Origin of the sequence: Kocuria marina, assembly GCA_014652975.1 — a bacterium.
GTDB lineage: Bacteria > Actinomycetota > Actinomycetes > Actinomycetales > Micrococcaceae > Kocuria > Kocuria marina.
Window position 1 is genome coordinate 1 of sequence record BMZV01000004.1, and the last position, 115,343, is coordinate 115,343.

The window sequence follows — 115,343 nt, forward strand, 5'->3', positions numbered from 1 at the left end:
GCCGGCACCAGCGGTAACACCGGAGGCGACGCCTAACCCACCAACCCACCACCACGACGCCCCCACACCACCCACCCACACACGGACGGGACAGTGCGGGGGCGCCGTCGTACCATGCAAACGCGTTAAACCTCGAAGACCGAACCCGCGGCGGGCTCGCCCTGACCCGTATTCGCGGACGCGCGCACCCCGCCTGCAACTCGACGCGGGGCACCCGCCCCGGCGTGCGGCGTCGTCGTCCGGGGACATCCCCCCGGACGGGCGAACGGCATGGACTACCCTCGACTCATGCCCTCCGACACCTCCGGCTCCGCCGCCCGCAAAGCACGCTCCACGCGCCGGGTGACCTGGCCGCTCCGCAGTCGGCAACAGGGCACACCGCACCCCAAGACGCTGGACAACCTCACGGCCAATCTAGGGCAGGTCTCGACCGTGGCAGTGCAGCGGTTAAGCACGTCCCTGCCGTGGTTCTCCCAGCTGCGCGCGGACGAACGCTCGGAACTCGGGCTGCTCGCCCAGCGCGGTATCGCGTCCTTCGTGCGGTGGTACGAGAACCCGCAGGAACCCGTGTGGGTGCTGACGGAGATCTTCAAGCAGGCCCCCACGGAACTGACCCGCTCCATCACGCTGCAGAACGCACTGCAGGTGCTGCGCATCGTCGTGGACGTGGTCGAGGAGAAGGTCCCCGAGCTCGCCCAGCACAACGACGAGGTGGCGCTGCGCGAGGCCGTGCTGCGCTTCTCGCGCGAGGTCGCCTTCGCCGCCGCGGACGTCTATGCCAAGGCCGCCGAGAACCGAGGCTCGTGGGATGCGAGGCTGGAATCGCTCGTGGTGGACGGGATCCTGCGCGGCGACCACTCCGACTCCATGCGCTCCAGGGTCTCCGCGCTCGGCTGGACCGACCAGGGGGACGTCACGGTCATGGTGGGCCCCGCGCCCGCCACCACCGGACCCGCCGGTGTGGAACGCATCCGGCGCGCGGCCGGCCGCCATGCCACGGAATGCCTCGTGGCCATCCAGACCGACCGGCTCGTACTCGTGCTCGGCGGGCTCCGAGACCGCATGCGTTCCCTGACCAAGCTCGCGGCGGTGTTCGGTGAGGGGCCTGTGGTCCACGGGCCCGCGGTGTCCTCCGTGTTCGAGGTCAAGGAATCGGCGGATCGCGCCCAGGCAGGATTGCGCGCCGCCGCGGCCTGGCCCCAGGCACCGCATCCCGTCTACTCCGAGGACCTGTGGCCCGAACGCGCCATCAGCGGGGACCCGCTCGCGCTGCGCTCCATGGTGGAGGCCGTGTGGGAACCGCTCTCGGCGTCCTCCACCGGACTCGTGGACACCCTCACCACCTACCTGTGCGTGGGGCACTCGCTCGAGGCCACCGCGCGCGAGCTGTTCGTCCACGCCAACACCGTGCGCTACCGGTTGCGCCGCGTCAGCGACATCACCGGGTGGGACCCCCTGCTGCCGCGGGACGCGTTCGTGCTGCACTGCGCCGTGCTCGCGGGCCGGCTGAACAGTCAGCCATGACATGGTCTTGTAGACCTCCCACAAAGCTCGTCCCCCAGGTTGGTGACACCGACCAGTCCATGGCGCGGTCCACTCTTGGTGGAATGAACGGGTGATTGCAGTTGTCTGCCCCGGTCAGGGGTCCCAGAAGCCAGGTTTCCTTTCTGAGTGGTTGTCCGTTCCCGGAGTGTCCGACCACCTGAGCGAGCTGTCCGACGCCGCCGGGCTGGATCTCACGCACTACGGCACCCAGGCGGACGAGGAGACAATCAAGGACACCGCGGTGGCCCAGCCCCTCATCGTGGCCGCGGGTCTCGTGGCCGGGCGACTGCTCGCGCCGAGCTTGGAGGACCGCTCCGACGTCGTCTTCGCGGGGCACTCCGTCGGTGAGATCACCGCCGCCGCGCTGTCCGGCGTGCTGAGCGAGGCGGACGCCATGCGGTTCGTGCGCGTGCGCGCCACGGAAATGGCCCGCGCAGCCGCCGTCTCCCCCACGGGGATGGCCGCGGTGCTGGGCGGTAAGCCAGACGACGTCGCTCAGGCCATCGCCGCCGTCGGCGCCACCGCCGCGAACGCGAACGGCGGTGGCCAGGTGGTCGCCGCCGGGACGATCGAGCAGCTCGACGCCCTCGCGGAGAACCCTCCGGCGCGGGCAAAGGTCATCAAGCTCAAGGTCGCCGGCGCGTTCCACACCGAGCACATGGCGCCCGCGCTGGAGCCGCTGCGTGAGCTCGTGCCGCAGCTGTCCCCGAACGATCCGGAGCACCCCCTGCTGAGCAACTTCGACGGTGCCCGGGTCGACGGCGGTGCAGCGGCCGTGGACTCGCTCGTGGAGCAGGTCTGCCGCCCGGTGCGGTGGGACGCGTGCATGGAGACCCTGGCCGAACTGCAGGTCGAGCACATCGTGGAACTGCCGCCGGCCGGGACCCTCGTGGGTCTGGCCAAGCGCGGGCTCAAGGGCGTGCCCGCAACCGCGGTCAACACACCGGAGGACCTGGAGACGGTGCGGAGTATTCTGAGCTGACAAGTGTGCGCACGCACCCGGACAACTCGTGAACTGCACCAGGTAAGGAGTCGGCCTCCCGTGGCGACCATCAAACAGAACACCCCCAACGCCCACACACGCATCCTGGGTATCGGCGCCTACCGCCCGTCCGAGATCGTGACCAATGACGACGTCTGTCAGTGGATCGAATCCTCCGACGAGTGGATCGTCAAGCGCACGGGCATCCACACCCGCCACCGTGCCCCGGCGGACGTCACCGTCCTGGAGATGGCCGAGCACTCGGCCCGCGAGGCACTCGAGAGCGCCGGTCTCACGGGTGAGCAGCTGGACACCATCATCGTGTCCACCGTGTCCTTCCCGTACCTCACACCGTCCCTCGCCGCCCAGCTCGCGGACCGCCTGGGGGCCACACCTGCGGCGGCCTACGACATCTCCGCGGCGTGCGCGGGCTACTGCTACGGCATCGCCCAGGCGGACGCGCTCGTGCGCTCCGGGGATTCCACCAACGTGCTGGTGATCGGCGTGGAAAAACTCTCCGACGTCATCGACAACACCGAGCGTTCCATCTCCTTCCTGCTCGGCGACGGCGCCGGCGCCGTGGTCATCGGCCCGTCCGACGTGCCGGGAATCGGCCCGTCCGTGTGGGGTTCGGACGGATCCAAGTGGGATGCGATCCGTATGACCCACCCGCTCACCGACATCCGCACGGTCGAGAAGGGTGGCGAGCGGACCTTCGCCAAGGACCTCGCGGACCCAGAGACCGGTGAGATGCGCCCGGACGCCACCATGTGGCCCACCCTGCGCCAGGACGGACCCACGGTCTTCCGGTGGGCCTCGTGGGAGGGAGCCCGCGTGGCCAAGGAAGCCCTCGAGGCCTCCGGGCTCGAGCCCGAGGACCTCGCGGCATTCGTGCCCCATCAGGCGAACATGCGCATCATCGATCAGATGGCCAAGGTGCTCAAGCTGCCCGACTCCGTGATCATCGCCCGGGACATCGCGGAGGCTGGTAACACCTCCGCGGCGTCCATCCCGCTGGCCACCCACCGCTTGCTCGCGGAGCACCCGGAACTGTCCGGGAAGCCCTCCCTGCAGATCGGTTTCGGGGCGGGTCTCGTGTACGGCGCCCAAGTGGTGCTGTTGCCCTGATCCCACCCGTGGCGTGCCGTAGGGTTAGACCGCACACCTCTTGTCCACGGACCGTTCGAGCACTCGGGCGGTCCGCACGGTAGTTCTCCCGAACCCCGTGCTCACCCAGTAAGGTCGCGCACCGCGACTATAAGGAAAGGAAGCCGATATGGCGAGCAAAGACGAAATCCTGGCCGGCCTGGCAGAAATCGTGAACGAAGAGACCGGCCTCGAGACCGACGCCGTGCAGCTCGACAAGTCCTTCACCGAGGATCTGGACATCGACTCCATCTCCATGATGACCATCGTGGTCAACGCCGAGGAGAAGTTCGACGTCACCATCCCGGACGAAGAGGTCAAGAACCTGAAGACCGTCGAGGACGCCGTCAACTTCATCGACAACGCCCAGGACTGATCCCCGGGTGTCAGGTGGCGTGCCCTCCAGCGTGAGCGGGGCACGTCACCTCACGTCACACCAGGCGGCCGACCGAGCAAGCCCTGGAACATCTGCGACCCCGGACCCGAGGAAGTGCACAACATGTCCCGCAAAGTAGTCGTCACCGGCCTGGGTGCCATCACTCCCATCGGTGAGAACGTCCAGGAGACCTGGCAGAACGCCCTCAAGGGTGTCTCCGGTGTCCACGCTCTGGAACAGGAGTGGGTGGAGAAGTACGACCTCCCTGTGCGCATCGGCGCCACCTCCCCCAAGCCGTCTGAGGATGCCGTGTCCCGGGTGCAGGCCAAGCGTCTGGACCCCTCCGGTCAGCTGTCCGTGGCAGCGGCTCGTGAGGCGTGGACGGACGCCGGTTTCTCCGGCGCCGACGCCGACTCGAGCGACGAGTTGGACCCCACCCGCGTGGGCGTGGCGTTCGGTACCGGTATCGGCGGTGTGTGGACCCTCCTGGATGCGTGGGACACCCTGCTCGCCAAGGGGCCCCGCCGAGTCAAGCCCATGACCGTGCCCATGCTCATGCCCAACGGCAATGCGTCCTCGGTGAGCATGGAGTTCAAGGCCCGCGCGTGCGCGATCACCCCGGTCTCCGCGTGTGCATCCGGCACCGAGGCGTTCTTCCAGGGTCTGAATCTGATCCGCTCGGGCAAGGCGGACGTGGTGATCGTGGGCGGCGCCGAGAGTGCGATCCACCCCATGACCATTGCCGCGTTCAACTCCATGCAGGCCCTGTCCCGGCGCAACGACGATCCGCAGCGCGCCTCCCGCCCGTTCGACGTGGACCGCGACGGGTTCGTCATGGGTGAGGGTGCCGGTGCCGTGGTGCTCGAGTCCGAGGAGCACGCGAAGGCCCGCGGCGCGCGGATCTACGCCGAACTGGCGGGTGCGGGTCTCAGTGCCGACGCCCACCACATCACCGCTCCCGCCACCGGGGATGAGGGCGGACCCGCCCGCGCGCTGCGTGAGGCCATGGAGTCCGGGGACATCGCCCCCTCGGACATCAAGCACGTCAACGCGCACGCGACCTCTACCCCCGTGGGCGACATCCCCGAGGCCGGCGCACTGCGCTGCGCATTCGGGTCCGCCGTGGACGACATGGCCGTGTCCGCGACCAAGTCCATGATGGGTCACCTGCTCGGCGGTTCCGGAGCCGTGGAGGGTGTGCTCACCGTCCTGGCCCTATCCGAGCGCAAGGCCCCGTGCACCATCAACCTGGAGAACCAGGACCCCCGGATCGATCTGGACGTGGTGACCACCGCCCGGAATCTCCCCGGTGGGGACATGGTCGCGATCTCCAACTCGTTCGGTTTCGGCGGGCACAACTCGGTGGCGGCGTTCCGCTCCCTGTAGCGGGCGCCCACCCCAGCGACGAACCCCGGTGGCCCACCCTGTGGAGGTGGGACACCAGGGTTCGTTCGTGCTCCGCAACGGATTCGGAGCGAGAGTTCTGAGGTCGGAAACTTGTAGGTACGGGTGGCACCCATCGGGGGTCCCCGGGTAGGTCACCCACCACGTCACGCCGCATCGGTAACGCCTTTCCGGGGCGAGCCGCGTCATCCGGCGGGTCTACCGACGGGCGGCTATCTGGCGGGGGTCATCCGACGCGATGCAGCCACCGCACGGGTGCGCCCTCGGCGGCGTGACGGAACGGTTCCAGCTCCTCGTCCCAGGCCTCCCCCAGTGCCAGCGAGAGCTCCGCGACCACGGCGGAGGGGTCCCCACCGGAGGCCTCGAACGCGAACCGGATCCGGTCCTCGCTCACGCAGATGTTCCCGGCGACGTCCGTGGTCGCGTGGAAGATCCCCAGATCCGGCGTGAAGGACCACCGGGAGCCGTCGTTACCGCGGCTCGCGTTCTCGGTCACCTCGAACCTCACCCGCCCCAGGGTCCGGAGCGCGGAGGCGAGCAGCGCCCCCGTGCCTGCGCGGCCGGACCACTCGAGTTCGGTGCGCACGCAACCGGGCTCGGCGTTCTGCGGTGTCCACTGTAGATCCGTGCGCTGTCGCGAGACGGATTCCAGAGCCCACTGGATGTGGGGGCACAGCGCCTGCGGCGCGGAGTGCACGTACAGCACACCCCGCGTGGTGGGTGAAGACATAGCCTGTTCCTCCGTTGTGTAGGTACGTCTTCCCCAACGTCCTGCTCGGAGGCCCCGGTCTATGTGTTTCGGCGCCCGTATGAAGTTGTCCGGTCGGTGTTCGGCGACCTGATGTACACACCCTCGCGGATTCGAGGCCGCGGGGGTGGCTCATTCCGTTTCATTGTCCAGCAGGGCTACTCACCGGTCAACCCGAATCACTGCTCGCGCTGAAATGTCAAGCTCGCGGATGCGCTTGGGAGTAGGCACGTTTGAGCCGCTCCACGGACACATGGGTGTAGATCTGGGTGGTGGCCACGCTCGCGTGCCCCAGCACTTCCTGCACGGTGCGCAGGTCCGCTCCCCCGTCCAGCAAGTGGGTCGCAGCGCTGTGCCGCAGGCTGTGCGGCCCACGGGCGGTGGTGTCCGGAATGGTCTCCAACGCACGGGCCACGACCCTGCGGGCCACCCGGGCGTCGATCCGGGCACCGCGGGCCCCGACGAAGACGGCGTCACCCGCTTCGGGTGCCGCGAGCTCCGCGCGCCGATGTCTCCACAGGGCCAGCGCCTCCCCCGCGCTCTCCCCGTACGGGACCCGGCGTTGTTTGTTGCCCTTGCCCGTGACCGTGAGGACGTGGTTCACGGCGTCCACGTGGGACCCGTCGAGGGACACGAGCTCGCTGATCCGAGCGCCCGTGGCGTAGAGCAGTTCGAGCAGTGCCCAGTCGCGCGCCGCGAGCGCTGCCGCGTGAGCGTCGTCGTGCCCACCGAGGGCGACGTCCCCGAGGTCGTCGAGCATGTCGTTGAGTGCCGTGGCGCCCACGACGTCCGGGAGGTGCTTGGCGGGGCGCGGCCCGCGCAACCCCGCGGCCGGGTCGTGACGCAGCCCCTGGGTGTCCACGGCCCAGCGGAAGAACGTGTGCACGGCCGCGATCCCCCGGGACAGGGAGCTGCGGGCGAGTCCTCGGTGGTGGCGCTGGGCGAGCCAGCCGCGCAGGGTGTCCCGGTCCAGCAGGTCCATGGCGTCGATCCCGTGGTCCCGCATCCAGTGCGAGAGGTCCGAGACGTCGTTGACGTAGGAGCGCACGGTGTGGTCGCTGCGGGACCGCTCGAGGCTCAGGTACGCCCGGAACTGCGGGAGGTAGGCCTCGAGCGGCCCGGGCGGGGCATCCTTCGCCCCTGCTGCCGGTGCCCCCTGCGCGCCCGACGACGCCGCGTGCTCAGGTTCCCGTTCGACCGTCCGGTCTTTTACTGCGCCCATGCGGCGAGCCTACCCGCCGCCATCCGAGCAGCGAGTCCGCGGCCAGTCCGGCGTCACGGAGCCTTACGAGACCCGTGAGCACCTCCCCCGGGCTCAACCCGGACACCGCGCACAGGTGGGACGGGTCCGCGTCGGTGCGCAGGGGCAGCGCGTCGAACAAGCGCAACAACGTGGGATCCAGGCCGTCCTCGGGGCGCTCGTCACGGGTACTCGCCGCCCGGTGTGCATCCTGGGCCACCGCATTGCCCAGGGGCTCCACGAGTTCCAGGAGCTCGGCAGCATTGCTCACGAGCACCGCGTGATCGTCGCGGATGAGGCGATGGCAGCCCGCCGAGCCTCCCACGAGCACGTCCCCCGGGACCGCGGCGACCTCCCGCGAGAGCCCCGCTGCGTGGCGTGCGGTGTTGAGCGATCCGGAACGCCACGCCGCCTCCGTGACCACCGTGGCTCGCGTGAGGGCCGCGATGATGCGGTTGCGCTGCAGGAACCGGTAGCGCGCGGGAGCGCAGCCCAGGGGAACCTCACTCAGCACCACTGAACGCTGCGTGATGTGATGCAGCAGGTCCGCGTTGCCCGCCGGGTAGAACCGATCCACACCGCACGCCAGAACGGCGATCGTGGCCCCGTCCCCGGTGCCTGCCTCAAGGGCGGCCGTGTGCGCCACGGCGTCGATCCCGTACGCGCCGCCCGAGACCACACACCAATGGGCAGCGGCCAGTTCATGGGCCATCTGACGGGTCACCGCGGCCCCGTAACCGCTCGCGTTGCGCGCGCCCACCACGGCCACACTGCGATCCAGCCGGGACAGCACCTCGCGATGACCCCGGCCCCACAGGACCAGCGGGCGCTGCAGGCCCAGGTCGTCGAGATGCGCGGGCCACTCCGGATCCTCCGGGATGAGTGTCCACGCACCGATCTGTTCGGCGTGCCGGGCATCCACGCGGGGCTCCGGGACGGGCAGCCGCGAGCGCCAGGCCGTGAACCGTTTGAGGAGATTCGGGACCGACGAGTCCGGGGCCAGCTCCTCGGTGGCCTTGCGATAAACGGAACACAGAGCGGGACTGGGGGCCTGCAATTCCACGATGCTGCGCCACAACAGTTCAGGGCCTAGGGCTGCCAGCAAGATCAAGCCCGCGGTGTCGCCGGGTTCGATGATGCGCGATAAGCGCACGCGGCACGCCCGGACGGCGTGGTATGGATCGCCAGGGGTGCCGACCGCGGCAGTGTCCCCCGCGGTTGCCCCTAGATCCGTCATATTGCCGCGGCGGTCCGGCCCGGCGGGGTGGTGCTCTGTCGAGCTGCCGTAGCTTTCAGACCCGGCGGGGTGGTGTTCCGTCATGTCGTCACCGTCGTCTTGAAGTAGAGGGCCAGCTGCACGTGCTCGGGGCTGGGAACCGTGGCCCCGGCCAGATCCGCCAGGGTCCAGGCAACACGCAACACCTTCACGAATCCACGGGCCGTCAGGGTCTTGTTGTCCATGGCGGCCTTGAGCGGTAGCACGGACCGAGTGCCCGGTGACAGAGTGCGATGCAACAGTGAACCCGGAACCGCGCTGTTCAGTCGGCACCCCCAGCGGCGCAGCCGCTCCTCCTGGGCGGCCCGGGCGGTCGCAACCCGCTCCGCGACGGCTGCACTGTCCTCGGGGGTCCGGCCGTGGCCCCCGCTGAGCTCGTGGTAGGTCACGGCGGGGACCCGCAATTGCAGATCCACACGGTCGAGCAGGGGCCCGGACAGTTTGCCGAAATACCTGCGGCGCTGCACTGCCGTGCATGTGCATGCCTGGTCCGTGCCGCCCGCGTTGCCGCACGCACACGGATTCGCCGCCAGGACCAATTGGAAATGCGCGGGATAGTGGGCCACGGATTGTGCCCGGGCGATCGTGACCGTTCCCGATTCGAGCGGTTGCCGCAGGGCGTCCAGCACCCGGCGGTCGAACTCAGGGGCCTCGTCCAGGAACAATACGCCCCGGTGCGCCAGGGAAATGGCCCCGGGCCGTGGCATCCCGCTGCCCCCGCCACACAGCGCGGGCATGGTGATGCTGTGGTGTGGGGCCTGGAACGGGGGCCGCCGTATGAGGGACGAACACACGTCGTCGCCTCGCAGCGAATGCACGGACGTGACCTCCAGGGAGTCATCGTCCGCGAGGTCCGGCAGGATCCCCGGCAACCGTTCCGCGAGCATCGTCTTGCCCGCTCCCGGTGGGCCCACCATCAGGAGATGATGTCCACCGGCGGCGGCGATCTCGAGCGCTTGACGCCCTTCGACCTGCCCCACCACGTCCCGCAGGTCTGGCACGGCCGTTCCGTCCGGCTCCTGCGGGTTCCCGCCGTCCGGCGCGCTCTCGGCCCGTGACGACGTCGCACGGGCCAGCAACGTAGAATCCGCTCCGTGGGCGACGAGCAGCTGCGACAGGTGGGCGGCGGAACTCACGTCCGCGCCGGCCACCAGCTCGGCCTCCGCCCGATTGGCTTCGGCGACGACCACTCGGGGATACCCCGCCCGCACCGCTGCCAACACGGCGGGCAGGACACCGCGCACCGGACGCAGGGAACCGTCCAGACCGAGCTCGGCGTAGAACACCGTGTCCGGCGGCACCCGCACCACCCCCTGGGCGCTGAGCACCGCCATCACAACCGCGACGTCGAAGTGCGACCCCCGCTTGGGGAGCGTGGCCGGGGAGAGGTTCACCGTGATCTTGCGCGGTGCGAGGGCGGCCCCGGCATGGCGCGCGGCCGAACGGATCCGTTCCTTGGACTCGTTCACCGCTTGATCGGGCAGGCCGATGATCGTGAACGCCGGCAGTGACTGGCCGATGTCCGCCTCAACCTCCACCACGTGCCCCGCCAACCCGACCAGCGCCACACTGCGGCTGCGCGCGAACCCGTTCACGAGCCACGTCCGGACCATGGGTTGGCGCTGCACGTCACCGAATCTCGAATCATGGGTCCAGAGTTCCCGCCCGGGCCGCCGGGCCCTAGCACAGCCCAGCAGTGTGCAGCCCAGATGCCGCGGCCCGAATGCGGAAATGAACTGGCCAGACGGGCGAGGCACGACCCGAGAGACCCGGTGGAACACGATCACCCGCGGAGGCCCCTAACAGCGCCGGCACGGCGGACCCGTGACCCGGCCGGGCGCAGCAGACTACTTCGCGAGGCGCCCCTGAACAGAACCGTGTACCGGGGCGAATCCCAACGAACGGCCCACTAGAGAGCAGCGGGCGCGGGGTCCTCCAGGGGCACGGGGACGGCAATTGCCGGGTCCGTGTCCTCGACGGGCAGCACGTCGGTGGGAACCGACACCGGCACCACGGAGACGGCGCTGTCGGGAAGCTCCGTGACCGGGGCTCCGGCCCGCAGTTCCAGGTTCATGGGACCGAGCTATAGGTCCTGCGACTCCGCCGGGGCTGCGGGCTCCAGGGATCCCGGGCCCGGAATCCCCGGATCCGGGTCCACGGGGTCCGGGATCACCGGTGCTGGCACCGTGGGCACCGTGGGCACCGAGACGATGGGATCGGTCACCGCCGGGTGGGGCGAGACGGAGGTGTCGGGCGCGGGTACCGGCGGGATCGGGATCGTGGGCGCCGGGCTCGGAGGCACGGGACCGCCCGGATCGGGATTCACCGGCGGGATCCCTCCCGGATCCGGGAGAACGGGCGCTCCGGGGTCCGGAACCGCGGGTGCACCCGGATCCTCGGGCACCTGAGGGGTGTCCGCGGTGGGCGATGCCGAGGGTTCGGGGACGTCCGGAGCGGGGACACCGGGAGCAGCCGATTCCGCGGGGGCATCGGGGCTCGCACTCTCCCTGGCGCCGTCCGATCCATTCCCGCTGCCCGATTGTCCGCCGCCCGCGGGCCCGTTGCCGCTCGGGGTGTCATCGGTGTCCTCGGGCTGGGCACGCACGGGGGTGACTTCCCGGTTACCGATGGAGGGGATCAGCTCGAGACTCTCGAAGCTCTCTGGAACACGGGAGATGTCCCCCACGAGGATGTTCGTACCGCGTTCGCCCGCGGCGATGTCCCCCGCGGCGGTCCGGTCCGCCTCCTCGATGCGATTCTTGAGGTGCCGGGCCTCGTGCTCGGTCAGTGGCGACCCGTCATGGGCGCGGTACTGGTCCCCGGACGTCCGGGGCCGCCACCGGTCCAGGGCTCGTGAGACGTTCTCCAGTTGGTAGGACCCGCCGTCGGAGGCCTTGAGGATCATGCGACTCACCGACACGGGGGAATCTCCCCGTTCGTTGTCGATCTCCACGGTGGCGTACGTCGCGCGTTTGACGCGGGCATCCTTGCGCAGTTCGTCGAGTTCAGGATCGGGGATCTCCCGCGCGGGGAGCGTGATGCGCACGGACGCCCCGTTGGGGAGGTTCGCCCGGAAGATCCCGGCATGCAGACCCCGGTCACCCGCGGCTGAGGTGGCACACGCGGAGGCGTCGGATCCGGCGGGCGGCTCCTCGTCCGCGCACGAGACGAGCATCAGCGAGGCGGCCGCGGCCAATGCCGTGGCCGACAACACGTGAGGAAGCCACGCCGGACTCTTCATGCGTCCCCCGATCGCCGAGCCTTTGTACTCATCCCACAAAATACCGTGGCACGGGGAGGGGGAAATTCATAATGCTCTCGGTGACGACCCGGAGTGTGACTCCCCGGTGGAGGTCGGCGGCGAACGGGCCCCGTGGCACGGATCGCGCGGATGCCTCACAACCAGCCGAGGGAGCCTATGTGTTCCACGCGCGGGGTACCGCCGCGGGGCCAGTGGACCGCCACGACGTCCACGCCGGCGATCTCGACAGCCCTGTGTTCCCTGGCCCAGGCGCGCGCGAGGACGTGCAGTCGCCGCAGCTTCTCCCACCCCACGGCCTCCGCGGGATGTCCGAAGTCCCCGCCCGAGCGCGTCTTGACCTCGAACACGGTCACGGTTCCCTGTCGCTCGGCCACGACGTCCAGCTCACCGCGGGGCGCCCCGGGCCCAACGGCGGGGCGCCAGTTCCGGTCCAGGATCCGCCAGCCCGAACGCTGCAACAGGTCCGCGATCAGTTCCTCCCCCGCCCTCCCCAGGCTCACATGGGCCGCGACCGGGGCGTCGGGCGGGGCAGTGTCGGGCGGGGCGGTGTCGGGCGGAGCGGTGCCCGGACGACCGGAATTGCGTGGCACATGGGCAGATGTGGAAGTCGTCATGGACCCACTGTGATGCGCGACGACACTCCCGGCCATGGCCGGGGCGCGCCTGTGCAGGGCGGATCCGCCCAGGACGCGCTATGGGCCTTCGAGTACCAGGCCCCACCTCACCTGCGAAGGAATGCGGGTGACCAGCGGACTACCGCGCGCCCAGGTTCCAGCTGAGCCGGTGCTGCGGCGTGGTGCCGTGTTCGAGCAGCGCCGCGCGATGCACAGCACTGCCGTAGCCCTTGTTGGACTCCCACGCGTACGCGGGGAACTCGCGGCCGAGCGAGACCATGAGTTCGTCGCGCTCCACTTTCGCCAGGATTGACGCGGCCGCCACGCTGACACAGTGCGCATCGGCCCGGACGAATGTGCGCACGACCGGCGGCAACGCGGCGTCGTCGGCGTCCTGCCCCAGCACCGGGGGTGCGTCCAGCCAGTTGTGGGAACCGTCCAGGATCAAGGCATCGACGCGCGTGCCGTGTGCGGCCACGGTGGCCAGTGCCCGGAGCCCGGCCAAGCGCAGCGCGGCGGTGACACCGAACTGGTCGATCTCCCGCGGTTGCGCGTGCCCCACCGCGGTGCCCACGGCCCACGCCGCGATCGTGCGCGCGAGGGCCGCACGCCGCGCTGGACTCAGGGCCTTGGAGTCACGCACGCCGTGCCACGGCGGCGGGTCCGACGGCGCTCCCCCGGTCATCCGTTCGAGGTCCAGGACCGCGAGGCCCACGCTCGCGGGGCCCGCGAGGGCTCCCCGGCCCACCTCGTCCATTCCGGCCACGAAGCGGTGCCCGGCGCGCGCGAGTTCCGTTTCCAGTTCGAGCGTGGGCACGGTGCGCGGCGTCGCGGGGCTCACTGCCCGCCGGCCGCGGGGACGTCCTGGAACACCTCGGCGGGGTTGTGCAGGAACTGGAAGCGATCGAGCGGCCACGCGATCACGAACGCGGTGCCCACGACGTCGTCCTCGCTCACGAACCCGGTGCCGGTGGCGATGTGGTAGCGGGAATCGGCGGAGGCGTTGCGGTGGTCACCCAGCACGAACAGCTTGCCGTCGGGCACGGTGACGTCGAACGAGATGTCGGACGGCGCTGCCCCGGGGTACAAGTAGGGCTCATCGAGCGCCTCGCCGTTGACCGTGACCCGCCCGGACGCGTCGCAGCACGTCACGTGATCCCCGCCCACGCCGATCACGCGCTTGACCAGGGCCTGCTGGCTGCTGTCGGGGATCAGGCCCACGAACTCGAGCGCGCCGCGCACGGGGTTGGCCGCGGTCCGGGGCGCCTCGGGCAGCCAACCCTGGGTGTCCTCGAAGACCACGATGTCGCCGCGGTCGATGTTGCCCGTGCGGCCGTCCAGCACGTTGACGAAGATCCGGTCGTTGAGTTCCAGGGTCTGTTCCATGGACCCGGAGGGGATGAAGAAGCCGCGGATCAGGAAGGTCTTGACCAGGAACGCGATGAGGAGCGCGAGGGCCACCACGATCAGGATCTCCTTGACCGCGCCCCACCCGGTCGTGGGCTCCTTGGCGCCCCGGCGGCCGCGGCGCCGTGCGCCGGATTCGCTCGCCCGCGCGTCCCGGGGTGCCGCCGCGCCGCCGGGGTCGCGCTGCGGTGCGGGCTCACCCGGTCCGCGAACGCCCTCGACACCTGATCCATGCTGCTCAGCCACTACGCATTCCTCTTCTCGGGTCCCACGGACACGGTTGCGTGTTCGCGCGCGGAAGCTTGCTCGGCGACGTCGCTCGCGCCCGGGGTGCCGCCCGCGCGGGGGGGTGGGCGGGGCGGGGCGGAGCACCGAGACCGTCACTCCCGCAGTGTACGGGCACGCTCCGGGGGCCACACGACACGCTCGGCGGTGCCCACGATGCGTTCGGTGCGGATCAGGCCGCCGCCCGGCGAGCCCAGCAGCGATCGGGAGTCCACGGACACGCTGCGGTGGTCACCCATGAGCCACACTCGTCCTTCGGGCACGTGCACCGTGAACGGGATCCGGGACGGCTCGTCCCCGGGGAAGACGTAGTCCTCGTGTTGTGGCCGGCCGTTGACGGTGACCAGTCCGCCCGCGGTGCAGCAGGACACTGTGTCCCCTGCGACCCCGATGACCCGCTTGACGTACGCGGTGTCTGAACCGGTGACGCCCAGCCAGCGGCCCAGGGTGTGGGCGACCTGCTGGTGCCACGGGTCCGTCGAGTGCAGCGGGTCCAGGGAACCGCGGCCGTCGAAGACCACCAGCTCGCCCCGAGCGACGTCGTTCCCCGAGACGAGTTTGTCCACCAGCACCCGGTCCCCGCCCTGGAGCGTGGGCTCCATGGAATCGGAACCGACCCAGTAGACGTCCGCCACGAAACCGCGCACGACCGAGGCCAGGACGAAGGCCGTGAGCAGGGCGATGGCCACGACCCACAACCACCACCGGCGCGTGGAAACGGGCCGTTTCACGGCGGAGGACCCGGCAGATGCCGGGCCCTCCGCGTGTTCCGTGTGCTGTGGCACCCGGTGAGTCTTACTTGCTCGATGCGCTCGAGTCGCGCTTCTCGCGGATGCGAGCAGCCTTACCGTGACGATCGCGCATGTAGTACAACTTGGCACGGCGTACGTCGCCGCGGCTCACGAGCTCGATCTTCTCGATGATCGGGGAGTGCACCGGGAAGGTACGCTCCACGCCCACACCGAAGCTGACCTTGCGCACGGTGAAGGTCTCGCGCACGCCAGAGCCCTGACGGCCCACGACGAAGCCCTTGAACACCTGAACACGGGAGCGGTTGCCTTCCACGATGTTCACGTGCACGTTGAGGGTGTCACCGGCACGGAAGTCCGGGACGTCGTTGCGCAGCGACTTGGCATCAAGCTGGTCAAGAATGTTCATGACATAACTCCTCGTGATCGCCGCAGGTCTCCCACGTGTGGTCCGCGTGTCACCCCGCGCGGGGTGGCATCGCTCCAGGATCCGGGACGGAACTTGGGATGGCCGTGCCGGGTGGTGCGTCGTTGGTCGCTCTCCCCCCTGCGGCAGGGGCGTGCCCGACGCACACACAGCGCTCTATTATGCCATATCCGGCGTGCCTTCCGCGGCCGCGTGCCCGCCGTCACGGCGCCACGATCCACCCGTCACGTGGAAGCCGGTCTTGGCGAGCACCGCGAGGTCCGCCCTGTCCAGCTGTGCGGGGTCCAGGGCCAGGATCATGTCCGGGCGGCGCTGCGCGGTGCGCGAGAGTTGCTGGTCCCGCCGCCACCGTTCGATCCGCCCGTGGTGACCGGACAGCAGGATCTCGGGTACGGCCCGCTCCCGCCACACCGCGGGTTTCGTGTACACGGGGTACTCGAGCAGCCCGCCCGTGTGGGACTCCTCGGCCAGTGATTCCGGATTGCCGATCACGCCGGGGATCAACCGCGTCACGGCCTCGACCATGGCGAGCACGGCGACCTCTCCCCCGTTGAGCACGTAGTCGCCCAGACTCAGGGGGCGCACCCGCACCTCGGTCCGAGCGTTGTCGATGAAGCGCTCGTCGATCCCCTCGTAGCGCCCGCACGCGAAGATCAGGTGTTCCTCCGCTGCCAGTTCGTACGCGATCCGCTGCGTGAACACCTCCCCCGCCGGGGACGGGACCACGAGCACGGGTGCCGCGGAGTGTTTCCCGACGGTCAAGGACGACGTTGCGGCACCCGGCTCTGTGGTCTGCGCAGGGTCCGTCACGACAGCCGGCACCGCGGTCTTCGGGGCCTCCGGTGCGGTCCGAGCGGACGACGACGCCGCGGCGTCGCCCCCTGCGCGCACCACCGACTCGAGGGCGAGCGTCCATGGCTCGGGCTTCATGACCATGCCCGCACCCCCGCCGTAGGGGGTGTCGTCCACGGTGCGGTGCCGGTCGGTGGTGAAGTCGCGGGGATCAGTGACCGCGAGGTGGAGGACCCCGTCCGTGACGGCCTTACCGATCAGTGACAGGTTGAGGGGCTGCAGGTACTCAGGAAAGATGCTCAGCACGTCGATGCGCACGGTTCACTCCGCTTCCGCGAGCTCGAGCAGGCCCGGGGGTGGGCTCACCAGCACGACGCCCGCGTCCAGGTCCACCTCGGGGACGATTTCTTCCACGAACGGGATGAGCACGGGCCGCCCGCCGCCGTCCGGGGTGATCTCCAACAGGTCCTGGGCGGCACCCTGGATCAGCGCCTTGACCGTCCCGATCCGGGCGTCCTCCCGTGTGATGTCCACCGCCGTGAGACCCAGCAGGTCGTCCTGGTGCCACTCGTCGTCGTCGAGCTCGAGGTCCGCGGCCTCCGCGAACAGTTCGAGACCCCGCGCGGCCTCCGCCGCGGTGCGGTCCTCGATCTCCTCGAAACGCGCCACCAGCACGTTCTTGTTCCACCGGGAACCGCTCACGGTCACGTGCTCGAGCTGCGGGGAGCCGGCCCCGGCCGGTGCATTGCCCTCGCCCCTGCCCCGCTCACGGGCGGGCTGCACCTCGAGCACGGAGCCCGGGGCGAACCGCGCCCGCGGGTCGTCCGTGAACAACTCCACCGTGACTTCTCCCCGCACCCCGTGCGGTTTACCGATCCGGGCTACCCGAACGCTCATGGCATCTCCTCGTGGCGACTCGTGCTGTGTGGGGCCCGCACGCTACCGCGCGGGCAACGACCACGGCCCCCGCTCCTCGGTGCGAGGAACGGGGGCCGTGATACGTGTGTCTCGTGTGTTCGCGTCAGCGACGCCGGTCGGTGTCGACCACGTCCACGCGAACGTTCTCGCCGGAAGCCAGTGCCGAGACCACGGTGCGCAGGGCCTTGGCCGTGCGTCCCGATCGCCCGATCACGCGACCCAGATCGTCCGGGTGCACTCGCACCTCGAGCGTCTGACCGCGCCGGCCGTCGCGGGAGCGCACCGACACGTCGCCGGGGCTGTCCACGATGCCACGGACCAGGTGCTCGAGCGCTTCGGCGAGCATGCTCACTCTGCCTTCTCGGCGTCGTCCTCCGTGGCCGCGGTCTCCTCGGCGGGAGCTTCCTCGGCCTTGTCGGCCTTGGCGGTGATGGCCTCGGGGATGATCACGGAACCGTTGTCCGGGGCCACGAACTCGGCCTTGGCCTCGGGCTGCTTGAGGGTGCCCTCGGCGCCCGGCTCACCCTTGAACTTCTGCCAGTCACCGGTGATCTTCATGAGGGACAGCACGGCCTCGGAGGGCTGCGCACCCACACCGAGCCAGTACTGCACGCGATCCGACACCAGGTTGATGTACGAGGGGTGCTCGGTGGGCTGGTACACACCGACCTCTTCGATCACGCGACCGTCGCGCTTCTTGCGGGAATCCACGACGACCACGCGGTAACGAGGGTCACGCATCTTACCCATACGCTTGAGACGAATCTTGACTGCCACTTGTGTGGTTACTCCTGTTTCGAATGGAATCGGACATCGCACACACCTGCCCGTGGGGCGGGCCGTGAGTGGATTTCCTGTGGACGCGACAGCACGCGCGGTGAGAGGGTCCGCACGGGTCGAGTACCCGACCATTGTGCCATACGTGTCAAACCGAGGGCGGTCGGGGCGAACGCGTCAGCGGTTCTTGCGTGCGCGCACCGAGGCCCACAGGGCGGCTTGGAGGGCGGCGTCCGTGAACAGCGCCGCCGACGCCGAACCGAGCACGGCGGCACGGGGTCCCCCGCGGGCTGCGAGACCCGCGAGCCCTGCGCCGAGGGCGATCTCCGCTCCCCCGATCGCGAGCAGCAGTCCCGGCCTGCGCACGTAGGCCCGCTGGATCCGGGACAGCACGTCCCCGCCGCTGGGCTCCACGCTCGCGGCGGCCAGCATGGACAGACCCAGGGGCCGGGGCTCGAAGTCCGAGACACCGTCGACCTCGTGCAGCTCGCGCTGGGACTCCACGAGCTTCGCGGCCACGGTGGGTAGGCCGAGCAGCTGCAGGACGGATTCCAGTAGCAGCCCCGAGCTGGGCGTGCGCGCGTAGTTCTCGAGCCGGGCCGTGGCGGCGGCGTCCAGCTCGGTCAGGGACGCGATGAACTCCACCGTGGTCAGCATGCGGGCCTCGGCGGTGCCCGCGGCGGGCGACGACGCGGCGTCGTCCGCGCCCGCGGCGCTGGCGGTATCGGGGGCGCCGCTGAAATCCAAAGCGCCGTTCGTGTCCTGCGCGTCACGCGCGGGCTGGGCCGTGGGCACCGGGCTCGCCTGCCCCCGGAGCGCTTCGAGGGCGAGGTCGGTCGCGGACTCCGCGGGTTCCCAGCGCAGCGTGGAATCGTCCGCGATCCGCGCGAACTGGGCACTCCACGACTCACGAGCGTTCAACGAGTTCACGGGTGGGTAGATCCGCAAGCTGCGGCTCTCCCCGTCCGAGGAGATCAGGACGGCTACCGCGTCAGGGTCCGCGGCCGCAGCGAGGGCCCCGGGGTCCAACTCGTCCGGGACCAGCACGACTGACCAGCCGTTGCGCGCGAGCGCCGTGAACCTGGTCCCCAGAGCGGTGGCGATGAACGGCAACTGCGGGGCGTCCGCGTGCACGATCAGCGCGGTGCGCGGCGCGGCACTCATGCGCGCCGGCCGCCGTCCATGACGCGTTCGACCACGGTCCCGGAGCGCAAGGCCTCCAGAGCCGCGCGGATGTGCTGCGCCAGGCCGGAGCTCAGCACGGTCTCAAGCTCCTCGGGGGCCACCCACCGGTACGAGAGCAGTTCCTCCTCCTGCACCGTGATGGGGGTGTCGGAGGGGATTTGCCCGCCGTCGTAGAGGAAGGACACGGAGTCCCCCCACATGCCCATGCCCACGCCGTGGCTCACCGCGAGCAGCCGCCCGCCCTCGAGGTGCAGGCCGACCTCCTCCACCACTTCGCGGAAGCACCCGGTGCGGGGATCCTCCCCCGCCTCCACGGTCCCGCCGGGCAGGGTCCAGTCGTCCTTGTAATTGGGTTCGACCGTGAGCACGCGACCGCTCTCGTCCCGGATGATCGCGGCGGACGCGAGCCGCCGGGTGGGCAGCGACGCGATGAAGCTGCGCAGTTCGTCGTCGGGGAGGTATGAACCCATGTCCGCCTACTTTCCGAGGAATTTCTCGAAGCCCTTGGGCAGGTTCAGCGACTCGGCGTCCAGGTCCTTGCCCTGGGCACCGAACGCGCTGCCCGGCGCCGCCGGCTTCTGACCGGAGGCGAGTGCCGCGTTCTCCTGCGCGCGCTTGGCGGGGTTGCCGGAGCGCGAGCTCTTCTTCTTGGACTTGCCCTTCTTGGCAGCACCCCCGCCGGCGCCGCCCATCCCGGGGATGCCGCCGGGCATCCCGGGAACGCCCTTGCCTTGGGCCAGGCGCTTCATCATCTTCTGCGCCTGGGCGAAGCGCTCCATCAGCTGGTTGACCTCGGAGACCGAGACGCCGGACCCCTTCGCGATGCGCGCGCGGCGCGAGCCGTTGATGATCTTGGGGGCCACGCGCTCGTGCGGGGTCATGGAGCGCACGATGGCCTCCACGCGGTCGATCTCCCGCTCGTCGAAGTTCTCGAGCTGCTCGCGCATCCCGGCGGCGCCGGGCATCATGGCGAGCATCTTCTTCATGGACCCCATCTTGCGCAGCTGCTGCATCTGCGCGAGGAAGTCCTCGAAGGTGAAGTCCTCCTGATCGGTGAACTTCTTGGCCATCCGCTCGGCCTCGGTCTTGTCCCACTGTCGCTCGGCCTGCTCGATGAGCGTGAGGACGTCACCCATGTCCAGGATGCGCGAGGCCATCCGGTCCGGGTGGAACTGCTCGAAGTCCCGCACGCCCTCGCCCGTGGACGCGAACATGATGGGCTTGCCGGTCACCGCGCGGACGGACAGGGCCGCGCCGCCGCGGGCGTCGCCGTCAAGCTTGGAGAGCACCACGCCGGTGAAATCCACGCCCTCATCGAACGCCTTGGCGGTGTTCACGGCGTCCTGACCGATCATTGCGTCGATGACGAACAGGACCTCGTCCGGGTCCACGGCGTCGCGGATGTCGCGCGCCTGGTTCATCAGCGCCTGGTCGATGCCCAGGCGTCCGGCGGTGTCGACGATCACGACGTCGTAGAGCTTGGAGCGGGCGAAGTCGACGCCGTCGCGGGCCACCTTCACGGGATCCCCCGTGGGGTCGTCGAACTCCGAGGTGGCGCCGGGCTCCGGGGCGAAGACCGGTACCCCGGCGCGCTGACCCACGACCTGCAGCTGGGTGACGGCATTGGGGCGCTGGAGGTCGGAGGCCACGAGCACGGGCTTGTGGCCCTGGTCCGTGAGCCACTTGCCAAGCTTGCCGGCCAGGGTGGTTTTGCCCGCACCCTGCAGGCCCGCGAGCATGATCACCGTGGGCCCGGTCTTGGCGAGGTTGATCCGCCGGGTCTCGCCGCCGAGGACGTTCTGCAGCTCCTCGTTGACGATCTTCACGACCTGCTGGCCGGGGTTCAGCGCCTCGGAGACCTCCGCGCCGAGCGCGCGCTCCTTCACGATCGCCGTGAACTCCCGGACCACGGGCACGGCCACGTCCGCCTCCAGCAGGGCCCGGCGGATCTCCCGGACGGTGGCATCGACATCGGCCTCCGAGAGCCGGCCCTTGCCGCGCAGGTTCTTGAAGGTCGCTGTGAGCCGGTCGGACAGTGAATTGAACACGGGGTGGTCGCTGCTTTCGTCTGACAACGGATGAATTCAGTGTCCCAGGTTAGCAAGCGAAGCCCCGCCCGGTCGCCCGGACGGGGCCTGTGCCGACGACGTCGCGCGCGACCTCAGAGCGCGACGTCACCCAGTTCGCCGGTGCTCACGCGCACGGTGTTCTCCACGGCAGTGACCCACACCTTGCCGTCCCCGGGTTCGCCCGTGCGTGCGGAGGTGACGATGACGTCCACGAGGTCCTGGACCTCGCCGTCCTCCACGACCGTCTCGATGCGCACCTTCTCGAGGAGGTCCACCGTGTACTCGGCACCGCGGTAGACCTCGCGGTGCCCGCGCTGGCGGCCGTAGCCGTGGACGGTCAGCACGGTCATGCCCTGCACGCCGTATCTCTCCAGGGCGTCTTTGACGTCACTGAACTTCTCGGGTCGCACCACTGCGGTGATCAGCTTCACTGGTTGTCTCCTTTGCTGGCGGCGGGCACGGGGGCTTCGGCGGTCCCGGGCAGGGGCCGCGCGGGGGCTTGCCCGGCGAAGTAGCCGGTGGCCTCGTCCTTCAGCGAGTACGCGGACTCCGCGTGCTGGGTGAGGTCCACGCCGATGACCTCGTCCCGGCGGGTGATCCGCAGCCCCATGGTGGCCTTCAGGACGAGCCCGATGACCAGCGTGAGGACGCTGGTGTAGAGCGTCACGAAGAGGGTCGCGGCGAGCTGGGTGCCCAGCAGGCCCCAGCCACCACCGTAGAACAGCCCGGCCCGGCCCTCGGAGGGGATCGCCAGGAAGCCCAGTGCCACGGTGCCGACGATGCCGGAGACCAGGTGCACGCCGCACACGTCCAGCGAGTCGTCCAGGTGGATCCGGTACTTCAGGCCCACGGCGATCGCGGAGCACGCACCGGCCACGGCGGAGAGCAGGATCGCGCCGAGCGGGGTCACGTCGGCGCACGCCGGGGTGATGGCCACGAGCCCGGCGACGACGCCCGACGCCGCACCCAGCGACGTCGCGTGCCCGTCCCGGATGCGCTCGGTGAGCAGCCAGGCCAGCATGGCCGCAGCCGGGGCCACGAGCGTGTTGGTCCAGATCAGGGCGGCCTGCTCCACGGTGGTTGCGGCGCCGGCGTTGAAGCCGAACCAGCCGAACCACAGGATGGCCGAGCCGAGCATCACGAGCGGCAGGTTGTGCGGGCGCTGGCCCGAGTCGCGGCCGAAGCCGCGGCGGGCACCGATGAGCAGAATGAGCACCAGCGCCGCGATGCCCGCGTTGATGTGCACGGCGAGCCCGCCGGCGAAGTCGATCGGCTCGCCGAAGATCCGGCCCAGGGCGCCGTCCTCGGAGAACAGCCCGTCACCCCACACCATGTACGCGAGGGGGAAGTAGACCAGGGTGACCCACACGAGCGTGAAGACCACCCACGTGCCGAACCGGGTGCGGTCCGCGATCGCGCCGGAGATCAGGGCCACGGTGATGATCGCGAACGTCACGGAGAAGTCCGAGGACAGCAGGTCCTCGGTGCCCATCAGGCCGTGCAGACCGAAGTGCGCGAACGGATCCGCGGTGAGGCCGCCCAGCACCGGGTCCCCGGCGAGCATGGAACCGCCCCACAGCACCCACACGACGCCCACCACGCCGAGCGCCGCGAAGCTCATCATCATCATGTTCAGCACACCCTTGGCGCGGGTCATGCCTCCGTAGAACAGTGCAAGTCCGGGGGTCATGAAGAACACCAACCCCGCGGCCACCACGGTCCACACGTGTCCGGCGGTCAACTCCACCCGGATCACCTCGTCCCTGTCTCGTGTCGGCACAGCCTTTGCGCCTCTTGCACACAGTCAACGGGGCGGGTGTTACCGCGACAGCGCGGGTTCGTGACGCCGGTGTTTCACGTCACGTCCGCGTGTGACGATCGTGTTAACTCCTCAGGTACCGGTGTCGATGCCGGTTCCAGTGCAGTGCCAGGGGCCAGTGCACGTGCCGGTGCCCCGACGACGACGGCGCCCACTCCCACGAAGGGGGCGGGCGCCGTCGTCGTCGCGAGAGGGAGCTGGCTCAGTCGATGATCGCGTCCACGAACTGCTCGGCGTTGAAGGGTGCGAGGTCGTCCGGGCCCTCGCCGAGACCGATCAGCTTGACGGGCACGCCCAGGCCGCGCTGGATGGCGACCACGATCCCTCCCTTGGCGGTGCCGTCAAGCTTGGTGAGCACGATGCCCGTGATGTCCACGGCCTGCGCGAAGACCTTTGCCTGGGTCATGCCGTTCTGCCCGGTGGTCGCGTCGATCACGAGCAGCACCTCGTCCACCTCGGCGGCCTTCTCGATCACGCGCTTGACCTTGCCGAGCTGGTCCATCAGACCGGCCTTGTTCTGCAGCCGGCCAGCGGTGTCCACGAGGACCACATCCGCCTCTTGGTCGATGCCGGCCTTGACGGCATCGAACGCGACCGAGGCGGGGTCCGCGCCCTCCTGCTCGGAGCGCACCGTGGGCACGCCCACGCGGGCTCCCCAGGTCTCGAGCTGGTCAGCGGCGGCCGCGCGGAACGTGTCCGCCGCGCCGAGCAGGACGTCCTTGTCCTCGGCCACGAGCACGCGCGCGAGCTTGCCGACCGTGGTGGTCTTGCCCACGCCGTTGACACCCACCACCAGGACCACCGCGGGCTTGCCCGGGGCGGACTCGGTGCGCAGGGAACGGTCCAGGGTGGGGTCCACGAGCGCGAGCATTTCTTCACGCAACAGGGACTTCAACTGCGCGGGGTCCTTGGTGCCCTCGACCCGCACGCGCTTCTTGAGGTTCTCCACGAGCTCGAGGGACGCGTCCGTGCCGAGGTCCGCCATGAGCAGCGTGTCCTCGATCTCGTCCCACGTGTCCTGATCGATGCGTTCGCGGGACAGCAAGACCAGCAGACCCTTGCCGAGCATGGTGTTGGACTTGGCCAGCCGTCCGCGCAACCGGGCCAGGCGCCCGCGGGCGGACTCCGGGCGTTCGAGGGTGCTGACCGGTCTGTCCTCGACGAGGGTGTCGCCCTCGGTCTCCGGGACGTCGTCCAGGTCCCGGGTGTCCGTGTAACCTCCCCGCGGTGCCTTGGGTCGGCGCAGCAGCAGGATGCCGAACACCACGAGCAGCACCACCACCACCGCGGCGACAATGAGTATCCACATCAGGTCAGTCGTGATCACCCTCCTAATGTCCCATAAACTGCAGGGCGTGTCCCGCCCCGATCCCCGCGACCCCGCCGAGCATCCCGTCCCCGCCTCCCCCGACGACGCGCGCGCTGCTGCGACCGCGTCGGACGCCGCCGCCGCAGCGTCCACTGCATCGGACGACGCCGCCGGAAAACCCGCGCCGCGCGGCAGGGTCCCCGAGCCCATCAAGGTCCTGATCGCTGCGGCCTTCGTGATCGCCCTGGGCTACGGGATCGTGGCGCCCGTGCTGCCGCAGTTCGCGGCCAGTTTCGGCGTGGGCGTGGCCGCGGCCTCCGCCGTGATCAGCGCGTTCGCCCTGTGCCGGCTCGTCTTCGCCCCCGCGAGCGGTGCGGTGGTCAACACGTTGGGTGAGCGGCCCACGTATCTGATCGGGTTGATCGTGGTGGCACTGTCCTCGGCCGCGACCGCGTTCGCGCAGACCTATGGGCAATTGCTGATCTTCCGCGGTCTCGGGGGCATCGGGTCCACGATGTTCACGGTGTCCGCGATGGGCCTGATCGTGAGGTTGGCCCCGCCCACCATGCGCGGGCGGGTCTCCGGGTACTACGCGACCGCGTTCCTGCTGGGCGGCATCCTGGGGCCCGTGCTCGGCGGACTGCTCGCGGGTCTTGGGATGCACGCCCCGTTCCTGATCTACGCCGGCGCTCTGCTGGTCGCCGTCCTTGTGGTGTACCTGCGGCTGAAGGACGAGACGATCGGCGCCAGACGCACCGGCCGGGCCCAGCCGCCCATGCGCGTCCGCGAAGCGCTCGACGCCGGAGCGTACCGTGCCGCGCTCGTGTCCAGCTTCTCCACGGGCTGGACGGCCATGGGCGTACGCGTGGCCCTGGTCCCTCTCCTGGCCGTCCAGGTGGTCGGTGAGGGTCCGGCCGTCGCCGGGCTCGCGCTGGCACTGTTCGCCGTGGGCAACGCTGCAGCCTTGACCGTCACGGGGCGGCTCACCGACCGCGTGGGGCGCAAACCGCTCGTGCTCACGGGCCTGCTCGTGTGCGGCCTCGCGACCATTGGGGTGGGGCTGAGCACGTCCGTGGTGGCGTTCGCCGTACTGTCCCTGCTCTCCGGGGTGGGCTCCGGAACCCTCAACCCGGGGCAGCAAGCCGCCGTGGCGGATGTCATCGGCCCGGATCGAGCGGGCGGCAGAGTACTGTCCCGGTACCAGATGTGCGCGGACGCGGGCCAGATCGCCGGCCCCGTGCTCGCGGGCGCGCTCGCGGACGCCGCCGGTTTCGGCTGGGCCTTTGGGATCTCGGGAGCGCTCATGCTCCTCGCCGCCGTCGCGTGGCTTCCGGTCAGGGACACCCTGCCCCCGGAGTCACGCACCCAGGGCCCCGCCCCCCGACGGAAGTGAGCTCCCGTGGCCGCAACCGAGCGACGTCGTCCCCGTTCCACGGCGGTACTCTTCATGGTCGTTTTCGTGTCGATGTTCGTCGCGAACGCGATCCTCACGGAGCTACGGGACCGCGGGATCATCACCACGCCGGTGCTCGTGCTCGCCATGGTGTTCCGTCCCTGACACCGGAAGTGGCCCCGGAGCGGATCCGGGAAACCCTCTCCCATCCCGATACCGAGTTGACTTCTGACGGCACCACGCTGACCGCGAGGATCGGGAGTGACCTGACCTTCCGCCGCCGCGGGGCCGCGCTGTTGCGCCGCGCCCGCGCGGCGACAAGCTGAGCCGCCCCACCCTCGGCGGGCGAGCGGCGTCGTCGGCGGAAGAGCTCAGCGCGACTGCGAGAGCTGCTGGCCCACGACGAGGCTCACGCCGTCGCCGCGCATCGAGACCCCGTAGAGCGCGTCCGCGATCTCCATGGTGCGTTTCTGGTGGGTCACGATGATCAGCTGCGAGCTCTCCTTGAGCTGCTCGAAGATGGTGAGCAACCGACCCAGGTTCCGGTCGTCCAGCGCGGCCTCAACCTCGTCCATGACGTAGAACGGGGACGGCCGGGCCTTGAAGATGGCCACGAGCAACGCGAGTGCCGTCAGGGAGCGCTCGCCGCCGGAGAGCAGGGAGAGCCTCTTGATCTTCTTCCCGGCGGGCCGGGCCTCGACCTCGACCCCCGAGTTGAGCATGTCGTCCGGGTCGGTCAGGCGCAACCGCCCCTCCCCGCCCGGGAACAGGGTCGCGAACACCGAGACGAACTGTTCCGCGGTGTCCCGGTAGGCCTGGGCGAAGACCTCTTCGACGTGCTGGTCCACCTGCCGGATGATGTTGCGCAGATCCGTGCGGGAATTCTTGACGTCCTCGAGTTGGGTGACCAAGAACTTGTGGCGTTCCTCGAGCGCGGCGAACTCCTCGAGCGCGAGCGGGTTGACCTTGCCGAGCGCCTTGAGCTGCTTCTGCGCGCGCTGCAACCGGGTCTCCTGCTCCTCGCGTCGGAACGGGGTCCCGGCATCGGTCATCCGGGGCAGAGCCAGCTGCACGGGCGCGCCGTCCTCCTCGGCGCGCTGGGCCGCCTCGAGCGCTGCGTCCGCGTCCAGGACGGGCAGGTGGGGGCCGTAGTAGTCCACGAGGAAGTCGGGGGTCATCCCCAATTTCTCGAGGGCCGTGGTCTCGAGCCCCTCGAGCCGGGCCCGGCGCTGCGCGAGGTCCAGTTCCGCACGATGCAGCTGTTCGGTAAGTTCGCCGATCCGCCGGGCGAGCTCGTCACGTTCGGAGCGCAATCGCTGCGCGACCTCGTCCAGCCCGGCCCTGCTGGTCTCGATGGCGTCGCGCTGGGCGGCCGCCCGCGCCGCGGCGTCGTCGGCGCGTTCCCGGAGATAGCGGGCGGCCTCCCCCACGGCCCGCGCCACGACCGCTTGCACGCGGCGACGTTCCGCACGCCGCGCGGCCTCGGCCTGCGCGACACGTTCGGTACGCGCCGCGCGCGCCTGGGCCTGCGCCCGGGACTCGGCGTGGCGATGTTGTTCCTCGAGCCCGCGCAGCGCGAGCCGCGCCTCGGTCTCGACCTCGCGGGCAGTCCGGGCCTGCTCCTCGGCGCGGTCCTTGGCGGACGCGGCCGCGAGCTGCTCGCGGTCGAGGTCCTCCTCGTCCCCGGTCTCCGCGGCCTCGGCGCGTTCCACGGCCTCGCGCAGCTCCGCATCCCGCTGGGTCAAACGCTGCTGTGCGGTTGCCAGGACACCGCGGCGCCGTTCCAGTTCGGAATCCGCCGACGACGCCGTGGCCTCCGCCCTGCTCGACGCCGCCCCGGCCGCCGCGGCCTCCTGCTGGGCCCGCTGCGCGGCCCGGCCGGTCTCGCGGGCCTCCCGTTCCGCGCCCGCGCGCTGTTCCTCGGCCTCCCGGGCCCGTTCCGCCGCGGTCTCTGCGGCGTCCCGCAAGGTCGCGGTCTTTTCCACCTCGCGGTCGATCAACGCGAGGATCTCGAGGTTGCCGGCCGCTTCCGTGGCTCCGCCCTGGACCCGATGGACGCCGTACACGTCACCGTCGCGGGTGACCACGCGCCACGCGGCGTCGGCCCGCCCGTCCTGCGCCGCGGCGTCGAGGACCGCGAGCGCGGCGGTCGCGTCCGGGACGAGCACCGTGGTGGCGAGTGCGGCCCGCACCGCGGCCACGACGGCCGCGTGGCCCGTGGTGTCGGATTCCTCCGGGGCCGAGGAGAGGACCTCCGTGGCGCGCACGCACCCCTCGGGCAGCGCTGGACCGGTGACTTCGGTGGCCGCGCCGTCCTCCCGCGCGATCACGAGGTGCACGCGACCCGACCCGGCATCGCGCAACCGCGAGAAGACCCGGGCGGCCGAGGTGTGGGACGCCACGGCGAGCGCGTCGGACCACGGGCCCAGCGCGGCCGCCACGGCACGTTCCCACCCCGGGCTCACGCGCACGGCCCGCGGCACCTCCCCCAGCACGGGGACGACGTCCGCCACCGAGGACGAGCCGTCCGGTTGCCGCACGGACTCGCGCAGAGTCTCGAGGCGCACGATGTGGGCGTGCAGCGCGCTCGCGGTCTGCTGTCGGTGGTCGTCCGCCTCCCGCGAGCGGGCGCGAGCGGCGTCGGCCGTTTCCTGGGCTTCGCGGGCCCGTTCCCCGAGGCGCTGCGCCTCGACCGCGGTGGCCTCGGCCGTCTCGCGCAGGGACGCGGTGTCCAGACGGGCACTCTCGGCGCGGGTCACGACGTCGGAGAGCTCCCCGCGAACACGCTCCACGTCCGCTTCTGCGGCCGTGAGCGCCGACCGCGCGGCCGTGACCGCCGCGGCGAGCCGGACCTGCCCCGCGCGTCGGTCCGCGGCACGGCGCACGAGCGCGGCCGATTCCTTTTCCGCGTCCCGCGCGGTCGATTCGGCGGCCTCACGCGCCGCATGCGCACGGTCGAGGTCCTCGCGCGCCCCCACGACCCGTTCGGCCAGCTGTTCAGCCTCGACGAGTGTCCGGGCGGCCTGTTCCTCGAGGGTCTGCGCGTCCCGGTTCGTGGCGGCGGTTTCCTCGGTACTGCCCAGCAGCCGACGGCGCTCCTCGGCCAGCGCCGCCAGCGCCCGGTAGCGGTCGCGCACCGTGCTCAGTTCGTACCAGCTCGTGCGGGCCGCGTTCAGTTCCGGGGTGGTGCGCGCGGCACGGGTCTCGGTCTCCTGCAGCCGCTGGGCGAGATCCGCGGCCGCGGTCTCGAGTTCGGCCTTGCGTTCGCGCGCCGCGCGGCTCGCGTCCTGATCCGTGTCCATCCCGGCGCGCGCCGCCACGAGATCGTCCGCGAGCAGACGGGCGCGCGCATCACGGACGTCGTACTGGATCCGCTGCGCCTTACGAGCCGTGCGCGCCTGCCGACCCAGGGGCGTGAGCTGACGCTGGATCTCACCGGTGAGGTCCTCGAGCCGGTCCAGGTTCGCCTGCACCGATTCGAGCTTGCGCAGGGTCTTCTCCTTACGGCGGCGGTGCTTGAGGATCCCTGAGGCCTCCTCGATGAACCCACGGCGGTCCTCGGGGGTGGCCTGCAGGATCCGGTCCAGCTGCCCCTGCCCCACGATCACGTGCATCTCCCGACCCAGCCCGGAGTCGGAGAGCAGCTCCTGGATGTCCAGCAACCGGCACGAACGGCCGTTGATCGCGTATTCGGAGCCCCCGGAGCGGAACAGCGTGCGCGAGATGGTGACCTCGGAGTATTCGATCGGCAGGGCGCCGTCGGCGTTGTCGATGGTCAGGGACACGTGTGCGCGGCCCAGGGCGGAGCGACCAGAGGTGCCTGCGAAGATGACGTCCTCCATCTTCCCGCCGCGCAGGGACTTGGCACCCTGCTCCCCCATGACCCACGCGAGGGCGTCCACCACGTTGGACTTACCCGACCCGTTCGGCCCCACGACCGCGGTGACCCCGGGCTCCATGTGGAACGTGGTGGCGGACGCAAAGGACTTGAAACCACGCACGGTGAGGGTCTTCAGATGCACGCGGGGGTCTCCAATGTCGTTGTCGCTTACGCCGCCCCTCGGCGCCCGCACCGGCGGGTGACGGGCGCGCCGACCTGGGCGATCGCGAGCGCGGGGGCAGCCCCCGAGTCTACCCGGGGCGGGCCCCGCGGCGGTGTGGGGCGCGTGCGGGGGCTCACACCCGCGGCTCACCGGGGCCGGAACGGCCTGCGCCCGCAGAGAAACGCAACGTACATCCGAAGGGAGCTGTCAGTCGGGACCGTTAGACTGAGCCGGTCCAACCCGCTAGTTCACCCGAGCGCCGAGGCTCTCCTCTCACGATCGATTCCTTGACGGTACGGGTGGCGTCTGATCGAAAGCGCCACATTGACCGGTAACTCCACCATCAGAAACCGAAATGCCGCAGTCCTATCCGTGACCAAGACGGAGGCGGACGTGGTAATTCCGTCTACTCGGTTCGATGAGGAGTTGGCAGAGACCTTCCGGCGGCTGCGCATGCCCAAGGGGCTGCTCGAGCGACTGGCCGGGATCAAGGAACGCCGCGGTTGGGCACAGGGACGCCACTTCACGGACGGCGCCACGGAGGCCGGCCAGGAGGCCCTGCGGCAATCGGGGGTGGCCCCGGAGCAGATCGGGTTGTTCATCAACGCGTCCGTGACCCGCGACAACTTCGAACCCGCCGTGGCCGTGGGCATCCACGACCGGTTGGGCCTGCCGAGCTCCGCGCTGAACTTCGACATGACCAACGCGTGCCTGGGCTTCGTCAATGCCCTAACCGTGGCGGCGTCCATGATCGACGCCGGGGCGATCGAGTACGCCCTGGTGGTCGCCGGTGAGGACCCCTCCCCGTGGCACCACGCAGCGGTGGAACGGTTGCGCGGGGACGACATCACCCGCGAACAGGTGGTGCAGGAGTTCGCCACGCTCACGCTGGGGTGCGGTGCCGCCGCGGCCGTGGTGGGCCCCGCGGACCGCCACCCGAACGGGCACCGCATCGTGGGATCCGTCACGCGCGCGGGCACGGAGTTCAACCACCTGTGCATCGGCGGGGACGACGGCATGTTCACGGACGCCACCGGGCTGCTCAACCACGGGGTGGGCCTCGTGGTCGAGGCGTGGCTCGAGGCCGAGAAGGACGGCTGGCAGTGGCGGGACATGGACTCCTACGTGACCCACCAGGTCTCCAACTCGCACACCAACAAGCTCATCCAGGACATGGGCCTGGACGCGGACCGTGTCCCCCTCACCTTCCCGTACTGGGGCAACGTGGCCGCCGCGGCCCTGCCCATGACACTCGCGCTCGAGGCCGAGCGGCTCGAACCCGGCCAGCGCGTGCTGTGCCTGGGCGTGGGCTCGGGCCTGAACACGACCCTCATGGAGATCGCCTGGTAACCCGCCCGTAGCCCCCGGTCACCGCCTCACAGAACGGAGGAGCAACGTGCTCTCCACACCCTCCCCGGAACGCACCACCACGGTGCGTCTGCCCTTCACCGACACCCCGCTGCCGGGTGTGGACCCCGCGTGGTCCACCACGGTGAGCGTCCCGACCACGGCGGTCGTGGAACCCGTGCCCGGCAGGAAGCGCCGCTGGCACGTGCTGGACAACGGGGACGCGATCACCGAGGCGGGCCGCAGTCCCCGCGGGATCATCCTGGCGGTGCACGGCAACCCCACGTGGTCCTACCTGTGGCGGGACGTGGTGCACGCCGGCCAGACGGCCGAGCAGCCGTGGCGCGTGGTGGCCGTGGACCAGCTGGACATGGGCTTCTCCGAGCGCACGGGATTGTTCCGTCGGCTCGAGGACCGCGTCCGGGACCTCGGGGACCTCACGCACGCGCTGGGCATCGACGACGCCGGACTGCCGGTGGTCACCTTGGCCCACGACTGGGGCGGGCTCATCTCCCAGGGCTGGGCGCAGGAACACCCGCAGCTCCACGCGGCGACCATCATGACCAACACCGCCGTTCACCACGACAACGCCGAGCCCATCCCCTCGGCCCTGCGGCTCGCGCTCAACCGCGCCGTGCACGAACCCCTCACCTCCGGGACCACCGCGTTCCTGGACACCACCCTGGCCCTGTGCGATCCCGCCCCGGCCAAGGACCTCAAGAAGGCCTACAAGGCTCCGTACACCTCCCGCGAGCGCCGCGAGGGCATCGCGCACTTCGTCGCCGACATCCCCGCCGAACCGGGCCACCCCTCCAACGCGGCGTACGAGCGCATCGCCGGGCGGATGAGCGCGCGCGAGGTCCCCACGCTGCTGCTGTGGGGCACCAACGATCCCGTGTTCCAGCAGCGTTACCTCGAGGACCTCATGCGGCGGGCACCCCACGCGGACGTCCACCGCTTCGAAGGCGCCAAGCACCTGCTGCCCGAGGCCCGGGACATCGCCCCAGCGATCCTCACGTGGCTCGGTGAGCGTTTCGGTCAGGACGAGCCCGTGGTGCAGGCCCACCGTGAGCGCCGCGCGCGCGGTCGCGGGGACTTCGTGCCGTTCTTCGCCGAACTCGACGCACGACGCCGCGACGCCTCCCCCGCCGTCGTGGACATGGGACCCGTCATGGGAACCGTGGACGGTTCCGCACCGGCGCTCAACGTGGAACGCACCGTGACCTGGGCCCAGCTGAGCACGTCCGTGGACCAGCTCGCGGTGGCCCTGCTGCGCACGGGCGTGCGCCCCGGGGACCGTGTGAACCTCATGGTCCCCCCGGGCTCCATGCTCACCACCCTGATCTACTCGTGCCTGCGCATGGGCGCGGTGATCGTGGTCGCGGACCAGGGGCTGGGCCGCAAGGGACTGACCCGGGCGCTGCGCGGTTCGTCCCCCGACTGGTTCATCGGCATCCGCAAGGCCCTCATGGGTGCGCGCGCCCTGGGCTGGCCCGGACGCCGGATCTCCGCGGACCGGCTGGACCCCGTGTCCAAGAAGCTGCTGGGCGTGGAACACACTGTGGCCGAGCTCATGGACTCGGTGACCACCGTGCGCCCGGAGGACATCCCCGCCGTGGACCCGGACGCCGCGGCCGCCGTGCTGTTCACGTCCGGCTCCACCGGACCCGCCAAGGGCGTGGTCTACACCCACCGCCAGATGGCCGGGATGCGCGACACCATCCGGGACACCTACGGGCTGCGGGCCGGAACCGGACTCGTGGCCGGGTTCGCGCCGTTCGCGCTGCTCGGCCCCGCCCTTGGTGCCGCCTCCGTCACACCGGACATGGACGTCACGAGCCCCAAGACGCTCACCGCACAGGCGCTCACCGAAGCTACGATGGCGATCGGCGCCACCGCGGTATTCGCGTCCCCCGCGGCCATCGCCAACGTCCTGGCCACCGCGGACGAGCTGTCCCCCGCCGAGCGTGATGCGCTGGCCCGGGTGGACCTCATGCTCTCCGCCGGAGCGCCGATCCCCGAGGAGCTGCTCGCCCGGTTGCAGGAGCTGATGCCCGCGGCCGAGCTGCACACCCCCTACGGGATGACCGAGGCGTTGCCCCTGACCGACGTCAGCTTGGACGTGATCCGCGCGGCACGGGAGGACGCCCAGAGCGGCGTCGAGGGTGCGGGCCGCGGCGTGTGTGTGGGCACCCCGGTCGAGGGAGCGCAGCTCGGCGTATTGCCGCTGCGCGCGGACGGCTCCGTCTCCCCCGACATCGTGACCACCCCTGGTGTCACCGGCGAGATCGTGGCGCGCGCACCGCACGCCAAGGACCACTACGACCGGTTGTGGATCACGGAGCGCGCCTCCGACCTGACCCCCGGCTGGCACCGCACCGGGGACGTGGGGCACTTCGACGCCCGTGAGCGGCTGTGGTACGAGGGCCGCCTGGCCCACGTGATCACGATGTCCGACGGGCCGGTGTCTTCCGTCGCGGCGGAGCACGCCGCCCAGACGGTTCCCGGTGTGGGCCGCGTGGCCGTCGTGGGTGTGGGCCCCCGCGGTTCCCAGTCCCCCGTGGCCGTGATCGAAACGGTGCCCCCGGCCGCCAAGCCCCACGTGGCCCCCGCGGATCTGGCCGAGCGCGTGCGCGCTACGATCGATTTCGCGACCGGGCTGGCTGTGAGCGCCGTGCTCGTGATCCCCGAGCAGCCCACGGACATCCGCCACAACTCCAAGATCGACCGCGCCGAATTGAGTGACTGGGCCGAGCAGGCCCTGGCCACCGGAAAGATGAGTGCCCTGTGAGCCACGACCAGACCCCTGCTCCCGACCGCTCCGGCGCCGGCCGCCACCGCGCCGACGATCACGACGCCGCTGCGCCCGCTCCCGGGGCCACCGCGGCCGGGGCGGCGTCGTCGGCTCCCCGGAACGACGGGAACGCAAGCAATTCCGATGCAAACGCATCGGATGGAGACCGGCAGGACACCGCTCCCGGCGTCGCGCAGATCGCGGATCCCGAGCGTGGCGGCGCCACCGCGACCCAGGGTGAGCTGACCGGGGACGGCCGCACCGTGCTGGTGACCGGCGCGTCAGGGATGCTCGGCGGGGACGTGGCCCGCGTCCTGCTCTCGCGCGGCTGGCGCGTGCGCGTCTTCCAGCGGGGTCACGCATCCGTGGCCGAGCGCGAAGGCGTCGACGAGGTGCTCGGTTCGGTGACCGATCCCGACGACGTGGCGCGCGCGCTCGACGGCGTGGACGACGTCATCCACCTCGCGGCCAAGGTCTCCTTCACCGGGGACTGGGAGGACTTCGTGCGGGTCAACGTGACCGGGACGCGTGTGCTGCTGTGCCAGGCGCAGAACGCCGGGGTGCAGAACGTGGTCTTCGTGTCCTCGCCGTCCGTGGCCCACGCGGGCGTGTCGATCGAGGGCGCGGGCGCGGAACCCGCAAACCCCCAGACGGCGCGCGGGAACTACGCGCGGTCCAAGGCCGCCGCTGAACTGCTCGGCCTGAGCATGGACGGCCAGCGCGACCTCAAGGTGGCCGCGGTACGTCCGCACATCGTGTGGGGCCCCGGGGACACCCAGCTCGTGGAGCGCGTCGCGGATCGCGCGGCGGCCGGGCGGATGCCGTACCTGGACAACGGTGCGGCCATGATCGACACCACCTACATCGACAACGCGTCCGAGGGCATCGTGCGGGCGCTCGAGCGCATTGACACCGTGCGCGGACGCGCGCTGGTGATCACCAACGGTGAGCCCCGCCCCGTGGGCGAACTCATCGCACGGATGTGCCGCGCCGCGGGCGCCCCCGCGCCCACGCGCTCGATCCCCGGTGGCGTGGCACGCTTCGCCGGCCGCGTCATCGAGAAGGTCTGGCCGTACCTGCCCGCGAAGTTCCGCGGCGGGGACGGCGAGCCGCCCATGACCGAGTTCCTGGCCGAGCAGCTGTCCACGGCCCACTGGTTCGACCAGCGCGAGACCCGCGAACTGCTGGACTGGACGCCGTCCGTGAGCCTGGACGAGGGCTTCGCGCGGCTCACTGCGTATTACTCCGACAAGCCGCGCCCGCAGCGCAACACGGGATCGGTCGCGGTGTCACGCGTGGTGGAGGTCGCCGACGACCAGCGCATCCGCGCCGAGGACGCCTCGATCGCCCCCGAAGAAGAGAGCGGAACGAGCAACGACCTGCAGATCGTGCGCGCACAGTAGGCGCTGTCGTGCCCGCGGCGTGGAGCCGCGGGCACGATGCGAACCAGGGTGCAGGCCCCGCTACCCGGCCTCCGCGTGCGGTTGCTCAGTAGTGGGAGCGCGCTTGCAGGATGATGAGATCGTCACCCACGACCATGTAGACCAGCCGGTGTTCGGCAGTGATTCTCCTCGACCACGCGCCTCTGCCTCCGGTGCATCCTGGCGTGAGTGGCCGGGTACGACGTCCGGACAGGGCCGGGACCGATGCCCGGATCAATCGATCTCTTCGCCGGCGAGGGCCTTGGCGGCTAGGCGCTCCTCCTCACTGACCTCCCACACCTCGTAGGCGGCGTGCAACGCCAGCAGGATGATCAGACATCCGAGGACCAGGTCCGGCCATCCTGAGCCCGTCCATGCGGTGATCAGGGCCATGACGATGATCGCCACGTTCACCAGCACGTCGTTACGGGCCGAGAGGAACGCGGCGCGGCCGAGGGAGCCGCCGTGGTTGCGGACGCGGGCGATGACGAGAGCACTCGTCCCGTTGATGACAATGGCGCCGAGCGAGGCGAGGACGACGGGCAGCACGTCCGGTGCCACAGGCTCGGCGAACCGCTGAGCTGCTTCCCATGCCGCGAACGCGGCCGGAGCGAGGATCACGACGGCCATGACCTTGCCCATGACGGCGCGCTTGGCCAGGGCCCAGCCGAGCGCCACGAAGATCAACAGGTTGATCGAGGTGTCCTCGAGGAAGTCGACACTGTCGGCCAGCAGCGACACCGACCCTGAACCGAGCGCGACGAAGAACTCGACGAAGAAGTACCCGAAGTTCAGGAGGGCGACCGTGAGCACAGCTCGACGGACCCGGGGTGCATCGAAGGCGCCGGGCGCCTTCCCCGGGTTCTCGTCCGGTTCACTGGGAGCATTCATGGGCACAATTCTCGTCATTGGCTCTCGGGGACACCCCGGGGCCAGCGGGTGATCCGGATGGCCTGGGCGGCGTGGGGACATCGATGCCGGTCTCGACCCCCGACGGGCGAACCGCCTGCGGGGTCTCTCGTCAGGGCCGGAAACGTCTCGGCCGCCGCTGGCACCGCGAGCAGCGATACGAGGAACGGTTGGCGAAGCGCTCACGCACGATGACGCCGTCGTCCCCGCCGGCCTCGCAGCGAGGGCACGGCTGGCCGGCGCGGCCATAGGCGTTCAGTGACCGGGAGAAGTACCCGGACTCGCCGTTGACGTTGACGTACAGCGAGTCGAAGCTCGTGCCGCCCGCGTCCAGCGCGCGACGCATGACCTCCTGGCACGCCGCCACGAGTGTGTATGTGCGCGGCGCGGTCATGGTCTCGGTGGGCGCGGCCCAGTGCAGGCGCGCCGCCCACAGCGCTTCGTCCGCGTAGATGTTGCCGATCCCGGAAATCAGCCCCTGGTCCAGCAGCGCGCGCTTGAGCCCGGTCCGACGACGCCGCAGCGCCGCGTGGAAGGCCGCGACGTCGAAGAGCGGGTCCAGCGGATCGCGCGCAATGTGCACGGCGTGTTCCGGGACCGTGCCGTGGCCGTCCGACGCGGGCACCAGACGATCCAGCAGCATCCCACCGAAGATCCGCTGGTCCACGAACCGCAGTTGCTCTGGCAACGGCTGCCCGGACTCGTCGAGCGCCGGGGACAGCTCCAGCCGGATGCGCTCGTGACGCGGCCTGGGGTGTTCCGGGGAGGACAGGAGCAGTTGCCCACTCATCCCCAGGTGCACGAGCAGTGCGCGGGAAGGTTCTGACCCATCCGCAGCGCGCACGGGCAACCACAGGAACTTGCCGCGCCGGCACGCGTCGACAACTGTCACCCCGGTCAATTCGCGGCGGAAGTCCTCCGGGCCGTCGGTGTGTCGCCGCAGGGACCGGGGGTCCACGACCTCCACGCTCTCCACGGTGCGCCCCACGACCCAGCGGGCGACGCCGCGGCGCACCACTTCCACTTCGGGCAACTCAGGCACGGCGCGCTCAGTTCTCGGTGGCGAAACGTTCGACGATTGCCTCGCACGCGACCGCGGCGGCCGCGCGTTCGGCGGCCTTCTTGGACGTCCCCTCGCCGTGTCCCAGGACATCACCGTGTACGACGACGTCCGCGGCGAAGCGGCGCGCGTGGTCCGGGCCGGTGCCCTCGACCTCGTAGCGCACGGTCCCCAGCTCGTACTGGGAGGCGAGTTCCACCACGCGGGTCTTCCAGTCGCGGCCCTCGTGCAGCACGCGGGTGTCCTCGAGTAAGGGGACGATCAGTCGCAGCACGAGATCGCGCGCGGGCAACGGCCCACACGCCTCGTAGACGGCGCCGATCAGGGCCTCGGTGGTGTCCGCGAGGATGGAGGCCTTCTCGGCCCCGTGCGTGCGGATCTCGCCCTTGCCCAGGCGGATGTGGGGGCCGAGGCCGAGGGTCTTGGCGACCCCGGCGAGCGCGCGGGCGGAGACCACGGATGCCCGCAGTTTCGCGAGGCTCCCCTCGTCCCACTCGGGATAGCGGTGGAAGATCTTGTCCGTGACCGCGAGCTGCAGGACCGCGTCCCCCAGGAACTCGAGGCGTTCGTTGTGGACTTCCCCGGGATGCTCGTACGCGTACGAACGATGTGTGAGCGCAATGCGAAGCGTCTCGGTGTCGAGGTCGACACCGAGACGCTCAAGCAGTTCGCCGGGATCCGGCAAAATGGTCACCTTACGCGTCAGCGACCTTGCGACCCTTGTACTCGTAGAACAAGGGGGTGCCGGCGGAATCGGAGACCAGCTTGGCCTGGTGCGGCAGGCTGTAGCTGACCTTGCCGTTCTCCACGGTCTTCACCAGTTTGGGGGCTTGCGCCTTCCACTGGGAGCGGCGCATCCGGGTATTCGCGCGGGACATTTTCCGCTTGGGAACAGCCACGGCTATCTCTCTTCTCTCGTGTCGGTTGTCGGCTCCGACGCCTGCGGATCCCCCGATTCGGTCATCAGCCCCTGCAGGGCGGACCAGCGGGGATCCAGGACGTCGTGGTGGTGGTCCGGGTCGTTCTCGAGCCGTGCGCCGCACTGGGCGCACAGGCCCGGGCAGTCAGCCCGGCACACCGGTTGGAACGGCAGTTGTGTGATCACTGCGTCCCGAAGCATCGGTTCGAGGTCGATCTCCTCGTCCCGCACTTCATACACTTGCTCGTCCTCGACGTTCTCGTCACCCTGGGGGGACGGATCGAAGACGAAAAGTTCTTGCACGTCGACCGGTAGTTCGTAGTCGATGGGGTCGAGGCATCTACTGCATTCCCCGTGAACGCTCACGATCACGGTTCCGGACACCAGAATACCGTCGTGGACGGATTCCAGGCGCAGCTGCAGATCCATGGGCGCGCCCTCCGGCGAGCCGATGAGCGCCGTACCGAAGTCCTTCGGTGCGGGTGCCTCGACATCCAGGGTTTCCATGGTCCCCGGTCGGTGTTCGAGATCCCTGACGTTGAACGTGAGGGCTGAACTGTTGCGGTGATTCACGAAACTCCTGGCTAACGACACTGGCCGACAGACCACCTTAGCATGCCGACCCTCGTCGGTTCATCCCACGGGCCCCGTCCGGATGTCCTCCGGACGCACGGCCGTGGCACCCGCGGGCTCTCGCCGGGAGACGGCCCGCCCGATCGGCGGCGCGGTGAGACCATGCAGCATCACGGAGCAGAACACGACCATGACCGCACTCTCCAGGATGATCCCGATCTGCGTATCGATCCCGGCCTGCGGGGCGAGGAGCGCCAGCACGACGGAGGCGATCCCGCGCGGATCCAGCCACGCGATCGTGGCGCGTTCGGGCCAGGTCGCTCGGGACCAGGATGCAGGCCAGCACGAGGCACAGGGACAACCGGACGTCCGGCAGCAGGTACATGGCGGCGAAGAACACCGCGATGAGACTGAGTGGCAGGGCCAGGAACAGCACGCGCAGCACCGGGGTGCGGCTGCGACGCGGGGCGTCGCGGATGTCCAAAGCGTCCATGAACAGCAACACGGACAGGATTACTTCCAGGGTGCGTTCCACCGAGGTGCTGGTCAGGGACTCGATCAACGGGGTCGAGCTCTACCACCCCGCGGCCATGCCCGACCTGGCAATTCCGCCGGGCCCCTCAGCGCCGTTCGATGGCCCGCAGGACGGGGTCGGGAACGAACGACGCGACGTCTCCCCCGAGTGCCGCGACCTCCATCACGAGGGACGAGGACACGTGCAACAGGGACGGCTCCCCCGGCAGGAACACCGTCTCCACGCCCGTGAGGGAACGGTTCATGGTGGCCATGGGCAGTTCGTAGTCGTAGTCCGCGCTGTTGCGTAGCCCCTTGATCAGGGCCACCGCCTCCCGGCGCTCCGCGTAGTCCGCGATCAGCCCCGACGCGAGCGGTTCCACGACCACGGCCGGTTCGTCCGCGAACACCTCGCGCACCAGTTTGATCCGGGTGTCCTCGCTGAAGCGGTGGGTCTTGTTGGGGTTCGTGGACACGGCCACGATCACCTCGTCGAACAGGCGGGCAGCGCGGTGGATCACCGCGCAGTGTCCCAGGTGCAGCGGGTCGAAGGACCCCGGGCAGATGGCGCGTCGCATGGCACCACCCTAGCGGCAGGGGTTCCTAGACTGGGCCCATGATCGCAGACGCTCACGACCACTCGCCCGCGGCCGCACCCCGCGCCGATCCCGCCCGGGAGCTGTCCCGCGCCCAGCCGTGGCAGCGCATGGCCGCAGGCGGCGGGCTGCTGGATCCCTCCGGGGCCCTCCGTTCCACGGTCTTCGAAGAGATGACGGCGCTCGCCACGCGCACCGGCTCGGTGAACCTCGGTCAGGGGTTCCCGGATTTCGCGCCGCCGCAGCCCATGGTCGACGCCGCGGTGGCCGCCCTGCACACCGGGCACCACCAGTACGCGCCCATTATCGGCGTCCCCGCACTGCGCCAGGCGGTGGCTAAGCACCAGCGCGACCACTACGGTCTGCACCTCGACCCCGATTCGCAGATCGCCGTGAGCGCGGGCGCGACCGAGGGCATGACCGCGGCGCTGTTGTCCGTGCTGCAGCCCGGGGACGAAGTGGTCATGTTCGAGCCGCGCTATGACCTCTACGGCGCGGCCGTGGAATTCACCGGCGCCACGCCCGTTCCCGTCCCCCTGCTCCCCCCGACCTTCACGCCGGACCCGGACGACGTGCGCGCCGCGTTCTCCCCCCGCACCCGCGCCGTGATACTCAACGACCCGCACAACCCCACGGGCACGGTGGCGTCCCGCGAGTTCAAGGAACTGCTCGTGGAGCTCGCCACGGAGTTCGACGCCGTGATCGTGACCGACGAGGTGTACGAGCACCTCCGGTTCGCCGGGCCCCATGAGCCCATCGCCTCCCTGCCCGGGGCTGCGGAGCGCACCCTGAGCGTGTCCTCCGCGGGGAAGACGTTCTCCGCCACGGGCTGGCGCGTGGGCTGGGTGAGCGGCCCGCCCGAGCTGATGCGCGGGGTCATCGCCGTGAAGAGCTATCTTTCGCACAGCGCGGCCGCCCCGCTGCAGCACGCCGTGGCCCATGCACTGAGTTTCCCGCCCGCGTTCTACGATGCGCTGCTCGAGGACTACCGCGAGCGCCGAGACGTGCTCGTGGCCGGGCTGCGGGAGGCCGGGCTGACCCCGCCGGTTCCCGAGGGCACGTTCTTCGCGGTCGCGGACGTGAGCGATCACTACGCGCTCGCCGGGGTGGACAACGCCACGGACCTCGGCCGGCACTGGGCCGAGAACGCGGGTCTGGTGGGCATCCCGGTCTCGGCGTTCGCGGGTCCCGCGAACCGGGGGCTGTACGCGGACTGGCTGCGGTTGGCGTTCTGCAAGCGCACGGACGTGCTGCGCGGGGCCATGGCGGGACTCGCCGCCGCGGTCTGACAGGCCGTTACCGGGCGCCGACGGCGGCGCGCTCGGCCTCGCGCAGCTCCGGCTCGCGAGGTGCCTGAGCCGGTGCAGCTGACCAGGTCGACCGCGCAGGGGCCCGGGTCGACGACGCCCGGACCGGGGTGCCGCCGAGGTCAGTCCGCGTCCGAGGCACCGGGCGCGTCGTCGTCCGCTTCGAGGAACCACAAGCGGGTCTCGCCATGCTCGCCGTCCTCGAAACGGCGCAGGCCGCGGGGCCACGCGGGCTCCTCGGTGCGTGTGGAACGCTCGACCGCGATCACCCCGCCCGGCCCCAGCCGACCCGCGAGCCGCGAGAGCGTCCGGGCGAGCTCATCGTTGTCCAGAGGGTAGGGCGGGTCGGCGAGCACGAGGTCCCAGCGGTGGTGCGCGGCGCGGCCCAGGTACCCGGCCACGGCGGACTGCACGGTGGTGATCTTGGTGTCCGGGCACGACGCCGCTACGAGCGTCGCGTTCTCCCGGCACACCGCCGCCGCCACGGCCGCTCGTTCCACGAGCGTGACGGTCGCGGCTCCGCGGCTCGCCGCCTCGAGGCCCAGGGCGCCCGAGCCCGCGAAGAGGTCGAGGACGCGTGCGCCCTCACACATGCCCCAGGCGTCGAGCCGGGCGAACAGTGATTCCTTGACCCGGTCGGTCGTGGGTCGTGTGGCCGAGCCGGGCACCGACTTCAGGCGTTGGCCGCCGGCTCGTCCGGCTATGATCCGTGTCATCCTCGCTCCAGGAATGCTTGTCGGTCCTCGTCCAGGACCCGTGTGATCGCCGCACGCAGGGCGGGGTGTTCGGTGAGCTGCGGGTCGTCGTGGACCACGATCTCCGCGGCGGCCCTGGCCCGTGCGACGAGGGCCTCGTCCCGCAGTGCACTGATCCACCGTAGGCCGGAGCGGCCCCCGGACTGGGACGCGCCCAGGATGTCCCCCTCCTTGCGCAGGCTCAGATCGACTTCCGCGAGATCGAAGCCGTCCGTGGTCGCGGCCACGGCGTCGAGACGCGCGCGCCCGGGATGATCGGGGGGCGTGCGGGTCACGAGCAAGCACGTGCCCGGGTGCTCACCGCGCCCGATCCGCCCGCGCAGCTGGTGTAGTTGGGAAATCCCGAACTGTTCCGGGTCCGCGATGATCATGAGCGTGGCGTTGGGGACGTCCACCCCGACCTCGATCACCGTGGTGGAAACCAGTACGTCGGTGTTCCCCGCCGCGAAGTCCGCCATGGTGCGAGCCTTGAGTGGCGTGTCCTGGCGACCGTGCAGCACGGCCACGCGGGCGCCCCGAAGTTCGGGCTGTGCGGCCACGAGCTCGGTGAGCCACGTGACGGTCGCGGGCTCGAGATCTTCCTCTTGCGTCTCGATGGAATCGCGCAGGCTCTCGAAGGGGGGCACCGCGGCGTCATCGCCGATCTTGGGCGCGACGACGTAGACCTGCCGGCCGCGCGCGACGTGCTCCGCGGCGAGCGCCCACACGCGGCGTTCCCAGGCCGGGCCGTGCTCGGCGAGGCCCACGACGAACGTGCCGATGGGTTGGCGCCCGCCCGGCAACTCCCGCAGTGTGCTCACGTCCAGGTCGCCGAAGACCGTCATGGCCACGGTGCGCGGGATGGGCGTGGCCGTCATCACGAGGGTGTGCGGGGCCTGGCCGGCCTTGTCCCGGAGGGCGTCGCGTTGTTCCACGCCGAAGCGGTGCTGCTCGTCCACGACGGCCAAGCCGAGGTCCGCGAACTGCACCGCGTCCTGGATCAGGGCATGGGTGCCCACCACGATGCCCGCGGCGCCGCTGGCGATGTCCAGGAGGGCCTTGCGGCGGGCGGGTGCGGACATGCTGCCGGTGAGCAGGGTGACCCGTGTGGCCTCCGGGTCCCCACCCAGCTGCCCGGCCATGGCGAGGGGGCCCAGCGCGGCCGTGATCTTCTCGTGGTGCTGCGCGGCGAGCACCTCGGTGGGGGCGAGCATGGCCGCCTGGCCGCCGTGGTCCACGACCTGGAGCATGGCCCGCAGCGCGACCACGGTCTTACCGGAGCCCACATCGCCCTGCAGCAACCGGTTCATGGGTGCGGTGCCCGCGATCTCCCGGGAGATCTCCTCCCCGACCGCCCGCTGGCCAGGGGTCAGGGCGAAGGGCAGGGAGGCGTCGAAGCGGGCCAACAGGCCGTCCTCCCGCGGGGGTCGTGGGGCCACGGGATGCGCGGCGTGCTCCGCGCGACGGCGCACGAGCTCGGCCTGCAGGACGAACGCTTCCTGGAACCGGAACCGATTGCGCGCCCGTTCGTAGGCCGCCACGGTCTCGGGAACGTGCAGATCCCGGTAGGCCTGTCCCGGTTCCGGCAGTCCCTGCGCGGCGACGACGTCGGGCGGCAGCGGGTCCTGGATCGCGTCCAGGTCCGCGGTGAGCAGTACTTGCTGGACCACCTTTCCGATCCGCGGCGTGGTGAGCTTGCCGGACTCCGGGTACACGGGGATGGGCATGAGCTCACCGGAGTCCGAGGCGGCACGGGACACCGATTCGGGGGTGTCCACGAGGGCGTAGTCCGCGCCCGCCATCGACAGGTTCCCCCGGTAGAACTCCGGCTTCCCCGTGAACAGGGCGAGCGCCCCCACGGGGAGGTCCTTCTGGGCGGAGTACGCGTTGAAGAACGTGATCTTCAGGTAGGCACCGGAGTCGTCCGAGACCGTGACGTCCGTGAGACTGCGCCGAGGATCACTGCGCATGCGCCGGGTGCTTGTGCTCTCGACGCGTGCGACGAACGAGGTCCGCTCCCCCGCCACCAGGTCCGTGAGCGCCTGGATCTTCCCCCGGCGGATGTAACGCCGTGGCGCGTGGTCCAGCAGTTGGCCCACCGTGGTGATCCCCAGGTCCTTGGCCAGCAGGGACACCGTGGAGCGCGGGGACTTCCCGGGGACGTAACGGGTCAGGGGCTGGTCCAGCAGGTCCGCGAAGGCGGGCAACCCCTGCGGCGCGGCAGGCGCATCCCCGTCCGGCTGGTGGCTGGTCACCGTGGCTCCGCCGCGAGGGACGTCACTGTCACATTGCGCGCGGTGCCGCGCCGGCGCATGAGGTCCAGCGCGGTGTCCGGGTCCGCGACGTGCACGTGGACGCGCCACGTGTACCCGTTCTCGTTCTCACTGACCGCGCTGACGATCACACTGTCCCCGGCGTCGTCGAGCTCGTGGCGCAGTTCGGCGGCGTCCAGGGCGGAGAGGTCCATGGTGCCCATGACCTCGTACCCATCCGAGGGCTCCTGCTCGTCACTCGTGAGCGGCAGCGCGTGGTCCCGGACGATGTCCTGCACGGGGTCCGCGGCCGAGTCCTCCCCGCTGAGTTCGGCGCGCAGCGCCGCGAGGATGACGAGCATGCCGAGCGCGCCGGAATCCACCGTGCCGCGTTCACTGAGCACCGGAATCTGGTCCACGGTGTCGATAACGGCCTGCGTGGCGGCCTGCACCATGAGGTCCAGCCACTCGACGAGCTGCTGATTGGACCCTTCCGCGGCGGTGTCCGGGACGGGTACCCCCCCGGCGGCCTGCAGGACGGAGATCATGGTCCCCGGAACGGGCTCGGTGAGTGCGGACCAGCACCGGACCTGGGCTGCCATGAGCGCCGCCTTGAGCTGCGCGGCGGTCAGCCGCACGCAGCCCTCCACCGCCTGGCCCATGGCGGTCAACGCCACCGCGGCCAGTACGCCGGAGTTCCCGCGGGCCTGCTCGAGGGCGGCCTGGCCCGCGTAGACGAGCAGTTCGCCCACGTCCCTGCCCTCGATCAGGTGCGCGGCCTCCGCCGCGAATCCCACCGTGGCGCTGAGGTTCGCACCGGTGTCCGCGTCCGCGACGGGGAAGACGTTGAGATCGTCTAGAACGTCCGCGTGCTCGCGCAGCCGACGGTGCGCGGCGTCGAGCCAGTTGCGTATCTCGGTGGTGGACGAGCCGGCTCTATGGCTCAAAGTGATCCCATCCTTCGACGACGTCGCGACCGAACCACTGCCGTGGGCTCCGGCCCGCAATGGTCACGGTGCCGCGCTCGTGGCGCCGCTGCCGTGCTCCGTTCCCTGCTGACGAGCCACCGCCCCGGGGGCCGTCCTCGCGGGGCAAGGGTGCACACGAGCCTATCGCACGGACCCCGGACGGCAACGGGGATTCCACAGGGAGCACGGCGAGCAGACCGTGGTCCTCACCCCCCGTGAGCACCCACTGCCACGGGTCCACCCCAACGGCTTCCCCCGCGTGGGCGAGCGTGTGCACCGCGGGTTCCAGGGCCTGCGGGTCCAGGTCGATGCTCACGCCGCTCGCTCGTGCGATCCGGCGGACATCGCGCAACAGACCGTCCGAGATGTCGAGCATGGCGATCGCCCCTGCCCGAGCGATTTCCGCCCCCACGGAAACGGGCGGGGCCGGTCGCAGTTGGGCGCGGTGCAGCGCGGTCCGTTCGGGCTCGGGGACGCCGTCCCAGCGCCCCGGCACGGGGGTCTGCAGGGCGTCCAGTCCGGCCGCCGCGCGGCCGAGCACGCCCACGTGCACGAGAGTCCCGCCCCGTCCGGCCCCACTGCGCAGTACGGGCTCACCCTCGAGCCTGCCCAGGACCGTGGCCGTGACGGACAGTTCCCGCCCCCGCCCGAGGTCCCCGCCCACGAGCGCGCACTCCGCCGCGCCCAGTTCACCGAAGGCCCGCGAGAGTCCCGCCGCGAACTCGGAAACCCATGCGACCTGGGTGTCCCCCGGCATGGTGAGGGACACGACCATGGCCGTGGGCACGGCCCCCATGGCGGCGATGTCCGCGAGGTTCTGCGCGGCGCACTTGTGCCCCACGTCCGCGCCGGTGGTGCGGTAACCGCACGGCCACACGATCGCGAAGTCCTGGTCCACGGTCAGCGTGTCCGTGGTGACCACGACCCGCTCGCCGGGGGCCGCGATCACGGCGCAGTCGTCCCCGGGTCCCACCAGGACGTGCGGTCCGTCCGTGGTGGCGCCCGGGAGGAACGCGTCCAGCAGCTCGGTCTCGCTGAGTTGGGACACGGTGGTCCCGGGCGGGGCGGCGGGCTCGTGCGTCATGTCCCTTACACTAGCGAGCCATTCCGACGGGCACAGTCACCGAACTCCCGGGTGCAGCACCTATCCTGGGTGCCATGATTCCCCCGGCCCCGCAGCACCCGTCCACGCCCACGTCCGCCGCGCAGGCCCCCGGGACTCGGCCGCGGCTGCGCGGCGTCGTACGAGGCGCAGGGCACGACGCCGCCACGGGGCGCGGGAGGGCGCGACCGACGTCGTCGTCCCGCCGCCGCGTGGCCGGCGCGGCTGTGGTGGGTGCGCTCGTGCTCACCGGGTGCGGTTCGACCGTGACCGTGGACGGCGCCCCGGACAACGCCAACCCCGACTGCGCGTCCGTGATGCTCGCGATGCCCGAGTCGGTGAGCGGGATGGATCAGCGGGAGACCTCGAGCCAGGGCACCACGGCCTACGGGGACCCGTCGGCCATGATCGTGCGCTGCGGCGCGGAGGAACCGGGACCCACCACGGACCCGTGCACGAACGTCAACGGCGTGGACTGGCTGATCTCCGAGGTGCCGGATCAGAAGGACCAGTGGCGCGCGGTGACCTACGGCCGTTCCCCCGCGGTGGAGGTGCTCTTCGACAGCAGCCGCGTGCCGTCCTCGACCGCGCTCGTGGACACGGGATCCGCCATGCAGAACATCGAGCAGACCCGGCAGTGCCTGTCCGTCAAGGACACCCTAGAGCAGCAGGGCCGCCCCTAGAAGGCGGCCTCACTCGACCGTGACCTCCACCCGGGCCCACGAGTTGTTCACGTAACCCTTGGGGTTCCACAGCGCTCGCGGTGACTCCGGCTGGCACGCGCCGGTGCTGTCCCACGCGCGGGCCATCAGGACGTGGGACCCGGCCCCGGTCACCGGGACGAGTGCCTCCCAGTGCTGCCACGCCCACGGGGAGGCCGCCGCATCCAGCTCGGCCTGGTGCCACGTGCGCCCGTCGTCCCCGGAGACGTCCACGCGCGCCACCGTGCGATCGTCCCCCGCGTACGCGTACCCGGTGACGCGCACCGGACCGCCCGGAACGTGCTCGTGCTCCTCCGGGCTCAGGATGTCGCAGTTCAACGCGACGGATCCCAGACTGATGCCGTCCCCCGGCCCGGCGTGATCCGGGTCCGCCTCGGGCGGCAGGACGCGATAGGCCGTGGCCTGGAAGTAGTTCTCGGACGGGTCCGCGCGCACCGTGATCCCGCGCAACCACTTGACGCTGCGCGCCCCCACGTACCCGGGGACGACGACGCGCACGGGCGCCCCGTGCACCAAGGGCAGGGGTTCGCCGTTCATCGCCCACGCGAGCAGCACCTCGGACGACAACGCCTTGGCGAGCGGGATCGACCCGCCGTAGGCCTGCGGGGGATCCGCGAGGTCGGAAACGTCCGAGGCCGTGAACTCCACGTGCCGGGCGCCGTCCGCGACACCGACCGACCGCAGGACGTCGCACAATCGAGCCCCGGTCCACGGCGCGGTGGAGGTGGCCCCGGGTCCCCACGGGTCCTCCCCCGGGATGTCACGCACGGGCAGGAAACCGGCACGGCGATTGCCCGCGCACTGCATCGTGGCCGTGAGCGTGTGGTGCGTGAACTCCTCCCGCAACCGTTCCGGCGTGAAGCTCGCGGACTCGTCGACGAGCCCGTCGACCGTGACCGCCCAGTCCCCGGGGTCGTTCTCGGGCACCGGGCCGTGATTGCGCACGTAGAAGGAATCGGGGGTCGTGATCGGATCGTGGAGTCCCGACCGGGGTGGTTCCGCGTTGTACGGGTTGGTCTCGTGGACGATCATGTCATCGCGTTTGTGCCACACGGGTGCCCCTTCCGACCCCGGCGTTCACGCGACCCTCACGCGGCGTGCGTGGGCGGATTCAGCGCAGCCCCACGGGCCGTTCGAGCGCCAGGGTGATCAACTCGTCGATCAGTGCACTGTACTGCAGCCCGCTCGCGTCCCACATGCGCGGGTACATGGAGATGGGGGTGAACCCGGGCATGGTGTTGATCTCGTTGATGATCACGCGGTGATCGGGCGTCACGAAGAAGTCGCAGCGTGCGAGTCCCTCACCGTCCACGGCGTGGAACGCGCGCACCGCCTCGCGGCGCAGCGTGTCGATCACGTCCTCCGGGAGCTTCGCGGGGCACGAGAGTGCAGCGCCGTCGTCTTCAAGGTACTTGGCCTCGAAGTCGTAGAACGCGTGACCCTGCACCTCGATCTCCCCGGGCAGGGACGCGCGGGCCTCGTCGGTGCCGTGGCCACCCAGGACGGCGCACTCGATCTCACGGCCGTCGATGCCCGCCTCGATCACGAGCTTGCGGTCGTGTTCGCGCGCGGTCTCGATGGCCGCGTCCAGTCCGGAGGGGTCGTCCACCCGGGTGATCCCGAAGGACGACCCGGCGCGCGCGGGCTTGACGAAGACCGGGAAGCCCAGCTCGGCGACGGCGCGGTGCACGCCCTGCGGGTCGGTGCGCCACGTGCGGTCGTGGACCACGGTGTACGGACCCACCTCGAGTCCGGCGGCCTGGAACGCGAGCTTCATGAAGTGCTTGTCCATCCCGATCGCCGAGGCCGCCACGCCGCACCCCACGTACGGCAGGTCCGCGAGCTCGAGCAGCCCCTGCAGGGTCCCGTCCTCACCGAACGGACCGTGCAGCAACGGGAAGACGATGTCCACGTGGCGGCCGCGGGTCAGGGCGGCACCGTGCTCGTCCGAATCGTGGATCAGCAGCCGGCTGTCCCCCGTCTGCAGGGGCAGGCTCACTCGTCGCCGCCCCACGGGCAGCTGCGCCATGGGCTGCTCGTCCAGCAGCGCCTCGAGTTCCTCCTGGGAGTACAGGAACCATGCGCCGTCCGTGGAGATCCCCACACTCACCACGTCCCACGTGTCACGGTCGATGGCCCGCAGTACCGAGCGCGCTGTGATGAGGGAGACGGAATGTTCCGACGAGCGCCCGCCGAACACGACCGCGACACACGGCTTACTGCCCGCGGCGGTGGACTCGGGGTTCTCGTGGGTGGTGCTCATGCGCTGTTCCCTTCGGATTTCAGATCGCGGCCCAACAGCCTGGGCGCCAGTTCGTGGACCGGAACGTCGTTGCGCAGTACGCTCACCACGGCCTCCGTGATGGGCATGTCCACGCCGTGGCGGCGCGCGAGGGCGAGGACCGCGGGGGCGGACTTGATCCCCTCCGCGGTCTGGGTCATGGCGTCCTGCACCTGCTCGAGGCTCAGTCCGGCCCCCAGGAGCCTACCGGCCGTGTGGTTGCGGGACAGGGAGGACGAGCACGTGGCCACGAGGTCGCCCATCCCTGACAACCCCGACAAGGTGGTCAGGTCGCCGCCCAGCGCCAGGGCCAGCCGTGTGGTCTCGGCCAGGCCGCGCGTCATGACCGAAGCTTTGGAGTTGTCCCCGTAGCCGCGGCCGTCGCAGATCCCCACGCACAGGGCGATCACGTTCTTCACGAGACCGCCGATCTCGGTGCCGATCACGTCCGTGTTCGTATAGGGCCGGAAATAGGGTGCGGCACAGCAGCGCGCAACCCACGCGGCGGTGTCGTGATCGGTGGCCGCGACCACGGAAGCCGTGGGTTCCTCCCGCGCGATCTCCATGGCCAGGTTGGGCCCCGAGAGCACGCACGTGCGCCGGGCCCACTCCTCCGCGGTGCGCTGCGTGTGTTCGGCGAGCACCTGAGCGATCACCTGGGTCATCCGCAGCCCGGTCCCGGATTCGAGTCCCTTGGCCAGGGACAGGATCACGGCCTCCGGTTCCACGTACGACGCCGCCGCGCCCAGTTGCGCGCGCAGCGATTGGGCGGGGATCGCGGCGACCACGAGGTCCGCTCCCGCGAGCGCCGAGCGCAGGTCGCTCGAATACTCGAGGGTTTCCGGTAGCTCGATCTCCGGGACGTAGCGGTCGTTGCGGTGCTCGCGGGCGATCCGCTGCATCGACTCGGGATCGCGGCCCCACAGACACACGGTGCGCTGGGCGCCGACATCCGCGGCGGCGTCCGCGAGGACCTTGGCGAACGTGGTGCCCCACGAACCCGCTCCCAGCACGGTGACCTTGCGGGGACCGTTCGGATCCGGCGTCACGGGGCCACCTTCCCGGCTCGCGGGTCGAAGAGCTCGCGCGGTGCTTCTTCTTGCCGCAACTCACCCAGTAGATCGGTGATCGCACCCATGATGGATTCGGTGGCCTTCGTGAGCTCGTCGGAGGACGGATGACCAGGGCGCTGGAGACCGCCGGGGACGAGGTCCTCCGGGTGCATCGGCTCTCCCACGAGCACGTCCACGCGCTTACGGGGCCACAGGCTCACCGTGCGGTGACCGCTGGGGTCCCGGTACAGGATCTCCTGGTCCCCCCAGTGCGCCATGGGCACCACCGGGACGCCGGCCTTGAGCGCGAGACGAGCGGCTCCCGTGCGCCCGCGCATGGGCCACATCTCGGTGTCCAGCGTGATGGTGCCCTCCGGATACACGATTACGGCGCCGCCGCTGTCGAGTTCGGCCAGGGCGGCCACCAGGGAGTCCTTGGCGCGCGAGGTTCCTCGGTACACGGGGACCTGCCCGATCTTCGCGATGATGGTGCCCACCACCGGGACCCGGAACAACGACTCCTTGGCCAGGAACCGCGGCATGATCCCGGACGCGTACACCGGGTAGGCCACGGTGATCGGATCGAGCTCCGTGAGATGGTTGGCCACCACCACGAAACCGCCGGAGTCCGGGAAGTTCTCCCGGCCACGCCAGTGGGATCTGGCGAACAGTCGGTAGACGGGGATCACCGTCCCCGCGAGGACGCGGAACGTTGAACGCTGCGAGGTCCTACTCATCCGGGCTGTCACTCCTTGCTGGACGGATTGCAGTTCCCTCGATCGGGTGAGCCGTGCGGTGCGGGCGGGGGCTCACCGCTCGTCGACGGTGAAGTTCGCGCCCAGCCCACCCAGTTTGTCGGTGAAGTGCTCGTAGCCGCGCTTGATCAGTTCCACACCGGTCACGTGCGAGACGCCCTCCGCGGACAGCGCCGCGATCAGGTGGGAGAACCCGCCGCGCAGGTCCGGGATGTGGATGTCGGTGGCGTGCAACGGCGTGGGGCCGGAGATCACGGCGGAGTGCAGGAAGTTGCGCTGCCCGAAGCGGCACGGCACCGAGCCCAGGCACTCGCGGTGCAACTGGATCACGGCGCCCATGCGGTTGAGCGCGCGCGTGAAGCCGAAACGGTTCTCGTACACGGTCTCGTGCACGATCGACACGCCCTTGGCCTGGGTCAACACGACCACGAGCGGTTGCTGCCAGTCGGTCATGAAGCCGGGGTGCACGTCCGTCTCCACGATCAGGGGGTTGAGGTCCCCGCCCGGGTGGTAGAAGCGGATGCCGTCCTCGCGGATGTCCAGCCCACCACCCACCTTGCGGAAGGTGTTGAGGAAGGTCATCATGTCCGCCTGCTTGGCGCCGGCCACGAAGATGTCACCACCGGTGGCCAGTGCCGCGGAACCCCACGACGCCGCTTCCATGCGGTCGGGCAGCGCGCTGTGCACGTACCCCGTGAGTTCAGGAACGCCCTCGATGCGGATCACACGGTCCGTCTGCACGGTGATGAGCGCGCCCATCTTCTGCAGGATCGCGATCAGGTCCATGATCTCGGGCTCGGTCGCGGCACCGCGCAGCTCGGTATGGCCCTCGGCACGCGTGGCGGAGAGCAGCACCTGTTCCGTGGCCCCCACGGACGGGTACGGCAGGTCGATCTTGGCGCCCTGCAACCCGTGCGGTGCACTCATCCGGATCCCCGAATCGAGCTTCTCCACCTTGGCGCCGAAATTGCGCAGCACCTCGAGGTGGTAGTTGATGGGTCGGTCACCGATCCGGCACCCGCCCAGGTCCGGGATGAACGCCTCTCCCAGGGCGTGCAACAGCGGGCCGCACAGCAGAATCGGGATCCGCGAGTCGCCGGCGTGGGCGTCGATGTCCGCATGGCGGGCACGAGTCACGTTGGTGGGGTCGAGCGTCAACTCACCCCGGGCGTCGTCGCGCGTGACCTCCACACCGTGCAGGCTCAGCAGGTCCGTGACGACCTTGACGTCCTTGATCTCCGGCACGTTGCCCAGCGTGGAAGGAGTGGAGCCGAGCAGCGCGGCCACCATGGCCTTGGGAACCAGGTTCTTGGCGCCGCGTACCGTCACCTGACCCGACAGCGGAACGCCGCCGGTGATGCGCAAAGAAGTCATGACCTACCGATCTGCGGGAAGGGATCTCCCGGGCGCGGAACACGCACGGGACCTCGACATTCTACCGGCTCGAACCGCTGATCGGTCCAGCCGCCACTCAGGTTCGGGCGGGCAGCGTGGTGGGCTTGAACGCGGGGCGGGTGCGCTCGTACGCATCGATGTCCGCCTCATGCTGCAGGGTCAACCCGATGTCGTCGAGACCCTCCATGAGCCGCCAGCGGGTGTAGTCGTCGATCTGGAAGGGCACCGTCACGGGCCCGCACGTGACGGTGCGCGACTCCAGGTTCACCTGGATCTCCACGCCGGGCTGCTCCTCCATGAGCTTCCACAGCAACTCCACGTCCGACTGGTCCACCTGCGCCGCAAGCAATCCCTGCTTGCCCGAGTTGCCGCGGAAGATGTCCGCGAAACGGGAGGAGATCACGGCCTTGAACCCGTAGTCGCGCAGCGCCCACACGGCGTGCTCGCGCGACGACCCCGTACCGAAGTCCGCGCCGGCCACGAGCACGGAAGCGTTGCGGTACTCGGGCTGGTTGAGCACGAACTCGGGGTTCTTGCGCCACCCGGCGAACAGGGCGTCGTCGAAACCGGTCTTGGTGATGCGCTTGAGGTAGACGGCGGGGATGATCTGGTCGGTGTCCACGTTCGACTGCTTGAGCGGGGCACCCACGCCCCGGTGGGTGGTGAACTTCTCCATGGCTGTGTCCTTTTCTGGTGGTGTACGTCGCGGCGGGTTCCGGGGCTCAGGCCACCGGCTCGAGGTCCGACGGCGCGCTGAGGGTCCCCCGCACGGCCGTGGCCGCCGCGACCACCGGCGACACCAGGTGGGTGCGCCCGCCCTTGCCCTGGCGCCCCTCGAAGTTGCGGTTGGACGTGGAGGCGCAGCGCTCCCCCGGCGCCAACTGGTCCGGATTCATCCCGAGGCACATGGAGCATCCCGCGAAGCGCCAGTCCGCGCCGAAGTCCGTGAACACCTTGTCCAGCCCCTCGGCCTCGGCCTGCAAGCGCACCTTGGCGGAACCGGGGACAACCATGACCCGCACGTTCTCGGCCTTGCTGCGGCCCTTGACGATCGCCGCGGCGGCCCGCAGGTCCTCGATGCGGGAGTTGGTGCACGAGCCCAGGAACACGGTGTCCACGGGGATCTGCTTCATGGGTGTTCCGGCTTCCAGGCCCATGTACTCGAGGGCGCGCCGCGCGGCGTCCTTGGCGTTGTCGTCCCCGGCGTCCTCCGGATCCGGGACCGCCTGGGACAGCGGCACGCCCTGACCCGGGTTGGTGCCCCACGTGACGAACGGCTCCAGTTCATCCGCGTTGATGAACACTTCGCGGTCGAACGTGGCGCCCTCATCCGTGTGCAGGGTCTTCCAGTACTCCACGGCGGCGTCCCAGTCCTCACCCTGCGGCGCGTGCGGGCGGCCCTCGACGTAGTCGAACGTGGTCCGGTCCGGCGCGATCATCCCCGCCCGCGCACCCGCCTCGATCGACATGTTGCAGATCGTCATGCGCGCTTCCATGGACAGGGAGCGGATCGCGGACCCGCGGTACTCGAGCACGTGACCCTGCCCGCCGCCCGTGCCGATCTTGGCGATCACGGCCAGGATGATGTCCTTGGAACTGACCCCCGGCTTGAGCGTGCCCTCCACATTGATGGCCATGGTCTTGAACGGTGCGAGCGAGAGGGTCTGGGTGGCCATGACGTGCTCCACCTCGGACGTGCCGATCCCGAACGCGAGCGCCCCGAAGGCTCCATGCGTGGATGTGTGGGAGTCACCGCACACCACGGTCATCCCCGGCTGGGTCAGCCCCAGCTGCGGACCCACCACGTGCACGATCCCCTGTTCGGCGTCCCCCAGAGAGTGCAGCCGCACACCGAATTCCTCGCAGTTGCGGCGCAGCGTCTCGATCTGCTTGCGGGAGGTCTCGTCCGCGATGGTCGAGAAGATGTTTTCGGTGGGCGTGTTGTGATCCTCGGTCGCGATCGTCAGATCGGTGCGCCGCAGTCCGCGTCCGGCCAGCCGCAGGCCTTCGAAGGCCTGGGGGCTCGTGACCTCGTGGAGCAGGTGGAGGTCGATGTAGATCAGGTCGGGGCGTCCGGCCTCACCCTGGCGCACCAGGTGGTCGTTCCACACCTTCTCCGCCAGCGTCCGCGGCGCGGTGGTCTGTGTGCTCGTCATCTCGTCACTCCTGCTCGTGTCCTGGCGTGCGGTGGGCGACGCCGCGTGGGCGGCGTTCGCGCGTCCCGCACGTGACCGTTGCCATCATGGTCATCGCTCGCGGCGAGTAGTTCCACTCCTCGGACTTGCTTCTCGCATTGTGAGACGGCAATATCAAGGCATGGACACGACGCACGCGATGGATCCTTCCGGAGCCCCCCTGGGCTCTCCCCTGGGCGGCCGAGGGACGGGCTCGGGCATGCCCGAGGAGTCCTCGTTCTCCCCCTCCGGCGTGGGGGTCATCGACAAGGCCTCCCTCATCCTGGACGCCCTCGAGGCCGGCGCGGCCTCCCTCGCGGATCTCGTGGAGACCACGGGGCTCGCGCGACCCACCGCCCACCGGCTCGCAGTGGCGCTCGCCCATCACCGGTTCGTGGGCCGGGACGTGCACGGGCGCTTCGTCCTCGGGTCCCGCCTCGTGGAGCTCGCCTCGGCCGCGGGTGAGGACCGGCTGATCTCTGCCGCGGCCCCCGTGCTCCTGCAGTTGCGGGACAGTACCGGTGAGTCCTCCCAGGTGTTCCGCCGCCAGGGCGAGTGGCGCGTGTGCGTGGCCTCGGCCGAACGGCCCATCGGCTTGCGCGACACGATCCCCGTGGGCACCCAGTTGTCCATGAAGGCGGGCTCCGCCGCGCAGGTGCTCGTGGCGTGGGAGGACCACGCGCGCCTGATCGAGGGGCTGCATCACGCGCGGTTCTCCGCCACGACCCTCGCCGGGGTACGACGCCGCGGCTGGGCCCAGTCGATCGGCGAACGCGAACCGGGGATCGCCTCGGTCTCCGCGCCCGTGCGTGGACCCTCGGGCAGGGTGATCGCCGCGGTGTCCATCTCGGGACCCATCGAACGCCTGTCCAAGCAGCCCGGTCGGAAGCACGCGGACATCGTGGTCCAGGCGGCCCGGCACCTCTCGGAGGCCGTGCGCGTCAGCGCCGCGTGAGCCCGTGGGCGCAACCCGGGCCGGGCGCATCGGCAAGGGTGAGCCCCGAGCACGCCGTGCAGGTCAGCGCCGCGTGAGTGCCGCCCGTGCCACGGCCCCGGTGAACTCGCGGTGCGCCTCGAGTTCGTGTTCCACCGGGGCCTGGACCGTCTCCTCGGCGGTCGTGCGGACGGATCGCTGCAAGCGACGTCGTACCCGCGAGGCCCGGACACGGGACGCGAGCGACGCGATCACCGCGCCCGTGAGCGCGAGGAAGAGCGCGAGCACGACCCCCGCGAGCACCATGAGCGTGGGCACGGGTAGTGGGAAGCCCTCGACCGTGGGTGGCGGGGGCAGGGGGATCTGGAAGTACTCGGCCAGGAACAGACCCAGCAACCACAACAGACCGAGCACCGTGACGAGCATGGCGAGCCACTGCAGGACGTCGAAGACGATCCACCACCAGGACGCCCCGCGCGCGGAGAACTTGGTGCGTGCGACGGCTTGGTCCAGCGCGTCCGGCAACCGCTGTTCGTTGCTGCGGGCGGCGCCACGGATGCTGCGCCGCCACGGCTCCCCGGCGCCCTGGGAGACGTTGTCCGCGAAACCGCGCACGGCGGAGTCCGCGGCGGCCTTCTGGGACGCGTTCATGGGCGGCAGGGACGTGCGGTGCACCCCGGGGTCCGAGTGCTTGTCATGGCTTTCGATGTGCAGGCGCTTGAGCGGGTCCTTGCGCAGGCGGGTGAGCCAGCGCGTGGCGATCCACCCGGTGTGCCGCCCCGCGCGCAACCGGTACGAACGGGCCGCGGCGTCCGCGACCAGGTCGATGCCGGCGGCACGCGCGAGCCCGGCGGTGAGCCGTTCACTCGCGTCCTTGGTGATCCCGCGCGGATCGCCCTCCCCCGCGGCGCGCGCGAGTTCCCCGGCACTGTGGATGACGTCCGCCTCGAGTCGCTGCCCGGCGGCGGCGCGTTGGGCGGCCACGGCGTGGATCCGGTCCCGCAGTTGCGGGACACCCTGACCCGTGAGAGCGGAGACGGCCACGGGCGCGCTCGGCCCGGTCGCGGGGAGGCCGTCCTGCGCCACGAGTTCCGTGAGCGATGCGAGCACCGAGGGGACGTCCCGCTCATCGAGCCGGTCCGCCTGGTTGAGCACGACCATGGTCACGGCGCCGTGGCGCGCGAGAGGCTGCACGAAGTCCTGGTGCAACACCGCGTCCGCGTACTTCTGGGGGTCCACGACCCACACGACCACGTCCACGAGACCGACCATGCGCTGGACGATCTGCCGGTGTTCCCGCGTCACGGAGTCGAAGTCCGGCAGGTCCAGCAGCACGAGCCCACCGCTCGTGGTGCTCGCCTTGCGCCCGCGCCCGGTGGACGTGCTCAGCGCGGGACCCACGACCCTGCGGTCAGCGACGTCAAGCCAGTCGAGCAGCGGCTGGCTGCCCTCATCCCCCCAGATCGCGGCGAGCGGTGCGGAGGTCGTGGGTCGGCGCGCCGCACTACGGGCGAGGTCCTGACCGACCACGGCGTTGAACAGGGAGGACTTGCCGGAGCCCGTGGCGCCGAAAAAGCCCACCACGGTGTGGTCCGCGGACAGGGCCCGGCGCTGCGCGGCGCGCTCGAGGGTCTCCCGCGCACCCCGGATCACCTCGGCGTCCAGGCGACCCTCCGCGATCTCCACGGCCTGCGCGAGTCCGGAGATCCGATCGGGCAGAGACACGTCCTGGTCCCGGGAACGCGGGCTCACAGGGCCTCACTCTCTGCGCGCACGCGGGCGGCCGCTGCGTGCAGTTGCTCGGCCGAGGGGTGCTCCCCGAGTTCGTCGATCGTGTCCAGGAACTGCTTGGCCCGACCGGCCAGCATCGTCCGGATCCGGGTCTCCAGGTTCTTGCGCGCCTGGTCGCTCATCCGGCGCACGGCGTCCTCACCGAAGACCGCCTCGAGCAGTTTGGTCCCCACGACACCCGAACCACCCGCGATCCCGACCTCCAGGCCGGTCAGCCCGCCCGTGGTCGAGAACACGGCGATCATGAGGATCACGGCGAGCGCGTTCACGCCCAGCGACATTGCGCGGGCCCGCGTGCGCTTGCCCGCGCCTTCCTGCTGGATCATGAGCATGACGTCCGACTGCCACGACCGGATGCTCTCCGCGACCTGGTCGGGGAAGTCCGGTGGCAGGGCGGCCGCATCCCGGCCCGCAAGCAACACCTGTCCGGCGGGCTCGTCACGCCAGCGCCGCTCGGCGGATTCCGCGGCACGGGCCGTGTTCTCCACGATCACGGCCTGCAGACCCGATTCGATGGCTTCCTCCACGCGCACCTCGGGTGCGGGTTGGCCCTTGAAGAACGCGGTCATCCGGTCCCGGACCCGCCCGATTCCCGCCTCGAGGCTGCGGAAGAACTCGCCGGTTCCCACGAAGTCCTGCCAGCGCGCGAGCACCTCACCGCGCAACAGGGTCCCGTCCCGAGTGGAGTCGATGATCGCGCGCAGCGCCTCGTCGAAGGACGTGGTCACCTCGCGGCGCAGGTGCTCCTCCGTGTGCTGCTGGCCCGCCACGGCCTCCGCGGTGCGGTCGGTCGTGTCCGCGAGTTCCCGCACCGCTCCCCCGAGGGTGCGCGCGGCGATCTCCGAGCGGGCCTGCGCGTCCGCGCCGAGCGTCTCGAGCCACTCACGCAGCGGTTCCACGGCGGCCGGGGGCAGCATGCGCAGCTCGTTGAGCGGGGACTCCTCGACCACGAAGATCGGGGCGCCACCCAGTCCCTCCTCGTTGAGCATCCGCCGCAGGTCCTCCTCGATCTCCGCGGCCGACGACGCCTGCACCCGGTCCAGCACCACGGCCACCGTGATGTCGCGCCCCGCAGCGTTGCGCAGCAGCTGCCACGGCACGGCGTCCGCGTAGCGATTGGCGGTCGTGACGAACAGCCACAGGTCCGCGGCGGAGAGCAACTGGGCGGCCAGGGCCCGGTTATTGTCCGAGACGGAATCTACGTCCGGGGCGTCCAGGATCGCGAGGCCCTTGGGGATGTTCTGGTCCGCGAGCAACACGAGGGACCCAATGTCCTCCACGGCCGTCCCACCGTCGTCGGGCGCCGGCGCGGGGCGAGAGGGATCCACGAGGGTCCCCTGGACCCGGGCCAGGTGCGGCAGCACACGCTGAGTGGTGAACGCCCCCGCGTCGCTCGGGTGATGGATCAGCAGGGGTCTGCGCGTGGTGGGGCGAATGGCCCCGGAGCGTGTGACCGGGTGGCCCACGAGGGCGTTGACCAGGGTCGATTTTCCCGCGCCCGTGGAACCGCCCACCACGGCCAGCAGCGGGGCGTCCAACGAACGGACACGCGGCAGGACGTAGTCGTCCAACTGGGCCACGGCACGCGCCGCGTTCTCGCGCTGTTGCGCCGCGCTCGCCGTGGCGAGCGGCAGGGTCGTGGAGCGCAAGAGCTCACGCGTGGTCTCGAGGGACTCGATGAGCGGCACGGCCGGTGCGTTCTCGGTGTTCACACGATCATTGTGCCAGCCGTCACGCGGGCGTCGCGGCAGCGCGCCGGGAACGGACGGGAGCAGTGGGTGGCAGACATGCGAAGAGCCCCGGTTTCCGTGGAAACCGAGGCTCTTCCGTAGTGACCCCAGCGGGATTCGAACCCGCGTTACCGCCGTGAGAGGGCGGCGTACTAGGCCGCTATACGATGGGGCCGTGTACTTTCCGTGGACCGCTGTCGGAAACTCGTTCCTGTGCGGTCCCGCGTTGACGCACCAAACAGTAACATCTTCGCGGTAATGCTCCAATTCGGGAAAACCCACCGTGGAACAGCGATGCTCGGTCCGTTCGAACCGTGGTCCGTCCGATGCCAGAAAGCGCTGGGATACCAGGACTCGAACCTAGAATGACGGTACCAGAAACCGTTGTGTTGCCAATTACACCATATCCCAATGGTCTCGCTGCCCGCCCGGTCCGCACCGGATCGGCCGCGCAACGAGCAATAACTATACCCGGGGAACCCGCGGCTGCCAAACCGGTCCGCGGGGTGGGGGTCACCTCCTGGGTGACACCCACCCGTCGCGGACGGATCGGGTCAGGACGCGGCGACGTGCTCGCGCAGCGCGCGAATGCGCCTGAGCGACGATTCTTTCCCCAGGATTTCGAGGGATTCGAACAGGGGCGGGGAGATCCGCTGCCCGGACACTGCCGTGCGGACCGGGCCGAACGCCAGGCGCGGCTTGATCCCCAGGCCATCCACGATTGCCTCGCGCAGGGCGATCTCAATCTTCTCGGCCGAGAACTCCTCCAGCGACTCGAGAGCCGTGAGCGCGGCGTCGAGCACCTGGGGTGCGCTGTCCTTGAGCTGCTTGGCAGCGTCCGGGGCGATCTCGATCTGCTCGTCCGGCAGGAAGAGGAAGCCCAGCAGGCCGGGGGTCTCACCGAGCAGGTTCATGCGCTCCTGCACGAGCGGGGCGGCCCGATCCAGGACGTCGTTCTCCTTCTCGGTCAGGGTCTCCCCCACGAGGCCGGCGGAGCGCAGGTACGGGATCAGCCGGTCCCGGAAGTCCCGGGGGTCCAGCATGCGCACGTGCGTGCCGTTGATCGCCGTGGCCTTCTTGAGGTCGAAGCGCGCAGGGTTGGCCAGGACGTCGTGGATGTCGAAGTTCGCCACGAGTTGGTCCACGGTGAAGATGTCCTCGTCCGCGGACAGCGACCACCCGAGCAGGGCCAGGTAGTTCAGCAAACCCTCGGGGATGAACCCGTTGTCGCGGTGGTGGAAGAGGTTGGACTCCGGGTCCCGCTTGGAGAGCTTCTTGTTGCCCTCCCCCATGACGTAGGGCAGGTGCCCGAACTCGGGGATGAACTCGGCGACCCCGATGCCCATGAGTGCGCGGTACAGCGCGATCTGCCGGGGCGTGGAGGACAGCAGGTCCTCGCCGCGCAGTACGTGGGTGATCCCCATGAGGGCGTCGTCCACGGGGTTCACGAGTGTGTAGAGCGGCTGGCCGTTCGCGCGGGCCACCACGAAGTCCGGGACCGAGCCCGCCTTGAAGGTGATCTCACCGCGCACGAGGTCCGTGAACGTGATGTTCTCGTCCGGCATGCGCAGGCGCAGCACGGGCTTGCGGCCCTCGGCCCGGAACGCATCCTTCTGCTCCTCCGTGAGGTCGCGATCGAAGTTGTCGTACCCGCGCTTGGGATCCTCACCCTTGGCACGGTGACGCTGCTCGACCTCCTCGGGCGTGGAGAAGTCCTCGTAAACGTAGCCGCCGGCCACGAGCCGGGTCAGGACGTCCTGGTAGGTCTCGCCGCGCTGGGACTGCCGGTAGGGCTCGTGGGGTCCGCCCACGTTGACGCCCTCGTCCCACGTGATGCCCAGCCAGCCCAGGGCGTCCAGGATCTGCTGGAAGCTCTCCTCGGAATCGCGGGCGGCGTCCGTGTCCTCGATCCGGAACACCAGCGTGCCGCCCGTGTGGCGGGCCCACGCCCAGTTGAACAGGGCCGTGCGGATCAGACCCACGTGCGGGGTGCCCGTGGGGGACGGGCAGAAGCGCACGCGCACGGGTGCGTCGGCGGGAACGGTGGGGTGCAAAGTCGCTGCGTCGTCAGTCATGATGCGTTTATTCTACGGGTAGGAGTCATCCCCGCGGCGGGTAGGGGGACTGCCCGCGCGGGCGTCGGCGAGCGCTGCCGCACCGCCCCGGCCGGCTCCGACGACGGCGCGCCGAGGGACGGCTCGGCAACGCGTGCGCCCCGGGTCGTCAGGCGACGGCGCACCCCGGGGGTGGGCTGGCGGCGCGCCGGGTCAGCGGCGCAGCACCGTGGTGAGCTCGCCGATCCCCTCGACCTGCACGGAGAGCTGATCGCCCTCGTCCACGATCCCGACCCCCGCGGGGGTCCCCGTGAGGATGACGTCACCGGGCAACAGCGTGAAGGCCTCGGACGCGTAGGAGACGAGCGTGGCCACGTCGAAGATCATGTCCCGCGTGTTGCCGTCCTGCTTGAGCTGCCCGTTCACGGTGGAGCGCACGGACAGGGCGGAGGTGTCCAGCTCGGTCTCGATCCACGGGCCGATCGGGCACGCGCCGTCGAATCCCTTGGCTCGGGCCCACTGGCCGTCGGTGCGCTGGGCGTCGCGGGCCGTGAGGTCGTTCGCGGCGGTGTAGCCGAACACGACCTCGGGAACGCGTTCCACGGGGACGTCCTTGCACATGCGCCCGATCACCACGGCGAGCTCGGCCTCGTACGAGACCTCCTCGGTCCAGCTGGGCAGGGTCACGGGATCGCCGGGACCGGACACCGCGGTGTTCGGTTTGAAGAACAGCATGGGAGCGGGCGGCAGCTCGTTGCCGAGCTCCTTCGCGTGCGCTGCGTAATTGCGCCCCACGCACACGATCTTGGAGCGCGGGATCACCGGGGCGAGCAACCGGGCCTCGGACACGGCCACGGTGCGTTCGAGCTCCTGGATCCCCACGTACAGGGGGTCGCCGGTGAGGTACCGCAGCGTCTCGGCGCCGGGTTCCCCGTGCACCGTGCCGAAGTGGATTTCGTTGTCGTGTGTGAACCGTGCGATGCGCATGCTCACAGGCTACACAGCCGCCCGCGATGCAACCGAGGTCGGACCGGGGGCGGCTGGTCGAACGGGTGGCACGGACCCCGCCACGCGAAGCGTGCCGAGGGATTCACGCCACGTGGATCACGCCAAGCGGGTCAACCAACCGTGCGTGTCCTCCGCCTTACCGGTCTGGATGTCCAGCAACTGCTTGCGGATGGACATGGTCACCTCGCCGGGAGCCGCGTCCTCCGGGCCGATGGTCTCGTCGTGGCTCACGAGCCGCCGCACGGGTGCGATCACCGCGGCCGTGCCGCACGCGAAGACCTCCGTGAGGTGACCCGAGTTCACGCCCTCGCGCCACTCGTCCAGGGTGAAGGCGCGTTCCTCGACCTGCAGCCCGCGTTCCTTGGCCAGCTGGATCACGGAGTCGCGCGTGATCCCCTCGAGGATGGTCCCGGTCAGTTCGGGGGTCACGAGCCGGCCGTCGTCGAAGACGAAGAACACGTTCATGCCACCGAGTTCCTCGACCGCGTCCCCGCGCTCGTGGTCCAGGAAGAGCACCTGGCTGCACCCGTGCGCGTCCCCCTCCATCTGGGCGATCAACGACGCCGCGTAGTTGCCACCACACTTCGCGGAGCCCGTGCCGCCCTTGCCCGCGCGGGCGTACGTGCGCGAGAGCCAGATGTCCACGGGTTCGACCGTGCCGAAGTAATTGCCCGCCGGGGACGCGATCACGGAGAACAGCGCCTCCCTGGACGGACGCACCCCCAGGAACGGCTCCGTACCGATCATGAACGGACGGATGTAGAGGGACTCGCCCTCCCCGGAAGGAACCCACTTCTCGTCCTGGGCCACGAGCTCGCGGATGGCATCTACAAACGTCTCCTCGGGCAGCGTGGGCAGGGCCAGCCGCTGCGCCGAGCGATTCAGCCGCGCGGCGTTGGCCTCGGGGCGGAAACTCCACACGGATCCGTCCGCGTGCCGGTAGGCCTTGAGTCCCTCGAAGATCTCCTGGCCGTAGTGCAGCACGGCGGTGGACGGGTCCAGGCTCAGCGGGCCGTACGGCTGCAGCCGTGCGTTGTCCCAGCGGCCGGTGTTCGCTTCCACGTCCCCCTGCCAGTCGATGCACACCATGTGGTCCGTGAAGTGTTTGCCGAAACCGGGGTTCCGCAACACGGCTTCGCGCACCTCATCGGTTGCGGGGTGAGGGTTGAGCTGCTTAACGAATTCAGTGCTCACTGGTGTTCTCCTTCGACGGCGTGCTGCCGGGCATCCCTGCTGAGGCGGTGCGCTGGCACGTGATGATGTGCTCCCAGTATCCCGCCCGCGGTGGCCGGGACGCGGACCTTAGGCGCTGCGCGCACCCAACTGCGCCACGACGTCGTCGCCCACCTGCGACGTGCTGCGCTGCGCGGAACCGTTCGCCTCCAGGTCTGCGCGCACGGCGGCGTTGACCTGTTCCGCGAGATCGGGGTGGCCCAGGTGCTCGAGCATCATGGCGCCCGCGAGGATCGCGGCCGTGGGCTGGGCGGTGCCGGTACCGGCGATGTCCGGGGCGGAGCCGTGGACGGGCTCGAACATGGACGGCGCGGTGCGGTCCGCGTTGATATTGCCGCTGGGCGCCAGACCGATACCCCCGGTGACCGCGCCGGCCTGGTCGGTGAGGATGTCCCCGAACAGGTTGTCGGTCACGATCACGTCGAAGCGCGCGGGGTCGGTGGTCATGAAGATCGTGGCGGCGTCGATGTGCATGTAGTTCACGGTGACGTCCGGGTACTGCTCCCCGATCTCGTCCACGGTTCGCTGGTAGAGCCGCCCGGCGTTGACCAGGACGTTGTGCTTGTGGACCAGGGTCAGCCGCTTGCGCGTGCGGCTGTTCGCGAGGTCGAACGCGTAGCGCACCAGGCGGCGGACACCGTGGGCGGTGTTCACGGACACCTCGGTCGCGATCTCGTGCTCGGTGCCCGTGCGCAGCGTGCCACCGTTACCCGCATAGAGCCCCTCGGTGCCCTCGCGCACGACCACGAAGTCGATCTCCCCCGGGTCCGACAGAGGGCTCGTGGCACCGGGGTACAGCACCGCGGGGCGCAGGTTGATGTAGTGGTCGAACCCGAAGCGCAGCTTGAGCAGCAGATCGCGTTCGAGGATCCCGGAGGGGATGCGCTTGTCGTTGGGGGCGGCACCCACGGCACCGAACAGGATCGCGTCGTGGGAACGCAACCGTTCCATGGTGTCCTCGTTGAGCACCTCACCGGTCTCGAGCCAGTGCTCGGCGCCGAGCGGGTAGCTCGTCTTCTCGAGGGTCACCCCCGCGGGGCGGGTCACGGCGTCGAGGACCTTGACGGCCTCGGCCACGACCTCCGGGCCGATACCGTCACCGGGCAGGACGGCGATCGAGTGGCTGCGGGCGGGTGCGGAAGGTGACGTCGGACTCATGGAGGCCAGCTTAGGTGCGCCCGCCGCGGCCTTCCACATGGTGAACCCGAGTTTCATATAGCGAGACGAACAGTGGGCGCGAGATCCGCTGACAGCCGACCGGCCCGACGACGCTCGGCCGGCCCGCAACGGTCGCTGCGGCGTCGTGCGGACAAGCAACGGCCGGGCCGCCCGACGACGACCCGGCCACCGCACCTCGATACCGCAGTACCTCAGTCCTGGAGCGCCTCCGGGGCCTCGTAGCGCGGGAACACGCCGGAGGGCTTGGGCAGTTCGGTCCCCGCGGCGAGCCGCGTCCCCAGGGCCGAGAACTGCCGCGCCTCCCCCTCGGGCTGACCGAGCTGGTCCAGCAGCCTGGCCATGGAATCCGGCATGACCGGCTGTACGAGGATCGCGACGATGCGCAGCACCTCCGCCGTCACGTACAGCACGGTGGCCATCCGTTCCGGATCGGTCTTGCGCAGCACCCACGGCTGCTGCGCCGTGAAGTAGCGGTTGGCCGATGCGATGACCCGCCACACGGTCTCCAGACCGCGGTGGAACGCGAGCTCGTCGAACGCCGCTCGGTAGTCCCCCACCGCCGACTCCGCCTGTTCGAGCATTTCGAGGTCCTCGGCAGTGAAGTCCCGCGGTTCCGGCACCGCGCCCCCGAGGTTCTTGGCGATCATCGAGAGGCTGCGCTGGGCCAGGTTGCCGAGGTCGTTGGCAAGATCCGAGTTGATGCGTCCGGCGATCGCGTCGTGCGAGTAGTTGCCGTCCTGGCCGAACGGGACCTCTCGCAATAGGAAGAAGCGCAACTGGTCCAGCCCGTACTCGCCGATCAGGGCGTGGGGATCGATCACGTTGCCCACGGACTTTGACATCTTCTCACCCTGGTTGAACAGGAACCCGTGCGCGAAGACCTTCCGGGGCAGCTCGAGCCCCGCGGACATCAGGAACGCCGGCCAGTACACGGCGTGGAAGCGCGCGATGTCCTTGCCGATCAGGTGCACGTCCGCGGGCCAGAACGCCCGGAACAGCTCGGCGTCCGTGTCCGGGTAGCCCAGACCCGTGAGGTAGTTGGTCAGGGCGTCCACCCACACGTACATCACGTGCTGGGGGTTGCCCGGCACGGGCACACCCCAGTCGAACGTGGCGCGGGAGATGGACAGGTCCTGCAGTCCGCCGCTCACGAAGGACGCGATCTCGTGCGAGCGCGTCTCGGGCTGAACGAACCCGGTGCGGTAGAGCTCGAGCAAGCGGTCCTGGTACGCGGAGAGCCGGAAGAAGTAGCTCTCCTCCTCGGTCCACGTGAGCTCCGTGCCCGTACCGATCGAGTAGCGCTGACCGTCCGAGCGCACCTCGGTCTCGTCCTCGGCGTAGTAGGCCTCGTCCCGCACGGAGTACCACCCGGCGTACTTGCCCAGGTAGATGTCCCCGTTGGCCTCCATGCGCCGCCACAGCTCCTGCGACGCCGCGTAGTGGTCCTCGTCCGTCGTGCGGATGAAGCGGTCGTAACCGATCTGCAGTTTGTCGTCCATGGCCAGGAAGCGCGCGGAATTGGCGTCCGCGAGGTCACGAGGGCTCACGCCCAGCTTCTCGGCGGTCTGCTGCATCTTCTGGCCGTGCTCGTCCGTCCCCGTCTGGAAGCGGACGTCGAAGCCGTCCAGCCGCTTGAACCGGGCCAGGGTGTCCGCGGCGATCGCCTCGTAGGCATGGCCGATGTGCGGCGCGCCGTTGGGGTAGGAAATGGCCGTGGTCACGTAGAAGGGAGTCTGCTCAGTCACCCCACCACTCTATCGACCCGCGCACCGTGCCCGTCGTCCTTGAAGTGGGTACGACGCCGCGGTGCCTCTCCCGTGGGAGGGGCACCGCGGCGTCGTCGTCAGTTATGTCACGCCCTGTCGGCGAGGAAGCAACGGAAGGAGGGATCAGCGAGCGGCGGTGCCCTCGGTGTAGTCCTCGTCCGTCTGCTCCCACGCGAACAGCGAGCGCAGCTGGCGGCCCGTTGTCTCGATGGGGTGCTTCTCCTCCTTGGCGCGCAACTCCTTGAACTCGCTGCCGCCGGCGGCCTGGTCCTTCATGAAGCGGTCCGCGAAGACGCCCTCCTGGATGTCCTTGAGAACGTCCTGCATGCGCTCCTTGACGGAGGGGTCGATCACGCGCGGGCCGGAGACGTAGTCGCCGTACTCGGCGGTGTCGGAGATGGACCAGCGCTGCTTGGCGATGCCGCCCTCGACCATGAGGTCCACGATGAGCTTGAGCTCGTGCAGCACCTCGAAGTATGCGATCTCCGGCTGGTAGCCGGCCTCGGTCAGCGTCTCGAAGCCGTACTGGACCAGGTGGGACATGCCGCCGCACAGCACGGCCTGCTCACCGAACAGGTCCGACTCGGTCTCCTCGGTGAAGGTGGTCTCGATGACGCCGGCGCGCGTGCCACCGATGCCCTTGGCGTAGGACAGCGCGAGCTGCAGCGCCTGACCGGACGCGTCCACCTCGACGGCCACGAGGTCCGGGACACCGCGCCCGGCCTCGAACTCGCGGCGCACGGTGTGGCCCGGGCCCTTGGGGGCGACCATGGCCACGTCCACGCCCTCGGGGGCCGTGATGTAACCGAAACGGATGTTGAAGCCGTGCGCGAAGAAGATCGCGTCACCCTCGTCCAAGTTGTCCTTGATGGACTCCTCGAACACCTGCGCCTGGACCTGGTCCGGGGTCAGGATCATGATGACGTCCGCTTCCTTGGCGGCCTCGGCCACGGTCAGCACGCGCAGGCCCTGGGCCTCCGCCTTGGCGCGGGACTTGGAGTTCTCGGACAGGCCGATGCGGACGTCCACGCCCGAGTCACGCAGGTTCAGCGCGTGGGCATGGCCCTGTGAGCCGTAGCCGATGATGGCCACGGAGCGGTTCTGGATGATCGACAGGTCGGCGTCGTCGTTGTAGTAGATCTTTGCCATGGGCTTGTTCTATCTCCTTCGAATAGCGGATGGGCATTGCACGTCGGGGCGCAACGGCACGGGCGTTGCGCGAGATGCGGTGTCCTGCGGCCGAGCGGTCAGTGCCGCAGGGCGCGATCGGACATGGATTTGGGGCCGCGGCCCAGGGCCACGGTGCCGGCTCGCACGATCTCCCGGATCCCGAAGGGCTCCAGGACGTCCATGAGGGCGTGGATCTTGTCGCGCGATCCGGTGGACTCGATGACCACGGATTCCGTGGAGACGTCCACGATCGTGGCGCGGAACAGGTCCGCGGCCTGCGTGACCTGCAACCGGGTGGCCGCGTCCGCGCGGACCTTGACCAGGATGTGGTCCCGCTGCACGGAGGACTCCGGCGACAGCTCCACGATCTTGATCACGTTGATCAGCTTGTTCAGCTGCTTGGTGACCTGCTCGAGCAGCTCACCCTCAGCATCGACCACCACGGTGATCCGGGAGATCCCGTTCAGCTCCGTGGGGCCCACCGCGAGCGAGTGGATGTTGAACGCGCGCCGCGCGAACAACCCCGCCACGCGGGTCAGCACGCCCGGCTTGTCCTCCACCAGGACGGAAAGAGTGTGTCGGCTCATCGATCAGTCCTCCGTGTTCCACTCGGGCGTCATGTTGCGGGCGATCTGGATCTGGTCGTTGGAGACCCCGGCGGGGACCATGGGCCACACCATCGCGTTCGCGGAGACCACGAAGTCGATCACCACGGGGCGGTCGTTGATCTCGAGCGCCTTCTTGATGGTCTCGTCCACGTCCTCGTCCTTCTCACAGCGCAGGGCGGCACAGCCGTAGGCGTCCGCAAGCTTGACGAAGTCGGGGATGCGACGGGAGTTGTGACCCGTGTTCAGCTCCGTGTGGGAGTAGCGACCGTCGTAGAACAGGGTCTGCCACTGACGCACCATGCCCAGGGACGAGTTGTTGATCACCGCGACCTTGATGGGGATATTGTTGATCACGCACGTGGCAAGTTCCTGATTGGTCATCTGGAAGCACCCGTCACCGTCGATCGCCCACACCACGCGGTCCGGCTGGGACACCTGTGCACCCATGGCCGCGGGGACCGCGAAGCCCATGGTGCCCAGGCCCGCGGAGTTCAGCCACTGCCGGGGCCGCTCGTAGTCCACGAACTGCGCGGACCACATCTGGTGCTGTCCCACACCGGAGACGTAGACCGCATCCGGCCCGGTCAGCTCGGAGATCCGCTCGATCACGTACTGGGGGCTGCCCAGACCGTCATCGGTCTTGGTGTAGCCCAGCGGATAGGTCTCGCTCAGGGAGTTCAGGGTATCCCACCACAGACCCAGATCCGGCGTGCCGGTTTCCTCGAACTCCTGGCGCACGGCCTGGGTGAGGTCCGGGATCACGTACTTGAGATCCCCCACGATGGGCACGTCCGCCACGCGGTTCTTGGAGATCTCCGCGGGGTCGATGTCCGCGTGGATCACCTTGGCGTTCGGGGCGAACGAGCTCAGCTGACCGGTCACGCGGTCGTCGAAGCGCGCCCCCAGGGTGATCAGCAGGTCCGACTGCTGCAGCGCGTACACCGCCGGCACGGTCCCGTGCATCCCGGGCATGCCCAGGTTCTGGTCGTGCGAGTCGGGGAAAATCCCGCGCGCCGTGAGCGTGGTGACCACCGGCGCGCCGGTGAGTTCAGCGAGCTCGAGCAGTTCCGCGGGCACGTCCGCCCGCATGGCGCCGCCACCCGTGTAGAGCACCGGACGCTGTGCCGCCGCGATCATGCGGGCGGCCTCCTTGATCTGCTTGGAGTGCCCGCGCGTCACGGGACGGTAGCCCGGCAGTTCCATCTGCGGGGGCCAGCTGAAGGTCATCATCGCCTGCTGGGCGTCCTTGGCCACGTCCACCAGGACGGGTCCCGGACGCCCGGTCGAGGCGAGGTGGAAAGCCTCCGCGATGACCCGGGGGATCTCCTGGGCGTCCGTGACCAGGTAGGAGTGCTTGGTCACCGGCATGGTCATGCCCACGATGTCCGCCTCCTGGAAGGCGTCCGAACCGATCGCGGAGCTGGCCACCTGACCGGTGATCGCGAGCATGGGGATCGAGTCCATGTTGGCGTCCGCGAGCGCCGTCACGAGGTTCGTGGCACCGGGACCGGACGTGGCGATGCACACGCCCACGCGACCCGAGGCCAGGGCATAGCCCTCCGCGGCGTGCCCCGCACCCTGCTCGTGGCGTACGAGGATATGGTTGATCTTCTCGGCGTCCAGCAACGGGTCGTAGGTGGGCAGGATGGCACCACCCGGCAGACCGAAGACGTCCGTGACACCGAGCTGCTCGAGGGAGCGGATGATCGCCTGGGAACCGGTCATCTCCTCCGGGGCCACGACCTCCGCCGCGATACCCGTCAGCCGTGCCTGGTCCGTCTCCGCGGGCCGGGGCGCCGAAGCCGCGGGCGGCCGCCGCTGGGCCATCACCGCCGGTGAGATCGGCTGATCCTTACTCATAGTGCTGTGTCCTTACCTGCTGTGTTGTGCGAGATGCCGAGCGGGGTGGCGCGGGGCGAGCCGGTGACAGGTCGTCATACATGGAAAAAGGCCCTTGCCACGGGTTCCGTGGGCTGAGGGCCTGGCGGGTACGCGCGTCGAGTACTCCTCAGGCCCGGTGTCCAATGAGGACGACCGGTACGAGGTCTACCACGATGCGCAGTGCCGTTGTCATACCGACCATGGTGTGACCCACAGAACGCGGGTGTCAAACTACGGACACCCCTTCTCACAATGTGAAACATTGTGTGCCCCACCGTGGCACCCCCGTCCGCGTGCGCGAGCCCGTCCGTGGTCGACCGTGCGGGACCGTGGTTGTCCGTGCTCACTCGTCCTGCAGGGCCAGTCGGCCCGGCTGCACGAGGAACTGCGGTGAGCGACCCTGCCGGATCAGTTCCAGCTGCTCAAGGATCAGCTTGCGCACCCGGGGCCGGAAGGAGACGTTGGAGCCGCCCACGTGGGGCAGCACGATCGAGCCCGCCGCGCTCATCAGGGAGTGGTCACCGGGAAGCGGTTCGGGGTCCACCACGTCAAGCGCGCAGCGCAGACGGCCCGAGACGACCTCCGCGGTCAGGGCGTCCGTGTTCACCACGGGACCCCGGCCCACGTTGACCACGAGGGCGTCGTCCGGCAGCAGTGCCAGGGTCCGCTCGCCCACCAGGTCGCGGGTCGCATCGCCGAGGGGTAGCGCGAGCACCAGGATGTCGGTGCGCGGCAGGATCTCGTCGAGTTCGTCGATGCCGTGGATACGGCCGGCCTCGTCCTCGCGGGCGTGGGAAGCCACTCGGGTGAGCTCCACCTCGAACGGTGCGAGTCGGGAGATAACCGCGCCTCCGATCTCCCCGACGCCCACCACGGTGACGCGGGAGTCAGCCACCGCGCGCGAGAAGTACCGCTTGTAGACACCCTCGTGCTGTTGCAACACGGCCCGGTCCAGGTTGCGCTGCGCGGCGATGATCAGTCCCAGGGCGATCTCCGCGGTCCCGGCCGCGTGCACCCAACCGCCGGCGGCCAGGGCCACGTCCTCACCGATCTTCTCGGGCACGCCGTCGAAGCCCGTGGACTGCAACTGCACCAGGCTCACGTCCCGCACGACGGAGGGGTCCTTGAGCCAGCGCCCGCTGTAGTAGGGGGCCACGGCGATGTCCACGTCCTCCCGGGCGCAGCCCTCCGGCTCGTTCTCCAGATCCCACAGCACGCACGTGAAATCGGTGGTTTCCGCGCTGATCTCGTCGAAGAGCTGCTGCTCGGGCAAGGAGATCACACGCAGGTCGGACAGCGGAACATCCTGGGAGTGGCTCATGCCCCCGATTCTACGGTCCGGTATACGCCGTAGGACCCGTACTACGGACGTGGCCATCGGCACCCCGCAGCCCGATTTGACTCCCCCCGCCGTGGTGCTAAAGTAATCTCTCGTTGCGAGGGAGAAAGCAACGGCGAACACCGCCCGCTGACCCGTCCAACGCCCGCGCCTCTAGCTCAATTGGCAGAGCAATTGACTCTTAATCAATGGGTTCAGGGTTCAAGTCCCTGGGGGCGCACGGAACGGCCGAAAGGACCGGATCACATGTGATCCGGTCCTTTCGCTATCTGAACTCAACGAGCGTGCGCGGTCGCCCCGCCGCTCGTCGCGTTCCGGGTCACGACGACGCCGCTGCGCCGCTCGGGTCAGCGCGACGTGGCGCTGTGTTCCGACTCCGTCGGTGAGTCGGCACCCTCCGTGGGACCGGCCGGGGTCTCGGTGCCATCCTCGACCTCCATGCACCAGCGTGCACCACCCAGGGTGGAGATCAGGTCGATGAGCTTGCGGCGGAACTGCTCGTCCGTGTCACGGTCGCTACCCAGCAACCCCTTCTCCAACCGCGCGGCGTCCACGAGGACCCGCTCCCCCGCCGGGGAGATGCTCACCATGTGGGAACGGCGGTCGAGCGCGTTGCGGGAACGCGTGATGTGACCATGCACCTCCAACCGGTGCAGGGTCTTGCCCATGGTCTGGGCCTGGACGCGCACTTGGTGGGCCAGTTGCGCCTGCGTCATGCTGCCCTCCGAGCGGAGGACGTCCAGGGCCATCACGCCCGCGTGGGTGATACCGAGAGACGCGAGGTTCTCGTTCCACGCGTGTTCCACGAGGCGAGCCGCCGTGGACAGCAGACGGTTCGTGGGCCACTGGTTCTTGTAGGACATAGAACTATCGTATCCGCTCGACGAAATCGCTGAACAATACTACGGGGCACCCCGCCAGTCAAATCCCCGCGCCGAACATCGTCTTGCGAACCCCTCTCGTGCGACTGCGGGAACCGCCCGGGATCGTGCGCACTGGGCGCGGGGCGGACGCAGCGACGTCGTACGGCGGGACCGAGACCGGAGCCGGTGCGCGAACCCGAAGCATGGCATGCTCGGGTGCATCCCTGAACTGTACGTGAGAACGCGTCCTTAGGGAACACCTGTCACTCACCAGGAAGGATCACGCCGTGACCGTTCGTCTATCCCCCGGGGACGCCGCTCCCGATTTCACCCTGCCCGACGCCCACGGGGAGCCCGTCGTCCTGGCGGGCCTGCGCGGGAGCAAGGTCATCCTGTACTTCTACCCCCGCGCCGAGACCCCCGGCTGCACCACGCAGGCGTGCGACTTCCGGGACAACATGGCCTCGTTCGGTGCCGAGGGTTACCGTGTGCTCGGGATCTCGCCGGACGCTCCCGCTGCCCTCGAGCGCTTCGCACAGAACGAGGGTCTGGGCTTCCCGCTGCTCTCGGACGAGGACCACGCCGTGGCGGAGGCGTACGGCGCGTGGGGCGAGAAGAAGAACTACGGGAAGGTCTATGAGGGTCTCATCCGCTCGACCGTGGTGCTCGACGAACAGGGGACGGTGAGCCTCGTCCAGTACAACGTGCGCGCCAAGGGGCACGTGGCCAAGCTGCGCCGGGACCTCGGCCTCGACACCTGAGCGGGCGGCCGCCGCCCGGCCTGGGACCCGGAACCGGGGCCGCACCGCGCGCTTCTCGGCGAGCGCGGAGGAAGCACTGGTTAGTCACTGGTTAGTCACTGGTTAGTATGGTGGACGATTCCGGGCACCCCCTCCGCGTTCAGGCCGGGTCCGGGTCCCGATGTCAGCGCGAGTGGTGGAACTGGTAGACACGCAGGATTTAGGTTCCTGTGCCTCACGGCGTGCGGGTTCGATTCCCGTCTTGCGCACCATGATGCCGCGTACTGCCGTGCGACGACGCGGCGGCCAGAGAAAGGATGCGCCGTGGTTGCTGAGAACCGCCTCGGACGGCGTTCCTTCCTCTCCCTCGCGGGCGCGGGGCTCATGCTCACCGGTTGCGGGTCCACGACCGCCCGCTCCTCGGCGAGCGCCACCGCACCCCGCAACACGTTTGTTCTGGCGCACGCCGCGGCACCGGCGGGGCTGGACCCCTCCCGGAGGAACTCGCAGGAGACGGCCCGGATCGCCACGCAGATCCTGGAGGGGCTCGTTACGGCGGACCGCTCGACCGGTGAGCCCGCGCCGGGCCTCGCGGAGTCGTGGGAGCTCGCGGATGATCGTCGGTCCGTGACGTTCATCCTGCGCCGGGGGGTCCGCTTCCATGACGGTGCCGCGCTGGACGCCGCCGCGGTCAAGGCGAACTTCGACAAGTGGCAGGCCCAGGCCGAGTCCTCCGAACCGTGGGCCTCACGCTGTGCGTTCGCCACGGCCTTCCGCCACGACACGTCGAGCCCGCTCGTGGCCTCGGCCTACGCCGGCACGGAGGTCACGGACGAGCGCACCGTGGTGGTGAAGCTCACCCGCCCCTACACGCCGCTGCTGGCCGCCCTGACCCAGCCGGCGTTCGGGATCGCCTCCCCCGCGAGCATCGAGGCGGGGACGGAGAACGAGCACCCCGTGGGCACGGGCCCCTTCCGCTTCGACTCGGCGACCGCCGACACCGTGAAGCTCTCCGCCCACGAGGGCTACTGGGGCGAGCTCGGGGACGTGGGCACCCTCGAGATGCGGGTCATCCGTGACGCACATGTGCGCTGTGCGGCCCTGCTCACGGGTGAGGTGGACGCGTACGACCTCGTGGGGCTCGACGCCTTCGCGCCCCTCGCGCGCCGCGGCGTGCAGGTGCTCTACCGCGACCCCTACTCCGTGTCCTACCTCGGGTTCAACCGTTCCGTCCCCGTGCTGCGGGACGTCGCGGTACGCCGCGCCGTCGCCTCCGCGATCGACCGCGGTGCCCTGGCGTCCCAGCTGTACCCCAGCGGGACCAACGTGGCGGACCAGTTCGTCCCCGCCCGGTTCAACGTGGACGGCGAGAACCTGCAGATCCCCGGCTACGACCCCCAGCGCGCCCGGGACCAGTTGCGGGCCAGTTCCTACCGGGGGCAGGCCCTGCGCTTCTACTACCCGCGCAATACGTCCCGGATGTACCTGCAGGAACCGGAGCGCGTGTACGCGCAGATCTCGGCGCAGCTCACCCGTGCGGGCTTCCGTCTGGACCCCGTCCCCATGGACTGGGACGACGGGTACGTGGACGCCGTGACCGACCCCACCGCGGGCCACGCGTTCAGCCTCCTGGGCTGGAGCGGGAGCTTCCGCGACCCCGACGGCTTCATGGGCCCGTTGCTGGGCACCCCCGACGCACAGTTGGGGGACGACGACGCCGGGTTGCTCACCGCGGTCAACCGCGCCGCCACCATGCCCCTGGGCGACGCCCGCAATGCCGCGTACCGCACGCTCAATGACCGCGTCTCGGCGGTGATCCCGGCCGTGCCGCTCGCGCACCCCGTCTCGGCGGTGGCTGTGAACTCGCGCGTGGCGTCCTTCCCGTTGACCTCCACGGGGTTCGAACGCTTCAACGAGCTGCGCCTGGCCTGAACCGCACCATGTGTGCCCGGCGGCTCCCTTGGGAGTTGACTGGAGCTGGGGATACCCTGGACAACGGAAAGCCTCGGCGCAGTGCCGCGTCGATCATGTACGCACGGGAGACAATGTGACTTCATCTCAACCCACCGAATCCGTCGACGTCGTCCTGGTGGGCGCCGGCATCATGAGCGCCACGCTCGCGACCCTGCTCAGCGACCTGCAGCCGGACTGGTCCATGACCGTCCTGGAGCGCCTCAACGCCGCGGGTCTCGAGAGCTCCAATGCCTGGAACAACGCGGGCACCGGACACTCTGCGCTGTGCGAACTGAACTACGCACCCCAGGCCGCGGACGGCACTGTGAGCGCCAAGAAGGCACTGAACATCAACGAGCAGTTCCAGGTGACGCGCCAGCTGTGGAGCTCGCTCGTAGAGAACGGCACGCTCGAGTCCCCCGACACGTTCATCAACCCCGTGCCCCACATCTCCATGGTGTTCGGTGAGGACCACGCGGACTACCTGCGCGCCCGCTACGACGCATTCAAGCCTCACAAGCTGTTCGAGCGCATGGAGTTCACCGAGAACCGCGACCAGATCGCCGAGTGGGCGCCCCTCACGATGCACGGCCGCGGCGCCGGTCGCGTGGCGGCGACCTTCGCCCCCGAGGGCACGGACGTGGACTTCGGTGCCCTCACCAACCAGCTGCTCACCCACCTGACCGGGCGCAACCTGACCGTGCGCTACGGCCAGGAGGTCACCACCCTGAAACGCCAGAGCGACGGTTCTTGGAACGTCTCGGTCGAGGACAGGCTCAACAGCGACAACAACCGCGTCATCCACGCGCGTTTCGTTTTTCTGGGTGCCGGCGGCGGCGCGCTGTCCCTGCTGCAGAAGTCGGGGATTCGGGAGGCCAAGGGCTTCGGCGGGTTCCCCGTCTCCGGTCTCTTCCTGCGCAACACCGATCCCACCGTCACGTCCCAGCACAACGCCAAGGTCTACGGCCAGGCCTCCGTGGGCGCCCCGCCCATGTCCGTGCCCCACCTGGACACGCGCTACGTCCACGGCGAGCGCACCCTGATGTTCGGGCCCTACGGCGGGTTCAAGCCCAACTTCCTCAAGCACGGTTCCCTGCTGGACCTGCCCAAGAGCGTGCGCGCACACAACCTCTACCCCATGACCCGTGCGGGTCTGGCCAACCTGGACTTAGTCAAGTACCTCGTGGGCGAACTGACCAAGACCCGGTCCCAACGCATGGACGCACTACGGGAGTACTACCCCGCCGCCGAGGAGTCCCAGTGGGAGCTCATCGAGGCCGGTCAGCGCGTGCAGGTCATGAAGTCGGATCGGCAGAAGGGTGGCGTGCTGCAGTTCGGCACCGAACTCGTGACCAGCGCGGATGGCTCGATCGGTGCTCTGCTGGGCGCCTCCCCCGGTGCGTCAACGGCCGTACCGATCATGCTCAACCTGCTCTCCCGCTGCTTCCCGGCAAAGATGTCCGAGTGGGAGCCCAGGATCAAGGAGCTGATCCCCTCCTACGGCAAGAAGCTCGATGAGAACCCGCAGCTCGCGGACGAGATCATGGGTCACACCGCCCAGGTGCTCGGCATCAAGTAGTCCCCTTCCGGCGGACGTTATGGAGGGTCTTTGTGCACTGCGCACAAAGACCCTCCGTCGTCTCCACCTCTGATCAGCTGTGCCCCAATGCGTGGACAGGCTCTGTCCTCCCGGCCACAAGTGTGGACACCGCTCGCTGGGGGCGCGCTCATCCCCTCTCGTAACATGTAGATAACGTCCATAGGGGGTGGACGTTGCCAAAGGGGGAAGAATGACATCAAGGGGGAGTGTCGAAGCGTGGGATGCACTAAGCCGCTGCCATGTGTCGGTGACACGTCAGCTCCAACGCGGAGTGGATTTACGCGGCTTGTCTCGTCGTGAGTTCGAGGTCCTGGCCGCGCTGTGCACCACCGGCCGGGGTGGCCTGCGGTTACGCGATCTCAACAGCCACGTGCTGTTGACGCAATCGAGTCTCTCACGCATGCTCGAGCGTCTCGAGAACAAGGGGCTCGTGACCCGGCGCCAGGATTCCCAGGACCTGCGCGGTGTGCGGGTCGCCCTGACCGATGCCGGGACCCAGCTCTACGAGCAGATCTCGCAGGACAACGACCAGATGGTCGCGGACGTCATGAGCACCGCTCTGGACGCCCAGGAGATCAGGGTGCTCACGCGACTGAGTGAACGCATCCATCAGTACGCGTTGTCGTTGTCACGGTGACCGATCCGCACCGCTGCACGCACTGACCCGCCCGTACGGCGGCCCACACCGCGCCCACGATTCGTCGTGGGCGCGGTGTCGTGTCCGGCGACGTCGCGTACAGCAGAGTCGCGCCCCGGCGGTGCCGCATGCCCCGATACCATATGATGCAGTGCCGCGCCCGACGGCGCTGCGCCGTGCGGCGGTGTCGTCGGCAGTACCGGGGCCGGCGCCGTAGAGGCGCACAGTGCGTGGGCAGGGGTCGGGAGGTCGCTAAACTTCTGAGAGTACCTGCTTTGCGCAGCCACCACATCCGCTCCTGGAGAGGACCCCCATGACCAGTCAGCACCCGGAGTCCACGGTACGTCGTGAGAACGCCGCCCCTGACCCGGACCACGACGCCAAACCCGACTCCCCCACCGAACTCAAGGGGCAGTCGTGGGGCTACGTCTTCAAGCGGGCCGTGTCCGAGTTCAGCAAGGACGGGTGCACCGACCTGGCCGCCACGTTGACGTACTTCGCGGTGCTCTCGATCTTCCCGGCGCTGCTGGCGCTGGTGTCCCTGCTCGGTGTGTTCGGTCAGGGTGAGGCCACCACGAACGCCATCCTGGACTTCCTGAACCGCTACGCTCCCGCGGCCCTCGTGGACCTGCTGTCCGGGCCCATCTCCCAGTTGACCACGCAGTCCGGGGCCGGGTTCGCCCTGGTCGTCGGTGTCGTGGGTGCCCTGTGGACCGCGTCGGGTTACACCGGTGCGTTCGCCCGCGCCATGAACCGCATTTACGAGATCTCCGAGGGCCGCCCCTTCTGGAAGCTCAAGCCCATCATGCTGCTGATCACCCTGATCATCGTGCTGATCGTGGCCGCCGTGATGTTCATGGTGTTGCTCTCCGGTGACTTCGCGCAGACAGTGGGTGACCTGGTGGGTCTGGGTTCCACCACCGTGACCGTGTGGAACTGGGCCAAGCTGCCCGTCATCCTGTTCCTGCTCGTGCTGCTCATTGCGATCCTGTACTATGCGACGCCCAACGTGAAGCAGCCCAAGTTCAAGTGGTTGAGCCCGGGTGCGGCCATCGCGCTCGTGTTCATGATCATCGCCGGGCTCGGGTTCGCTTTCTACGTGGCGAACTTCTCGAGCTACAACGCGACCTACGGCGTCATCGGCTCCGTGATCATCCTGCTCCTGGGCCTGTGGATCATGAACAACGTGCTCCTCTTCGGCGCCGAGGTGGACGCCGAACTCGAGCGTGGCCGCCAGTTGCAGGGCGGGATCCGTGCCGAGCACGCCGTCCAGCTGCCTCCCCGGGACACCACCCAGGTGAAGAAGCAGAAGGAGAAGGAGGAGAAGCTCGAGGCCGAGGGGCGCAAGATCCGGCTGCGCACCGAGCACGTGGACTACTCCCAGGACTCCTGAGTCCCCACGACGATCCTTGGCAACGCGGGCCCGCACCATCGTGCGGGCCCGCGTTCTCATGTTCAGGGCCTGGCACCCGGTGTCGCCGAGCGGGTTCGTCATCCGGTTTCTCGTCGACCCGGATCATCTCCCGGCTCGTCATCCGTACCCGGTTTTCGTCGCGGGGCGAACGACGCGGCGTCGTCGGGCCATGTGTGGCGGCCACCATGCATACTGGGAAGGACGTTAGGAAGCTACGAGACGACGGAGGCAACCGTATGCACAAGGTCAAAGGCGTGGTGGTGCGGGCCAAGAACGAGCCCGCCACCGTTGAAACCATCCTGGTCCCCGATCCGGGGCCGGGAGAGGCACTCGTGGACGTGCTCACGTGCGGGGTGTGTCAGACGGACCTGCACTACAAGGTGGGCGGCGTGGGGGACGCCTTCCCCTATCTCCTGGGGCACGAGGCCGCAGGCGTGGTCAGCGCCGTGGGCGAGGGTGTCACGGAGGTGGCCGTGGGCGATCACGTGATCCTCAACTGGCGCGCGGTGTGCGGCGAATGCCGGGCGTGCCGCCGCGGTGAACCGTGGTACTGCTTCAACACCCACAATGCCGAGCAGAAGATGACCCTCGAGGACGGCACAGAACTCGAGCCCGCCCTGGGGATCGGTGCGTTCGCGGAGAAGACGTTGGTCGCGGCCGGGCAGTGCACCCTCATCGAATCCCCGCTCGAGGGCGAACAGTACGCCGCGGTGGGTCTGCTAGGCTGCGGCCTCACCGCCGGGATCGGCGCGGCGATCAACACCGGTGCGGTCAAGCGCGGAGAGTCCGTAGCGATCATCGGCTGCGGCGGCGTGGGCACCGCCGCGGTCGCGGGTGCGGCGCTCGCGGGCGCGACGACGATCATCGCGGTGGACGTGGACGACGACAAGCTGAGCACCGCGCAGCGGCTCGGCGCGACCCACACGGTCAATTCTCGTTCCGTGGATCCCGTGGAGACCATCCGCGAGCTCACGGGCGGTCACGGCGCGGATCTCGTGATCGACGCCGTGGGCGTGGCCGACACCTTCATGCAGGCCTTCCAGGCGCGTGACCTCGCGGGTCGCATGGTCCTGGTGGGCGTTCCCAATCCCGGGACCGTGGCGGAGATCCCGCTGGACCAGGTGTTCTCCCACGGCGGGTCCATCAAGTCCGCGTGGTACGGGGACACCCTGCCCTCGCGCGACTTCCCGATGCTCGTGGACCAATACCTCCTGGGCCGGTTGGACCTGGATGCCTTCGTCTCCGAGCGCATCGCCCTCGAGGACGTGGACGCCGCGTTCGGGACCATGAAGTCCGGCAAGGTCCTGCGTTCCGTCGTGGAACTGGCCCGATGACGCGCGCACCGCAGACCGTCCTGACCGACCCGCGCGGCGGCGTCACCGTCACGAACTGCGTCACGGAGGGCACGTTCAGCCTGGACGGCGAGACCTTCGACGTGGAGAACAACGTGTGGGTCGTGGGTAACCAGGCCGAGTGCGTCGTGATCGATCCCGCGCACGACCCCGACGCCGTGCTCGCCGCCGTCGCGGACCGCACCATCACGCACGTGCTGCTGACCCACGGTCACGACGACCACATCGCGGCGGTGCGCGAGTTCACCGACCGCGCGGGCACGGACGCCCCGATCATGATGAACCACGAGGACCTCATGCTGTGGCGCGCCGTCTACCCGGAGGGGCCCGAGCCCGAGCCGTTGCGAGACGGACAGGAGATCCTCGCTGGCACCGTGATGTTCACCGTGTTGGCCACCCCCGGCCACTCTCCCGGGTCCGTGGTGTTCCACGCCCCGCACCTGGGTGAGAACGGGGTGGTCTTCACCGGGGACACATTATTCCAGGGCGGCCCGGGTGCCACGGGGCGGTCCTATTCGGACTTCCCCACGATCATCGACTCCATCGAGAAACGGCTGCTCACGCTGCCCGAGGACACCCTCGTGCTCACGGGTCACGGCGACTCCACGACCATCGGCCAGGAGAAGCCACACCTGAGCGAATGGATCGCCCGCGGCCACTGAGTGATCGCGCTCGCGGTACGACGCCGCTCGGCCCGGTCCCCTGCGAACCGGCCCGGGCGGCGTCGTCGTGTGAGCAGCGTCAGATGCGGGGCCTGGGCCCGGGGCTGCGGCGTTGCGTGTAGTTGAAGATGAGGGCGGTGGCCAACAGCACCATAGCGGCCGCCATGGGGACCATGGCCGCGGTCATGTCGTCGAAGTGTACGCCCAGGTACGCGCTGAGCGTGAGTCCCAGCGCCGTGGCGATGCTCGACGTCACAGTCATGCGTGCCACGAGTCCCAGGAAGTCGCTGCCCGCAGTGACGTAACCGGCACTGCTGTGGAGGCACAGCAGGCACGGGCCTGAGAACAACCCGAGCGCGAGGAGCACGAGGGAATACCCCACGAAACCGGACGGCCCGGACATGAGCATGGATGCCAGCAGTGCACCCGTGGCGGCGAGAATCCACATGTTCTCAGCGCTCAACCGGCGGCGGAAACGCACGGCCAGGCTCGACCCCACGGCGGCCCCGAACCCCAGCAACGCATAGATGACCCCCATGGTCTCCACGCTGTCCAGGGACACTGAGTACACCACGAGGCACCCGAGTACCGCGCCCATGAGGGCGTTCAGCGCCGCCACACCGTAGATCAATCCATGGCTCAGCCGGAACACGGCACGGCTGCGCCCGGGCGCGCCGCGGGGGCGTCGCCAGGACCAGAGGGGCATATCCGCGCGGGGACAGCGGGCGGAGGAATGCAGGACGAATGCCGCCGTGATCAGCACGGTCCACACGGCGGCGAAACGCAGCACCACCGCCGGGCCCATGGTCACAGCGAGCAGTCCCGTGAGCGCGGCACCCAGCACCGTGGCCAGCCCCTCGTTCACGGATTCGCGGCGCATGGCCGCCGGGAACGCTTGTGACCGGTCCTGTGCTCGCAACACGGAGGCCCAGCGGAGCCGCGCGGCCAGTCCCATGGGTGTCATGACCACGCCGGCCACGAAGAACGGCGCGAGCGCGGACACGGCATCCCACGAGACCGGGATCTCGGTGACCTGGGCTCGTGACAGCACCCAGAGGATGATCCCCTGGATCAGGGAGAACGCGACCAGGGCCCACAATCGCCAGCGGGCGTTGGCCAGCGCGGCCACACCCACGCCGCTCACGGCTATGCCGAGACATAGGGACGCCGAGCTCAACGCGGCCGTCCACGCCGAGGAGGACGAGACCGCCACGAGCGTGAGCAGGCCCAACGGGGCCATGACCTGGGGCAGGCGGAGCAACATGGTGATCGCGCCCAGCCTGCGATCACTGCGCACGGTGCGTTCACGCGGGGTGAGCACCTTGCCGGGCTTCTCGGGCGCGGGGCGGCGGATCGCGGTACTCACGACCTCAGCCTACGCGGCATCCCACGGCCCCGCGACGACCGACAGATGCGAGCCGCCGGGGGTCTTGGTGACCACGAGCTGGGTGTCGATGCGTTGTTTCATCTCGCTCACGTGGGACACCACACCGATGACCCGCCCCGTGCGGCGCAACCCGTCCAGGGTCTCGAGGACCTGCTCGAGGGTTTGTTCGTCAAGGGAGCCGAAACCCTCGTCCACGAAGAGCGTGTCGATCTCCCGTCCCCCGGCCTCGGACCGGACGACATCCGCAAGAGCCAGGGCGAGCGCGAGCGAGGTGAAGAAGGATTCCCCGCCCGACAGTGTCTCCGTGCCGCGGCGGACACCGGTCCACGAGTCGTCGATCTCGAGTCCGAGCCCGGACTTGCCACCCCCTCGGGTGCGATCCGTATGCACCAGTGTGAAGCGGCCGGAGGACATCCGTGCCAGGTGTTCGGACGCTACCGCGGCCACGTGCTCGAGCTTCGCGGCGAGCACGAACGAGGTCAGGGTCATCCGCAGGGCGTTCTCGGGGGAGTTCGCGGTGGCCACGTCCGCGAGTCCGCTCAGGCGCTGGGCGTTCTCTCGAGCGCGCTCGAGTTCGGCGCGTCGGGCGGGCATGTGCTCGGCGTGGGATGCGGCGTCGGCCGCGAGGGTCTGCAGTCCGCCCAGCTTCTGGTTCAATGCATCCCGCAACTGTTCGTACCCGTCCCGTTCGGCGGCGGTGCGAGCCAGTGCTTCCTCGGACAAGCCCGCGCGTTGCTCGGCGCTGAGCCCCTCGGCGCGTTGCATGTCCTGGGTCGCGAGTTCCGCCGAGACTGAGTCCCGCTCCTCCTGCAGGGCGGTGAGCCGCTCGGAGAGTTCGGCCGCGTCCGCCGGGTCCATGAGAGCCTCGTCCGCGGCGCTCTCGGTCTCGAACGGGGACGCCTCAAGGGCACGTTCCACGGCACCCTGCGCGGTGCGGACCTCGTGTTGCGCGGCCTCCAGCGCCCGCTGTTGCGATTCCCACTCGCTCACCGTGCGCACGAGGTGCTCGGACCGTTCGAGGAACTCGGTGGCCGAATCGAAACCCTTGATGCGCCGGGCCAACTCCTCACGCGCCCGGTCGCACCGTGTCAGGAGTCCCTCGAGGCGCGCACGGGTCCCCGCGATGTCACCGTTGATCCGCGTCCCCTCCCCCTCGAGATCTTGGACCTCCCGCCGAGCAGCCGCGATCTCGGCCTCACCCCGGCGCACCCGGGTCAGGCTCTGCTCGAGTCGGGCCAGTTCCTCATCGGCGTGGCGGCACCGGTCCACGGCGGCGTCGACGTCCGTGTCCGCGCCGCGCGCGAGCGCCTCGGCCGCACCGGTCTGCGCCCGCTGCCACGCTGCGTGGGAGGCATCCACGGTGTCCTGTGCGGTGTCCCGGGCGGCGCGTGCGCGATCGAGTGCGTCATCGGTGACCTCGTCCTCGGTTCCGGCGCCGGCGAGGTGCGGGTGCTCCGTGGCTCCGCACACGGGGCACGGATCCCCCGGCTCCAGCCCGGTGGCGAGGGTCGCGGCCGCACTCGCGTAGCGCTGCGCTTCGAGCGCTTCCACGTGCTGGGCGGCAGCCCGCCGTGCGGTTTCATCCTCCCGGTACCGGCGCGCCCGTTCCTGCTCCTCCGCCCGGGCCCGTGCGTATTCCCGACTCGCGGCCACGGCCTCCCGCGCGGTGCGGGCCCGTTCGCGCACGAGGGCCTCGTCCTTGACCTCCCCCAGGAGTTCGCGATGCAATTCCTCGCTGCGGGTCAAGGCGTCCCGCGCGGAGGCGAGATCCCGGGTGAGGTGCGTCGCCCGCTCCTCGAGCGCCGAAAGGGCCTTGCGTTCGCGAGCCGCCTCCTCCTCGTCCCTCGTGAGCGACTCCTCCTGGGCCACGGCGCCCCTGGCGGATTCGCGCGCGGTCACGACTGCATCGCGCAGACCCGCGGGCACCTGCCCGGACTCGTCCACGGCGTCCATGAGGCTCGCGTCCGGACCCAGAATGTGCTGAGCCACGCGGGCCGACGGTGCGTCCCCCGTGACAGTGGCACGCAGGTCGGTGACGGCGGCGTCGAGGGTCGCGACGCGCTGTCGGGCGTCACGCAGTTCCACGAGCGGCGCTTGCAATTCCTGTGCCGCCTCGTGCTCGCGCAGTTGTCGGGCCGCACCCTCCGACTGCTCCGCGTGCTCCGCGAGTTCATCCCGGCGCCGCGTGAGTTCGCCGCGCCTCCTGACCAGCGAATGCAGGGTCTCCAATTGTGCGTAGCGCTGCTGGGCCCCTGTGTACGACGACGCCGCGCCGTCCCGTGCCCGGCCCACCGTGTCTACGAGGGTGTCGCAGTCGTCGACCAGCTCACGCCATCGATCCGGGCCCCCTTCGTTGTCGGCGTCCCCCGATATCCCGTCCGCGGGCCCCTCCTCCGAAGCGGCCGACGCAGCACTGGTCGAGGCTCGGCCCTGGTCAGACGAACCCGCGTCAGTTTTTCCACCGTTGGCGTCCGCCGCGGTGCCCACGGCGACGTCGCCGACCGACCCCTCGTCCGACGGGAGATCCAATCGGGTCCGGAGCGCCCCGGGGAGGTCCGATAAGACGTCCTCCGGTAACCGGGCGACCGTGTGGGCCACGCGTTCCCTGAGCCGGGCGAGGACCTCGTCCGCTCGTTCCGCCTCGCGTTCCGCCTCGTACAGGACGCTCTTGGCTCGATCCGAGCGCGTTTTCAGCTCATCCTGGATGTCCGCGTAGACGTCCGTGCCGAACAGCGTTTCCAGGAGGTCTTCCCGCTCCTTGGAACCTGCTTGCAGGAACCTGGCGAACTGGCCCTGGGGAAGCATCATCACCTGGGTGAACTGCTCACGGTCCAGGCCCACGACGTGGTGGATGGTCTGCCCCACGTCGTCCGGGCGGTAACCGCGGTCCACCCATTCCCCCGCCACGTGTTCCCGCAATGACACCGTGGCGTGACGGTCGCTCCATCCGGACGCAGCCCGGGAGGACGGTTCGCGCCACGCGGGCGTCCTGCTCACGTGCCACCGCCGGCCACCCGCCGTGAACTCCAACTCGACGCGCGGCCCGGTGCGGGGATCCGCGTGATCACTGTGCTGGGCCTTGCGCCCGCCCTTGGCGGCAGTCGTGGGCCCGGATCCGTAGAGCGCGAAGCAAATGGCATCCAACACGCTGGTCTTACCCGACCCGGTTTCGCCGTTGAGCAGGAAGACCCCTGCCTCGTTCAGGACGTCGAAATCCACCGTCTCCCGCTTGGCGAACGGCCCGAAGGCGGTGATCTCCATCCGATGCAGCTTCACTGCTCCACTCCCCTGCTGCGCGCGGCGGCCACCGCGTCCGCGATCTCGTCCTGTTCCGGCACGGACAGCCCCCGGTGCCGCACGTGGTCGTAGAACTGGGCGCACAGCTCCTCGGCACCGGCGGCTTCCGCGACCCGCGCGCTGTACGCCTGCTGGGTCAGAGTCCGGCCGCCCTCGGGTTCCCAGCGCAGTTCCACCGTGCGGGGGAACCGCGTCCTGATCCGATCCATCGCGGATGCCGGGCGGTCACGATCCGTGAGGACCACCTGACACCAGGCACCCTCCGCCGAGGTGTGCGCCGGATCCCGTAGCAACTCGTCGAGTGTCCCCCGCAGGCACGCCAGATCCATGCGCGCGGCGTGGTCCAAGCCGGTGACCTCATGGACCCCGGTCTCCTGGACGTCCACGAGCCACGCTCCCTTGGGGTGTCCGGCCTCGGAGAAGGAATAGGCCACGGGTGAGCCGCTGTAGCGCACGGCGTCCGCGACTCGCTGCCGGCGGTGGATGTGGCCGAGCGCCGTGTAGTCATGACGGGCGAAGACTTCCGCCGGGACGGTGCCGAGGCCCCCGGAATCGACGACGCGCTCCGGATCCGTGGGTTGCGCCCCCGTCACGAACGCGTGCGCCATGACGACGGACGGGATGTCGCCTCGTTCTTTCCTGTCCACATCGATGCGCTCCATCACGGTGCCCAGCACGGCCTGGTGCGTGGGTGCACAGTCGAGCGACGGCGCGGCCGCGCGCGGTTCGATGTACGGGATGCCGTACACGGCCACCGTGAACGCCCCCGACAGGGTGGCACCGCGCGGGTCGGGGGCGGGCGGCGCCGTCGCCCGGGCGACCGTGATCGTGGAGTCCGTCGACTGCGAGAGCAGGACCGGGACGTGGGCGTCCGGCACGCGGGTCAACAGGTGGACGCCGCCGTGGGACATGATGCCGGAGCCGAAACCCAACCGCGCCGGGGAGTCGTGGTTTCCGCTCGTGAGTATCACGTACGCGCCCGCCTCGCGGATCTGCGCCAGGGTGGTGCTGAGCAGCTCCACCACCTCCGTGCGGGGCTGGGCGCGGTCGTACACGTCCCCCGAGACCAGGACCGCGGAGACACCGTGGTGCCGCACCCACTCGACGATCTCGGCCATGGCCTGCGCCTGGACGTCCAGGATGTCGACGCCGTGGAAGGTACGCCCCAGGTGCCAGTCGGAGGTGTGCAAGATCAGCATGGGGTCAATGTAACCGCGGTCTCGGACACCCACAGCGACCTCCCGCACATGTGCAGGTCACACGGCGCAGGCCCCCTGACGGTGTGATCCACCGCGGCCGCCACCGCTTCGCTAGGCCGGCGGCGCGCCACGTGGCGGATTGTTTCTACTCGCTAGTTCCCTCTTCCACGCCGTGACCAGGGGTCATGCATGCGCATGTTCTTCGTCGTCCACAAGCTACGGCCCGGCCATGGCCCGCGCCGTCTTGCGCCTCTATGCTCTGGGGGATGTCTGGTACGTCACACAACGGTGTGGCACGAGGGGGTTCACCGGGATGCATTCACCACGACTGATCGCCACGGCCGGCCGGGGAACGACCCTCGCCCTGCTCGCAGCGCTGCTACTCACCGGGTGCGGTAACGGCTCGCCCGGAGCGGGTGGGGGTGACAGCGCCGCGCCCACGGGAGTCACTTCCGCGGGGACGACGGCGCAGCCCACGTCCCCCGCGCCGGACGCCTCCCCCGCATCCCCGACGACGCCGCAGAGCGGGTCCCCGAGCGGGTCCGACAGCGCATTGCCCGATGACTGGCGTCCGGAGGAACCCACGGTGCTGGCCACGGGCCAGAAGGTCCCGGAGGACTACGAACCCGCCACCCTGGAGCATCCGGCCCGCAATGTTCCCAAGCCCGTGATGCCCGCGGAGGCCAGGGACGAAACCGAGGCCGGCGCGCAGGCGTTCCTGAACTACCGCGCCGATGCCCAGTGGTACTCGATCCAGACCGGGGACACCTCGCTGATTCGGGAAGTCACCTCGACGGATTGCGAGAAGTGCACCGAGCAATACGACGCGTATGACAGTAGATATGCCAATGGTGACTGGGCGGCCGGCGGTTTCGAGAAACCCACAATATTGAGCGACACATTCGTCAAGCGACCGGATGGCGGCTACAACATCCCCGTATCCGTCACCAGTAGCGGAACTGTAGGAATTGACGACAACAAAGTCGCCGCCAGGCAACTTCCGTTTGACGAGTCGCATGCCTTCGATGTGTACATCTATCGGGAGAATGGCGTGTGGCGGTACCTGACGTCGTCACCCAGGGGATCACTGTGACACGGCGGGCGATATCAGTTCATCTGGTTTGCGCCTTGTTGACCGCGTTGTATTCGCTCGTTCTTACCAACACTGGGGGCCGCGGCCACGAGTCGTCCCCGATCGACAGCGGTATGACCGCGGAATCAGCGCAACTCAGTTCATCAGCGCGGGCGAGTCAGGGGTTCATCGAACTCCGATTCCGTCAATCCCGGAACGCCGGCGGGAGCGGGCCTGGGTTTGCGGGCCACGGGCCACAGGGCGCAGGCGCGCCGGACACCAGCCAGGCTGCGGCGTGGGATCCGGATACCGATCCCACGTTCCAGAAGGCGCTGCGTGATCGGCTCATGTCCAACGAGGATTCAATCTTCTTCAACGCCCGCCTGATGGACACCGCCAAGAACAAAACCGTCTACGGCCTCCAAGACCCCTGCACCGACCAACGTGGGGCAGCACTCACACGGTGCCGTACCACCCAAGAATGCACCGACGACACCGGGGCCGCCGGTGTGAACATGGACATCGTCATTGGCGGGGCCAATGACAGGACCCGCGCCGCGCGCGGTACCCAACTGTGCGTCAGCAACACCCAAGCCGATCAAGCCAGCGACGACGGGTACGTGGCGCTGCCGGTGTTCACCCTCCAGGACTTCCAACAACTGGCCGTCGCCCCCGCCGCCAGTCACGTCCAACCCGCCCCGGACACCTTGAAGAACATGCACACCAATGTTTATGCGCAGGCCCAACCCCAGACCTTCACCACGACCCTGGGTGGCTACCCTGTCCAGGTGAGGGCCTACCCCGTCCAATACACCTGGTATTACGGGGACGGCACCACCCTGGGCCCCACACCCCTGACCGGGGCACCCCTACCCGACGGTGCGTGGGATGAGCCCACCGACACCTCCCACGTGTACACCACCACCGGGGACTTCACCGTGACCCTGACAACCTCGTTCTACGGGGAATACAACATCGCCGACACCGGGTGGCAACCGGTCGCCGGCTACAACCAAGTCACCTCACCCCCGGTGGCGCTGAGTGTGTGGCGGGCCACCGTGCACAACGTCGCCGATGACTGCCACACCAACCCCACCGGCATCGGCTGCCCCGGCGCCGACAAATAGCCGAGTCCAGGGAAGGCCCCCACGCTCTCGAGGCCGGACATGCCCGTTAGCCCTCGCAATCTCCTGAGACACCCGGCCGACTTGATCCGTCCCGTACCCGAGGCGCTCCCAGCCCGGGCAGGCTCCTATGCCGCCCGGACCTCTTGAACGGCCCCATGCCCGAGCTGCATCACCCCGCACGATCCATTGCCACCCTCATAAACTGATCCCATGACCTCACCGCACACGCCCGAACTGTTGGAACAAGACCGCGGTCTGGACGCGGCGTCGTCGTGGTATCCGTCGCTCGTGAGGAGCGTGTTCCTCTCGCCGTGGCGCGCGACCGCGGCCGAACGACCCGGCGAGGGAACCCAGCTCCTCGCGCGCACCGCGGGGGCGCTGAACGAGGTGGCCCACTGGGCGAATGACGGTCAGGCCGCGGATCCCACGGCGTGCGCGTGGCTCGCGTACTTGCGCTGGGCCGTGCGCAACGGCGCGAAGCTCCCCGGCGACGCACCGCACCCGCCCGACGACGACCTGGACCACCACTACCCCCTCCTCACCGCACCGGGTGAGCACGCCGGGGACGGTTTCACCGCCTTGTCCATGGGCCGCCTGGGCGAGGTCACTCGTCCGGTCCTGCCACTCGCGGACAGCGCCGAGATCCTGGCCCGCACGCTGCCCTATGGACTGGTGCCCCACATCGGGTGGAAGTCGCTCGTGGCCCTCGCCGTGGACTCGGCCGCGATCACCCACGGCAGCGCCGAGGCACAGACCGCGGCTGTTGGTGCGGCCCTGACCGTTCACGCGGCGGGCCGTGCGCGGGGCAGTGGGGCCTCACTTCAGGACGTAGTCGAGGAAACCGGCCGAGTGGTCACACTCATGACCCGGCCCGCGCCCCTCACCCGGGAGCTGCTCGACCTGTGCGCGGACCGATCCGCCCGGGACTCCCTGTTCGATGGGATGACGGAACCCGCGGGAGCGTTCACGCGGGCCGTGGGGGACGGAACCGCGGCGTCGTCGGCCCTGGCACTGGGGCTCGCGGCGGTGCTGTGCGCCGAGGATGCGCCGCACGCGGACAACTCGGGGGACGACGTCGCTCAGCGGGCTCTCTCGCTGCTGTCCGGTCACCCGGCGGCGAACGACGCGGCACGTACCGTCGCGGTCAGTGTTGCTGCCGCGCGCTGGGGGCTCGGCGACGCCACACACGGCGAGGACATCGGGGAGAGCGGCAACGGCGCGCCCGGCGGCAACGGCGCCGCCGGCGACGACCGCATGGCCCGGCAGGACGCCGTGGCCGACGACAACAGCCGCACCACAAAAACGCACAGCGGCACGGACACATCCGGCACCGATCCCTCCGGAACCCGCGCGGCGTCCCGCCGTGAACTGCTCGCCCTGGCCGATCGCTGGCTCACCCTGTGGCGGCCGCACGCCTGAGAATCACCCCGATCGGAGGCGCGTCGCGTCACAGGGTCGCGCGCTGCAGCCTGACCCCGTAGTGCGCCGTGAGTTCGGCCATGCTGTGCGCCCCACTGCGGCGCGCGAGATCGAGCACGATCCCGGCGCACGCGAGGGAGTCACTGAGCGCATTGTGGTGCTCCACGACCTCCGCCCCCGCCGCGCGGGACGCCGACGGCAAAGCGTAGGAACGCAGCGTGTAGGCCGCACGGGCCAAGCGGAGAGTGCACGCGTAGTCCCAGTTCCGAGCGGTTCCGCCGCACGCCCGGTTCGCCGCCTTGATCACGCCGGTGTCGAAGACGGCATTGTGTGCCACCAGAACCGAATCCGGATCCTCCGGGCTGATGTTCTCGCACATCCAGTCCCACAGCAGGTCGAACGTGGGCGCGTGGGCGACGTCCGCGGGCCGGATGCCGTGGATCCGGACGTTGCCGGGCTCGAACCCGTCGTGGCCGAGCGGCGGACGGATGAGTGAGTACCGGGTGTCCACCACCTGGCCGTCCCTGACCCGTACCACCCCCAGGGCGCACGCGGACGCAGGGCTGCGATTGGCGGTCTCGAAATCTATGGCGGTGAAACTGACGGGCACCCGATCAGGGTAGGCAACGCCTCCGACATGGCATGTCGCTCACACGGAGGCCATGGCGCGGGTCTCGTACCACGCGTCCGCCTTCTCCACGGCCTGGCGGATCTGGGCGGTGTCGAGCTCATGGTGCAGCGCGTATGCCACGGCCTGCAGCGGGAAGATCCGGGAGTGCAACCGCGCGCGCAGATAGTTCTCCTCGTCCGTCGCCTGGCGCACGCTGGACCAGCCGAACCAGAGTCCCAGGGACGCGACGTCGTACGCGGGATCGCTCATGCTCGCGTGGTCCCAGTCGATCACGCCCACCAGGTGATCGTCCTGCCACAGCATGTTGGAGCCCATGAGGTCCCCGTGCACGAGCCGCGGCGGGACGTTGTCCAAGGCCACGAGGTCCTCGATCGCATTCATGGCGCGGTCCCGGTTCCGCGGGAGCAGCAGCGGCAGAACCTGGTCCAGCAGGACGTGGCGACGGCGGTGACCGCCCCAGTGCTGACCGGGCCGGTCCAGCCACGGTTCCGCCGCGCGCGCGTCCGCATTATGTACCTGCTCGAGGACCCTGCGCAGCTCCCGCGGGTCCGCGTGCCCCGGCGGGCGGGGGCTGCCCGGGATCCAGGTCATCCCCACCGCGGTGTACCGCCCGTCCTGCAGCACGGGGGTCAGGGGGCGCGGCACGGCGAAGTCGAACTCCGGTAGCCGCGACAGCGCACGGGTACGCCTGCGCACGTTCTCCCCCGAGGTCGGGTTCTTGGCGATCCGCACGCTCATCACGTGCCCCGCGTTGACCACGATGTGCGCGGACCCGCCGGCGTGCAGCTCCCACTCGGAGCGATCCACGCGCACCCTGGCCTCCGCCAACACCGCCTCGACAGCCGGAGCAAAAGGTAGGTGTCCGCACGCGAAAGTCATGGGTCAGTCCTCTGGCTCCGGTTCCAGGGGGGACGCCACTGTGGCTTCCGGCCCGTCCTGCCGCGCGGTCCCACTCGAACCCGTGAGCAGCTGCAACAAGTGCGGCAACACGGCGGCCATGGCCTGCGCACGATGGCTGATCCTGTTTTTGTGCTCTGGGCTCAACTGCGCGCAGCTGAGGCCGTCCTGGCCGTCCGGGGCGAAGATCGGGTCGTAGCCGAACCCGTTCTCCCCCGCGGGTTCGCGCAGAATGTTCCCGGGCAGCTCACCCGTGACCACGTGCTCGGCGCCGTCTGGTGCGACGACCGCGGCGGCGCACAGGAAGGAGCCGCGGCGGTTTTCGGGGGCGATGTCCCCGAGCTGGGCGAGCAGCAGCTGGAGGTTGGCGGCGTCGTCGCCGTGGACCCCGCTCCACCGCGCGGAGAAGATGCCCGGGGCGCCGCCCATGACGTCCACGCTGAGTCCCGAGTCGTCCGCGAGCGCGATGAGTCCCGTCTCCGCGGCGGCAGTACGCGCCTTGAGCAGCGCGTTTTCCTGGAACGTGACGCCCGTTTCGACGACGTCGCTCAGCCCGGCCGTGCGCGCGTCCACCACGATCCCGGGATCCGTCAGCCCCGCGTCGCGGAGCATGGCCTGCAGCTCGCGCACCTTGCCCGCGTTCTGTGTCGCGAGCACCACGCGGGCACCGCGTACGTCATCGGCCACGGGTGGCCTCCAGGGTCTCCCGCTGGATCTCGGCCAGCTGGGCGCACCCAGCCACGGCGAGGTCGAGCAGCACGTCCAGTTCGGCGCGCTTGAACGGTGCGCCCTCGGCCGTGCCCTGGACCTCCACGAAGTCCCCCGAGCCGGTCACGACGACGTTCATGTCGGTTTCCGCGCGCACGTCCTCCACGTACGGCAGGTCCAGCATGGGAACACCGTCGATGATCCCCACGGACACGGCCGAGACCGTGTCGATGAGGGGGTTGACCCGCGGCTTGAGGATGCCGTTGTCGTGGGCCCAGCGGATGGCCTCGGCGAGCGCGACGTACGCGCCGGTGATGGACGCGGTGCGCGTACCGCCGTCGGCCTGCAGGACGTCGCAGTCGAGGACCACGGTGTTCTCCCCGAGGGCCTTGAGGTCGATGATCGAACGCAGGGAGCGGCCGATCAGACGCGAGATTTCATGGGTGCGGCCACCGACCTTGCCCTTGACCGATTCGCGGGCCGAACGCGTGGAGGTGGCGCGCGGGAGCATGGCGTACTCCGCGGTGACCCAACCCCGGCCCTCACCCTTGAGCCAGCGAGGCACGCCCTCCGTGAGGGACGCGGTGCACAGCACACGGGTGCCGCCGAATTCGATCAGGGCGGAGCCCTCGGCCTGTTCAGACCAACCGCGGGTGATGGTGATGGGCCGCAGTTCGTCGACGGCGCGCCCGTCCGCTCGTACCAGCCCCGATGCGGCGGAGCCACCCTCGCCCGTGGAATTCTCGGTGGATCGTGCCGGCTCGGTAGGCGAAGTCATGGGTTTCAGCCTAGTCCCCGGTCACCGCGCTTGCCAATGCAGTGAACGACTGGTCGGTCGGCCCGGCAACGTCGTAACTCGTGGCCACACGGGCCACCGTGACCGGACCGGAGAACGCTCCGACGGCCTCCGCCGTGGCCGTGTCCACCGAGTTCCACACGGGCAGGTGGGTCAGCAGCAACCGACGCACACCCGCGGCGGTCGCGGTCTCTCCCGCGCGCTTGCCCGTGAGGTGGATCCCGCGCAGATGGTCCTCGCGGCCCTCCTGGTAGGCGGCCTCGCACAGGAACACGTCCGCGTCGCGGGCCGCTGCCACGAGCTCGTCGCACACGTCGGTGTCCCCCGAATACGTGAGGACCTCTGTGCCCTGGGCCCCGCGGTACTCGACGCGCAGCGCATAGGGCTCGGGGCACGGGTGGTTCACTGGGTGGGGTGTGACCGTGAACGGACCCACGGTCACGGGCTGGTTGGCCTGCCACACGTGGAAGTCGAACTCGGTGTCCATCGAGTGCTCGGGCGGCAACAGGTGCAGCTGGTTGAGGTATCCGTGCAGCATGGACGGACCGTAGATCGGGATGCGACCGCCCTGCCATCCGCGGGGATCCCACTTCACAGCCACGTGCAGACCGCCCACGTCCACGCAGTGGTCCGGGTGCAGGTGGGAGAGCATGATCGCGTCGATCTCGTGCAGGTCGATGTGGCGCTGCAGGACACCCAGGGCACCGTTGCCCATGTCCAGCACGATGCGCCACGTGCGCCCGTGCGCGTCCTCGCCGGAGAGCAGGTAGCACGAGGCGGGGGCATCGGGCCCGGGAAAACTTCCGGTGTTACCGATCACTGTGAGGATCATGGGTGATCGCCTTTCTGGTGCCGACTCAGCGCTGAGCCGCGTGGATCGTGGCGAGGGAACCGGTGGGGTACTGCTCCGCGACGGACGCCGTGTGCCGGACGCGGACCACTTCGGGGCCCAGGAACCGTTGGGCGAGGACCTCGAAGCTCACGGGGTCCCCCGTGGCCAGGAATTCGTGGTGGGGAGCGAGCTCGGGATCCCGCTCGAGGTGGTTGTCCAACAGGCAGCGGTAGACGTCCCGCGAGGCCTCTTCCGAGGACGAGACCAGGTTCACGCTCTCGCCCATGACGTAAGAGATCACCGCCGTGAGCAGCGGGTAGTGCGTGCACCCGAGCACCAGGGTGTCTACGCTCGCGTCCTTGAGGGGCTGGAGGTAGTGCTGGGCGGTGCGCAACAGATCGGGCCCCGTGGTGACGCCGCGCTCCACGTACTCCACGAATTCGGGGCACGCCACGGACGTGATTTCGAGCTGGGGTGCGGCCGCGAACGTGTCGTCGTACGCGCGCGAGCCGATCGTCGCCTCGGTGCCGATCACCCCCACCCGACCGGAGCGCGTGGTGGCCACCGCGCGGCGCACCGCGGGCTGGATGACCTCGGTCACGGGGATGTTGTAACCGCGCGTGTAACGCTCGCGCGCATCCCGCAGCACTGCGGCGGACGCGGTGTTGCACGCGATCACGAGCAGCTTGACCCCGGAGTCCACGAGGTCGTCCATGATGCGCAGGGCGTTGGAACGCACCTCGGCGATCGGCAGGGGCCCGTAGGGGCCGTGCGCGGTGTCACCGACGTAGAGGATCTCCTCGTTGGGCAGCTGGTCGATGATCGCCCGCGCCACCGTGAGCCCGCCCACACCCGAATCGAACACGCCGATGGGCGAGTTGGGATTGGGACCGGTGGGACGTTCGTGCACCTGCATACCGGAAAACTGTAGTGCTTTTCGCGCGCGCCCTCGCGCATGAGACGTGTGACCTTGGCGATCCCCGGTCACCGGGGCGGCAGGGTCTTCAGCAGCGCGTTCATGAGGGTCTCCTGAAGCCAGGAGACGAAGTTGTAGACCACACCCATGTACTGCTCCACGTCCTCGGCCCGGCCGAAGTCGGTCAGCTCGGCCACGCGCTCGGCGGCCTCGGTCGAGTCGATGTTCAGCCGGGAGGCCAGCACCAGGCGGACGTCGTTGAGCGAGCGCGCGAAGTCCTGTGCCTGCGCCACGCTCAGCACCACGGGCTGGGATTCCAGGGCCAGGGAGGACGCACGCAATGCCGCGGTCTTGCGTTCGCGCAGCGAGCGGTCCGTGAGTCGCCGGAACTCCGCGGCCTGTTCCGGGTCCGACGACGCCGCGGGCAGCAGCCTGCGCACCGCCGGGTCCGTGGGTTCGGCCACGTCCTCGTCCCAGCCGAGCAGCGCCTCGAGCGGGTCGTCGTTGCGAGCCGGCCCGTCCTCGCGCGCTGCGGGTGCCAGGGTCTCCCCCACGTCCGAGAACAGTTTCTGCAACAACCGCACCTCGGGGGCCTCGAACCGACCGACGATGCCCTTGCGCGTGCGCTTGAACCCGTGCGCCATCAGTGCTCCCCCGCCTTCTCGTACGTGGCCCACAGGCCGTAGCCGTGCAGCGAGCTCACGTGCGTCTCCGCCTCCTCGAGGGTTCCCGTGAACACGATCGAGCGGCCCCGGTTGTGCACCTCGAGCATGAGTGTGCGGGCCTTGGCGTCCGAGTAGCCGAAGTGGACGCGGAACACGTAGACCACGTAGCTCATGAGGTTCACGGGATCGTCCCACACCACCACGTTCCACGGCACGTTCATGGCCGTGACCGCCTGCTCCTCCCGTTCGAGCACGGGGGACTCCGCCGGCGCGGAGCTCATCTGGACGGCCGGGATCCGGGCGGGGACGGCGCGGTGCGTAGTGAACATCGCCTCCATGGTAGTCACGGGGACACGGATGTGCGCACGACGGACGGCCCACTAGGCTGGCCACGTGAACGAGCACACCTATTCCTGGCACCCGCAGCCCACGTCCTTGCTGACGGACCACTACGAGCTCACCATGTTGCAGGCCGCGCTCCGGGCAGGCACCGCGTCCCGCCGCAGCGTGTTCGAGGTCTTCGCCCGCAGACTCCCCAACGGCCGCCGCTACGGGGTGTTCGCTGGGATGGGCCGGGTGCTCGAGGGGCTCGAGCAGTTCCGATTCACCGACGAGCAGCTGCGGTTCCTGCGGGACACCGCCGTGGTGGACGCCCAGACCGTGGCGTACCTGGAGAACTTCCGTTTCACCGGCCAGATCCGCGGCTACGCCGAGGGCGAGACGTACTTCCCCCACTCGCCGCTGCTGAGCGTGGAGTCCTCGTTCGCCGAGGCGTGCGTCCTAGAGACCTACATCCTCTCCGTCCTGAACTTCGATTCCGCCGTGGCCTCGGCGGCCTCCCGCATGGTGGGTGCCGCGGGAGAGCGCCCGTGCATCGAGATGGGATCGCGCCGCGCCCACGAGCAGGCGGCCGTGGCCGCGGCCCGCGCCGCCGTGGTCGCGGGCTTCGACTCGACCTCCAACCTCGAGGCCGGTTTCCGCTACGGGGTCAAGACCGTGGGCACCGCGGCCCACTCGTTCACCCTGCTGCACGACTCCGAGGAGCAGGCGTTCCGCGCCCAACTGGACGCGCTGGGTGTGTCCACGACCCTTCTGGTCGACACGTACGACGTCGAACGGGCCGTCACGCTCGCCGTCGAGATCGCGGGCAAGGACCTCGGGGGCGTACGCCTGGACTCCGGCGACCTCGTGACGCAGGCCACGTCCGTGCGCGCGCTGCTCGACAAGCTCGGCAACTCCAACACCCGGATCACGGTCACCAGCGACCTGGACGAGTACGCGATCGCCGCCCTGCGCGCCGCTCCCGTGGACGCATACGGCGTGGGCACGCGCCTCGTCACGGGTTCGGGTGCCCCCACGTCGTCGATGGTCTACAAGCTCGTCTCGCGCGAGGGCGCCTCGGGCGCCATGGAACCCGTGGCCAAGGCGTCCTCCGGCAAGAAGTCGGTGGGCGGCGAGAAGTACGCGCTGCGCCGTCGTGATCCCCAGGGCGTGGCCACACACGAGATCGTGGGCGTGTCGCACATGCCCGAGGACGACGGCGATGACCGCCCCCTGCTCGTGGACTACGTCACCGGCGGCGAGCTGCACGACGGCTACACGGGCCCCGAGGCCGTAACCCGTGCCCGGCAGCGCCACGTCGATTCCGTGGCCGAACTGCCCCGCGCGGCGCGCCGACTCTCCGAGGGCGAGCCCGTGATCCCCACCGTGATCGAACCCGGAACCGCACACTGACCAGGGAGGTAGCCATGCGCACTGCATTGCTGATCGTGGACATCCAGAACGACTTCTGCGAGGGCGGCAGCCTGGCCGTCGAAGGCGGGGCGGCGGTCGCCGCGCAGGTCTCCGAGTACCTCGAGGACCACCACGGCGACTACGTTGCCGTGGCCGCGACCCAGGACTGGCATGTTGACCCCGGGGAGCACTTCAGCGACACCCCCGACTTCGTCACGAGCTGGCCCGTGCACTGCGTCGCGGAGACCACCGGCGCTGACACGCACCCCGATCTCGACACCGAGTACGTCACGGAGTACTTCCGTAAGGGCGCATACGACGCCGCCTACTCCGGTTTCGAGGGCCTGTCCGCCCCGGACGTGGACGTCCCCATGGGGGAACCGGAGGAGGACTCCGACGAAGAACGCGTGAGCCTGGACGACTGGCTGCAGGAACGCGGCGTCGAGGCCGTGGACGTCGTCGGTCTCGCGCTGGACCACTGCGTGCTGGCCACCGCCAAGGACGCCGTGGAGGCCGGCTACGAGACCCGGGTGCTGCTGCCGCTCACCGCGCCCGTGGCAGCCGAGTCCGGTGAGCGGGCGGTCGAGGAACTCGAGGCCGCGGGCGCGGAGGTCGTGACCGACCTGGACTGAACGCCCGCCGCGCCGCCGTGCGGGCCGCGCCGCTTGGCCGCGTCGCCGCGTCGGCCGCTACGCGGCGTCGGCTACTTCCGGCCGATGAACCAGCGCTGCAACAGGGCGATCCGTGCGGTCAGCTGGTCCTCGGAGGCCTGGGCCACGGCCGGGCCTCCGCACTTGGTGCGCAATTCGTTGTGGATCACCCCGTGCGGTGTTCCGGTGCGCGCGGACCACGCGGAGACGTTCTTGGACAGCTGCGAGCGCAGGTCCTTCAGGCGGCGGTGATCCGGCACCGCGGGGGTCTGGGGTGCGTCATGGCCGCTCCGACCGTTGCGCTGGGCCGAGCGCGATTGCCGCTCCCGCAGCAGGGCCGAGACCTGGTCCGCGTCGAGCAACCCGGGGATCCCCAGGTATTCGGCTTCCTCCTCGGAACCAACCGCCGCGCCACCGCCGAAGGCGCCGCCATCGAAGAGCACACCGTGGAAGGACGCGTCCGAGTCCAGGGCCTGGAAGTTGCCCTGGGCCAGGGACGACGACGCCTTGTCCTCGCGGTTGGCCTCATCCAGCAGGTCGTCGTCCCAGCCCGTTTCCATGGGCTGGTCGAAGTCCACGACCCCCGGCATGTTCTTGGGCTTGTCCAACGCGTGGTCCCGCTCCTCCTCCATGGAGTTGGCGAGCGCCATGAGCGTGGGCACCGAGGGCAGGAACACGGACGCGGTCTCCCCGCGCTTGCGGGCGCGCACGAAGCGACCCACCGCCTGGGCGAAGAACAGCGGCGTGGAGGTGGACGTGGCGTACACGCCCACGGCCAACCGGGGCACGTCCACGCCCTCGGAGACCATGCGCACCGCGATCATCCAGCGCTTGTCGGATTCGGAGAACTCGTCGATCTTGTTGGACGCGGTCTTGTCGTCCGAGAGCACCACGGTGGGCCGCTCCCCCGTGATGGCGTGCAACTGTTCGGCGTAGGCCTTGGCGTCCTGGTGGTCCGTGGCGATCACGAGCGCCCCGGCGTCCGGGACGGTGCGCCGCACCTGCGTGAGCCGCTGATCGGCGGCGCGCAGCACGGACGGGATCCACTGCCCGTGCGGGTCCAGGGCGGTACGCCACGCGTGGGACGTGATGTCCTTGGTGAACCCCTCCCCGAGCTGGGCGGCCATCTCCTCACCGGCCGAGGTCCGCCAGCGCATCTGACCCGAGTAGGCCATGAAGATCACGGGACGCACCACGTGATCGTGCAGGGCGTCCGCGTACCCGTACGTGTAATCGGCCGTGGACCGGCGGATCCCGTCCCCGTCCTCCTCGTAGCTCACGAACGGGATGGGCGAGGTGTCCGAGCGGAACGGTGTACCCGTAAGGGCGAGCCGGCGGGTCGCGGGTTCGAAGGCCTCGCGCAGCCCGTCGCCCCAGGACAGGGAGTCACCGGCGTGGTGGATCTCGTCCATGATCACGAGCGTGCGCCCGGCCTCGGTGCGCGCGCGATGCAGCAGCGGCTTGTTGGCCACCTGTGCGTAGGTCACGGCCGCGCCCATGTAGCCGCGGCCGTGCTGGCCGTCCGCGTTCTTGAAGTTGGGGTCGATCGCGAGTCCCACGCGCGCCGCGGCGTCGGCCCACTGGCGCTTGAGGTGTTCCGTGGGGGTCACCACGGTCACGCGCTGAACGGTCCCCGCGTCATGCAGCTTCTTGGCCACGGTCAACGCGAAGGTCGTCTTACCCGCACCAGGGGTCGCCACGGCCATGAAATCACGCGGTTGGGCTTGTTCGTAGCGGTGGATCGCCTCCGCCTGCCACGCGCGCAACTTGGGCGCGGTCCCCCACGCCGCCCGGTCCGGATAGGCCGGCGGGAGATCCGCCGCGGCTCCGAAAAGGGACATTTGATCGCTGTCAGACACGTGGTGCTCGTCCTCTCCGCACGCTCGTTGGCGCGCATCCACTCCGGTCCCGTCACACGGATCGGGGGTCTCGCTCGCGCGGACGACGACGCTCGGATCGCCGTCGTACGAGGCACGGACGACGACGCCCGCGCGACCCCGCACGGCAAAGGCGCCCGCTGAGCGCGGGCGCCGCCGGTGGTCCCGCCCGGCGCGGGACCTCACGAGAAGGGAAGGGTGGTCAGTTCTCGGGCTCGTCCTTGCCGGGACGCAGGCCCTGGTAGATCTCCTTGCACTCCGGGCACACGGGGAACTTCTGGGGATCCCGACCCGGGGTCCACACCTTGCCGCACAGGGCGATCACGGGTTCGCCGGACAGTGCCGACTCCATGATCTTCTCCTTCCGGACGTAGTGCGCGAACCGCTCGTGATCACCGGGTTCCTGCAGCTGCCGGGTGTCCTCGCGCTCGATCGTGGAGGTGCCACCCACGGTCTCGGGCTTCGTGCCGAACAGACCGTTGCTGATCACCCGGGAGGAGCGCACGGAAGGATCCGTGAATTCCTGGGCTTCGGTGATTTCCATGTCCCCCACTCTACCCCGCGCACCGGGCCCGGCTCACCGGTAGGCGGCCACCTCCTGGAGCAGTTCGGGCCCGCGCGCGTCCAGCCACTTACCGCCCGAACGCACGCCGATCCACAACACCACGAAGCCTTCCACGAGGCCCACCGCGAGCGCGAGCCAGCACCACACGGCGGCTCCCGTGACGAGGTACACGATCAGCAGGATCCCGGCCGGGAACGCGAGCAGGGCCATGAGACCCATGATCACGAACTGCACCACCAGGTTGAGGATCGTGAACCCCTGGGGTGTCTTCATGGGGGACGCGCCCGGGGGCGGCGTGGGATACGTGTACCGGGCCGAGACGATCGAGACCACGCCGGCGCCACCGAGCAGGATCCCCACGCACACGCCCACCACGGCGGGCAGGGCGTCCCAGCGCTGCACGCCCGCGAGCCAGAGCACGATCGAGAGCAGCACCAGCGGCACGGCCACGATCAGCAGGGCCACCACGCGCCCCAGCCGATCCGCACGCCCGGAGACCGGCGCCAGCACGTGAAGGCTGAACGCGGTGTTGTCGTAGGAGACGTCCGCGGAGATCGCGTACGCCATGAGCAGCGACACGAACAGGGGCAGCGCCCACAGACTGAACCCCGACTCACCCGCGATGAACCAGAAGACCGCCCCGATCGCGGGGATCATGAGCAGCGACGCCGAGTAGCGCGGGTCCTTGAGCCAGTACGTGAGACACCGTGCGGCCACCGCACCCCATTGGTTCGCCGGGAACCGGTCGAACAGACCGACGCCCTCCTGCGGGCGGGACGTCCCCCGGGCGGCTCCGCCGGCGGCGTCGCCGAGGGCACGGCGCAGACCCGCACACGTAACGACCACGAGCAGGAGCAGCGTGACCAGGGAGATCGCCACTCGGGCGAGGGCCGCGAGCCAGTGACCCGACGCGACGTCGCCGGGGACCGCCCAGGTAGCACCGAGGGGGGTCCACGCGAGAACTCCCGCCCATGTGGGCAGCAGCTGCCACACCTGGCCCAGGCCGGTCGCGAACAAGGAGATGAGGGGCCCCAGCAGCACAACGAGAACCAGCACGACCATGGAGATGATCTCGTTCGTGCGCCGCCCCTTCGCGAAGTTCGCGCCCAGGGCCGTAACGCAGCGCGAACCGACGAACGCGAGCAGGGCGCCGATGATCGCGCACGGTATTGCCGCAATGAGCGCCACCGTGGAACCGCGCCACGAGAACAGCCAGCCGAGCAGGGCGATCACGGTCAGCACCCCCGGGATCCCGACGACCGCGCCCGCCACCTGGCCGGCCACCAGACCCGTGGTGCTCAGGGGGAACAGGGCGAGCCGGGAAGGGTCCAGCGTGGAGTCGGCCTTGGACGAGACCAGCGGTACGAGCCACCAGCCCACGAGCAGCAGGGAACCCAGCAGGACCGACGCGACCACCACGGTCTCGAGGGCTTCACCCCCGAGCGCGATCAACGCGGTCAGCGCCATCCCCAGGAGGAACAGTGCGTAGAGGCCACCCAGAATCGTGCCCACCAGGATCCACGTGCTGCGGGTCAGGGTGTTGATGAGCACGCGCCATTTCAGCCCGGCCAGCCGCCGGGCCTCCTCGAACGCCCCGATGCTGCGCGTGACGGGTTCACCCCCGCCGTGCGAGGGGCGCACGGAGGCGGGAACGGCGGCGTCGGGCGCGACGTCCTGTGCGGGGCCTTCTGCGAATGCGGTGTCGAGGTGGTCGGGAGCCGCGGCGTCGCGCGGGTCGTTCACTCGGGACGCAGCCACTGCAACCCCTCCCCCGCTTCGGTGCGTCCGCCCACCAAGGACACGAACCGGTCCTCGAGGGACATGCCGGCGCACACCTCGTCCATGGTCCCCTGCGCGAGGACACGGCCTTGGTCCATCACGGCCACGTGATCGCACATGCGCTGCACAAGGTCCATCACGTGGCTCGAGACCACCACGGTGCCGCCCGAATTCGTGTACTGGTGCAGCAGCGATCGGATGTTCGCGGCGGAGACCGGGTCCACCGACTCGAACGGCTCGTCCAGCACGAGCAGGCTGGGTGCGTGGATCATGGCCGCGGCCAGGGCGATCTTCTTCGTCATACCCGCGGAGTAGTCCTGCACCTGGCGCCCCGCTGCGTCCTGCAGGTCCATGGCCACGATGAGGTCCTCGGTCCGCTGCGCGACGAGCTCGCGGTCCATCCCGCGCAGCAGACCCGAGTAGGTCACGAGCTGGCGTCCCGTGAGCCGGTCGAACAGGTGGGCGCCGTCGGGCAGCACACCCATGCGTCGCTTGGCGGTCACGGGATCACGCCACACGTCCACGAGCTCGTCGCGGCTTCCCCCGCCCACGAGCACCGAGCCCGCGGAGGGACGCAGCAATCCCGTGGCCATGGACAGCGTGGTCGTCTTGCCGGCGCCGTTGCGCCCTACGAGGCCGTAGAAGGAGCCCCGCGGCACCGTGAGGTTCACATGATCCGCGGCGGGTCGGCCGGACTGGCCGTAGAACTTGGTGAGGTCCCGCACGGCGAGCGCGGGCGTCCCCGTGCCGGAGTGCGGCGCGGGGACTCGGGGCGCGTACTGCGTGGTGGCATGGGGCGCCGCATACCGCTGGGCGGCCCCAGGGGGTGCCGCATGCTCAGAGGGCGCCGCGTGCCGGGGTGCTCCCTGCTGCTCGGTCGAGGGGTCGTTAGCCACGGGTCCCCCGGCGCCGGGGGCGGGCTCGCGGCGCGGGGTCGTGGGTCCGTTCACTGGGCTACTCATGTCACCAATGTACTGAGTGACCCGCGTGGCATGGCGGATTCACCGGACCTCATCACTGTCGACCCGAGGATCCCGCCAACCCTTCACCGGGGCCGCTGAACGACGCCCGTCCGGGGCCGCGCGTCGCCGCAAGGCCCACCGCCCGTACCGGTCGACTTCAGCCGCAGCCCGGACATCAGCGGCAGCCTAAAAGAGCGCCCGCATCAACTGGGCGCGCGCGGCCACCACGCGGGTATCCTCCGCGCCGACGACGTCGAAGAGGTCCACGAGACGCGCCCGCGCGGCATCCTTGTCGTCCCCGGCCGTGGTGCGCACGAGGTTGAGCAGGCGCCGGAACGCGTCCTCCACGTGCCCACCGGAGAGGTCCAGGTCCGCGACGTCCAGAGCGGCCTGCACGTTCGTGGGATCAGCGGCCGCGGCTTCCCGCACGGCGGTCGCGTCCATCGCGCTCACGCGCTGCAAGAGGTGTACCTGAGCGAGTGCGAGCTTGGCGTCGTGGTCACCCGGGTTCTCCGCGAGCGCCTTGTTGTAACTGGCCTCCGCGCCGGCCAGGTCCCCGGCCTCGAGTTTGTCCAGGGCCTCCTGGTGCAGCGGGGGCAGGGGTTTGGGCTCGTTCGCCGCGACCGGTTCGGCTGTCCCCGTGACGCCGTTTTGCTGCGCGAGGCTTACGAGCTCGGTCAGCAGCTCACGCAACTGCTGTTCCGAGACCGTGGAGTTCACGAGCGGCACCACGCGCCCACCGAGCAATGCGAGCACGGTGGGAACGGTCTGCGCCTGGAACGCCTGCGCGATCTGCGGTTCCGCGGCGGCGTCCACGGTCCCCAGCATGAGCCGACCCCGGAACTCGTCCACGACCCGCCCGACCACGTCCACGAACGTCTCCGACTCCCGGCTCTGGGGCGCGTGCAGCACCACGACCACAGGGTACGTCGCGGAAGCCTCGGCGTAGCGCTGGAAGTTCGCGGTGGTCAGCTCCACGCGGTAGCTACCGGCGCCCGCGGACGCCGCCGCGGCGTCGTCGTTCGGCGCACCCGTCCGGGCACCGCCCGACGCGCCGAGATCCACGGCACCGCGCACGGACGCAGGAACCGCTTGCTCGTCCCGTGGGGGCTGCTGGTCCGGGGTGGAACGGGGGAATTCGCTCATGGGAACCTCCTTCGACGGCGAGTCCGCGACATGGGACGCGGACTCGATCGTGCGCCCTGTTCCCGGGCGCACGGACGGGTGTCTTTTGCTCCCATTATGTGCACCGGGAACGCTGGAAGTCCCGGCGGCCCGGCGTTGTACGCTTCCGGCGTGAGCACATCCCCAGGAGCGCAGGGTCGGCCCCCCGCGCGTTTCCGTCCGACCCGCCACCGCTTCGAGGTGCCGCCCGAACCCGCTGCGGGTGGAGAGCCCGCGCGGCGTGCGCCGTGGGACCACCCCGTGAACACGCGGACGCATCCCATCCAGACGGGCTTCCTGCTCACCGTGGGCGTGGGGATCGCGCTGCTGGGCTACTACGTGCTGACCAACGTGGGCGGACTCGTGGGGTGGATCGTCACGGCCGCGTTCATCTGTCTGGGGATGGATCCCCTGGTCCGCCGGCTCGAGACCAAGGGGTTGCCCCGCGCGGTGGCCGCCGGGGTGGTGATCCTGGCCCTGGCCCTGGTGATCACCGCGTTCATCATGGTCGTGGTCCCCCGCATGATCGAGCAGGCCCAGCAACTCGTGGCCCGCGCCCCCGAGCTCGTGACCGAGTTCATGAACTCCGAGTTGTTCCAGGGCCTGGACGACCGCTTCGACATCGCCGCGTCCGTGCAACACACCACCGGGGCCTTCCAGGAACGCCTCGCCACGGACGAGAACCTGCTGGGCGGGATGTTCGGTTCGGTCGTGAGCGTGAGCGGCGTGGTGATCAATGCAGTGACCGGGACGCTCATCGTCATGGCGCTGAGCCTGTACTTCCTCTTCTCGCTGCCCACGATCAAGGCCTGGTGCTATCGCCTGGCCCCCGCGAGCAAGCGCGCCCGGGTCAAGCACCTGGGCGACCAGATGACCAAGGGCGTGGGCAACTACGTCATGGGTCAGGCGTGCGTGGCACTGCTCAACGCGCTCGTCGCGTTCATCCTCATGAACGTCACGGGGGTCCCCTACGCCACACTGCTGGTCCTGTTCGTCGCGCTGCTCGCGTTCATCCCCCTGGTGGGTGGCGTGCTCGCCGGCATCCTCGTGACGCTCATGGCCACGCTCGGCGGGTGGGACACCGCGATCCCGTACGCCCTGTGCTACTTCGCGTACCTCCAGCTCGAGGCCTACGTGGTCTCACCCAGGATCATGGCCCGCGCGGTGGCCGTTCCCGGCGCGGTCGCGGTGATCGCGGTGGCCGCCGGCGGTGCGCTGTGGGGCATCCTCGGTGCGCTCATCGCCATCCCCACCGCGGCCGCGGGACTGCTGCTGGTGCGCGAGGTCTTCGTCCCGCGCCAGGACGCGCGCTGACGGCGGCGACGCCGCTGTACCCCGCCGCGCCGCGTTGTCGCCCGTGCAGGTGGGGGCGCGTCGTCGTCCGAGCAGGCAGGTGCGGGCCGTCGTCCGCGGCGGCAGCTCCGTGCCGTTGCCGCCCATGCCGACGCGCGGCGTCGTCGCCGGTGCACAAGAGCGCGTGAGCCGGGGGCAACCGGACCGCTAGGCTGTCCTGGTGCGTTTAGTGATTGCAGACTGCTCGGTACGGTACGAAGGGCGCTTGAACGCGCACCTGCCCCTGGCTCGTCGGCTCATCATGCTCAAGGCGGACGGCTCGGTGCTGATCCACTCCGACGGCGGATCCTACAAACCGCTGAACTGGATGAGTCCGCCCGCCACGATGCACGTGCGCGAACCCTCCGACGAGCTTGCCGCGGACGGTGTGAGCGAGGTGTGGGAGGTCCAGGCGGGCAAGTCCGACGACCGGCTGATCATCCACATCATGACCGTCCACTCCCAGCTCACCCACGACCTCGGCACGGACCCCGGATTGGTCAAGGACGGCGTGGAGGCCGATCTGCAGCGGTTGCTCGCGGAGCAGATCACCCTGCTCGGGGACGGGTTCTCCCTGGTGCGTCGCGAGTACCCCACGAGCATCGGCCCCGTGGACATCCTCGCGCGGGACGCCGGCGGGGCCACGGTGGCCGTGGAACTCAAGCGCCGCGGTGACATCGACGGCGTGGAGCAGCTGACCCGCTACCTCGAACTGCTCAACCGCGATCCCCTGTTGAGCCCCGTGCGAGGTGTCTACGCGGCCCAGCAGATCAAACCGCAGGCCCGTGTCCTCGCGCGCGACCGCGGCATCGAGTGCCTGACACTGGACTACGACGAGATGCGCGGCAACGTGGACACCCAGTCCCGCCTCTTCTGATCAGCCCCCTATGCCGGAACCCGTCTGCGGATCGCGTGGGAGGAAACCGGTCATATTCTCGGACCTCGTAGTAAATCACCTGATGCCGATTGACCCTGGGGCGGCAGTGTGTGATGCTTGAGGAGTTCTCGCATCATGTTTGACATGCTCGCAGGAATGGTAGCGAGCGTGAAGTTCTGACTGGCGCTGTGGCACAACATCTTGTGAGCCGCATCCACAGCCTTCTCGCGGTACCGGTTCAGGTGCACAATCGTGTGCACGCACTACATACTCCAGAAGGAGATGCCCCATTATGGCTCAGGGCACCGTTAAGTGGTTCAACGCAGAGAAGGGCTTCGGCTTCATCACGCCGGACGACGCTGATGGCGACGTCTTCGTGCACTACAGCGAAATCCAGTCGGGCGGCTTCCGCACCCTCGAAGAGAACCAGCGCGTCGAGTTCGAGATCGGTCAGGGCCAGAAGGGCCCGCAGGCCACCGGCGTGAACGTCATCTGACATTCCCCGGACGAAACCCCCGTCGCCTTTCGAGGTGGCGGGGGTTTTCTCGTGCCCGCTGTGACGCGAGCGAGTCGCGGGGCCGGGTGAGCTGAGGGGCAGATGCCGGGACGCACGGGACGTTCGCACGCCGCGGCAATCCCACTCCACAGAATGTTAAGTGGAGCAGAAGCAGCTCAGCGCGCCAAAATCTGCTTTTGCTGAGTAAAAGCAGGGGTGGGGGTGGGCGCGGCGGGTTATCCGAGGAGCGCCGCGGGCGCGGTCAGTTCCAACTGCGAGCCATGCGGCGCTGCACCTTGGCTCCCGCTCCGGCCAGATGGTCCACGAAGTGCTCGTAGCCGCGGTCGATGTGCCCCACCCCGGAGACCTCGGTGACCCCGTGGGCCGCCATCCCCGCGATCACGAGAGCCGCGCCGGCCCGGATGTCCATGGCTTCCACGGGAGCACCCGACAGCTTGTTCGACGGGACGCCGTCCACCCGGGCGTGATGCCCGTCCAGGCGCACACGCGCACCGAGCCGCTCAAGCTCCGCGGTGAATCCCCACCGGGCCTCGAACACGTTCTCCGTGATGATCCCACTACCCTCGGCCACCGCGTTGAGCGCCACCACGAACGGTTGCAGATCCGTGGGGAACCCCGGATAGGGCAGGGTCGAGACGTTGATGGCCTTGGGCCGCTCGGGACCGCGCACCACGAACCGCCCATCGGCGGTGTTGATCTCGCAACCCGCGCAGCGCAGCTTGGCCAGCACCACGTCCAGGTGTTCCGGTTCCGCACCCACGATCTCTACGCGACCGCCCGTGACCGCGGCGGCAAAGGCCCACGTCCCGGCCACGATACGGTCCGGGACCGTGCGGTGTGTGACCGGGTGCAGCCGCGGGACCCCCTCGACCATGATCGTGGTGGAACCGAGCCCCTCGATCCGTGCACCCATGGCCTGCAGCATCCGGCCGATGTCCACGATCTCCGGTTCGCGGGCCACGTTGTCCAGCACCGTGACGCCCCGGGCGGTCGTGGCTGCGGTCATCAGGTTCTCGGTGGCCCCCACGGAGGGGTAGTCCAGTCGATAGGTCGCACCCGTCAGACCGTCCGGTGCACTAGCTCGCAGGAACCCGCGTTCGATGGTCAACCGGGCCCCCATGGCCTCGAGTCCCGCGCGATGCATATCCAGGCCCCGGGTTCCGATCGCGTCCCCGCCTGGCAGGGCGACCTCGGCCTGGAGACAGCGCGCCATGAGCGGGCCCAGCACGGAGATGGACGCCCGCATGGCCCGCACGAGGTCGTAGTCGGCCTGGTGACCGAGCTCCTCCGGGACGTCGATGGTCACGGTGTGCGCCGAGGGCTCGTACGAGACCTCGCACCCGAGCCGGCGCAACAGCTCCGCCATGATCGTGACGTCCTGGATCTCGGGGACGTTGGTGATCGTGGAACGGCCCGTGGCGAGCAGCGCCGCAGCCATGAGCTTGAGCACACTGTTTTTGGCACCGTACACGGGCAGCTCACCGTTGATCTTCGTGGGCCCGTGTACTTCGATCTTCTCTTCCATGCATTCTCCTCGATCACGAGTACGGGACAGTCCGCCGTGACACCTGGGCCAGCGCACCACGGTAGGCGAACGACGTCGACCCCCGCACCCGAAGGCACGAGGGTCGACGTCAAGCGGTCACGCGATACCGCTCAGGCGGAACGCGCCTCCGAATCCAGGGAGACCTCGTCCGCAACCACCGTGACACGGTTGTTGTCCACGGAGACGAACCCGGAGTCGATGCTGCCCACGAGACGGTCGCCGTCCACACGGTCGATGGCGAACTCCCCCGGCTTGAGCAGCCCCGCCATGGACTCGTGTCCCGGCATGATGCCGATGTCGCCCTCGGTGGTGCGTACCCGCACGAGGCGCGCGGTACCCGTCCAGATCTTGCGATCCAGGGCGACGATTTCCACGATGAGTTCGGCCATGATTACTTCTCGCCCGTCTCGGCCTTGATCTCGTCCCAGCGCCGCATGACGTCGTCCAGGCCGCCGACGTTGTAGAACGCCTGCTCGGGGACGTTGTCCAGCTCGCCGTCGCAAATCTTGCCGAAGGCCTCGACGGTCTCCTCGAGGGGAACCGTGGAGCCCTCCACGCCGGTGAACTGCTTGGCGGTGTAGGTGTTCTGGGACAGGAACTGCTCGATGCGGCGGGCGCGGGAGACCACGACCTTCTGCTCCTCGGAGAGTTCTTCGACACCGAGGATCGCGATGATGTCCTGCAGTTCTTTGTTCTCCTGCAGGATCCCCTTGACACGGGTGGCCACGTCGTAGTGGGTCTGGCCCACGTACTGCGGGTCCAGGATGCGGGAGGTCGAGGACAGCGGGTCGATCGCGGGGTACAGACCACGCGAGGCGATCTCACGCGAGAGCTCGGTGGTCGCGTCCAGGTGCGCGAACGTGGTCGCGGGAGCCGGGTCGGTGTAGTCGTCAGCGGGCACGTAGATGGCCTGCATGGACGTGATGGAGTGACCACGGGTCGAGGTGATGCGCTCCTGGAGCACACCCATCTCGTCCGCGAGGGTGGGCTGGTAGCCCACGGCGGAGGGGATGCGGCCCAGCAGCGTGGAGACCTCGGAACCGGCCTGCGTGAACCGGAAGATGTTGTCGATGAACAACAGCACGTCCTGGTTCTGCACGTCGCGGAAGTACTCCGCCATGGTCAGACCGGTCAGGGCCACGCGCAGACGCGTTCCGGGCGGCTCGTCCATCTGGCCGAACACGAGGGCGGTGTCCTTGAGAACGCCTGCCTCCTCCATCTCGACCCACAGGTCGTTGCCCTCACGGGTACGCTCACCAACGCCGGCGAACACGGAGGTACCGCCGAAGTTGCGGGCCACACGCGTGATCATCTCCTGGATCAGCACGGTCTTGCCCACGCCCGCGCCGCCGAAGAGGCCGATCTTACCGCCCTTGATGTAGGGGGTCAGCAGGTCGATGGACTTGATGCCCGTTTCCATCATCTCGGTGCTGCCCTCGAGCTCCGCGAAGGACGGGGCCTTGCGGTGGATGGGCCAGCGCTCCTGGATGTCCAGCTCGGAGGTGGGCAGGTCCAGCGCGTCACCGAGTACGTTGAAGATGTGGCCCTTGACCACGTCACCCACGGGCACGGAGATGGGGGCGCCCGTGTCCTGCACGGGGGTCCCGCGCACCAGACCGTCGGTCTGCTGCAGGGAGATCGCGCGCACCACGTTGGTGCCCAGGTGCTGTGCCGTCTCGAAGGTGATCCGGCGGGGCTGGCCGTTGAACTCGTAGTCCGCGGTCAGCGCATTGTAGAGGTCGGGGACCTGGTTCTCGGGGAACTCGACGTCGACCACGGGCCCGATCACCCGGGCGATGCGGCCGGTGGCACCTTCCGAGACCGGCTGGGTGGCCTGGTCGTTGATTGTGGCAGTCATTTCTCTCACTTCGTTTCGGCTGGCAAGGGCGGGCAGCGCGGGCTACAGTGCCTCGGCGCCACTGACGATTTCGGTCAACTCGGTGGTGATCTCGGCCTGGCGGGCGTTGTTCATCAAGCGCGTGTACTTCTTGATGAGCTCGGTCGCGTTGTCCCCGGCGGCCTTCATGGCGCGCTGGCGGGATGCGAGCTCGCTCGACGCCGCGTGGCACAGGGCGGAGTAGATCCGCGCCTTCACGTACCGGGGCAGGATCTGGTTGAAGAGCTCCTCCGCGTTCGGCTCGAACTCGAAGTTGTTCTGCGTCTCTTCGAGGGCCTCGTAACGCTCGGAGATCTCGTCCCCGAGGTCGTTCGCGTCCACGACCTCCAGGGGCAGCAGGCGCAACACCCGGGGCTCCTGGTTCACCATGGAGTTGAACTGCGTGTACACGAGCAGCACCTCGTCCACGCCACCGTCCTCGTACGGGGCGTTGATGTCGCGCATCAATTTGTCCGTGAGTTCCTCGGCGCGCTCGGTCGTGGCGTTGTCCGTGTTGCCCGTCCAGAATTCGTCGTAGTCACGGTGCCGGAAGTCGAAGTACGCCTTGGCCTTGCGGCCCACGAGGTACACGCGCGCTTCCTTGCCCTGCGAACGCAACAGCTCGAGCAACTCCTCCGTGCGCTTGAGCACGTTGGAGGAGTAGGACCCCGCGAGCCCGCGGTCCGACGTGAACACCAGGACGGCCGAACGCCGCACATCGTCGGGGACGGTGGTCAGGGGGTGGGAGATGTTGTGCTGCGTGGCGATCTGGGAGACCGCGCGGGTCAGCGCATTGGCGTACGGGTACGCGGCTTCGAGACTCTGACGGGACTTGTTGATGCGCGAGGTCGCGATCATCTCCATCGCCTTGAAGATCTTCTTCATCGACGACGTGGACGCGATCTTCTGTCGGTAGACCCGAATCTGCGCTCCCATGAAATTTCCTTTCGGCACCGCCGTGGTGCGCCGGAATCCGGCGCACCACGAGAACGGTTACTTCTTGACGATCGTTTCCTGGTTCACAGCGGTCGCACCCAGGGACTCGTGCTCCTCGACCCCGGCCTCGATCCCGTGCTTGGAACCGTGGAAGTCCCGCTTGACCTCGGCCACGGCCGTCTTGAGCGCCTCGACCGCGTCGTCCTCGAGCTTGCCCGTGGAGTTGATCGAGTCCATCACGTTGGTCGTGCGCCGGACCTGGTCCAGCAGCGCGCGCTCGAAGTCCGCGACGTTGGCGACGTCGACGTCGTCGAGCTGGCCCGTGGTACCGGCCCAGATGGACACGACCTGGTCCGCGACGGGGTACGGCGTGTACTGGGGCTGCTTGAGCAGCTCCATGAGCCGCTCACCGCGGGTCAGCTGCTGACGGGACGCGGCGTCCAGGTCCGAGGCGAACATGGCGAACGCCTGCATGGAACGATAGGACGCGAGGTCCAGCTTCAGCGTGCCGGAGACCTTCTTCATGGCCTTGACCTGCGCGGCACCGCCCACGCGGGACACCGAGATGCCCACGTCCACAGCGGGACGCTGGTTGGCGTTGAACAGGTCCGACTGCAGGAAGATCTGGCCGTCGGTGATGGAGATGACGTTGGTCGGGATGAACGCCGAGACGTCGTTCGCCTTGGTCTCGATGATCGGCAGACCGGTCATGGAGCCCGCGCCCAGCTCGTCGGAGAGCTTGGCGCAACGCTCGAGCAGACGGGAGTGCAGGTAGAAGACATCACCCGGGTACGCTTCACGTCCCGGCGGGCGGCGCAGCAGCAGCGACACCGCACGGTAGGCCTCGGCCTGCTTGGAGAGGTCGTCGAACACGATGAGCACGTGCTTGCCGCCGTACATCCAGTGCTGACCGATCGCGGAACCCGAGTAGGGGGCCAGGTACTTCAGACCGGCGGACTCGGACGCGGGAGCGGCCACGATCGTGGTGTACTCCAGGGCGCCGTTGTCCTCGAGGGTCTGGCGCACCGCGGCGATCGTGGAGGCCTTCTGACCGATGGCCACGTAGATGCAGCGCACCTGCTGGTCCACGTCACCGGACTCCCAGTTGGAGCGCTGGTTCAGGATGGCGTCCACGGCGATTGCGGTCTTACCGGTCTGACGGTCACCGATGATCAGCTGACGCTGGCCACGCCCGATCGGGATCATGGCGTCGATGGCCTTCATGCCGGTCTGCAGCGGCTCGTGCACCGACTTACGCATGGTCACGCCCGGAGCCTGCAGCTCCAGTTCGCGGCGACCTTCGGTGGCGATGGGTCCGAGATCGTCCAGGGGCTCGCCCAGGGGGTCCACGACGCGGCCGAGGTAGCCCTCGCCCACGGGCACCGACAACACCTCGCCGGTGCGGTGCACCTCCTGGCCTTCCTCGATGCCCTGGAAGTCACCGAGCACCACGACGCCGATGTCGCGGGTGTCGAGGTTCAGGGCCAGGCCCAGCACCCCGTTCTCGAACTTGAGCAACTCGTTCGCCATGACGGAGGGCAGGCCCTCCACATGCGCGATACCGTCCGCGGCGGACGACACGCGTCCGACTTCTACTCGTTCCACATTGCCGGGATCGTAGGACGCCGCGAACTCATTCAGCGCACTACGGACCTCATCGGCATTGATGGTCACATCGGCCATCTACTGTCCCTGCTCTCTACGTCTTGTGATCATCGCTCGAGCCATGACCACGGGTGTACTTGTCGCGATGCGTTGCCCCATCGCCGTGCGGCCACCTCAGCGGTCGGGGGGCAACGTGACGAGATGCCGGCATCGACCGACTCCCCGCGATCCCCGCTGCGCGCGGGGATCAGGCTGCGATCCGCTGCTGCAACTGTTCCAGCCGGTGGGTCACCGACCCGTCGATGACCTCCTCGCCCACCTGCACCCGCAGGCCGCCCACCAACGACGGGTCCACCTCCGTGGTGAGCTTCAGGTCCCGTCCGTACAGCCGGTTCAGACTCTGGCGCAGTTTCTCCGTCTGGTCCTCCCGGAGGGGACGAGCCGTGGTGATCCGCGCGATCCAGCGCTGCTGACGGTCCGCGACCCACTCGGCAAAGTGCCCGAGCAGGCGACCGGGTAGTGCGCCCCGGGGTTCGCTCGCCGCGCGTTCGATCAGCAAAGAGACCTCCTCCGAGCTCGTCGTCATGAGACGACGGGCCAGGGTGACCTTGGCCTGCGCGCTCGCGCGCGAGTCCGAGAACGCGTTCTGCACCTCGGTGGAGTGATCCAGTACGGACTTGAACCGGATCAGTTCGTCCACGAGGGTCTCGAGCGCGTTCACGCCGCCGCGGTTCTCGGCGGACGCGGCCGCGAACAACACAGCCGTGCGTTCGATCCCGTCACCCAGCTGGCGCTCGGTGGCGCTGCGCTGGGATGCGAGTTCGGCGACGACGTCCACGGCCACCTCGTGCGCGCGGCCGTCGAGCAGCGTGTGCACGAACCGGGCGCGGTCCTCTGCGGGCCGGGAGGGATCCGTGAGAGCGCGGCGCAGTGCGCCGTTCTCGTCCACGATGTCCAGGATCTCGAACAACTGGTGTGCGATCTCGGGACTCGCGGCAGATGCCCAGCGGTCAACGTCCACGGAGAGCGGACGATAGGGTTCGTTCGATGCTTCTGCCATTACCGTGCAGCTCCCGTGCGACCTTGCTCGGCCTCGAGATCAGCCAGGAAACGATCGACCACGCGGTTGGCGCGATCGTCGTCGTTCAAAGACTCCCCGACGATCTTGGACGCGAGCTGTGTTGCCAAAGTGCCGACCTCGTCACGCAGTGAGACCACCGCGGCCGCACGCTCGGCCTCGATGGCCTTGTGGGCGTTCTCGGTGATCCGCGCGGATTCGAGGTTGGCGCGATCCTTGAAGTCCGCCAGGATCTTCTCGCCCTCGGAGCGAGCTTCCTCACGAATCTTCTGGGCCTCGAGCCGGGCACTTTCGAGCTGCTGGTTGTACTCGTCGCGAGCGGCCTTCGCCTCGGCCTGAGCAGCCTTGGCCTTGGCCAGTCCACCCTCGATGGCGTCAGCGCGGTCCCTGAAGACCTTCTCGAACGCCGGGACGATGAACTTGTACGCGATGAAGAGCAGAATTGCGAACCCCACAAAGGTAATCAGCATTTCCCAGCCGTTGGGGAACAGAGGGCTCTGCCCCTCTTCAGCTGCCAACACCATTGCGTTCATGAGCGCGATTCCTGTTCTCTAGTTAGGGCGAGTGCGAAAGGGAGAGCCCTTAGAGCAGCGCCAGGACGAAGCCCAGAATGGCGAGCGCCTCGACCACGGCGAAGCCCATGAACAGCATGGGCTGGATCACGCGCTGGGACTCGGGCTGACGGGCCACGGACTGCATGTAAGCCGCGAAGATGAGACCCACACCGATGCCACCGCCGATGGCAGCGAGACCGTAGCCAATAACGCTGAGCGAACCTTCCATTATGGATATTTCCTTTCTGGGTGCCCGCTGGAGCGGGCCGTGGTGCCATTACGGGAAACCGTGAATGGTCGATGGTCACGTGAGCGGCCCGGAGGTCGCGCTCCTTCGTGGGGCTAGTGCCCCTCCTGCAGTGCGCCCTGTACGTACACGGCGAACAGCAGGGTGAAGATGTAGGCCTGCAGGATCTGGATCAGAACCTCCAGGAAGTAGATGAACAGTCCGAGGACCAGACCGAAGATCGAGCCGCCGATGCCCAGGGCGCCGCCCACCTCGGTGGCGAGGTACGCCATGAAGGCCGCCGCGACCATGATGGCCATGTGGCCGGCGAACATGGTGGCGAACACACGCAGTGCGTGGGTCACGGGGCGGATGATCATGTTCGAGAGGAACTCGAGCGGGATCAGGATGAGGTACAGGACCTTGGGGACGTTCGGCGGCATGGTCATCTTGGCCATGAAGTGGCCCAGACCGTGGCGCTTGATGCCGACCCCGACCCACACGACGTAGGCGATGGCCGCGAAGACGTACGCGGTGCCGGGGTGCGAGAACGTGGGCAGCTGCA

106 protein-coding genes, 4 tRNA genes and 1 pseudogene (1 of these 111 running past the window's edge) are annotated in these 115,343 nt (G+C 69.4%); 31 read left to right on the plus strand and 80 right to left on the minus strand.

Translation table 11 applies throughout. The features are described 5' to 3' along the window. Window positions 1–288: 288 nt before the first annotated feature. The 5 genes from IE157_RS09490 to IE157_RS09510 all read left to right on the plus strand — a co-directional run bounded on the left by IE157_RS09490 (window position 289) and on the right by IE157_RS09510 (window position 5,435). Window positions 289–1,524: a PucR family transcriptional regulator gene (locus IE157_RS09490; RefSeq protein ID WP_064846116.1), complete on the plus strand. Its 1,236-nt coding sequence runs from the start codon at window positions 289–291 to the stop codon at window positions 1,522–1,524. Window positions 1,525–1,615: 91 nt separating this feature from the next. Further along, window positions 1,616–2,527, plus strand: coding sequence for an ACP S-malonyltransferase (locus tag IE157_RS09495; protein ID WP_193519834.1), 912 nt, complete (start codon window positions 1,616–1,618; stop codon window positions 2,525–2,527). Window positions 2,528–2,587: 60 nt separating this feature from the next. Beyond that, window positions 2,588–3,655, plus strand: coding sequence for a beta-ketoacyl-ACP synthase III (locus IE157_RS09500; protein ID WP_064846118.1), 1,068 nt, complete (start codon window positions 2,588–2,590; stop codon window positions 3,653–3,655). Window positions 3,656–3,803: 148 nt separating this feature from the next. Continuing rightward, window positions 3,804–4,049 (plus strand): acyl carrier protein, encoded by a 246-nt coding sequence (locus IE157_RS09505; protein WP_035964527.1) that lies wholly within the window; start codon window positions 3,804–3,806, stop codon window positions 4,047–4,049. A 123-nt stretch (window positions 4,050–4,172) separates the two neighbouring features. Further along, window positions 4,173–5,435 carry a beta-ketoacyl-[acyl-carrier-protein] synthase family protein gene (locus IE157_RS09510; protein ID WP_064846119.1) on the plus strand — a complete coding sequence of 421 codons (1,263 nt, stop codon included), beginning with the start codon at window positions 4,173–4,175 and terminating at the stop codon, window positions 5,433–5,435. Window positions 5,436–5,679: 244 nt separating this feature from the next. Here the strand turns inward: IE157_RS09510 and IE157_RS09515 are convergent, their stop codons facing one another. The 21 genes from IE157_RS09515 to ftsY form a co-directional block, all read right to left on the minus strand. Next, the gene (locus IE157_RS09515; RefSeq protein ID WP_085106278.1) at window positions 5,680–6,183 is read right to left on the minus strand and encodes a DUF3145 domain-containing protein; all 504 of its coding nucleotides are present in this window, start codon (window positions 6,181–6,183) and stop codon (window positions 5,680–5,682) included. Between the two features lie 217 nt (window positions 6,184–6,400). Continuing rightward, window positions 6,401–7,423 carry a tyrosine recombinase XerC gene (locus IE157_RS09520; protein WP_193519835.1) on the minus strand — a complete coding sequence of 341 codons (1,023 nt, stop codon included), beginning with the start codon at window positions 7,421–7,423 and terminating at the stop codon, window positions 6,401–6,403. After that, window positions 7,383–8,552 (minus strand): DNA-processing protein DprA, encoded by a 1,170-nt coding sequence (gene dprA, locus IE157_RS09525; protein WP_318281423.1) that lies wholly within the window; start codon window positions 8,550–8,552, stop codon window positions 7,383–7,385. The genes IE157_RS09520 and dprA overlap by 41 nt, the downstream gene beginning before the upstream one ends. Window positions 8,553–8,758: 206 nt before the next feature. Beyond that, window positions 8,759–10,330 (minus strand): YifB family Mg chelatase-like AAA ATPase, encoded by a 1,572-nt coding sequence (locus IE157_RS09530; RefSeq protein WP_193519933.1) that lies wholly within the window; start codon window positions 10,328–10,330, stop codon window positions 8,759–8,761. A 296-nt stretch (window positions 10,331–10,626) separates the two neighbouring features. Then, entirely contained in the window at window positions 10,627–10,791 is a 165-nt protein-coding gene (locus tag IE157_RS09535; protein WP_193519836.1) for a hypothetical protein, read from the minus strand. A gap of 9 nt (window positions 10,792–10,800) precedes the next feature. Beyond that, a complete protein-coding gene (locus IE157_RS09540; protein WP_193519837.1) occupies window positions 10,801–11,958 on the minus strand; it encodes a hypothetical protein in 1,158 nt (385 codons plus the stop codon). A gap of 155 nt (window positions 11,959–12,113) precedes the next feature. Next, complete coding sequence (locus tag IE157_RS09545) at window positions 12,114–12,593, minus strand: YraN family protein (RefSeq protein WP_193519838.1); 480 nt, start codon at window positions 12,591–12,593, stop codon at window positions 12,114–12,116. A gap of 139 nt (window positions 12,594–12,732) precedes the next feature. Beyond that, complete coding sequence (locus IE157_RS09550; RefSeq protein ID WP_318281424.1) at window positions 12,733–13,410, minus strand: ribonuclease HII; 678 nt, start codon at window positions 13,408–13,410, stop codon at window positions 12,733–12,735. 20 nt (window positions 13,411–13,430) lie between these two features. After that, window positions 13,431–14,246, minus strand: a complete 816-nt coding sequence (gene lepB / locus IE157_RS09555) for a signal peptidase I (RefSeq protein ID WP_193519840.1) — start codon at window positions 14,244–14,246, stop codon at window positions 13,431–13,433. Window positions 14,247–14,380: 134 nt separating this feature from the next. Next, window positions 14,381–15,070 carry a signal peptidase I gene (gene lepB / locus IE157_RS09560; RefSeq protein ID WP_082943269.1) on the minus strand — a complete coding sequence of 230 codons (690 nt, stop codon included), beginning with the start codon at window positions 15,068–15,070 and terminating at the stop codon, window positions 14,381–14,383. Between the two features lie 10 nt (window positions 15,071–15,080). Next, the gene (gene rplS, locus IE157_RS09565) at window positions 15,081–15,443 is read right to left on the minus strand and encodes a 50S ribosomal protein L19 (protein ID WP_064846126.1); all 363 of its coding nucleotides are present in this window, start codon (window positions 15,441–15,443) and stop codon (window positions 15,081–15,083) included. A 177-nt stretch (window positions 15,444–15,620) separates the two neighbouring features. Then, window positions 15,621–16,571 carry a tRNA (guanosine(37)-N1)-methyltransferase TrmD gene (gene trmD, locus IE157_RS09570; protein ID WP_193519841.1) on the minus strand — a complete coding sequence of 317 codons (951 nt, stop codon included), beginning with the start codon at window positions 16,569–16,571 and terminating at the stop codon, window positions 15,621–15,623. Between the two features lie 3 nt (window positions 16,572–16,574). Beyond that, entirely contained in the window at window positions 16,575–17,150 is a 576-nt protein-coding gene (gene rimM / locus IE157_RS09575; protein WP_064846128.1) for a ribosome maturation factor RimM, read from the minus strand. Window positions 17,151–17,274: 124 nt separating this feature from the next. Further along, a complete protein-coding gene (locus tag IE157_RS09580) occupies window positions 17,275–17,517 on the minus strand; it encodes an RNA-binding protein (protein ID WP_064846129.1) in 243 nt (80 codons plus the stop codon). A 2-nt stretch (window positions 17,518–17,519) separates the two neighbouring features. Then, the gene (gene rpsP / locus IE157_RS09585) at window positions 17,520–17,948 is read right to left on the minus strand and encodes a 30S ribosomal protein S16 (protein WP_064846130.1); all 429 of its coding nucleotides are present in this window, start codon (window positions 17,946–17,948) and stop codon (window positions 17,520–17,522) included. A gap of 177 nt (window positions 17,949–18,125) precedes the next feature. Next, complete coding sequence (locus IE157_RS09590) at window positions 18,126–19,112, minus strand: hypothetical protein (protein WP_064846131.1); 987 nt, start codon at window positions 19,110–19,112, stop codon at window positions 18,126–18,128. After that, on the minus strand, window positions 19,109–19,603 hold the full coding sequence (locus IE157_RS09595) for an NUDIX domain-containing protein (protein WP_064846132.1): 495 nt from the start codon (window positions 19,601–19,603) through the stop codon (window positions 19,109–19,111). The genes IE157_RS09590 and IE157_RS09595 overlap by 4 nt, the downstream gene beginning before the upstream one ends. 6 nt (window positions 19,604–19,609) lie before the next feature. After that, a complete protein-coding gene (ffh, locus tag IE157_RS09600; protein ID WP_064846133.1) occupies window positions 19,610–21,181 on the minus strand; it encodes a signal recognition particle protein in 1,572 nt (523 codons plus the stop codon). 113 nt (window positions 21,182–21,294) lie between these two features. Next, the gene (locus IE157_RS09605; protein WP_035964556.1) at window positions 21,295–21,633 is read right to left on the minus strand and encodes a P-II family nitrogen regulator; all 339 of its coding nucleotides are present in this window, start codon (window positions 21,631–21,633) and stop codon (window positions 21,295–21,297) included. Beyond that, window positions 21,630–22,949 carry an ammonium transporter gene (locus IE157_RS09610; RefSeq protein WP_239321680.1) on the minus strand — a complete coding sequence of 440 codons (1,320 nt, stop codon included), beginning with the start codon at window positions 22,947–22,949 and terminating at the stop codon, window positions 21,630–21,632. The genes IE157_RS09605 and IE157_RS09610 overlap by 4 nt, the downstream gene beginning before the upstream one ends. Window positions 22,950–23,223: 274 nt before the next feature. After that, window positions 23,224–24,330: a signal recognition particle-docking protein FtsY gene (ftsY, locus tag IE157_RS09615; protein ID WP_179861332.1), complete on the minus strand. Its 1,107-nt coding sequence runs from the start codon at window positions 24,328–24,330 to the stop codon at window positions 23,224–23,226. A gap of 46 nt (window positions 24,331–24,376) precedes the next feature. Here ftsY and IE157_RS09620 point away from each other — a divergent pair, with 46 nt between their 5' ends. Together IE157_RS09620 and IE157_RS09625 are read left to right on the plus strand one after the other, a co-directional pair. After that, window positions 24,377–25,723 (plus strand): MFS transporter, encoded by a 1,347-nt coding sequence (locus IE157_RS09620; protein ID WP_404820636.1) that lies wholly within the window; start codon window positions 24,377–24,379, stop codon window positions 25,721–25,723. Between the two features lie 6 nt (window positions 25,724–25,729). Continuing rightward, a complete protein-coding gene (locus IE157_RS09625) occupies window positions 25,730–25,888 on the plus strand; it encodes a hypothetical protein (protein WP_193519842.1) in 159 nt (52 codons plus the stop codon). A gap of 206 nt (window positions 25,889–26,094) precedes the next feature. Here the strand turns inward: IE157_RS09625 and smc are convergent, their stop codons facing one another. After that, a complete protein-coding gene (gene smc / locus IE157_RS09630; protein ID WP_193519843.1) occupies window positions 26,095–29,745 on the minus strand; it encodes a chromosome segregation protein SMC in 3,651 nt (1,216 codons plus the stop codon). A 345-nt stretch (window positions 29,746–30,090) separates the two neighbouring features. On the opposite strand from smc, the gene IE157_RS09635 reads away from it, so the two are divergent. The 3 genes from IE157_RS09635 to IE157_RS09645 all read left to right on the plus strand — a co-directional run bounded on the left by IE157_RS09635 (window position 30,091) and on the right by IE157_RS09645 (window position 35,310). Then, complete coding sequence (locus IE157_RS09635; protein WP_193519844.1) at window positions 30,091–31,116, plus strand: 3-oxoacyl-ACP synthase III; 1,026 nt, start codon at window positions 30,091–30,093, stop codon at window positions 31,114–31,116. Between the two features lie 46 nt (window positions 31,117–31,162). After that, on the plus strand, window positions 31,163–33,904 hold the full coding sequence (locus IE157_RS09640; protein ID WP_318281426.1) for an alpha/beta fold hydrolase: 2,742 nt from the start codon (window positions 31,163–31,165) through the stop codon (window positions 33,902–33,904). A gap of 290 nt (window positions 33,905–34,194) precedes the next feature. Then, window positions 34,195–35,310, plus strand: coding sequence for an NAD-dependent epimerase/dehydratase family protein (locus tag IE157_RS09645; protein WP_242670688.1), 1,116 nt, complete (start codon window positions 34,195–34,197; stop codon window positions 35,308–35,310). Window positions 35,311–35,395: 85 nt separating this feature from the next. Here the strand turns inward: IE157_RS09645 and IE157_RS12960 are convergent. From IE157_RS12960 to coaD, 8 genes and pseudogenes are all read right to left on the minus strand, one after another. Then, a pseudogene (locus tag IE157_RS12960) lies at window positions 35,396–35,500 on the minus strand (type II toxin-antitoxin system YoeB family toxin); the annotation flags it as partial. Between the two features lie 62 nt (window positions 35,501–35,562). Further along, window positions 35,563–36,219, minus strand: a complete 657-nt coding sequence (locus tag IE157_RS09655) for a cation transporter (protein ID WP_193519846.1) — start codon at window positions 36,217–36,219, stop codon at window positions 35,563–35,565. A gap of 130 nt (window positions 36,220–36,349) precedes the next feature. Beyond that, window positions 36,350–37,279 carry a bifunctional DNA-formamidopyrimidine glycosylase/DNA-(apurinic or apyrimidinic site) lyase gene (gene mutM, locus IE157_RS09660; RefSeq protein ID WP_193519847.1) on the minus strand — a complete coding sequence of 310 codons (930 nt, stop codon included), beginning with the start codon at window positions 37,277–37,279 and terminating at the stop codon, window positions 36,350–36,352. Window positions 37,280–37,286: 7 nt separating this feature from the next. Further along, window positions 37,287–37,991, minus strand: a complete 705-nt coding sequence (gene rnc / locus IE157_RS09665; RefSeq protein ID WP_193519848.1) for a ribonuclease III — start codon at window positions 37,989–37,991, stop codon at window positions 37,287–37,289. Window position 37,992: 1 nt separating this feature from the next. Then, on the minus strand, window positions 37,993–38,196 hold the full coding sequence (rpmF, locus tag IE157_RS09670) for a 50S ribosomal protein L32 (protein WP_012398114.1): 204 nt from the start codon (window positions 38,194–38,196) through the stop codon (window positions 37,993–37,995). A gap of 2 nt (window positions 38,197–38,198) precedes the next feature. After that, window positions 38,199–38,789, minus strand: a complete 591-nt coding sequence (locus IE157_RS09675) for a YceD family protein (protein WP_064845669.1) — start codon at window positions 38,787–38,789, stop codon at window positions 38,199–38,201. A gap of 60 nt (window positions 38,790–38,849) precedes the next feature. Continuing rightward, window positions 38,850–39,050, minus strand: a complete 201-nt coding sequence (locus IE157_RS09680; protein WP_193519849.1) for a hypothetical protein — start codon at window positions 39,048–39,050, stop codon at window positions 38,850–38,852. Between the two features lie 359 nt (window positions 39,051–39,409). After that, window positions 39,410–39,880: a pantetheine-phosphate adenylyltransferase gene (gene coaD / locus IE157_RS09685; protein ID WP_098056114.1), complete on the minus strand. Its 471-nt coding sequence runs from the start codon at window positions 39,878–39,880 to the stop codon at window positions 39,410–39,412. Between the two features lie 128 nt (window positions 39,881–40,008). On the opposite strand from coaD, the gene IE157_RS09690 reads away from it, so the two are divergent. Beyond that, window positions 40,009–41,187, plus strand: a complete 1,179-nt coding sequence (locus tag IE157_RS09690) for an aminotransferase class I/II-fold pyridoxal phosphate-dependent enzyme (RefSeq protein ID WP_064845719.1) — start codon at window positions 40,009–40,011, stop codon at window positions 41,185–41,187. Between the two features lie 140 nt (window positions 41,188–41,327). Here the strand turns inward: IE157_RS09690 and rsmD are convergent, their stop codons facing one another. Genes rsmD through thiL form a run of 4 tightly spaced genes read right to left on the minus strand, consistent with a single transcriptional unit; the run spans window position 41,328 to window position 46,243 of the window. Continuing rightward, a complete protein-coding gene (gene rsmD, locus IE157_RS09695; RefSeq protein ID WP_064845671.1) occupies window positions 41,328–41,921 on the minus strand; it encodes a 16S rRNA (guanine(966)-N(2))-methyltransferase RsmD in 594 nt (197 codons plus the stop codon). Beyond that, window positions 41,918–44,146 carry an ATP-dependent DNA helicase RecG gene (locus IE157_RS09700; protein WP_193519935.1) on the minus strand — a complete coding sequence of 743 codons (2,229 nt, stop codon included), beginning with the start codon at window positions 44,144–44,146 and terminating at the stop codon, window positions 41,918–41,920. The genes rsmD and IE157_RS09700 overlap by 4 nt, the downstream gene beginning before the upstream one ends. Before the next feature lie 44 nt (window positions 44,147–44,190). Further along, window positions 44,191–45,138, minus strand: coding sequence for a DAK2 domain-containing protein (locus IE157_RS09705; protein ID WP_318281427.1), 948 nt, complete (start codon window positions 45,136–45,138; stop codon window positions 44,191–44,193). Next, window positions 45,128–46,243, minus strand: coding sequence for a thiamine-phosphate kinase (gene thiL / locus IE157_RS09710; RefSeq protein ID WP_193519850.1), 1,116 nt, complete (start codon window positions 46,241–46,243; stop codon window positions 45,128–45,130). Before thiL ends, IE157_RS09705 begins: the two co-directional genes overlap by 11 nt. Before the next feature lie 74 nt (window positions 46,244–46,317). Here thiL and IE157_RS09715 point away from each other — a divergent pair, with 74 nt between their 5' ends. Then, window positions 46,318–46,944: a DUF3515 family protein gene (locus IE157_RS09715; protein WP_193519851.1), complete on the plus strand. Its 627-nt coding sequence runs from the start codon at window positions 46,318–46,320 to the stop codon at window positions 46,942–46,944. Window positions 46,945–46,953: 9 nt separating this feature from the next. On the opposite strand, the gene IE157_RS09720 is transcribed toward IE157_RS09715, so the two are convergent. From IE157_RS09720 to leuC, 7 genes are all read right to left on the minus strand, one after another. Next, entirely contained in the window at window positions 46,954–48,036 is a 1,083-nt protein-coding gene (locus IE157_RS09720) for a sulfite oxidase (protein ID WP_318281428.1), read from the minus strand. A gap of 58 nt (window positions 48,037–48,094) precedes the next feature. Beyond that, window positions 48,095–49,246, minus strand: coding sequence for a D-alanine--D-alanine ligase family protein (locus IE157_RS09725; RefSeq protein ID WP_064845675.1), 1,152 nt, complete (start codon window positions 49,244–49,246; stop codon window positions 48,095–48,097). Then, the gene (locus tag IE157_RS09730; protein ID WP_193519852.1) at window positions 49,243–50,313 is read right to left on the minus strand and encodes an NAD(P)H-dependent glycerol-3-phosphate dehydrogenase; all 1,071 of its coding nucleotides are present in this window, start codon (window positions 50,311–50,313) and stop codon (window positions 49,243–49,245) included. The genes IE157_RS09725 and IE157_RS09730 overlap by 4 nt, the downstream gene beginning before the upstream one ends. Then, window positions 50,310–51,053, minus strand: coding sequence for a lysophospholipid acyltransferase family protein (locus IE157_RS09735; RefSeq protein WP_144998166.1), 744 nt, complete (start codon window positions 51,051–51,053; stop codon window positions 50,310–50,312). Before IE157_RS09735 ends, IE157_RS09730 begins: the two co-directional genes overlap by 4 nt. Before the next feature lie 72 nt (window positions 51,054–51,125). Then, complete coding sequence (gene murA, locus IE157_RS09740; protein WP_064845678.1) at window positions 51,126–52,445, minus strand: UDP-N-acetylglucosamine 1-carboxyvinyltransferase; 1,320 nt, start codon at window positions 52,443–52,445, stop codon at window positions 51,126–51,128. Window positions 52,446–52,542: 97 nt separating this feature from the next. Beyond that, entirely contained in the window at window positions 52,543–53,142 is a 600-nt protein-coding gene (gene leuD / locus IE157_RS09745) for a 3-isopropylmalate dehydratase small subunit (protein WP_193519853.1), read from the minus strand. 46 nt (window positions 53,143–53,188) lie between these two features. Then, the gene (leuC, locus tag IE157_RS09750) at window positions 53,189–54,622 is read right to left on the minus strand and encodes a 3-isopropylmalate dehydratase large subunit (RefSeq protein WP_085106308.1); all 1,434 of its coding nucleotides are present in this window, start codon (window positions 54,620–54,622) and stop codon (window positions 53,189–53,191) included. A 160-nt stretch (window positions 54,623–54,782) separates the two neighbouring features. On the opposite strand from leuC, the gene IE157_RS09755 reads away from it, so the two are divergent. Then, entirely contained in the window at window positions 54,783–55,595 is an 813-nt protein-coding gene (locus tag IE157_RS09755; protein ID WP_098054712.1) for an IclR family transcriptional regulator, read from the plus strand. A gap of 63 nt (window positions 55,596–55,658) precedes the next feature. Here IE157_RS09755 and IE157_RS09760 read toward each other — a convergent pair whose 3' ends face one another. From IE157_RS09760 to IE157_RS09820, 13 genes are all read right to left on the minus strand, one after another. Then, complete coding sequence (locus IE157_RS09760) at window positions 55,659–57,326, minus strand: GTPase (RefSeq protein WP_193519854.1); 1,668 nt, start codon at window positions 57,324–57,326, stop codon at window positions 55,659–55,661. Continuing rightward, window positions 57,323–59,077, minus strand: coding sequence for a dynamin family protein (locus tag IE157_RS09765; RefSeq protein ID WP_167318373.1), 1,755 nt, complete (start codon window positions 59,075–59,077; stop codon window positions 57,323–57,325). Before IE157_RS09765 ends, IE157_RS09760 begins: the two co-directional genes overlap by 4 nt. Window positions 59,078–59,197: 120 nt before the next feature. After that, a tRNA-Glu gene (locus IE157_RS09770) sits at window positions 59,198–59,270 on the minus strand. 164 nt (window positions 59,271–59,434) lie between these two features. After that, a tRNA-Gln gene (locus IE157_RS09775) sits at window positions 59,435–59,506 on the minus strand. A 143-nt stretch (window positions 59,507–59,649) separates the two neighbouring features. Beyond that, on the minus strand, window positions 59,650–61,170 hold the full coding sequence (gene gltX, locus IE157_RS09780) for a glutamate--tRNA ligase (protein WP_193519855.1): 1,521 nt from the start codon (window positions 61,168–61,170) through the stop codon (window positions 59,650–59,652). A 192-nt stretch (window positions 61,171–61,362) separates the two neighbouring features. Next, window positions 61,363–62,136 carry a fumarylacetoacetate hydrolase family protein gene (locus tag IE157_RS09785; protein ID WP_131332698.1) on the minus strand — a complete coding sequence of 258 codons (774 nt, stop codon included), beginning with the start codon at window positions 62,134–62,136 and terminating at the stop codon, window positions 61,363–61,365. A gap of 117 nt (window positions 62,137–62,253) precedes the next feature. Beyond that, window positions 62,254–63,351, minus strand: coding sequence for a branched-chain amino acid aminotransferase (locus IE157_RS09790; RefSeq protein ID WP_193519856.1), 1,098 nt, complete (start codon window positions 63,349–63,351; stop codon window positions 62,254–62,256). A 108-nt stretch (window positions 63,352–63,459) separates the two neighbouring features. After that, the gene (locus tag IE157_RS09795) at window positions 63,460–64,548 is read right to left on the minus strand and encodes a 3-isopropylmalate dehydrogenase (protein ID WP_131332697.1); all 1,089 of its coding nucleotides are present in this window, start codon (window positions 64,546–64,548) and stop codon (window positions 63,460–63,462) included. Window positions 64,549–64,760: 212 nt separating this feature from the next. Further along, window positions 64,761–66,314, minus strand: a complete 1,554-nt coding sequence (metG, locus tag IE157_RS09800; RefSeq protein WP_193519857.1) for a methionine--tRNA ligase — start codon at window positions 66,312–66,314, stop codon at window positions 64,761–64,763. A 144-nt stretch (window positions 66,315–66,458) separates the two neighbouring features. Next, a complete protein-coding gene (ilvC, locus tag IE157_RS09805; RefSeq protein ID WP_035964613.1) occupies window positions 66,459–67,484 on the minus strand; it encodes a ketol-acid reductoisomerase in 1,026 nt (341 codons plus the stop codon). A gap of 98 nt (window positions 67,485–67,582) precedes the next feature. Further along, on the minus strand, window positions 67,583–68,092 hold the full coding sequence (gene ilvN / locus IE157_RS09810; RefSeq protein WP_064845687.1) for an acetolactate synthase small subunit: 510 nt from the start codon (window positions 68,090–68,092) through the stop codon (window positions 67,583–67,585). A 3-nt stretch (window positions 68,093–68,095) separates the two neighbouring features. After that, a complete protein-coding gene (locus tag IE157_RS09815) occupies window positions 68,096–69,973 on the minus strand; it encodes an acetolactate synthase large subunit (RefSeq protein ID WP_193519858.1) in 1,878 nt (625 codons plus the stop codon). Between the two features lie 364 nt (window positions 69,974–70,337). Next, window positions 70,338–71,315, minus strand: a complete 978-nt coding sequence (locus tag IE157_RS09820) for an NAD(P)-dependent oxidoreductase (RefSeq protein ID WP_131332693.1) — start codon at window positions 71,313–71,315, stop codon at window positions 70,338–70,340. Window positions 71,316–71,480: 165 nt separating this feature from the next. Between IE157_RS09820 and IE157_RS09825 the strand changes: the two genes are divergently transcribed. Continuing rightward, window positions 71,481–71,553, plus strand: a tRNA-Lys gene (locus tag IE157_RS09825). Window positions 71,554–71,680: 127 nt separating this feature from the next. Here IE157_RS09825 and IE157_RS09830 read toward each other — a convergent pair. Further along, window positions 71,681–72,196, minus strand: a complete 516-nt coding sequence (locus IE157_RS09830) for a MarR family winged helix-turn-helix transcriptional regulator (protein WP_193519859.1) — start codon at window positions 72,194–72,196, stop codon at window positions 71,681–71,683. A gap of 287 nt (window positions 72,197–72,483) precedes the next feature. Here IE157_RS09830 and bcp point away from each other — a divergent pair, with 287 nt between their 5' ends. From bcp to IE157_RS09870, 8 genes are all read left to right on the plus strand, one after another. After that, on the plus strand, window positions 72,484–72,957 hold the full coding sequence (gene bcp, locus IE157_RS09835; protein WP_064845691.1) for a thioredoxin-dependent thiol peroxidase: 474 nt from the start codon (window positions 72,484–72,486) through the stop codon (window positions 72,955–72,957). Between the two features lie 166 nt (window positions 72,958–73,123). Then, window positions 73,124–73,208, plus strand: a tRNA-Leu gene (locus IE157_RS09840). Window positions 73,209–73,260: 52 nt separating this feature from the next. Beyond that, window positions 73,261–74,868, plus strand: a complete 1,608-nt coding sequence (locus IE157_RS09845; RefSeq protein ID WP_318281429.1) for an ABC transporter substrate-binding protein — start codon at window positions 73,261–73,263, stop codon at window positions 74,866–74,868. A gap of 115 nt (window positions 74,869–74,983) precedes the next feature. Next, window positions 74,984–76,468 (plus strand): malate:quinone oxidoreductase, encoded by a 1,485-nt coding sequence (locus IE157_RS09850; RefSeq protein ID WP_098054729.1) that lies wholly within the window; start codon window positions 74,984–74,986, stop codon window positions 76,466–76,468. A 307-nt stretch (window positions 76,469–76,775) separates the two neighbouring features. Continuing rightward, window positions 76,776–77,126, plus strand: coding sequence for a MarR family winged helix-turn-helix transcriptional regulator (locus IE157_RS09855; protein ID WP_231885488.1), 351 nt, complete (start codon window positions 76,776–76,778; stop codon window positions 77,124–77,126). A gap of 313 nt (window positions 77,127–77,439) precedes the next feature. Continuing rightward, window positions 77,440–78,519: a YihY/virulence factor BrkB family protein gene (locus tag IE157_RS09860; RefSeq protein WP_193519860.1), complete on the plus strand. Its 1,080-nt coding sequence runs from the start codon at window positions 77,440–77,442 to the stop codon at window positions 78,517–78,519. A 257-nt stretch (window positions 78,520–78,776) separates the two neighbouring features. Beyond that, window positions 78,777–79,874: an S-(hydroxymethyl)mycothiol dehydrogenase gene (locus IE157_RS09865; protein WP_064845695.1), complete on the plus strand. Its 1,098-nt coding sequence runs from the start codon at window positions 78,777–78,779 to the stop codon at window positions 79,872–79,874. After that, a complete protein-coding gene (locus tag IE157_RS09870) occupies window positions 79,871–80,554 on the plus strand; it encodes an MBL fold metallo-hydrolase (RefSeq protein WP_131332689.1) in 684 nt (227 codons plus the stop codon). The genes IE157_RS09865 and IE157_RS09870 overlap by 4 nt, the downstream gene beginning before the upstream one ends. Before the next feature lie 79 nt (window positions 80,555–80,633). Here the strand turns inward: IE157_RS09870 and IE157_RS09875 are convergent, their stop codons facing one another. Genes IE157_RS09875 through IE157_RS09885 form a run of 3 tightly spaced genes read right to left on the minus strand, consistent with a single transcriptional unit; the run spans window position 80,634 to window position 86,437 of the window. Then, a complete protein-coding gene (locus IE157_RS09875; protein ID WP_231885489.1) occupies window positions 80,634–81,920 on the minus strand; it encodes an MFS transporter in 1,287 nt (428 codons plus the stop codon). A 9-nt stretch (window positions 81,921–81,929) separates the two neighbouring features. Further along, the gene (locus tag IE157_RS09880) at window positions 81,930–85,217 is read right to left on the minus strand and encodes an AAA family ATPase (RefSeq protein WP_318281430.1); all 3,288 of its coding nucleotides are present in this window, start codon (window positions 85,215–85,217) and stop codon (window positions 81,930–81,932) included. Continuing rightward, entirely contained in the window at window positions 85,214–86,437 is a 1,224-nt protein-coding gene (locus tag IE157_RS09885) for an exonuclease SbcCD subunit D (RefSeq protein ID WP_098054796.1), read from the minus strand. The genes IE157_RS09880 and IE157_RS09885 overlap by 4 nt, the downstream gene beginning before the upstream one ends. 586 nt (window positions 86,438–87,023) lie before the next feature. On the opposite strand from IE157_RS09885, the gene IE157_RS09890 reads away from it, so the two are divergent. From IE157_RS09890 to IE157_RS09900, 3 genes are all read left to right on the plus strand, one after another. Then, complete coding sequence (locus IE157_RS09890; protein WP_193519861.1) at window positions 87,024–87,530, plus strand: DUF6318 family protein; 507 nt, start codon at window positions 87,024–87,026, stop codon at window positions 87,528–87,530. Window positions 87,531–87,856: 326 nt separating this feature from the next. Beyond that, window positions 87,857–88,636 (plus strand): PKD domain-containing protein, encoded by a 780-nt coding sequence (locus IE157_RS09895; protein ID WP_193519862.1) that lies wholly within the window; start codon window positions 87,857–87,859, stop codon window positions 88,634–88,636. A 210-nt stretch (window positions 88,637–88,846) separates the two neighbouring features. Then, window positions 88,847–90,055 (plus strand): ADP-ribosylglycohydrolase family protein, encoded by a 1,209-nt coding sequence (locus IE157_RS09900; protein WP_193519863.1) that lies wholly within the window; start codon window positions 88,847–88,849, stop codon window positions 90,053–90,055. Between the two features lie 28 nt (window positions 90,056–90,083). On the opposite strand, the gene IE157_RS09905 is transcribed toward IE157_RS09900, so the two are convergent. From IE157_RS09905 to clpS, 8 genes are all read right to left on the minus strand, one after another. Continuing rightward, a complete protein-coding gene (locus tag IE157_RS09905; protein ID WP_193519864.1) occupies window positions 90,084–90,665 on the minus strand; it encodes a 3'-5' exonuclease in 582 nt (193 codons plus the stop codon). A 39-nt stretch (window positions 90,666–90,704) separates the two neighbouring features. After that, on the minus strand, window positions 90,705–91,565 hold the full coding sequence (locus IE157_RS09910; protein ID WP_064845701.1) for a phosphotransferase family protein: 861 nt from the start codon (window positions 91,563–91,565) through the stop codon (window positions 90,705–90,707). A gap of 3 nt (window positions 91,566–91,568) precedes the next feature. Beyond that, entirely contained in the window at window positions 91,569–92,270 is a 702-nt protein-coding gene (gene rdgB / locus IE157_RS09915; RefSeq protein WP_098054742.1) for an RdgB/HAM1 family non-canonical purine NTP pyrophosphatase, read from the minus strand. Continuing rightward, window positions 92,260–93,069: a ribonuclease PH gene (gene rph / locus IE157_RS09920; protein WP_085106331.1), complete on the minus strand. Its 810-nt coding sequence runs from the start codon at window positions 93,067–93,069 to the stop codon at window positions 92,260–92,262. The genes rdgB and rph overlap by 11 nt, the downstream gene beginning before the upstream one ends. Before the next feature lie 10 nt (window positions 93,070–93,079). Continuing rightward, window positions 93,080–93,919, minus strand: a complete 840-nt coding sequence (locus tag IE157_RS09925) for an MBL fold metallo-hydrolase (RefSeq protein ID WP_064845704.1) — start codon at window positions 93,917–93,919, stop codon at window positions 93,080–93,082. 25 nt (window positions 93,920–93,944) lie between these two features. Further along, on the minus strand, window positions 93,945–94,835 hold the full coding sequence (gene murI, locus IE157_RS09930; RefSeq protein ID WP_098054744.1) for a glutamate racemase: 891 nt from the start codon (window positions 94,833–94,835) through the stop codon (window positions 93,945–93,947). Window positions 94,836–94,903: 68 nt separating this feature from the next. Next, a complete protein-coding gene (locus IE157_RS09935; RefSeq protein WP_193519865.1) occupies window positions 94,904–95,479 on the minus strand; it encodes a DUF2017 domain-containing protein in 576 nt (191 codons plus the stop codon). Beyond that, complete coding sequence (clpS, locus tag IE157_RS09940; RefSeq protein WP_193519866.1) at window positions 95,479–95,829, minus strand: ATP-dependent Clp protease adapter ClpS; 351 nt, start codon at window positions 95,827–95,829, stop codon at window positions 95,479–95,481. The genes IE157_RS09935 and clpS overlap by 1 nt, the downstream gene beginning before the upstream one ends. Window positions 95,830–95,893: 64 nt before the next feature. On the opposite strand from clpS, the gene IE157_RS09945 reads away from it, so the two are divergent. Together IE157_RS09945 and IE157_RS09950 are read left to right on the plus strand one after the other, a co-directional pair. Beyond that, on the plus strand, window positions 95,894–97,234 hold the full coding sequence (locus IE157_RS09945) for a nicotinate phosphoribosyltransferase (RefSeq protein ID WP_085106334.1): 1,341 nt from the start codon (window positions 95,894–95,896) through the stop codon (window positions 97,232–97,234). Between the two features lie 14 nt (window positions 97,235–97,248). Next, entirely contained in the window at window positions 97,249–97,866 is a 618-nt protein-coding gene (locus IE157_RS09950; RefSeq protein WP_131332682.1) for an isochorismatase family protein, read from the plus strand. A 71-nt stretch (window positions 97,867–97,937) separates the two neighbouring features. Here the strand turns inward: IE157_RS09950 and IE157_RS09955 are convergent, their stop codons facing one another. Further along, complete coding sequence (locus IE157_RS09955) at window positions 97,938–99,725, minus strand: DEAD/DEAH box helicase (protein ID WP_167318356.1); 1,788 nt, start codon at window positions 99,723–99,725, stop codon at window positions 97,938–97,940. Between IE157_RS09955 and IE157_RS09960 the strand changes: the two genes are divergently transcribed. Next, on the plus strand, window positions 99,726–99,905 hold the full coding sequence (locus IE157_RS09960) for a hypothetical protein (RefSeq protein ID WP_193519867.1): 180 nt from the start codon (window positions 99,726–99,728) through the stop codon (window positions 99,903–99,905). A 58-nt stretch (window positions 99,906–99,963) separates the two neighbouring features. On the opposite strand, the gene IE157_RS09965 is transcribed toward IE157_RS09960, so the two are convergent. The 4 genes from IE157_RS09965 to IE157_RS09980 form a co-directional block, all read right to left on the minus strand. After that, window positions 99,964–100,305 (minus strand): DUF3039 domain-containing protein, encoded by a 342-nt coding sequence (locus tag IE157_RS09965; RefSeq protein ID WP_082943205.1) that lies wholly within the window; start codon window positions 100,303–100,305, stop codon window positions 99,964–99,966. A gap of 33 nt (window positions 100,306–100,338) precedes the next feature. Then, window positions 100,339–102,084: a hypothetical protein gene (locus tag IE157_RS09970; RefSeq protein WP_318281431.1), complete on the minus strand. Its 1,746-nt coding sequence runs from the start codon at window positions 102,082–102,084 to the stop codon at window positions 100,339–100,341. After that, window positions 102,066–103,067: an ABC transporter ATP-binding protein gene (locus tag IE157_RS09975; RefSeq protein ID WP_064845711.1), complete on the minus strand. Its 1,002-nt coding sequence runs from the start codon at window positions 103,065–103,067 to the stop codon at window positions 102,066–102,068. The genes IE157_RS09970 and IE157_RS09975 overlap by 19 nt, the downstream gene beginning before the upstream one ends. Before the next feature lie 186 nt (window positions 103,068–103,253). Beyond that, the gene (locus IE157_RS09980) at window positions 103,254–104,213 is read right to left on the minus strand and encodes a tetratricopeptide repeat protein (protein ID WP_193519868.1); all 960 of its coding nucleotides are present in this window, start codon (window positions 104,211–104,213) and stop codon (window positions 103,254–103,256) included. 150 nt (window positions 104,214–104,363) lie between these two features. Between IE157_RS09980 and IE157_RS09985 the strand changes: the two genes are divergently transcribed. The 3 genes from IE157_RS09985 to IE157_RS09995 all read left to right on the plus strand — a co-directional run bounded on the left by IE157_RS09985 (window position 104,364) and on the right by IE157_RS09995 (window position 106,936). Beyond that, on the plus strand, window positions 104,364–105,545 hold the full coding sequence (locus tag IE157_RS09985) for an AI-2E family transporter (RefSeq protein WP_064845729.1): 1,182 nt from the start codon (window positions 104,364–104,366) through the stop codon (window positions 105,543–105,545). A gap of 199 nt (window positions 105,546–105,744) precedes the next feature. Further along, a complete protein-coding gene (gene nucS, locus IE157_RS09990) occupies window positions 105,745–106,440 on the plus strand; it encodes an endonuclease NucS (protein ID WP_064845713.1) in 696 nt (231 codons plus the stop codon). 292 nt (window positions 106,441–106,732) lie between these two features. Continuing rightward, window positions 106,733–106,936 carry a cold-shock protein gene (locus tag IE157_RS09995; protein WP_064845714.1) on the plus strand — a complete coding sequence of 68 codons (204 nt, stop codon included), beginning with the start codon at window positions 106,733–106,735 and terminating at the stop codon, window positions 106,934–106,936. 262 nt (window positions 106,937–107,198) lie between these two features. Here the strand turns inward: IE157_RS09995 and murA (IE157_RS10000) are convergent, their stop codons facing one another. The 9 genes from murA (IE157_RS10000) to atpB all read right to left on the minus strand — a co-directional run. Beyond that, window positions 107,199–108,482, minus strand: coding sequence for a UDP-N-acetylglucosamine 1-carboxyvinyltransferase (gene murA, locus IE157_RS10000; protein WP_064845715.1), 1,284 nt, complete (start codon window positions 108,480–108,482; stop codon window positions 107,199–107,201). A gap of 131 nt (window positions 108,483–108,613) precedes the next feature. Next, complete coding sequence (locus tag IE157_RS10005; RefSeq protein ID WP_064845716.1) at window positions 108,614–108,892, minus strand: F0F1 ATP synthase subunit epsilon; 279 nt, start codon at window positions 108,890–108,892, stop codon at window positions 108,614–108,616. Window positions 108,893–108,894: 2 nt separating this feature from the next. Further along, window positions 108,895–110,361 carry a F0F1 ATP synthase subunit beta gene (atpD, locus tag IE157_RS10010; RefSeq protein ID WP_035964656.1) on the minus strand — a complete coding sequence of 489 codons (1,467 nt, stop codon included), beginning with the start codon at window positions 110,359–110,361 and terminating at the stop codon, window positions 108,895–108,897. A gap of 42 nt (window positions 110,362–110,403) precedes the next feature. Then, window positions 110,404–111,315, minus strand: coding sequence for a F0F1 ATP synthase subunit gamma (locus IE157_RS10015; RefSeq protein ID WP_064845717.1), 912 nt, complete (start codon window positions 111,313–111,315; stop codon window positions 110,404–110,406). A 57-nt stretch (window positions 111,316–111,372) separates the two neighbouring features. Further along, window positions 111,373–112,998, minus strand: a complete 1,626-nt coding sequence (atpA, locus tag IE157_RS10020; protein ID WP_193519869.1) for a F0F1 ATP synthase subunit alpha — start codon at window positions 112,996–112,998, stop codon at window positions 111,373–111,375. A 169-nt stretch (window positions 112,999–113,167) separates the two neighbouring features. After that, on the minus strand, window positions 113,168–113,980 hold the full coding sequence (locus IE157_RS10025; RefSeq protein ID WP_193519870.1) for a F0F1 ATP synthase subunit delta: 813 nt from the start codon (window positions 113,978–113,980) through the stop codon (window positions 113,168–113,170). Beyond that, on the minus strand, window positions 113,980–114,531 hold the full coding sequence (locus IE157_RS10030; RefSeq protein ID WP_035964661.1) for a F0F1 ATP synthase subunit B: 552 nt from the start codon (window positions 114,529–114,531) through the stop codon (window positions 113,980–113,982). Before IE157_RS10030 ends, IE157_RS10025 begins: the two co-directional genes overlap by 1 nt. 49 nt (window positions 114,532–114,580) lie before the next feature. Continuing rightward, window positions 114,581–114,781 carry an ATP synthase F0 subunit C gene (atpE, locus tag IE157_RS10035; protein ID WP_035964663.1) on the minus strand — a complete coding sequence of 67 codons (201 nt, stop codon included), beginning with the start codon at window positions 114,779–114,781 and terminating at the stop codon, window positions 114,581–114,583. Between the two features lie 113 nt (window positions 114,782–114,894). Next, window positions 114,895–115,343: the 3' portion of a F0F1 ATP synthase subunit A gene (atpB, locus tag IE157_RS10040; RefSeq protein WP_064845326.1), read on the minus strand. The gene runs 343 nt beyond the window's last position; only the last 449 of its 792 coding nucleotides appear in the window; its start codon lies beyond the right edge, outside the window — the gene reads right to left on this strand; its stop codon occupies window positions 114,895–114,897.

What these genes read in the sequence shown, in the direction of transcription:
- IE157_RS09490 (WP_064846116.1), top strand. Translation starts at nt 289, where the DNA reads ATGCCCTCCGACACCTCCGGCTCCGCCGCCCGCAAAGCACGCTCCACG.
- IE157_RS09505 (WP_035964527.1), top strand. Translation starts at nt 3,804, where the DNA reads ATGGCGAGCAAAGACGAAATCCTGGCCGGCCTGGCAGAAATCGTGAAC.
- IE157_RS09510 (WP_064846119.1), top strand. Translation starts at nt 4,173, where the DNA reads ATGTCCCGCAAAGTAGTCGTCACCGGCCTGGGTGCCATCACTCCCATC.
- IE157_RS09515 (WP_085106278.1), bottom strand. Translation starts at nt 6,183, where the DNA reads ATGTCTTCACCCACCACGCGGGGTGTGCTGTACGTGCACTCCGCGCCG.
- IE157_RS09520 (WP_193519835.1), bottom strand. Translation starts at nt 7,423, where the DNA reads ATGGGCGCAGTAAAAGACCGGACGGTCGAACGGGAACCTGAGCACGCG.
- IE157_RS09530 (WP_193519933.1), bottom strand. Translation starts at nt 10,330, where the DNA reads ATGGTCCGGACGTGGCTCGTGAACGGGTTCGCGCGCAGCCGCAGTGTG.
- IE157_RS09535 (WP_193519836.1), bottom strand. Translation starts at nt 10,791, where the DNA reads ATGAACCTGGAACTGCGGGCCGGAGCCCCGGTCACGGAGCTTCCCGAC.
- IE157_RS09540 (WP_193519837.1), bottom strand. Translation starts at nt 11,958, where the DNA reads ATGAAGAGTCCGGCGTGGCTTCCTCACGTGTTGTCGGCCACGGCATTG.
- IE157_RS09545 (WP_193519838.1), bottom strand. Translation starts at nt 12,593, where the DNA reads ATGACGACTTCCACATCTGCCCATGTGCCACGCAATTCCGGTCGTCCG.
- rplS (WP_064846126.1), bottom strand. Translation starts at nt 15,443, where the DNA reads ATGAACATTCTTGACCAGCTTGATGCCAAGTCGCTGCGCAACGACGTC.
- rimM (WP_064846128.1), bottom strand. Translation starts at nt 17,150, where the DNA reads ATGAGCGTTCGGGTAGCCCGGATCGGTAAACCGCACGGGGTGCGGGGA.
- IE157_RS09580 (WP_064846129.1), bottom strand. Translation starts at nt 17,517, where the DNA reads ATGCTCGCCGAAGCGCTCGAGCACCTGGTCCGTGGCATCGTGGACAGC.
- IE157_RS09590 (WP_064846131.1), bottom strand. Translation starts at nt 19,112, where the DNA reads ATGAGTGCCGCGCCGCGCACCGCGCTGATCGTGCACGCGGACGCCCCG.
- IE157_RS09595 (WP_064846132.1), bottom strand. Translation starts at nt 19,603, where the DNA reads ATGGGTTCATACCTCCCCGACGACGAACTGCGCAGCTTCATCGCGTCG.
- ftsY (WP_179861332.1), bottom strand. Translation starts at nt 24,330, where the DNA reads ATGTGGATACTCATTGTCGCCGCGGTGGTGGTGGTGCTGCTCGTGGTG.
- IE157_RS09645 (WP_242670688.1), top strand. Translation starts at nt 34,195, where the DNA reads ATGCTCGGCGGGGACGTGGCCCGCGTCCTGCTCTCGCGCGGCTGGCGC.
- IE157_RS09655 (WP_193519846.1), bottom strand. Translation starts at nt 36,219, where the DNA reads ATGAATGCTCCCAGTGAACCGGACGAGAACCCGGGGAAGGCGCCCGGC.
- coaD (WP_098056114.1), bottom strand. Translation starts at nt 39,880, where the DNA reads ATGCGACGCGCCATCTGCCCGGGGTCCTTCGACCCGCTGCACCTGGGA.
- IE157_RS09690 (WP_064845719.1), top strand. Translation starts at nt 40,009, where the DNA reads ATGGCCGCAGGCGGCGGGCTGCTGGATCCCTCCGGGGCCCTCCGTTCC.
- rsmD (WP_064845671.1), bottom strand. Translation starts at nt 41,921, where the DNA reads ATGACACGGATCATAGCCGGACGAGCCGGCGGCCAACGCCTGAAGTCG.
- thiL (WP_193519850.1), bottom strand. Translation starts at nt 46,243, where the DNA reads ATGACGCACGAGCCCGCCGCCCCGCCCGGGACCACCGTGTCCCAACTC.
- IE157_RS09715 (WP_193519851.1), top strand. Translation starts at nt 46,318, where the DNA reads ATGATTCCCCCGGCCCCGCAGCACCCGTCCACGCCCACGTCCGCCGCG.
- IE157_RS09725 (WP_064845675.1), bottom strand. Translation starts at nt 49,246, where the DNA reads ATGAGCACCACCCACGAGAACCCCGAGTCCACCGCCGCGGGCAGTAAG.
- IE157_RS09735 (WP_144998166.1), bottom strand. Translation starts at nt 51,053, where the DNA reads ATGAGTAGGACCTCGCAGCGTTCAACGTTCCGCGTCCTCGCGGGGACG.
- murA (WP_064845678.1), bottom strand. Translation starts at nt 52,445, where the DNA reads ATGACTTCTTTGCGCATCACCGGCGGCGTTCCGCTGTCGGGTCAGGTG.
- leuD (WP_193519853.1), bottom strand. Translation starts at nt 53,142, where the DNA reads ATGGAGAAGTTCACCACCCACCGGGGCGTGGGTGCCCCGCTCAAGCAG.
- leuC (WP_085106308.1), bottom strand. Translation starts at nt 54,622, where the DNA reads ATGACGAGCACACAGACCACCGCGCCGCGGACGCTGGCGGAGAAGGTG.
- IE157_RS09755 (WP_098054712.1), top strand. Translation starts at nt 54,783, where the DNA reads ATGGACACGACGCACGCGATGGATCCTTCCGGAGCCCCCCTGGGCTCT.
- gltX (WP_193519855.1), bottom strand. Translation starts at nt 61,170, where the DNA reads ATGACTGACGACGCAGCGACTTTGCACCCCACCGTTCCCGCCGACGCA.
- IE157_RS09785 (WP_131332698.1), bottom strand. Translation starts at nt 62,136, where the DNA reads ATGCGCATCGCACGGTTCACACACGACAACGAAATCCACTTCGGCACG.
- IE157_RS09795 (WP_131332697.1), bottom strand. Translation starts at nt 64,548, where the DNA reads ATGAGTCCGACGTCACCTTCCGCACCCGCCCGCAGCCACTCGATCGCC.
- ilvC (WP_035964613.1), bottom strand. Translation starts at nt 67,484, where the DNA reads ATGGCAAAGATCTACTACAACGACGACGCCGACCTGTCGATCATCCAG.
- ilvN (WP_064845687.1), bottom strand. Translation starts at nt 68,092, where the DNA reads ATGAGCCGACACACTCTTTCCGTCCTGGTGGAGGACAAGCCGGGCGTG.
- IE157_RS09815 (WP_193519858.1), bottom strand. Translation starts at nt 69,973, where the DNA reads ATGAGTAAGGATCAGCCGATCTCACCGGCGGTGATGGCCCAGCGGCGG.
- IE157_RS09820 (WP_131332693.1), bottom strand. Translation starts at nt 71,315, where the DNA reads ATGAGCCACTCCCAGGATGTTCCGCTGTCCGACCTGCGTGTGATCTCC.
- IE157_RS09830 (WP_193519859.1), bottom strand. Translation starts at nt 72,196, where the DNA reads ATGTCCTACAAGAACCAGTGGCCCACGAACCGTCTGCTGTCCACGGCG.
- IE157_RS09860 (WP_193519860.1), top strand. Translation starts at nt 77,440, where the DNA reads ATGACCAGTCAGCACCCGGAGTCCACGGTACGTCGTGAGAACGCCGCC.
- IE157_RS09865 (WP_064845695.1), top strand. Translation starts at nt 78,777, where the DNA reads ATGCACAAGGTCAAAGGCGTGGTGGTGCGGGCCAAGAACGAGCCCGCC.
- IE157_RS09870 (WP_131332689.1), top strand. Translation starts at nt 79,871, where the DNA reads ATGACGCGCGCACCGCAGACCGTCCTGACCGACCCGCGCGGCGGCGTC.
- IE157_RS09885 (WP_098054796.1), bottom strand. Translation starts at nt 86,437, where the DNA reads ATGCTGATCTTGCACACCTCCGACTGGCACCTGGGGCGTACCTTCCAC.
- IE157_RS09895 (WP_193519862.1), top strand. Translation starts at nt 87,857, where the DNA reads ATGTCCAACGAGGATTCAATCTTCTTCAACGCCCGCCTGATGGACACC.
- IE157_RS09900 (WP_193519863.1), top strand. Translation starts at nt 88,847, where the DNA reads ATGACCTCACCGCACACGCCCGAACTGTTGGAACAAGACCGCGGTCTG.
- IE157_RS09910 (WP_064845701.1), bottom strand. Translation starts at nt 91,565, where the DNA reads ATGACTTTCGCGTGCGGACACCTACCTTTTGCTCCGGCTGTCGAGGCG.
- rph (WP_085106331.1), bottom strand. Translation starts at nt 93,069, where the DNA reads ATGACTTCGCCTACCGAGCCGGCACGATCCACCGAGAATTCCACGGGC.
- IE157_RS09925 (WP_064845704.1), bottom strand. Translation starts at nt 93,919, where the DNA reads ATGATCCTCACAGTGATCGGTAACACCGGAAGTTTTCCCGGGCCCGAT.
- murI (WP_098054744.1), bottom strand. Translation starts at nt 94,835, where the DNA reads ATGCAGGTGCACGAACGTCCCACCGGTCCCAATCCCAACTCGCCCATC.
- IE157_RS09935 (WP_193519865.1), bottom strand. Translation starts at nt 95,479, where the DNA reads ATGGCGCACGGGTTCAAGCGCACGCGCAAGGGCATCGTCGGTCGGTTC.
- clpS (WP_193519866.1), bottom strand. Translation starts at nt 95,829, where the DNA reads ATGTTCACTACGCACCGCGCCGTCCCCGCCCGGATCCCGGCCGTCCAG.
- IE157_RS09950 (WP_131332682.1), top strand. Translation starts at nt 97,249, where the DNA reads ATGCGCACTGCATTGCTGATCGTGGACATCCAGAACGACTTCTGCGAG.
- IE157_RS09955 (WP_167318356.1), bottom strand. Translation starts at nt 99,725, where the DNA reads ATGTCCCTTTTCGGAGCCGCGGCGGATCTCCCGCCGGCCTATCCGGAC.
- IE157_RS09965 (WP_082943205.1), bottom strand. Translation starts at nt 100,305, where the DNA reads ATGGAAATCACCGAAGCCCAGGAATTCACGGATCCTTCCGTGCGCTCC.
- IE157_RS09975 (WP_064845711.1), bottom strand. Translation starts at nt 103,067, where the DNA reads ATGAGTAGCCCAGTGAACGGACCCACGACCCCGCGCCGCGAGCCCGCC.
- IE157_RS09980 (WP_193519868.1), bottom strand. Translation starts at nt 104,213, where the DNA reads ATGAGCGAATTCCCCCGTTCCACCCCGGACCAGCAGCCCCCACGGGAC.
- IE157_RS09995 (WP_064845714.1), top strand. Translation starts at nt 106,733, where the DNA reads ATGGCTCAGGGCACCGTTAAGTGGTTCAACGCAGAGAAGGGCTTCGGC.
- murA (WP_064845715.1), bottom strand. Translation starts at nt 108,482, where the DNA reads ATGGAAGAGAAGATCGAAGTACACGGGCCCACGAAGATCAACGGTGAG.
- IE157_RS10005 (WP_064845716.1), bottom strand. Translation starts at nt 108,892, where the DNA reads ATGGCCGAACTCATCGTGGAAATCGTCGCCCTGGATCGCAAGATCTGG.
- atpD (WP_035964656.1), bottom strand. Translation starts at nt 110,361, where the DNA reads ATGACTGCCACAATCAACGACCAGGCCACCCAGCCGGTCTCGGAAGGT.
- IE157_RS10015 (WP_064845717.1), bottom strand. Translation starts at nt 111,315, where the DNA reads ATGGGAGCGCAGATTCGGGTCTACCGACAGAAGATCGCGTCCACGTCG.
- atpA (WP_193519869.1), bottom strand. Translation starts at nt 112,998, where the DNA reads ATGGCCGATGTGACCATCAATGCCGATGAGGTCCGTAGTGCGCTGAAT.
- IE157_RS10025 (WP_193519870.1), bottom strand. Translation starts at nt 113,980, where the DNA reads ATGGCAGAAGCATCGAACGAACCCTATCGTCCGCTCTCCGTGGACGTT.
- IE157_RS10030 (WP_035964661.1), bottom strand. Translation starts at nt 114,531, where the DNA reads ATGAACGCAATGGTGTTGGCAGCTGAAGAGGGGCAGAGCCCTCTGTTC.
- atpE (WP_035964663.1), bottom strand. Translation starts at nt 114,781, where the DNA reads ATGGAAGGTTCGCTCAGCGTTATTGGCTACGGTCTCGCTGCCATCGGC.